Origin of the sequence: Colwellia sp. C1TZA3, from assembly GCF_007954265.1 — a bacterium.
GTDB lineage: Bacteria > Pseudomonadota > Gammaproteobacteria > Enterobacterales > Alteromonadaceae > Cognaticolwellia.
Window position 1 is genome coordinate 1 of the sequence record NZ_VOLS01000005.1, and the last position, 109240, is coordinate 109240.

Consider the following 109240-nt stretch of genomic DNA (forward strand, 5'->3'; position numbering starts at 1 on the left):
CAGGAAAAATAACTCAAGGTAAGGCGCTCGATTGAGCAATAGCTGGCTATTGGGATTGAGAGCAACACAGCCTTGAGCTATTTTAACTAGTACAAGTGAGCAATAACTTAATGGGATTGGTATTATACCAGTTCCATTAAGTTTGTGATCTTGTTGTGCGCAGGAAAAATAACTTAAGGTAAGGCGCTCGATTGAGCAATAGCTGGCTATTGGGAGTGAGAGCAACACAGCCTTGAGCTATTTTAACTAGTACAAGTGAGCAATAACTTAATGGCATTGGTATTACTACAAAATTATTGCTTCACAGCTAAAACGCGCAGAGTATATACTAATCAAAATATCATGCACAAATTTTAAATAAGATTAATGACCATTTAAAAGCCTATGAAAAAAAATAATAACATAACGAAAATTAAAGCAGTTGCCCGCCATCATGGTTTGTTTATTACCTTAACCGGTTTTATAGCTTTACTGATCATGGCTTGGCTATGCAGCTATTATTGGCAACAAGCACGCTTTCCTTTAATGTTTATGGTGCTCGCTTGCTTAGTGACGATATTTATCGGTTTACTAAAATTAGCTGAACCACCCTACAGTTTAATTGTGGCACCTGAGACATTAGTTTTTCATCATCGCCATGGTCGTTGGCAACTTAATTGGCAACAGATCCGCAATATACATTGTGTGACTAATACGGTTGGCATCACCCGTGAAGAATTAAATTACGTTGGCATCAAACTAACTTCGATAGATAGCATAGCAAACAATATATCTCTGCGTTTAGCCAACCGGATGATCCACGAACAAAAACCTCTTATCCACTATTGTATTCGGCACCAATTACTTACCTTTGAACAAGGTATCATAAATTTTGAACCTTACATTTTGAAAGATGGCAGTGTCATTAAAGGGCCATTAGCCGCTTTTTTACATCAAAGTGAGGTATTGCATTATGCACTTGGCGCACACCTATTTATTGCTGCAAACAATTTAAATAGCACAATTGACGACTTTGTATTTTTGGCAAACACTTACTTAGCTAATGCAAAAGAAGCCTATTATTAATCTTTAACTGTAATGCTGTCCCTAGGTATTGAAGAAATACAAGACATAAAATTTAGTAATACCAGTGCCATTAAGTTTGTGATCTTGTTGTGCGCAGGAAAAATAATTCAAGGTAAGGCGCTCGATTGAGCAATAACTGGCTATTGGGAGTGAGAGCAACACAGCCTTGAGCTATTTTAACGAGTACAAGTGAGCAATAAATTAATGGGATTGGTATAAGTAGTTATTCTACTTATAAATTTTATGACACCGTAGTTTTTATTTTAACCATTAAAAATGAGCAGATAATTAATCAACTTGGTATTAAACATCATCATTGTTTCAGCTCCAACTGATTGGGACTCTATGGTATTTCAAACTGATCAGTTTATCCTTGACGATAGACATGTTGACATGCATGCCCTAGTTGATTGACTTGCCCCTTTAAAAACAAGAGCTGGGCTAAGTGTCACATTTAAACGGCTAAAAAATACCGCAAGACTGAACATGGCTGAATTTAAGGTTTTTTATCTGGTGACTTTTGAAGTGCTCAATCCTGGAAATACCGCACTTGACATAATTACCCTACCAGAGCCGTCGACAACAGTATTTGAGTTTTAATATGAAGTTAAGATTAAAAATAACGCTGAAGCACTTACTCACGTAACAGGCATTTATTCTCGTGAGACAACAGTAAGCGTAACGTCAAACGCTAATCGGCTTATCAGTGACATCGGTGCCACTGAAGCACTCACAGCCATATGAGCACTACAGCCTTAGATTATTTTAACTAGCACAAGTGGACAATAACTTAATCCAATGGGTCTAAATAAAAGCAAAGGCATCGCCATACATATGGTCAATTAATGCACCTTGCTTAACAAAGTCTTCACGCACGGCAGCGACCATTTCAAAACGGCCAGCTAAGTAAATGTCATAATCGGCTAAGTTGTTAACTTCTGCCATCACTACTTTATGTACCATACCCGTACGACCTTGCCACTCATCATTCGGCGCTTCAATTACGGGAATAAATTTACCATTAGCTAACTTGTTAATCGTGGTAGCTGTTTGTGCTAATTCGTAACACGCACTCGGATCACGTAAGCCCCAATAAACCATGACTTCACGTTGAGAGTCTTGCAATGCTAAATATTCAAATATAGATTTAATGTAAGAAAAACCGGTACCACCAGCAATAAGCAATAGCGGACGTTGACTCTCTTCGCGTAACTGCGCATTACCCAGTGGTATTTCAATAGTCACCTCTGTGTTGGCTTTAATGTGCTCAATCACTTGCATCGGATAGCTATCTGAGCCAAAAGCACCAATTTGTAATTCAATTAACTGTGCACCTGGGGCACTAGCAATTGAAAAGGGCCGCTTATCATCGTCACTCATCACAAAATTTAAATATTGTCCGGCAGAAAAATTAACAGGCTGACTCGGCTTTAAAAGCGCTTTATAAACATGCTCTGTTAATGGGGTTAACGACGCTACCTGACATGTAATCATTTTCATTTATTTTGTACCTTATTACTGCCTGCTTGATGTTTTGCTACAGTATTATTAGTGTATGAGTTATAACAATTAAACTAACTAAATGCTCTTATTAAATGGCCTGACTAATAGCTTTCAGTTTTGATAATTTCTCTCATTCATTGATGAAATCTCTTAAGTCATTACGTTACAGATTAGAATTAGACCAAAAATTTGTCAGTATTATAACGGTTGAAAGATAAAATCCCTAATTGATAACAATATCGTGTAAATTATTTTTTTGACTTTAATAGTCATTGCAATACTAAAGCTGCTTTATACCCACTCGATAAGCTTGCGATCTTGTTATGCACAGGAAAAATAATGTCAGGCGCTCGATTGATGCTGACATCACCGTTGCTAGCTATATCGGTAGTTATACCAAGTTGATTAATTACCTGCTCATTTTTAATGGTTAAAATGAATAACGACAGCGTTATAAAATTTATAAGCTGAATAACTACTGACTAAATTTTATGCCTTGTATTTATCCATTTTTCCTCATGAAAAAGGTGATCACTTAATTAATCAAATTGGTATTATTGAAAATAACACCGATATTAGCTGCTTAGGCTAATTTAGAATGAGCAATTATTTATTTCAATTTCCATAAAAATGCCATCAAAAGGTCATCAAAAGTCATTTTATTGCTGACACAAAAATGCCAGCGAATGCTGGCATTTTTAAGTAATGTTTTTCTCAGTATTACTGACGCTTCATTGAATCAAAAAACTCATTGTTAGTTTTTGTCATCGCCAGTTTATCGATCATGAATTCCATTGCATCAATTTCACCCATTTCATGGACAATTTTACGCAATATCCACATTTTTTGTAACTCATCAGGCTTGGTTAATAGCTCTTCACGACGTGTACCACTGCGGTTAAAGTGAATGGCTGGGAAAACACGTTTTTCAGCAATTTTGCGTGATAAGTGTAGTTCCATATTACCTGTGCCTTTAAACTCTTCGTAGATAACTTCATCCATTTTAGAGCCTGTATCAACAAGGGCTGTCGCTATAATGGTTAAACTTCCACCTTCTTCAATATTACGCGCTGCACCGAAAAATCGCTTTGGACGATGTAAAGCATTAGCATCAACACCACCGGTTAATATTTTGCCTGATGATGGAATAACCGTATTGTAAGCACGTGCAAGTCGGGTAATTGAATCTAATAAAATAACCACATCTTTTTTATGTTCAACTAAGCGCTTTGCTTTTTCAATTACCATTTCTGCTACTTGAACATGACGGTTTGCCGGTTCGTCAAACGTAGAAGCAATAACTTCACCTTTAACTAAACGCTGCATTTCCGTTACTTCTTCTGGACGCTCATCAATAAGTAATACCATTAATTCAGCATCTGGATGATTATGGGCAATACTTTGGGCAATGTTTTGTAGCAATAACGTTTTACCGGCTTTTGGCGGTGCTACGATTAAGCCACGTTGTCCTTTACCAATCGGTGAAGCTAAATCTAACACACGTGCAGTAATATCTTCAGTCGAACCGTTACCGCGTTCCATGGTCATGCGGTCGGTTGGATGAATAGGTGTCAGATTTTCAAAAAGAATCTTATTACGAGAATTTTCAGGACGATCAAAGTTAACTTCATTAACTTTCAGTAACGCAAAATACCGTTCACCGTCTTTCGGTGGGCGAATTTTACCGTTAATAGTATCACCGGTACGCATGCTAAATCGGCGTATTTGGCTCGGTGATACATAAATATCATCAGGACCGGCTAAATAAGAAGAATCTGCTGACCGCAAAAAGCCAAAGCCGTCTTGTAGAATTTCTAAAACACCGCTACCAAAAATATCTTCACCACTTTTAGCATGGGCTTTTAAAATGGCAAAAATAATATCTTGCTTGCGGTTACGAGCCAAATGCTCCAATTTCATTGATTCTGCGAGCTGAACTAGTTCGCTGATCGACTTTTCTTTAAGTTCGTTAAGATTCATAGTGGTGGGTTCTTAGACTATTTAGGTTGTTATGCTGCGCCGTTTGGCGATTTAGGATGTTTGAGTATGGTATTGAAATGTTCTTTTGTTCGAAATGTAAATTTAGCATTAAAAAGCAAACCAGTAAAGGATCACTTAATTGATCTTAAGCTAAATAACAAAAAGGCCCGATCATTCGGGCCTTTTTTTATAAATTCTTATCAATAAACTCTTTTAATTGAGTTTTCGATAAAGCACCAACTTTGGTGTCAGCGACAACGCCATCTTTAAATAGCAAGAGCGTAGGAATACCACGGATGCCATATTTAGGTGGAGTGTTAGAATTTTGATCAATGTTTAATTTACCGATAGTTAATTTACCAGCATATTCTTCAGCAACATCGTTTAACAATGGTGCGATCATTTTACATGGTCCACACCATTCAGCCCAAAAATCAACTAGGACCAAACCAGATGCATTGATTACATCAGTGTCAAAACTATCATCAGTTAACTGAACAATTTTATCGCTCATTTATATCTCCATTAAGGTGGCCTATCGCCAATTGGTTAAGATTATACCTTCATCACCATTAATTACCAACATTGATATATAACAGTTATCGACATTTTATTACAAAATCAACTAATGCTATCAATTTATTAAGGCTTTTATGTGAATCTAATTTTTATTAATAGCGTAACCTGTTAAGCTAGCGGTATGAAAAAAACACACTTAACAGAAATAAAGTTCTCCGAACTTAAGCTCGAGCCTACCGTTGTTAGCGGCCTCGAATCAATGGGCTTTGAATATTGTACTGCAATTCAAGCAAAGTCTCTTCCTATCCTCACGACGGGCAAAGATATTGCCGGTCAAGCGCAAACTGGCGAAGGTAAAACTATTGCCTTTTTAGCTGCAACATTTCATCATTTGTTACAGAAAAAAAATGTTAGCCACAATCAACCGCGTGCTTTAATTATGGCGCCAACACGTGAGCTTGCTATCCAAATTCATCGCGATGCCATTGAAATGGCAAAAAGTACCGGGTTACGCCTTGGTATTGTATATGGTGGTGAAGGTTACGAAAGTCAACGCCAAGAACTTGAACAGGGTGTAGATATTTTAATCGGCACTTGTGGTCGCTTACTTGATTACTTAAAACAAGGTATTTATAACCTTAGTAACATCGAAGTTGTAGTACTTGATGAAGCTGATCGTATGTTCGATTTAGGCTTTATTAAAGATATTCGTTATATGTTTGGCAAGATGCCAGCAGCGACTGAGCGTTTAAGTATGCTATTTTCGGCTACCTTGTCTTTTCGGGTGAAAGAATTAGCCTTTGAGCACATGAACGACCCTGACAGTGTTGAAGTAGAACCCGACCAGAAAACCAACGTTCGTATTTCAGAAGAGCTATTCTATCCTTCTAATGAAGATAAAATGTCTTTACTACAAACATTGATTGAAGAAGATTGGCCAGATAAAGCAATTATTTTTGCCAATACTAAACATGTTTGTGAAAAAATATATGCTCACCTTGAAGCTGATAATATCCGTGTTGGCATGCTTACCGGTGATGTTATTCAAAAGAAACGTCTGAAAATTTTAGAGCAATTTACTGCTGGGCAGCTCGATGTGTTAGTGGCTACCGATGTCGCGGCACGTGGTTTACATATTGAAGCCGTTACCCATGTATTTAATTATGACCTACCTGATGACTGTGAAGATTATGTTCATCGTATTGGCCGTACAGGCCGTGCTGGCGCTACTGGCCATGCCATTAGTTTAGCGTGTGAGCAGTATGTCTTTAATTTACCAGCAATTGAAAGCTATATTGATCATTCCTTACCCGTGAGTAAGTATAATCATGATGCGCTATTGACCGATTTACCAAGACCTAAACCACGCCCACGTCGTCATAAGCCTCACAATGGCGGCCAAAATCGCAGCCGCAGTACAACTAGGCCTCAAAGGAACAGCTAGTTAATGACGACCACTTCAATGGAGACTTTATCACCTCTGTATGCCGTGGTTGATTTAGGCTCTAATAGCTTCCATATGTTGCTTACTCGACAACTTGCCGATAGTGTGCAAGTTGTTGATAAAGTAAAGCGTAAAGTGCGCCTTGCTGCTGGCTTGAGTGCAGCATACATATTGTCTGAGCAAGCTATGGCAAAAGGCTTAGAATGTTTAAGTTTTTTTGCTGAGCGCTTGCAAGATATCCCCAAAGAAAATATTCGAATTGTTGCCACAGCCACCTTAAGATTAGCGCATAATCGTGCTGATTTTATTGCCAAAGCTGAGCGAGTTTTGGGCCATAAGGTCACCTTGTTAAGCGGCATTGCTGAAGCTAAGCATATATACCTTGGCGTAGCTCATACCAGTTATAGCGCTGATAAGCGCTTAGTTTTAGACATTGGTGGTGCCAGCACAGAGATTATTGTTGGCCAAGGTTTTACCGTTAAACAAGCCCATAGCCTTAACTTGGGTTGCGTCACTTATAATCAACAATATTTTCCTAATGGTACGCTGACAGCTGAAAACTTCGCCCAGGCAATATCAGCCGCTGAACTAACAATCGCGACAGTAAAAGCAGATTTTTGTGCTATCGGTTGGCAATGCGTACTGGGTGGCTCAGGTACTATGCAAGCATTAGCCGAAATGTTGATTTATCAACATAAGCCCAGTGTGCTTTCATTGGACTTTCTTTATCACGTCCAAAGACAATTGCAAACCTTTGATCATATCAAGGATATTAATTTACCCGGCTTATCAACAGAGCGAAGTCCGGTTATTGCCAGCGGGCTAGCTATTTTAATAGCTTTATTTCAACAATTTTCTATCCAAGCGTTAACCCTCTCTAGCGGTGCCTTACGTGAAGGCTTACTATATGAAATGTTACCTAATAGTCACACCACTAACATTCGCCAACGCACGATCCAAGCATTAAGCCAACGCTTTCATATTGATCAACAACATGCCGATAGTGTTAAGCGGCAAATTCGCACGCTATTTACCCAATTAAAAAATGTCTGGAATTTACCTGACGGTAATGCATTAGATCTATTATTGGCTAGCGGGGATTTGCATGAAATAGGTTTATTGCTTGAATACAAATATCATCAACAGCACAGTGCCTATATTCTTAGTCATGCAGATTTAGCTGGTTTTAGTCAATCGGATCGACAATTATTGGTGAGTTTAGTCACACTTTATAAGGGTGATATCAACCAAACACTTATTGAACAACAATCAGCGATAGACCCTGAAAATGCAACAAAGTTGCTTATTATTCTTCGCTTAGCAGTAAAGCTTTGCCGTCGCCGCAAAGACGATAAATTACCTAATTACCACATACGACTAAACGATAAGGCTTTACACCTGTCCTTACCAAAAACTTGGCTGATGCAACACGCGCTGATTCGTGATGAATTAAAGCAAGAAAACGACCATATTGCCCGCCTAGGTTATCGCTTGCACATTGACTATGAAAATGAATTAAGCGGCTTAATCACCCCCGACTGAAAGACATCACCAAACTCGCACCGTTAACTACTATATTTATTAGCCTCTGGAACAACAAGCGCTGCTTGCTCCTGAGCATAAAAAAGCCGCGCTATATAGCACGGCCATTGACTAACAGTAAATTCACCACACCTTGATGTATTCAGCTGCTATTTATACCAAGTTGATTACTTGTTCTGTTCTTCTTTTAACCAACGCGCTACTCGCTTAGCAAAGTAGGTGAGAACACCGTCTGCTCCAGCTCGTTTAAACGCCAACAGGCCTTCCATTACGCAAGGTTTTTCCGCTAACCAGCCATTTTGAATTGCGGCCATATGCATGGCATATTCACCACTGACTTGATAAGCATAAGTCGGCACTTGAAAATTATCTTTTACCCGGCGCACTATATCTAGGTAGGGCATACCTGGCTTAACCATCACCATATCTGCACCTTCGTGAATATCTTGCGCGACTTCATGCAAGGCTTCATTACTATTGGCGGGATCCATTTGATAAGAGAATTTATTACCGCCTTTGATATTACCTGCAGAGCCAACAGCATCACGAAATGGGCCATAGTAGCTAGAGGCGAATTTGGCAGAATAAGCCAAGATCTTAGTATTGGCAAAACGGTGCTGCTCTAGTTCTTGACGAATCGCGCCAATACGGCCATCCATCATATCTGAAGGAGCAACAACATCAGCGCCCGCTTGTGCATGAGACAGGGCTTGTTTGACTAAAATATCCTTAGTTACATCATTAAGGACATAACCGTTATCATCGATAATGCCATCTTGACCATGAGTGGTGAATGGATCTAAGGCAACATCAGTGATCACACCTAAGCTTGGGAAATTTGCCTTCACTGCTCGTACGGCACGCTGGGCCAAACCATCAATGTTATAAGCTTCTTCAGCCAACAGTGACTTTTTATCAGCCGGGGTAACTGGAAAAATGGCAATCGCAGGTATGCCTAAATCCACCAGTTCCTGACATTCTTCTAATAACAGATCGATACTTTTACGTTCAACCCCCGGCATAGAAGCAATAGCTTCACACTGATTTTCACCTTCCAAGACAAAAACAGGGTAAATCAGATCATTGACACTGAGTTGATGTTCTGACATTAAACGTCGTGAAAAATCATCAGAGCGCATACGACGCATACGACGGGCGGGATATTGGCCAAAGACGTTGTTCATAGTCATTTCCTATAATAATTTAATTTTACTTACTTGTACTTGATCTCGACCAGCTTGCTTAGCTTTATAGAGGGCTTTGTCTGCCCTGTCAAAAATAATTTCAGGGGTCACATCTTGCTCTTGCTGATACGTGGTCACACCACAGCTGACGGTTAAATCAATAACGCTTTCATTATTAAGAATGTATTGCTGACTTACACTTTGACAAATTTTTTGTGCCAAAGCTAAAGCCCCTTTTTCATCTGTTTCAGGTAGGATCAAACAAAATTCCTCACCACCGTAACGACAACCCACATCAGTACCACGGCGCAATAAAGCGTTAATCATACTAGCCACTTCAACAATGCACTTATCACCAGTTAAATGGCCATAACTATCGTTGACGTTTTTGAAATGATCGATATCGACCAGAATTAGGCTAAGTGGCGTTAAGTTACGGCGGCTACGCCTAAATTCTGCCATTATTTTTTCATCATAGTAGCGACGATTATAAAGCCCTGATAATTCATCAAGGGTATTTTTCTCTTTTAACACTTGATTGACCGCTTCTAACTCTTGCAGGGCAATATTCAACTCTAAAGTTCTTTCTTGTACTCGGTTTTCTGATTGCTCTTGGCTTTCATCTTGTAAAGCTAATAAATTTTTCTGCACAAGATCAGAAGCTTTAGCACTGGCTAACACTTGCTGTTTAGCTAACTTCTCATCTCGGATATGACAATAATATTTACGCCCCATCAAATAGTTCACCATAATCGCCATAAACCAAAAAGCCACCATATCGAGACCATGAATCACTTGAGCAGAAAAACGCCAGTAGTAGAGTAAATAAGCCATCATATTAAAGCTTAGCTGCACGACTAAAATCAGTGAATATATTTTGGTTAGACGCCTTTTTTCCTCTCTCACAGTACTAGCGACATAGAGTAGTGCAAGCAAACTAATACTAATCGGTATTTGCGTTAATAACCAAGTAGCTGCTCTATCGCCAAACACATAACTTAGGGGCACCATAACCGTCATAACAATGGCTAAACCTAATAGCAATTGATAGCTATTTTCACCCCTTTTTTTTAGGGAAAACAATTTAATCGTAAAGCTGAAAAATAGCATGTTAGATAAGTTGGCGAAAAATAGGAGTTCAGTATTGAGTAGATAAATATTGTGAGTAAATAAGCCAAAAAATGAAATGCCACCAGCAACCAAAATACTCAGCGCCTTTACGGCAAAAAATAACGCTAAAATTACCATACTGTAACTACGCATGGCGCTGGCCCAAGTAAAACAAAGCAAAGACAGAATCAAACCGCTACCAATAAATATATGCTGTACAGGTAACTGTAATAACAAACTTGGCTTTGCAAGCAAAAGCACACCTTGAGCATTCACCACGGAAAATATTAACCAAGCAATAAAAAAAATCATAAGAGCGATGTATAAATTACGCATTATGAGTACTTAAATTAAAAACTCTTGCACTATTGAGGGTCGTTTGTTTGATAATTTCCTGTTCGCTATAACCCATTAATTCGGCTAATACGGTGACAACATAAGGTAAGTAGCTTGGTTCATTGCGGCTACTTTTAGGTTTTGGCCGTATGTTTCTTGGCGTCAAATAAGGTGCATCAGTTTCGATCATCAATCGCTCTAGTGGAATAAAAGGCACAATATCACGTAGCAGTTGACCACGGCGCTCGTCACAAAGCCAACCCGTAATGCCAATGTACATATCAGCATCTAGACACTGTTGTAATTCTTTTTGATTGCCAGTAAAGCAGTGAGAAACCATCGCGGGAATACGAGTAATATAAGGTTTTAAAATTTCAAACCAAGGCTCAAAGGCATCGCGCTGATGTAGAAATAACGGCAATTGCAGTTGCTCTGCCAATGCCACCTGCTGAGTAAAAACAACTTTCTGATTGATGGCACTCGAGAAATTACGATTAAAGTCTAGCCCACACTCACCAATAGCTTTAACACAGTTATTTTTGGCTAAATCGGCTAATTGTTGCGAGAAATTTTTCTCAACATGATCGGCATCATGCGGGTGAATACCGGCAGTACAATATAGGTAGTCTGGATAGTGCTGACAAAGCTCAATGGCTTGCTTACTTGCCAAAACATTAGTGCCGGTAACAAGCAAGGCATTAATGTTTTTTGCTTTAGCACGCGCAATAACAGCAGCAAGGTCTTTGTCAAACCGTGTATTGGTTAAGTTAACGCCAATATCAATCAAGGTATTATAAGCTTTTTATTTCAGGCGTTTAACGCGAATTTTTCTGTTGGAATCTGGCATGTTTTTCTTTAGATAAACCGCACTCATAAAGCCTTTTTTAAGTAAGACACTCTCGCCCACCTTAACTTTAAGATACTCATTATCTGTTTGTTTCCATTGTTGACCATTTTCAAAAGTGAAAAATAATTTGCCGTATTGATCTTCACTTAACTGCTCAACAGTAAAAACAATCTGTAGATCTTCTTCAACTACTTGGGATTTTTTTAAATGTTTTGCACCAAAATCTGCTGCTTTTGTCGACGTAGGAGCCATGACAGTTTTCACTTTAGCCTCTGGCACATTTTTCTCCAGCTTAGCAACCACATTGACCGGTAGCATGGCCTGCTCAGCTAAGTCATCAAAACAAACCAAACGCGCTAAACTGTCTTGAATTTTTACACATTGGGCTAAATTGCCATCAAGTGTTGCTGCTTTTGTCGTCAGTGACAACAAAGCCAACATAGCGAGCGTTACAAGAGAATTATTGTTCATCATTGTTCTTCCTTTGATTCTGTTTCGTCCTCTGTTCGATAATAAATAGAGGCGATAATAATACCTAGCTCAAATAACAATAGCATGGGTAATGCCAGCATGGTTTGAGAAATAATATCTGGTGGTGTTAACAACATACCAACAACAAATGCACCAACCACAATATAAGGGCGTTTAGTGCGCAAACTGGCTGGAGTAGTTACCCCAGTCCAACACAGTAATATAATGGCAATGGGGATTTCAAATGCCGCGCCAAAAGCAAAAAATAGCTTTAAAACAAAATCTAAGTAGCTACTAATATCTGTTGCAATAGTAACGCCATCGGGTGCTACCGAAGAAAAGAATGCGAAAGCAACTGGAAATACTACATAGTAAGCAAACGCAATACCACCATAAAACAATAAAGTACTACCAAGCATTAAAGGCGCCATTAAACGTTTTTCATTCTTATATAAACCAGGCGCAATAAACGACCACAGTTGATATAAAATGTATGGCATAGCAATAAATATTGATAAGACAATGGTGAGTTTAAATGGCGTAAAGAAGGGTGATGCTACATCGGTCGCAATCATTTGCGTCCCCTCTGGCATAACAGCCAGAAGCGGTTGTGCGACATATTGGTAAATATCTTGAGCAAAGTAAATCAAGCAACAGAAAACAACTAACACACCTAACACTGCATGCAATAATCGTGTTCTGAGCTCTAATAAGTGATCAAATAATGTGTGATTCTGTTTAACTGCTGAACTCATTTACCCTGCTTTTCATTTTTATTATCATCAAGCTGTTCAACTTTTTCGGACGAATCTGTTGTTTTTTCAGCTGTTTGATAAGGGTTGTTGACCATTGCTGCTGCTTCTTGTAGTGACTTCACTGACGCTGCAACTTCTGGTGATAAATCTTTCATGTCAGATTGTTCAGCTTTCTTTAAGTTAGCATGCAGTTCATGAATACGCAGTTCTTCGGTAAGTTCACTTTTAACACCCTCACTAAAGTTACGCATGCTAGTTATCCAGCTACGCACAGAACGAATGGCTACAGGTAATCGCTCGGGCCCTAGTACCACCAAGCCAATAATAGCAATTAATAGTAGTTCCCAAAAGCCTATATCAAACATTAAACTTGGTCTTTGTCTTTTTCAGCCACGGTGCTTTTTTTGGCTGTTTTATCACCTAAACTGTCGCTACTAGCTAAGTCTTCTTCACTAGCCTCTTCTTTTTTTGCCGTATCGTCGGTGACCGCGCTTTTAAAACCTTTAATTGCTGATCCTAAATCGGTGCCCAAATTACGTATTTTTTTTGTGCCAAACAACAATACGACAATGACCGCAATAATTAATAATTGCCAAATACTTATACCGCCCATAAAAAACTCCTATATTTTAATTGATTTCATTATAAAGTTTATAGAAAAAAAATCACCAACTGATATGATAAATAATGAGGTAAAACAAATTTTGATAAGAATGTATTGTAAAAATCAGTATTATTGGCATTTTTGCCTAGTGTTATTTTACTTTGCATTTGCAAACTCAGCCCAAGCTTATACTGCCACAGAAGTAAAAGCGCCCGCTGAGCAAAAAGATGATCACTGGATGCAAGGATTGCATGAAACGGTTTCTGACTCCGTTTATCAATCTGCGCACTGGTTTGATAGTTTTTTTATCGCAAATGATGGTGAACAACAAAGTCCAAAAACAACCGCAAAAATTAGTTTTGCTTGGTTACCAAAAAGTCGTGACTGGAGTAAAGTCAAACCGCGCTTTCGATTGCGGGTTAAATTGCCACATTTTCAAGATAGAGTCAGTGTCGTATTATCTGACGAAACAGATGATGAACTCAACAATTTACCGCTAGAGTCAGTAAACACCAAGCCAAACACTGAAGAAGAAAAGTTTTCTTTAGCGCTTAACTATACTCAAGATAAAAAAAATGACCGGTTGATGAATTATCGTTTAGGTATTTCAGGTGGTGATATATTTGTTAGAGCAAAACATAAACGTCGCTTAACTATTAATACCAAGCAGAGTTTCTTAGTTGAACCGTCATTGTATTACTACCTTGATGATGGTCTTGGCACCAAATTATTACTGGAATACGATTATCAATTAAGTAGAAAATCACTCTTTCGTCTAAATTATAGTATTCGAGGCTCTGCGGCCTTTAGTGGTATTCGCTGGAAGCATGGTTTTTATAAACTAGATCAAATAAATCACACCACGGCATCAGTACTGAGCTTGCAAGCGGAAGGTGAACGCAACGGTGCAAGAGGCTTTGTTATTGATAAATACACCTTAAGTTATCGATATCGCTTTAATGCCGTGCGTGATTGGTTGTTTTTTGAAATAGAGCCTTTTGTAGAGTTTCCCGAACAAGAAAATTACAACACAACCCCAGGTATTGCCTTGCGCATTGAAGGCTTTTTTCACAAAGGTTAGCGTTAAACAGTTCGAGCGTTAAACTAGGCTGGAATAATTGCTACAGTGTGACTTTTAGCATCAAGATAACTTTCAGTATCAACATCAATATTATCTTCCACTATTTTTCCTGGCCGGTTAATATAATAGCCTTGGCCAAACTCACAACCTACGGTTTGCAACTTCTTAAACATGGCTTCAGATTCAATGCCTTCAGCCACTAGTTGATAGCCAAATTTTGTCCCCAGCTCATGCAAGGCTTTAATTAAAGATAAGTTTTTATCATTGTGATTTAAAGTATGGATAAAACTGCGATCGAGTTTAATAAATTCAAACGGGTAGTTATGTAAGAAATTAAAAGATGATAAACCCGCGCCATAATCATCTAAAGCTAACTTAACACCAAACTCTTTCAATTTTTGTAAGCCTTTAAGTGCTAGTTCGGTATGTCGAGCAAAAGCAGATTCATTAAATTCCAGAATCAGTCGTTCAGGTTCAACCGTATTGGCACTAATTAAAGCCATTAATTTTGTTAATTGATTCGCTTGAGTTAAGTGACGGCCTGATAGGTTGACACCAATATAAGTGTTTTCATGTTCTTTGAACTGTTGCCATCGTTTTAATTGCAAACAAACTTGTTCAATTACCCAAGTTTCTATATCCAAAATCATACCGGTTTCTTCTGCCATAAAAAGAAATTCACTCGGCGTTAATAAGCCTTTGCTTGGATGTTGCCAACGTAAAAGCACTTCAAAACCTATAGTTTTAGTTGAGGTTAGATCTGAAATCTTCTGATAATGCAACTCAAACTGTTTACTTTCAATAGCTTGTCTTAATTCTTGCTCAAGTGTCATGCTAGCAATAATTTTTTCCCGCATGCTGTCCTCAAAGAAAACGTATCGACCACGACCTAAACTTTTTGCTTCATACATTGCGGCATCAGCATCACGTAATATTTCGCTGGCATCTTTATAGCTAACCCGACTTTGAGCAATGCCCATACTGGCATTTGAATACAAGGTGTGACCTTCAAGCTCAAAAGGTTGTGCAATTGATGTAATGATACGAGACGCAATCTCTTCAATGTCTGCAAGTGCTTGTAATGAGTCTAATAACACGACAAATTCATCACCACCTAGCCGAGCTAAAATGTCATTGTCACGCACACAATCGCCTAAGCGACGCGAAATTTCGATTAAGAATTGATCGCCAGCATGATGTCCTAGGGTGTCATTGATCATTTTAAAGCGATCTAAATCAATAAATAAAACGGCAAATCTGTAATTAGGATGGCGTTTTAAATGCCGAATAGCATAAGTTAAACGCTCTGAAAACATCGACCGATTAGGCAGTTGAGTTAAAGCATCATGATGGGCTTCATGATATAAACGTGCTTCTGCTTTTCGACGTTCTTCGATTTGCATCCGTAAATGGAGATTGGTTGCTTGAAGTTCTTCGGTGCGTTTATTTACTATTTCTTCAAGCGCGTCATGACTTTTTATCGCTTGTTGTTGTGCCTTTTGTCGTAAAATTTCAATGGCGATATGGTGGCTAACAAAACGCATAAGCTCAAGGTCTTTGCTGTGATAAGCATTTTTATCTTGATAATGCTGGATGGCAATAACCCCAAAAATTTCACCTTGATCGGATAAAGGAGCTGCCAGCCAAGCGCGTGTCAAGGCATGCTCAGGGTATTGTGGGCTAAAGTCGCATTGTGTTACTTCACCTTCTGCCGCTAATGTGTACATTATGCTATCGCGCAAAAGTATCGGTTTAGCTATTTTTATCGCCATTTCAGACAGGCTGTCGCTGAGCTTTCTCGTAGTGGGCTGTGCTAATTTTTCATCACAATGATAAGGAAATTCTAATTGGCTTTTATCTTCAGATAATAATGCAATATAAAAATTTTTTGCCGGCAATAGCTTGTTTATTTCGCCATGTAGAGCTTGATAAAAACCTGAAATGGCTTGCGATTTTGTCGTTAACTCAGAAATATTAAGTAGCACTTGATGTGTCTTAACCGCTAACTGCCTTTCAACAATTTCACGTTGTAACTGTTGATTGGTTTGCATTAAGTTAACGGTACGTTGGTGGATACTAGACTCTAATAATTCTCTACTTCGCACGCGATCTATCGCTGTGACTAAGTGTTCAGCAATAAATTCTAAAATTTGGCAGTTTTTCTCAGAAAAACAGCGTTTTTTATCGTAACTTTGTAGAGAAATAACCCCAATAATCTGTTTACCGCGTTTTAACGGCACACCAAGCCAATCTGCCCATACTGAGCCATACAAGACAATTTTATCCGCTTTGGCCAGTGCCATTCTTTCTTTGGCAGAACAATGTATCGGTGCTTGGCGCAGTAAAACTAAGCCGGTGAGACTTTTTCGCCCTTTAGCTAAATCAAGATCTTCATGTAAACGCTTTTCTACAGGATTATGACAGTAGGCTAATTGTAATTCCTCAAAGGGGTTTAACAAAGCTATATTGAAACTGTCCGTAGCCAGTAAGCTTTTAATTACTGACTCAAGGCCCTGATAAAACGTATCCAAATCCGTTATTGAACTGGCTAATTCAGACAGTTGTAACAAACTCGATTGCATGCTTTTAAGCTCTCGATACTTTTTAAGTAGCGATTTTAACTTAGGAAGTTGGCGTATCGCATGAGTATTTTCCTTCGCCATCAAGTCCATTCAAAAGTTCCATTTTATGATTAGTATTATTTTTGTACGGCTAGTCTAACAAAATAAATAGGCTTAGCGAGACCTTAGCGTCATTTATTCTTTAATAATGCTAGTTTCATTAATTATCTGGTCTACTTTATACTTAGGGGAAGCAGCCAAATACAAGGCATTTATTTTAATAACTAGTTGCTCAGGACAATAGGCGCCTGCATGGTCTAATAAGCTGCATCCATGCAGTGATAATAATTAAATAAATAACGCCGGAGTAGCTTGTTTTAATCAGATGAAATGCTCAAATAATTAGTGAGCTTGGTATAATAATATAACCTCAGTTCTGGCTAAAACGTCAAAACAACACACTATCACCTTCATGTTATCGTGACATATCCTTGATACTAAACATAAAAAAAGCGATGGTAATGCCATCGCTTTTTTAAGGTAACCCAGATAACTAACTCAATTGAGTTAGTTAAAAGTTATATGATGTACTAATGAACATATTTCGACCTACCACATCATAAATACTGGGTACTGTACCCATATCATTACCGCCTTGTACTGCTTCAGGCTCGGTATCAAAAACGTTTTTAACACCGCCATTAACCGCCCATTGGTCGTTAATGTAATATGAGGCAGAAACGTTATGATAGATAACATTATCGGTAGCGAATTGCTCGCCGTAATATTCACCACCCATGCCACGAATAAACTGCGCGCTGTAAAGTACGGTTAAATCTTCAGTGACATAGCCAGAAACCGATAAATTAGACTTAATGTCAGCATAACCACCAATATTACCATCAATAGTACCAGTGTAGTCCGTATCATCTTGTTCAAATTCAATTAAATAAGTGGTGTCAAAGGCGACTTTAAACAAGTCATGACTATAGCTGACATTCCAATCAACACCTGAAGTTTTTTGCGTGCCGATATTAGTTAGTTGAGCGCCTAAGTCAGATAAGTCACCGCCAGCGGTAATATTTACCGCTGTACATGAAGCTTGAGTACCATTAAAGCAGGCATTCAATTCTTGCTGAACATCAACACGACTAATGGCATTGGAAATATCAAACGCCCAGTAATCTATTGTGGTAGAAAGATTTTCAGCTAACTCCAGCACAACACCAAAAGTAAATGACTCGCTTTCTTCAGGCTGTAGGTCTTCATCACTGGTGTAATTGACTTTAATTTGTGCATCTAGCTCATTACCCCACGGATCACTCAAATAGTCATAAGAGCCACTGTCACCACCGTATAATTCACTGACACTGGGTGCTCTAAAACCTGTGGCGGCTACTGAACGCACCATAAATGAATCATTAACTCGGTATGTAGCACCAAGTTTCCACGTTATCTCACCACCAAAGGTAGAGTACTGGTCGTAACGCGAAGCCGCTTCAAAGGTTAATGCATCAGTTACTGGCACTGAGACTTCGCCGTAAACTGATTGCACAGAATAGTTACCGTCAGTAGCAAACTGCTGTGCTGCGGTACTTTCACCTTTTTGAGTCACTTCATCAGGAGTATAATAACCACTTTCATGACGGGTCTCAAAGCCAACCGCATAGCCAATATCGCTTTCAGTTACACCACTATAGCCCGCAGCTAAAGTAAATTGCTCATTACCGCCTTCATTTTCTTCATTGTATATAATGCCTTCAGACACTAATACACTTTTATCAAATGCTTCGCCGCTGAACCAAGAACTTTGGTCTTGATAGATACTGGTTAGCATATTACCGGCATGAATCGAATTTTGAACGCTATCTTTCGAGTCATTTCGACCGTATGTTGCCGAAATATCCCACATCGCATCATTTTCTAAATAGCCTTTAAGGCCAATTGACGCGCGATAGGTATCAGTTTCTTGTGAATAAATACGTGGGCCAGCGTCAGTCATACGACGTCGGTAATTTACTTTTTCATCAATAACATGCTGGTCATCAGGGTTATCAATAGCTGAATTAAGTTCATCAAAAACATCTTGGATATTGTCGATATGTATAGAATTCAACTTATTGGTCACTAAATCTAAGTTCGCTGGCTGTGGTGCTAATTGCTGATTAGATTCACGGCGTGTGTACATTAAATCAACATTGAGTTCAGTGTCTGAGTCTAGTTCAGTATTATAAGCAGTAAAGAAGCTTAATAATTCATTGGGTGTTTGTGCATAACTATCAGCAGTATAGTCGTATGAGCTATCTCTTGACTTAAAACCACCTGATGCATCTGCAACTAGACCCGCTAAAGAGCCTGTCGGAATAAATGAAGATTGACCCGGTGCAACAAAATCACGGTCAGATTGAATAATTTCACCACGGTCAGAGTACTGTAAGCCTAAGACTAAATTACCATTGGCTAGCTCTACACCATGTAAAATGCTAATACCTTTACTTGTAGCATCGCCTTTATCGGTTTGGCTACCTTCAACAGTTAACTCAGTACCAACAAAGTCTTTTTTAGTAATGATATTAACTACACCGGCAATCGCATCAGAGCCATAAACAGCAGAGGCACCATCTTTAAGAATTTCAATATTTTTGATCATCGCAACAGGTATAGTATTTAAGTCAACCGCTGAATCAGCACCTGTGCCTGATGACACCATACGGCGACCATTTAATAGTACCAAAGTGCGTTGAACACCCATACCACGTAAGTTTACTGTTGCGGTTCCGCCCGAACCATTATTGCTGGTAGCGCCTAAACTCATGCCTGCGGCGGTAGGCTGTGCTGATAATATTTCTTCTACTGAGGTGTAGCCACTTTGCGTAATAAAATCTGCCGATATTACCGTTATTGGGCTGGCTGTTTCAATATCAGTACGGTTGATACGTGAACCCGTTACCTCGATACGTTCAACACTAGTCACTTTGTCTTCTGCGGCACTGACCTGACCGGCCACAACTAAAGAGCTGGTTGTACCAACGAGTAAAGCAATGCGGATAGCATGGCTTAAAAATTTTTCTGAATACATTAAATTCTCCGAACCTCAATTATTAGCTTTTTTTATACAATAGCGTTTTATCGCCGAAATCAATTTTGCGACAAAAGTTCAGTGAGGTTTGTTATTTAATGTTGAAGAGTTGTAATGTAACGTAGGGAAGTTGTAACTTTCATTATTATTGTGTTATTTTAGGTTAAATATTTGCGCTTAACCCAGATTTAAGCGGTTGTTTTATAACCATAATAATTATCTTGTCACTATAAATATTTTCTATTATCACGCCTCACAGTTATAGCAGGCTCTTTATTCTGCACATAAAAAAACCGGCAGAAGCCGGTTTAAATTAAGTATTTTTTAGCGTTATGCGGCCATTGCACCTTTTAATTTTGCTAAGGCATTTTTCTCTAATTGTCGAACGCGTTCTGCTGATATTTCATATTTATTCGCTAACTCTTGTAAAGTTGTCTTTTCGTCATGTAACCAACGAGTACGAATAATATCTTGGCTACGCTCGTCAAGACCTACTAAAGCATTACTTAGCCTTTTATTAGCGTGCTGCTCCCAATTCGAGTCTTCTACTTCAGTAGCAAGATCGGATTGCTTATCTTCTAAATATTGCGCTGGAGAGTAAGTACTCGCGCTAGCACTGTCATCATCGTCAGTTGATAATTCGAACGCTTGGTCTTGATTACTCATCCGAGATTCCATTTCCAAAACATCTTTAGGGGTAACACCTAAGGCTTCAGCTACATTATGGACTTCGTCATGACTAAACCAGCCTAAACGCTTTTTATTTTTACGCAGATTAAAAAATAATTTTCGTTGTGCCTTAGTGGTGGCAACTTTAACGATGCGCCAATTTTTTAGGACAAATTCATGAATCTCAGCTTTAATCCAATGCACCGCGAATGATACTAGGCGAACACCCACTTCTGGATTGAAACGTTTAACCGCTTTCATTAGGCCAATGTTACCTTCCTGAATTAAATCAGCTTGTGGTAAGCCGTAGCCGGCGTAACCTTTAGCAACATGAATAACAAAACGCAGGTGCGACATAATTAATTCTTGCGCCGCTTTTAAATCATTTTCAGAATATAAACGAGTTGCTAATTCACGCTCCTTTTCAGCTGTTAGCATCGGAATGCTATATGCTGATTGCACGTATGCCTCAATGCTGCCACTTTTGGGCACAGTTAACGCCATTGATTGCATTGCTTCACTCATTTAATAACTCCTCTATCTAAACTAGTCGATAATAATAGCATATATACCCAAACCACCTCAAGACGCTCATTTCAGTGATAAATGAAAAACAAGGGTCGGTGTGTATAAAAGATCATCACAACTTTAATGAACTAACACTAGCTTAGAAGACAGAGTGAAACAATACTCTCTTTCAATTTTTTCATGGATAATTTGTTAAAATTTGTCACCAAGATTAAAATAATTATAAATTACAAGGTGATGGCAGAATAAAGTGAGCAACTGAAAACAGTAAAGATTAATCTGCAGTTGGCTCAATGGCGCGAATATGTTGCCGTACAGAAATGAAACTGCCTAATAAACCTAAGGCAATCGCCGTTAGTTGTAATATCACTAATTCATTAAATGACAAGCCTGACAAGACGAATTGGCTTTGATAAAGATCAGTTAACTGGCGTAAAGCACCAGAAATATAATTAGCTAAAATAGCGACGCAAATACTCGCCACAAAACCACCAAGTAATCCATACCAAATGCCCGCATATAAAAATGGCCGCTGAATAAAACTATCAGTTGCGCCAACTAGTTTCATCACAGCAATGGCATCTTTTTGGTTAAGTATTGCCAATCGAATGGTATTGCCAATAATCAATACTACAGATAAACACAATAATATGGCGATACCGATGACAACGTCTTCTATTAGAGCTGCCATAGCCTGTAATCGAGTGAGCCATTCCAAATCCAGTTTACCTTGATCAACAGCGCGTTCTTGCTCTAATTTAAGCAATAACTCACGCGCTGCTTGTGCTTGGCTAAAACGTTTAGTAGGCGTTACCAGTAATGTGGCCGGTAATGGGTTTTCATCTAAATATTCTAATGCTTGGCCAAAACCAGAACTGACTTTAAACTCAGTTAATGCCTGTTCAGCAGAAATATAAACAACATTGGCGACTTCCGGGTAAAGCTGAATACGTTGCACAAGATTTTGTGCGACTTTGTCGGAGGTTGATAACTGCAAAAACAAAGTAATTTCTGAGGCAGAATTCCACTGTTCAGTCACCGTTTGGCTATTTTTTACAAACAAATGTAAGGTGGCAGGCAAGGTTAAACTAATACCTAAAACAAGCACAGTCATTACCGACGTAAAGGGAGTGCGCCATAAGTCACCTAAGCTGCCTATGGCTTGCTGTAAATGCCGTAAAATCCTAGCAGTAATGCGCCCAGTCCAGTTTAAATGCTGACTATTGTGGCGAGTATCGTTAGCTGCCATTGCGTTCACTTATTGTTTGTAAACCATCAACAATACCGTCGGTGATCATATGACCTTGCTTTAAAGTCAGTGTACGATACCTCATACGAGCAATAAGTCCTAAATCATGCGTGGCAATTAAGACACTAACGCCCATATCATTAAACTCTTCAAATAATCGAATAATATCTAATGACAACTTAGGGTCTAAATTACCGGTAGGCTCATCGGCTAATAATATCGGTGGCTTGTTAACAATCGCCCGGGCAATGCCAACACGCTGCTGTTCTCCGCCCGAAAGCATATTTGGGAAACATTTTAATTTACTGGTTAAATGCACTTTATCAAGTGCCGCTTCAACACGCTTACGGGTTTCTTTTTGACTATAGCCTTCAATAATCAAAGGCAGAGCAACATTATCAAAGACAGTACGGTCTGATAACAAATTATGGCTCTGGAAAATCATGCCAATACCGCGGCGTACATAAGGGATTTGTGCATACTTAATGGTAGATAATTCAGTGCCATTAATTTCAATACTGCCAACCGTTGGCTTTTCCATCATACTCATGAGTTTAAGTAAGGTACTCTTACCCGCGCCAGAGTGACCCGTTAAAAACGCCATCTCGCCAGGGGCAATAGTAAAACTCACTTTTTTAAGTGCTAAAAATCCTCCTGGGTAGGTTTTACTAACGTTATTAAATCGGATCATATCAAGTCTTATTACTCTTGTGCTTCACGTGTAAACAATGCGTCAATAAAGTCGTTACCATTAAATGGTCGTAAGTCATCAATACCTTCACCAACACCTAGATAGCGAATGGGGATGGCATGCTTATCTGCCACAGCAAAAACAACACCACCTTTTGCAGTACCATCAAGTTTTGTCAGGGCTAATCCGGTTAAGCCGACAGCTTCGTTAAAAAGTTTAGTTTGGCTTAAGGCGTTTTGACCAGTACCGGCATCGAGGGTTAACATCACCTCATGAGGCGCATTAACATCGAGCTTTTTCATTACTCGCACCACTTTTTTCAGCTCTTCCATTAAGTGACTTTTATTCTGTAAGCGCCCAGCTGTGTCAGCTATTAACACATCAATGCCACGTGCTTTGGCGGCACTAATCGCATCAAAAATGACAGAGGCACTATCAGCACCGGTATGTTGAGCAATAACTGGAACATCATTTCGATCACCCCACACTTGTAATTGTTCAACGGCTGCAGCGCGGAAAGTGTCACCGGCTGCCAGCATAACCGACTTGCCTTCGGCCTGAAACTGCTTAGCTAATTTACCAATAGTGGTGGTTTTACCCACCCCATTAACGCCAACCATTAAAATAACATAAGGGCTGTTAGATGATGGGATCACTAAAGGCTGAGTAACCGGTTCAATAATTTTTTTCAACTCAGCTTTTAACAAATCATATAAAGCTTCAGCATTTTTTAATTGTTGACGCGATGCAGATTCTGTTAACGCCGTAATAATTTTTGTTGTGGTTTCAACACCCACATCTGCTAGTAGTAAATGGGTTTCAAGTTCTTCGAATAATTCATCGTCAATTTTTTTACCGCTAAATAGACTAAAAAGCCCACCACCCAAATTTTGCCGTGTTTTAGTTAAGCCCTGCTTTAAACGCGCAAAAAAACCAATTTTTGGCTCTGGCTCTGGCTCTGGCTCTGGCTCTGGCTCTGGCTCTGGCTCTGGCTCTGGCTCTGGCTCTGGCTCTGGCTCTGGCTCTGGCTCTGGCTCTGGCTCTGGCTCTGGCTCTGGCTCTGGCTCTGCAGGTAAGTCTTCAATAATGGCATTATCAATTGCAAGCTCTTTTGCCAGTGTTTGCTGATTATTTTCAGTCATTTTTTCTTCATGACTGATCGCATCAGTAATTAAATGCTCTTCAGAAGCCGCTACTTGCTCAGTCTCGTCAATAACATTCTCAACAACTGAGGCCGCGTCTTCTTGCTGTTTTTTACCCAGACCTAACCAGGCGAACATACCTTTTTTCTTTGACATAAATGTATTTACAATATTAATTTGATGTAGAGGTTTACTACTAAAAACATCTGTCTAAGGCATGTTCTAACTTGAACAATTCATTAGATTTATTGCTATTCGCAGGTAAACAAGGATAAAATTGTCGATATAGTATCACCTAACCTGCCGACAAAAAACAAAAGCTGTTTAAGTTATGAGCAAAGTCAAAAAACAATCAGAAAAAAGCGCCCCAAAAGGCCATATTCGTATTATTGCAGGCCAACATCGTGGTCGCAAATTACCCGTATTAATGGCCGATGGTTTGCGGCCAACTACCGATCGTGTCAAAGAAACGGTTTTTAATTGGTTGATGCCTTATATTCAAGACGCTAATTGCTTAGATTGCTTTGCCGGCTCTGGTGGGCTGGGTTTTGAAGCCATATCTCGCGGTGCTAATTCAGCAATTTTAGTCGAATTGAATAAATCAGCGGCCCAGCAATTAAATGATAACAAAGCTTTACTCAAAGCAAATAATATTCGAGTCATACAGCAAAATGCCTTAAACTTTTTGCACAGTAACCAACAAGCTTACTCGTTAGTGTTTATTGATCCACCTTTTAAAAAAGGCCTGGCGCAAAAAGCCGCTGAGTTATTAGTCGAAAAAGGCTTAACTGAAGATGCCTTGATCTATGTTGAAATGGAAGCTGACGATAACTTACAAGTTATGCCTAGCCATTGGTTGCTTTTAAAAGAAAAAGTGGCTGGTCAAGTCATCTATCGACTCTATCAAAATGGTTCAGAGTAAGACCAACGCATAAGCATTGGCCTTATTTACCCGGAGTTAAGTTTATTAAACTGTGCTAAAAAAACGCCATCAGCGTTTTCTTATTCGTCACTCATACTATTTACTGGCAGATTTAGGCCGTAGTTTTAGATCATGAAAATCAAAACTAAAATCTGTCGCCCAAGACACCGCCTTCATCGTGACATAATGAATACTGCCATCGGGGTTTAAATTAAAGTTTACGTAAGCATCGGCTTCTAAGGTTCGATCGTGCCAACGCACAATAAAAGTATTGTGCTGGTAATGCGCTAACGAGCCATGCAGTGCTGGGGTATTAGCAAACTGCATAACCAAATGGTTATTTTCTAAGCTAATGGCTATTTCACCATACCAATCATCAACATAACTTTGCGCATAACTTGCTAACGGTAAAGAAGGTGTTGAGCTTTTATCAACGGCTGCAGCTACTTCTGCTAAATGTGCTTTTTTGTCGGCATTATTTTTTTTCTGCAATCGAGCGTAATGTGCAAGCCAATCTTTTTTAGGTAGCTCAAGATATTCAGTCAATATTTGTTGAGATAAGGCATTAAAGGCAAAGCTGGATTGTTGATTGGTTAAAATCACCATGGCTAAGTTTTCTTCTGGTACCATCACTACTTTTGACACCATACCTAAAATGCCCCCCGTATGTCGTACCACCTTTACACCGTGATAATCTTTGACGAACCAGCCTAACGCGTAGGCATTAAAATGGGTTTTATCTTGCTCGCTCACTTGTGGTGAAACGGATAAAAGCGTGCGTGCTTGCCACATTTCACGACTTTGCAATTCACTAAAAAGTCGTAACGCTTTATCATCAGCAACACCATATTGTCCGCGATTAAGCTGAGTTTTAAGCCATAACGCCATGTCATTAGCGCTGGATGCAACTGAGCCTGCTGATGAAAATCTTTCTAAGAAATTTCCACCAACAACCTGCAAATCGCCATCTAATGGCACGTGGGCGCGGGCAACATTTTGATTACTTTTAGGAATTAAAGAAAATGTTGCCCGGGTATTCTCCATACCTAATGGAGCAAAAATACGCTTTTGAATAACCTCTTGCCAAGGCTTACCTGTGAGTTTTGCAATGATCTCACCAGCAATAACATACATTAGGTTGTTATAAGCAAATTCACTGCGAAAACTCGACACTTGAGGTAAATATTTTAAACCTTTAATAACATCTTGGTTGGTGAGGGTGGTTTCAGGCCAAATCATTAAATCGCCAGCACCTAAACCTAAGCCACTGTTATGCGACAATAAATCAATAATAGTGAATTCTCGCGTGATATAAGCATTGGGTAGTTGAAACGCTGGAATGATATCAATAACTTTAGTTTGCCAAGTTAATTTCCCTTCGTCGACTAAAGTTGCTAACAAAGCCACGGTCATAGCTTTAGTATTTGAGGCAATGCCAAATAAGGTGTCGGCAGTCACTTTTTCTTTACTGCCCTGCTTAAGCACCCCAAAGCCTTTACTTAGCACGACTTCGTTATCTTTAATAATAGCCACAGCAATGCCCGGCACTTGAAATATTGTTATGGCTTTATTGATTGACAGTTCAATACGCTCAACTTTATCAACATTATTAACCGCTTGTGCATTAACTGAATATAGGGTCGCACTGACTAATACACCAAGAGTAAAACTGCTATAACTGAGTTTCATTTAACTTCCTTTGTTGATCTATTTAATGTTGTGCTTATATTTTCCCCACTGCTATTATTTCAGCGTTTAAAATCAGGTCATTAAAGTGCGTGTTGCTTGCCTTTAAGATCGAGCGCTTCAGCCTGACTAAAGGTATGTTGTGGTTGAATATAATTTGCAAAACACACTAAATAGTTATTACTTAACTGTTGTTGAAAAAGTGACTTACTAATATAATTTTTTGGCATATATTGTGTGGTTAGCTCACTAAACTCAAACTCATTAAAGCTTAATAAATCAATTGACTTAGGCGCTAAGATAGTCAAAAAGTCGGGTATAAGGGCAAGCAAATTAATATTCGCCTGGATACTGACATAACTGCTATTCGCTTGTGGAGTAATATGAATAGTAAAGTAGTGCATGCCCTTAATTGCGTTAATGGAATAGCCAAAAGGTTTAAAAACAAAATCATCTAATATAAAGCCAGATAAAAGCCGATCAAGTTGTAAAAACTGTCTAATTTCTTCAGAAATTAAGCCCACTGTCGTTAGCTTTTTAGATGCTTGCTGACAAATTTGATAAGCGATTAATTCATAAGATTTATCTTCTGCGCTAACTTGAAAATTATTATCTTGGTGAAATATATAGTTATGATGACCGTCTAATTCACCAAAACGATAGGCCTTACCTTTGACATTTTGCCCCAATAGCGCGATATCATCGCCAAAGCTGCTCAACTGAGCATGGGCGAAATATTCATTTTTTCTTTGGTAGGTTATTTGCTGGATTTTATTTAAGCCAATATGGTCAATAAAATACTGTACTGAATGCACTAAGCGGGTATTGCCACAAGTGAGAATTAATAAACGATCGTGCCAAACAAATAAACTCGATTCTGACAGTAAAAATGCTTTACAGTCGTCATTTTCAATCATCGATAATATTTGCGCATTACAACATTGCACAAGTGCTAGCCAAAAGTCTTCAGCGAGGTCATCTAATAATGAAATTTGTTTTGCATCAATGATAATTTCAGCTTTTTTTTCTGAGCCTTCAAAAAACAATAAATAATCCCTCGTTAAAATTTATCTGATGGTGAGCAAGTAAAATAGTGCAAAACAGAATATAGGATCGCTCTAACAATGCAAATTATTCAGCGGCTTAATCGTTAATAACCGATACCGCTTTTGCACAAGGTAATTTAGTCATGCCCGATGTTGCCGATTGGCTTAAAACAGTACCTGGCGCCAATCTTAATAAGAATGGCAGTATTACCGGTATTACGCTGCCTAAAAATTAAAATACTAAAAATATGAAATAAAGCTTCAACAAAAATAACCCATGGGAAGGGTAACAAGGCTATTTGTAATGACATGACAAAATAAACCAAAACGACAGTTAATAGCTGGATCACAATGGCAACTGAGCGAAGTAAGAACAGTCGTTCAATAATAGTCATATTTTGATAATTAACAGCAAACATAACGGTCCATAGCATTATATGCCCGTGCAGTGCGCACGGGTTAGCGTTAAAGTTGGCTTTTAATCTAAAAATTTGACTATATAAGTCTAACCTATAAAGCATATTATGCTGTCAAACCAACGGGCTAATTCAAGGAGATAAACAACTAAAATATAGGGTTACTGAGCTTAACTTCAACTTAAATTTCGCTTAATTAACCACTAAAAGTTAAGTATTAATATCTATGCCTAAATTAGATAAGCCTTCTTCTAGCACCATAGCTTTTGCCTGCAAACAACTGGCTTTGTTTTCACTAGCCGTGGTTAAAAAGTCAAATAACTCATTTTGTGTCGCTATTTCCCACTGCATTAATGGGTGTTCAACAATTTGTTGCGCTGAGATCACTATCTCTTCTTCATCAGGGGTTATTTCATCAATTTGCTGAGCTAAGCTCAACTCAACGTAATAGCTCACACTATTTTCTGACAATTTACTAATATTGCTCAAGCTATCGCTTTCTAGGTCTTGCATGCCTTGAAATAACGACATTAATGCCATAGCACTATCTAAGGCTGGAAAAACACCTAAAAAGTCAAAGTCATCAGGATCAGGTACTTGCTCTTCAAGTTTAGCAATTTGAGCATCATAATTAATTTTGCAACGGTTAGCTTTATCTAACCATTGCCAAATAAGATCAAGTTGATTTCTCAAGACCTTAAAGTCACCAAATTCAGCATGTTCAGCAAACATTTGATAATTAGGTAACATGCGCTCAAGTAATGCAGCATTAAATGCCACCTGCTGCCATTGACTTAATTTGCTAAAAGGTAGGTTAATCGCCACGTAAAATCTCATTTTTAATGCTCAAAAGTTAGTGGTTAGTATATAAGGATCCCAACGAAATTAGCAGTTTATTTACTGAGTTTTGTTAACTGCTTCTGCGCATAATCAAAGCCTAAGCGACAATGAGTTAATTTATCTTCAAGGCGTTAACTTGTTATTTAAGTTTTGGCTTTCATTCAGTATTTTCATCACAAAGATACAAATTTGTGTCAGTCGAGAAAGATTCTTGACTGAAAAAGCTAAATTTCACTCGAAAAAAAAGGACCAAACGGTCCTTTTTTAGCTATAACTTATGACACCATTACTTCTCAGCAGCAGTTTCTGCTGCAGCAGTCACTGGTGAAAAGCGAATAGCATTTACTTTAGCGGTAGATTCACTCTGGTTACGCAATTGCGCTAGGCGATTAATTTGACCGATTGAACCTAACATGGCATAAATTGGCACAAATAAACCACGTTTATGAAAATCTAAAACTTTATCATCACTTAATTCTTGAACTTTTTTATCGTCAATATTATATAAGCCAACAAGTTTTTTACTTTCACCTGAGGCAAAAGTAATATTAAGTTCAAGTTCTAACAATAAGTCATTATCAAGTAATTCTTTAATGAATTTTTCGTTCATGACTTCGTTGTCGTATAAACGACCTAGCGAATCTTGTACACCTTGAAAAAACTCAGTGTCCTTGCCTTCAGCATCAAACAATTCATGTTCTTTGTCTTCGCCGACAAACTTACTGTCTAAATCAACACAAGCTGTTAATGTTTTTTCTTTTTCTGGGTCTAAACCTAGAGAAAATGGTGCCATTGAAATACTTTGTGGAACATAAACCGCATTCCAAGAATCTTCTTTATGATATAAGTTTTCACCAGCTTCTAAACCTAGCATTACTACACTACGGTAGCGCTCTGTACCTTGATCTTTAACCAATACAATAGGATAACTAGTTGCTGCTTGAGAGTACTCAGGAGCGGTGATCGGTGCAATATGTTGATTAGATACATTTGATAAATCACGCTTAGCGGCGATTTTGATATTCTGATGAGTTTCTTTTTTAATCGGGGTAATGTTAGCCATGAATAAGTTCTCTTTTTACTGCGTCTTTTAATCGTTGTCGTTTTTGACACTTTTTTGTAGTTGCTAATAGTTATGGAGACACCTAATAACGCTTTCAATGGTATAATTAAAATTATCTTCAGTTAGTTTTGTTTATACTCAAACCATCCAATGGAAATCATGAGTTAAATGCAATTAAAAACAGCAAGTTAACCTATGAAAATTACAAAGTACTTTTGCGCTGCGGCATTTATTATTAGTCCGGTCATTTGGGCTTTGCCAAAAATAACTGTCACCTTTGGCGAATCCTCTACTGGTTTTAGCCAAGTAAAAATTAAAAACGAAACCGAAGAGTCCTTAGCCTGCTTTGTTGCTATTGATGGCTATAAAGCTAAATTTTGGCTACGCATGAGATCGACTTCCCGTTGGGTAACCACGACAGACAAACGCTTTAACTACCGAGACTTTAGTACCTGGTGTGATTATCTAGAAGTTTATCCTCACTACAAAGCTTATCAAGCGTATTAAGCTTTACTATTTAAAACGCTAAATAATTTTTATTTAAAGAAGTTAACGCTAACACCGAGTGAATTTAAACGCTCAGTTAAGTCCATAACTAACCAGCATAATTATAAAAAATTATTTGCTACATAACCACTTAAATAATAACTGACTGACAAGCATGTAATCTAGTAATGTAAGCTTTAACCTGCCTTAAAACGATCTCACTAATTATCTGATCATTTCACCTGATTAAAACAAGCCACTACGGCGTTATTTATTTACTCATTATCGCTGCATGAATGCTGTTAAAAAAAAGTGGAAGACCTTCAACCAGCGAGTACAAAGGCTACCTTTAGCCAACCTAGCATCAGTTTTGAGTAATAATATTGCCAAAACCGTAAAGCAGGCGGAAATAAATTCTTAGCAAGCCATTGCCCGTTTAGATGTACGCCCCAACAAGGGCATCATCAAAATACCGACAAAGTCACACTGAGAAATTCAAATCGATGCGACAACAGGCGAGATTTTAAAAACCGCCTTTCGTCGGTCAAACATAATAGAACAATTACATGATGCAAGTTATTGGCAAGACAGTGCAAACTTATGGTTTACTTTACCCATTGCCGTTGCGCTGGTGCTCATTACTATCACCGGTATTATCTTGTTTTTCTCGCCTTATTATCGCCGTTATAACAACCGAAAACGCTTAAAAACATCAGCTAAACTAATATACTCTGCTTGGTTAAATAATCATTAATTCCCTTAAAAAATAGTGTTATCAATGCAAGTGCCATTCTGGCAATTTGGCACTGCTGCTAAGTAGTTATACCAATCCCATTAAGTTATTGCTCACTTGTACTAGTTAAAATAGCTCAAGGCTGTGTTGCTCTCACTCCCAATAGCCAGCTATTGCTCAATCGAGCGCCTTACCTTGAATTATTTTTCTTGCGCACAACAAGATCACAAACTTAATGGCACTGGTATTACTTTTATCTGCATGAGCTTTTTATGCCTTTGCTATTCTAACGCTAGACTTTTTTGCCCAGGTGACAAAAATTTAATAGCCTACTGAGCCAAAAAGCTGATATAAAAGCTGATATAAAAGCTGATATAAAGGTAATGATAAAGCGCCTGTGGATAATAGCTCTGACCACACTCGCCAGAACAATATTAAGGGTGAAAGCGCTTAATTGCGCCATACTCTCATGAAGATGAAATAGCGCTTAGCGTGATATTCTCTGTATCGCAACAAGCTAATAACCTAAAAAGGAACGGAAAATGACAGCTAAAACATACTACCCAAAGATAAAATCAATATTAACAGTATTGCTACTAAGTAGCGCGTTAGGTGCTTGTGCCACCATTGATGGTGCAGGTAAAGATCTCGAAAAAGCTGGTGAAGCCATTCAAGATGCCGTAAAAGGCTAAGACCATACTAAAGATAGGTATTTAGATCTTCGAGTATGCTCACTTGAAAATCCGCGTTTAGCCATCATATCAAATGTAGAAGCGTCACATTTCAACTGAAATTTTTGGCTGTTAAAGTAGGTCTATCTAGCTGAATAACAATAGATAATAAAAGATTTAGAATATTGGTGCTTTAAACAGCTTATACCAGTTCCATTAAGTTTGTGATCTTGTTGTGCGCAGGAAAAATAACTCAAGGTAAGGCGCTCGATTGAGCAATAGCTGGCTATTGGGATTGAGAGCAACACAGCCTTGAGCTATTTTAACTAGTACAAGTGAGCAATAACTTAATGGGATTGGTATACTTGCCATAGGACAAGATCACCATAGGTAATGATGTTCTATTGGCTTATAACCTAGATAAATCCCTGTTACTTCACTAAAGGAAAAAATATGAATAAAGATAAAACAACATCTAGTGGAAAATGTCCTGTGATGCACGGTGGTGCTACAGAAAGTTCGATGACAAACATGGGATGGTGGCCTAAGTCGCTAAATCTCGATATTCTTCATCAACATGATAATAAAACCAACCCTATGGGGGCTAATTTCAATTATCAGGAAACAGTTAAAAATCTTGACATAGCCGCACTCAACAAAGATATGCACGCACTAATGACTGACAGTCAAGACTGGTGGCCCGCAGATTGGGGACATTATGGTGGCTTAATGATCCGTATGACTTGGCATTCAGCCGGTACTTATCGTATCGCAGATGGCCGAGGCGGTGCAGCTACGGGTAATCAACGTTTTACTCCAATAAATTCTTGGCCCGACAACGCAAATTTAGATAAAGCACGACGTCTACTTTGGCCAATCAAAAAGAAATACGGTAACCAACTTAGCTGGGCAGATTTAATTGCTTACGCCGGCACTATTGCCTATGAATCTATGGGACTGAAAACCTTTGGTTTTGGCTTTGGCCGTGAAGACATTTGGCATCCAGAAAAAGATATCTACTGGGGTGCTGAAAAAGAGTGGCTCGCACCTAGTGGTAGCGAAAATAGCCGTTATTCTGGTGAGCGCGATTTAGAAAACCCGTTGGCTGCAGTCATGATGGGATTAATCTACGTTAACCCTGAAGGTGTCGACGGCAAGTCTGACCCATTAAAAACCGCTCATGATATGCGTGTTACCTTTGAACGTATGGCAATGAATGATGAAGAAACTGTTGCCCTAACCGCAGGTGGTCACACGGTGGGCAAATGTCACGGTAACGGCGATGCCTCAATACTTGGCAGAGAACCAGAAGCCGCTGATATTTCTGAGCAAGGCACAGGTTGGAACAACAAAACTAAACGTGGTATTGGTCGCGATACGGTAACCAGTGGTATTGAAGGCGCATGGACTACTCATCCTACCCAGTGGGATCATGGTTATTTTTCTATGCTACTCAACCATGATTGGGCGCTGAAAAAGAGTCCAGCCGGTGCTACGCAGTGGCAACCAGTGAACATTAAAGAAGAAGATAAACCGCTTGATGTCGAGGATGCTAGTATACGCCAAGATCCGATTATGACTGATGCAGATATGGCATTAAAAATGGATCCCGCCTATCTTAAAATTTCAGAACGTTTTGCCAAGGACACTGAATATTTCTCTGACGTTTTTGCCCGTGCATGGTTCAAACTGACCCATCGTGATATGGGCCCAAAAGTACGTTACATCGGTTCAGAAGTACCACAAGAAGATCTTATTTGGCAAGACCCAGTACCTGCAGGTATGACAGATTATAATACAGAAGCGGTGAAGGAAAAAATAGCGGCTAGTGATTTAAGTGTTAGCGAAATGGTTAACACTGCCTGGGATAGTGCTAGAACTTTCCGTGACTCTGATAAGCGCGGTGGTGCTAACGGTGCTCGCATTCGCCTTGCGCCACAAAATAACTGGCAAGGAAACGAGCCAACACGTCTAGCTAAAGTGCTAACCACACTGGAAGGTATTGCAAACGAAAGTGGCGTAAGTATTGCTGATGTTATTGTACTCGCTGGTAATCTTGGTATTGAGCAGTCAGCAAAAGCTGCAGGTGTTGATATTACAGTACCATTTGCCGCTGGACGTGGTGATGCAACTGACGAGATGACCGATGTGGAATCGTTTGATGTACTTGAACCTCTGCATGACGCTTATCGCAACTGGCTCAAAGCTGACTATAGTGTTAGTGCTGAAGAGTTAATGCTCGACCGCACACAGTTAATGGGTTTAGCTGCTCATGAAATGACTGTACTTATTGGTGGCATGCGTATGCTTGGCACTAATTTCGGTGGTACCAAGCATGGTGTATTTACCGAGCGTGAAGGTGTGCTGTCGAACGACTATTTTGTTAACTTAACGAATATGGACTATAAATGGCAGCCTGTTGGCGATAATTTATATGAAATTCGTGAACGTAAAACAGATAAGGTTAAATGGACAGCAACACGTGTTGACCTTATCTTTGGCTCGAATTCGATTCTTCGTGCTTATAGTGAAGTTTATGCACAGGACGATAACAAAGAAAAATTTGTCCACGACTTTGTTGCTGCATGGACCAAAGTGATGAATGCTGATCGTTTCGATTTAGCATAATTTTTATCTCATAGCTTTGCAAATGATATCCTCGTGCCTGAGTAATTAGGCGCGAGGATACTTATCACTGCTCTGTGACTTAATTCAATAAGTATCAGCCAAAAAAAAACCTACATAGGCCTTTTCAAATTTTTTCGGCAATAAAATACATTTTACCTCAGCTTTTAACTCATCATAATCAATCGGTTAATTAGCCTTTGTTGCTAGTTTTTTAGATAAGTTTTCCAGCACATCGGCAGCGCTGTAGCTTGACTCGTTGCTCATAACGCCTTTGCCCAAACGAATTTCTAAAATACTATGCACTTCTTTGCGGCTATTAGTATGAGTAGTACTAAAGGCAACACCGACTTCATTGCTTGGACGGCGGTAAGTTTCACAAGTTAATAGTCCACAACGACGCTCAACACGCTGCTGGTGCGATAAACCTATTGATGAGGCTGGCTCAACTTTTTCAGACTCAACAAAAGTTTCTTTACTGGTGATCACAAACCAATCATAGCCTTGCGCTTGAGTAAGCTCTGCTGATCTTAATAGGGCGTAATCAGCGGCATCTGCGACACTATTAGAGAGACTTTTAAACTGCACACGAAACCTGTCGTCAGTTATTTTTTGCTCGCTATAGCCGACAGAGCCTTTGTTTGCCGGGCGATATTCTGGCTTAGATGCGCAAGCCGTTACTAATAAAGTCATCAATATAAGTGTAATAAGTGTTTTCATTTTAACCTCGATTATTGTTGGTCAATTTGCCAGTTGTTGGTGATTGCTCGTTGTTCTTGAGCGCTGTCCATAGCAGGTCCATTGATCATCGCGTCTATAGCGCTATCAAGTTGCGCTTTGTTAGACGCAGCGCGGTAATTTTGTGTGCTTTCAGTTAGCTTTATTTTTTCACTGGCTTTTAGCTGCCATTGGCCATTTTCTTTACAGGCAATGTTAACACTCGCCGTTTGCTCGCTAACACGCTGAAACTGGCGACAGTAATCGCCGGCACGGTTAGTAAAACTTAAATTAGCTGTAATGTTACCCCCTTGGGTTGTTGACGATATTTCGCCGCTTCGCTGCTGATCTAATACTTGTGTTATCCCGACAGTAATCAAGGTTGACGTTTGCTGAGACTGCATTAAGCTTACCGTACCTACGCCAAATAACATGGCAACACCTGCGGCTAAGGCATAAGGCTTTTGTAGGATTTTATTGAGGTTTTTCCAAGCGGATAAACTCTCCACATTCTCTGTTTTTTCAACCCTTTTATCCTGCGCTATTTTTTTATCAATGCTTTGCGCTAACGGCAATAAATTATCAGCCATCGGTGTGTTATCAATCACGGCAGCATTTTTTGCCACCCAATGATCCGCTTGTGCTAAATCCGCTAAACGCATCACTAAATTGTCATCGCTTTCTAAAGCACAGCGTACCTCTTCCATTACCGCTTCGCTAAGTTCAGCATCTATAAAAGCACTTAGCATTTCATCGCTTATTTTCATGCGTCTGCTCCTAATCTTTTAGGCTTCATCATATCCAGTAAAGCGGTTCGCGCTCTTGATAACCGACTCATCACAGTACCAACAGGGATTTCCATTGACGACGCCACCTCTTTGTATGACATACCCTGTACCGCCACTAAAGACAAAATAGCGCGTTGTTCGTCGGGTAAAGTATGCATCGCGACATTAACCTGTGCTAGCATTTCTTTGCTGTCGAATGCTTGCTGTTCATTAACGCTTTGTGGTTCTTGTAGTTCTTGTAGTTCAGGCTTAAGCACTGCATTTTGTCTGACTTTACGCGCACGATATTCGTCAATCCAAACATTGCGACAAACCTTAAAGGCCCATTTATTCACGTCGACTTCATCAGGCACGCCTTTTTTCAGTATTTTTTCTAGCGTGATTTGCACTAAATCATCTACATCAGCGGCATTACCGGTTAATGAGTAGGCAAAGCGTCTTAGCATTGGTAGTATATTTTCAATGGTATTATTCATGTTTTTTACTCCTCTGTACTAAGAAGACGTATGTAAAAAAATTTTATTCCATAACAGGAAATTTATTTTCACTTGAAACGTTTTATTGACTACACGCTTATTTTTGAGGCTCAAGATTAACATGAAAACCTTAGCTTTTACCGCCATATTTATTGCTGTTTTTAGTACATTTTCATCTGCCCAACAATTACCCACAGGGGCTGTGTTAGGACAAATTAATACCATAGAGCGCACTGTTGGCAATATTACTCGACAACTAGATAGGCCAACGTTAGCACCCTTTGAATTAAGTAATTTGCCTAACATTGATAACATTAGCACTGAGCCACTTGACGCTTTGCCTGCCACTTTAGCGATAACGACCACCGCAGGTAACAACCTTTGGCTTGATGTTGAAGTAGAAAGTGGTTTTCGAGCAATTCAGCGACAATGGCTACTATTAGCTGACGATAGCAGTAAAAAACACTTACTTGAGCACGGCGCGCTTATTATTACCGAGTCGCGTTATGCTGATTTGGGTATGACTCTGCTACGCTTTAATGTGCCAAAAGCTTTAGACTCAAAACAAGCGTTAAGCGATATACTCTCAACGCAAGCCACGCTAAGTTTAGCTAGAAATCATATTTATCAAGCACAAAGTCAAACAAGTCAGCGGTTAGATGAAAATTTAATCTATAACAACATCACCAATGAAAAAATAACACCACTAAACCGCGTTAATTCTGCTTGTGAATTAGCAGTAAAAGTTGGCCTAGTTGATAGCGCGATTGATACCAAACATAGCGCCTTTAAACACGCCGATATTACCGAAAAATCTTTTTTACCTGATGATTTAGCTGCCTCGTTGCAACACGGTACCGTGATCGCCAGTTTATTGGTGGGCCAATCCACACAACTGGTGCCACTGTTACCGCAGGGTAAAATATATTCCGCACAAGTATTTTATCAGCAATCAGACTATGCTCAAGGCGCTACGCTGTCGGCCATCATCGCTGGGATAAATTGGCTGTTAGAACAAAACGTGCAAGTGATTAATATGAGTTTAGCGGGGCCAGACAATCAAATTTTGCATAGCGTACTAAGCGCCGCTAGCGCAAAAGGTGCAATTGTTATCGCTGCTGCGGGTAATGAAGGCCCAGCAGCTCCGCCTATGTATCCTGCGGCTTATCAAGATGTTATCGCGGTCAGTGCGATAGACAAAGATCAACAGCCGTATCGTTGGTCAAATAGAGGTGATTATGTCGATTACTCAGCGTTAGGGGTGAATGTGCTAACCGCGCAGAGTGGCCAACGTGTGGGCCGGGAATCAGGGACATCGATTGCTGCCCCATATGTTACAGCAACCTTAGCCTGTTTAGCGCTAAACTCTGGTGAAAATAAGCAGGATTTATTAGATAAGCTAAATGATTTAGCTGTAGATTTGGGCCCTAAAGGTAAAGACCCTATTTATGGCGTGGGCGCGGTCTTTAGACCTTAAAATTGCGCTTTAATAGACAATGAAGAAAGGGTTTGGCTGTAGGTTTGGCTATCAAGTTGTGAACGGTAATCGCCATATTCAAGATTACTGACCAGCGCCAGATATTTATTGAAGTCTAACTGCCATTGCGCGTGAAAAATGTTTCTATGTTCATCTGCTTTCGACTCAAGCTGACTTGGCATATCCTCATTACCATAGGCTTGATAATCTTTTGATTGAAAGCGCCAGCCTATAGCGGCTTTTTGCGCTAAACCAAATAATTCAAACTTTTGCGAAAGCTTAGTGCTTACCCCATAACCATTATAATTAAACTGCTGGTCTGTCGCTGTTTCCTTATCAGCACTGACGCCGAGCATAAACATAGTGTCACCGTCGTTAATAAAGTGGAACAGCTCAGCACTCGCGCCAAAAGCGTCGGCGTTACGGCTGGTGATCACAGCAAATTTTTTACTTTTAATTTTTGCACTGGTACGTAAAAATGTTTGTGGTTGAAGAAAAGTGCCTAGATAAATACTGGCTTGGTGAAAGGTTAAAAAGCTATCGCCTGCTAATTTAGCCTTAGCGCCATCATAACGTAGACCTAGATCTTTTTTACGCCATTGATAACTAGCATCAAGACTCACTTGATGTAAGGCCAAATCAAAGGCGTCAAACTCATGATAATTTTTTTCATTATAGCGATATGAAGCACTTATTTTCGCTTTATCATTAATTTTTAACAAACCGGTAACTGCTGCTGTTTTTTGCAGGCCACTGTCACTTTGTGCAGAAACCTCATCAAGCTCATCAACACTGAGTGCCGAGTTGTTAATTAAACCCAAAGCAACTTCACCATTAACCGTAACAGGCACTGACGTTGCCGCCATTAAATGCATACTTAAAACACAGCCTAAACCACTTAATATATATTTCATCTTAACTACCTCAAATAAAAAAAGTGCCAGGGCTACTGGCACATTTAACATGTGAAAAATTACAAAGCTAAATCGCTTGTTAAGGTATTAACCACTTCAGCAGCGGTTGCAGCCGCCAACTCAGTATTAATTTGCTCAGTAACCGCACTAGTAATTTGACCATTTACGTTTTCACTAATGGCACTTTGTGCACTTGCGGTGATCGCTTCTGCCACATTAGCGTTAACTGTTTGCTCAAGTGCTTGCGACGTTTTTGCTGCAGCATCTAATGCGATGATGTTTTCGACGTTACCCATTTCTTGTAAGGAAAGTTGCTGCGTTACTTGTAAAGTGTTAACAAATGACGTTGCACTATCAAGCGTAGGATTCAAAGCAACATTTTCAGGTGCTGGCACTTCTTCACCTGGCATTGCTTCACCTGGCATAGCGTCTTTAGCCCCTGCTTCAGGTACAGCACTTTCTGGCTTTGCGGGTAATTCTGCACTGGTGACTTGGGTAAGTGACTGACTCAAGCTTGCCGCTGTATCTAATGCGGTGATATTTTCAACATTACCTACTTCTTGCAAAGAAAATTGCTGCGTTACTTGTGAAGTGTTAGTAAATGAGGTTGCGCTTTCAAGTGTAGGGTTCAAAGCAACATTTTCAGATGCTAGCACTTCTTCAGTTGGCATTGCTTCACCCGGCATAGCTTCTTCAGGCACTGTTTCAGAGTTTTCAGCGGTATTGCTTTCAGCTAACGCTGGAGACTCTGCGCTTGTCACTTGGCTAAGTGACTGAGCCAAGCTTATTGCTGTACCTGAAGTAACATTGATGTTTTTTCCGGCGTCATTTGATAAGTTAGTAATTAACTGACTATTGTTATCAAAAGCTTGCGCTGTGCCAACATCTGCTACGTTACTTGACGGCTGCGCTGCTGGTTCGCTTGGTAAAGGCTCTGCTGCGTTATCTTCTTCGCTATTCGCCTTAACTTGGGTATCGCTCTGAGCTGAAGCGTCTGATTGTGTCGACATTTGTGCCGAATTATCAGATGAGTCAACTTGCTGAGATGACTTAGTTTGTTGGTTTATGTTAGTGCTTTGGCTAATTTCAAGATCAGCAGCTTGCACGATACTTACCCAACAACTCATGCCACTTAATACCAATACTTGTGCAATTTTATTTAACTTAGTCATGTTTACTTCCTCTAATGTCTGTTTATATTTATGTTAATGACACTGAGATAACGGGTGACTTGAGATATTTATTCCAAAATATTTAACAATAGTTTAATTAATTATTTTTCACGATGGTAAGTACTAAGGAAAGCATTCTAAATTGAACAAAGCTTTTACAGCTTTGTTCATTAAAGGGCTAAGGATTTAATCAAACAAACAGCCGTTATCTACCGTATTTTTTTATTGCTAAAAAACAGGCGATTTTCACTCTTTCGTATCAAGATGAATGATATGAAATAATGAAGCTTTGTTGTTCAGGGCAATAGGCGCCTGCATGGTCTAATAAGCTGCATCCATGCAGCGATGATGGTTAAATAAATAACACCGTAGTAGGTTGTTTTAAATAGGTAAAATATTCAGATGATTAGTGATCTTGGTATAATTATCGATATCTTAAGGAGTAACTAGGGAAGCTTACCATGCCCTTATTTAGAACATAAAAAAAGGCCTATAAAGGCCTTTTAAAATTTACATACTATAGACTAACAATCGTCATCTTTAGCATCTGCACCTTCTTTTGTCTTTTCACAGGCATCTTCAATGGCGTTATATGCATCTTTTTTCATTTCGCCAAATTTATTGCTGACACTTTCTTTCATTTCGTTGACTTTTTCGCCAGCGTCTTGCTTCATTTCCTCTACTTTTTCGCCTGCATTTTCCATAGCTTTGCCTGCGTCATTTTTCATTTCATTTACTTTTTCGCCCGCAGCGTCGATAGCCTTGCCAGCATCTTCTTTCATTTCATTTACTTTATCACCCGCACCTTTAGTCATTTTTCCAGCATCTTTAACGGCTTCTTCTACTTTTTTACCCGCTTCTTCTGCCTCTTTATCGCTACAAGCTGTTAAGCCAAACATGGCAACAAAGATAATAAGTGAAGTTGATATTTTTTTTATAAAAGTCATAAATTTTCCCTAAATTTTTGGTGATTTACCACGAACTGCATTGGCGATTAATGAGATAACCAACAACACAACGAAGATAAAAAAGATAGTTTGTGCAATACCAGCGGCTGTACCTGCGATACCACTAAAACCAAATATCGCCGCAACAATCGCAACAACTAAAAAAGTAAGTGCCCAGTTTAACATAATATATTCCTCAGTTGCTTGAATTAAAAACTGCCACTGACTTAATGCTCACATACCAACAACAACTTAATTCACTGATAATTAATGGTTATCTTTCATTCTACATGTAATTTGATAACACTAATTTGAAGCTAAGTGAAAGTTTACAGACTAAGTCGGTATAACGTTCAACGGAAGTTAATATATTTTTATCTTAGCCTATAACTAATACCAATCCCATTAAGTTATTGCTCACTTGTACTAGTTAAAATAGCTCAAGGCTGTGTTGCTCTCAATCCCAATAGCCAGCTATTGCTCAATCGAGCGCCTTACCTTGAATTATTTTTCCTGCGCACAACAAGATCACAAACTTAATGGAACTGGTATAAGATCTCTTAATAATAGCTAAGTTTTTATAAAACGTGCTTATTTACAGACTAAATGAGATAAATTTAAGCAAGAATAAACCAAACAGTTGTTACTATGACTTTATGCTGATTGCTCTGGCTTTATTAGCTATCACCTTTGCTGGTGAACTTTATCTTTTTATAGCCAATTTGATTAATTAAATGATCACCTTTTTCATGAGGAAAAGTGGGTAAATATAAGGCATAAAATTCAGTAAGTAGTTATTCTACTTATAAATTTTATAACACTGTAGTTATTCATATTAACCATTAAAAATGAGCAGGTAATTAATCAACTTGGTATTATACCAATCCCATTAAGTTATTGCTCACTTGTACTCGTTAAAATAGCTCAAGGCTGTGTTGCTCTCACTCCCAATAGCCAGCTATTGCTCAATCGAGCGCCTTACCTTGAGTTATTTTTCCTGCGCACAACAAGATCACAAACTTAATGGAACTGGTATTACTGCCGTTTTCAAGACAAATCCACACAGTAGCTTGATTATTCTGATATCTAAAAAAGGCATGGCAATGATGAATTGTGGTTAATGAGCTTATAAATTCAGTGCTACTAAAGATAAAAGACGTTGTTATTTTTTAGACATAAAAAATCCGAAATCAATCACTTGATTTCGGATTTTCGACTGACTAAAATATTTGTCTCTCAGTAAAGTTATGCTTAAATAATTTACAAGTTAACTTTACCCAAGACTACATCCAGTAAGAGTAACTTAAAACTTATAAGTTGCTTTTACGTAGTAGAAACCACCATTAAAACCAAATGGTGAGGTTTCATAGTATTTACCACCAAGAAGGTTATTCGGTGTATCAGGACCAAAATCTAATGCTTCTGCGTCTTGGTCAAGTAGGTTTTGAGCACCAACACTTACTTTAAAGTCATCCATTATATGGTAGCTAACTTCAAGATCAACAGTTACAGCAGCATCTGCATCTTTACTTAATCCGCTAGAGTCAGCATGAACACCTTGATATTGACCGTAGTAGTTTACACGCGTAAACATGCTAACTTCGTCCCAGCTTTGTGACCAAGTAAAGGTTGCACGATGGTTTGGTAAATCATTTTCTAAACGAGATACTTTAAAGTCACCAGTAACGGCAGAAAATCTATCAACTGTTGTTTCATTCCAGTTATAAGCAAGACCAAAAGTAGTATCACCATTTAACAATGAAGTAGAATAGTTAGCAACAAAGTCAACACCTTGAGTTGTGGTATCAAAATCATTAGTAAAGAAACTTACCTGTTGAATTGAATCTACGTTTGGTACGCCATCCGCTTTTAATTTCACTTTATCTTCAGAAGTTAAATTAACTTTAGCAGACTGAGAAACACGATCAGTAACTTCAATATTGTAATAATCAAGTGTGAAATGAATACCTTCTATTTCCCAAACCGCACCCAATGAAACACTTTCTGATTCTTCAGGTGACAATTCAGTTGCACCCAACTGCTGAGCTACAGGGTTAGACGCCGCTAATAACGCAGAATCAACTAGTATGCCGTCATCAAGCGAGGTTTGTACATTTGAGTAGTTAGCCTGACCAACCGTTGGCGCACGGAAGCCTGAACTTACTGAGCCACGTAATGAAAAGTCATCTGTCACGTTGTATTGTGCGGTCACTTTATAATTCGTGGTGTTACCAAAAGTACTGTAATCTTCAAAACGTAGGGCATAGCCCATCAAAAAGTTTTCAGTGTATTGTGCTTCAACATCAAGATAAAGCGCATAGTTTTGACGAGAAAATGAACCCGCTGAAGAGGGTTTAAAACCAGGAAAACCATTTGAACCAATGCTAAAACCTTGGTCTGTATATGGGCCTGCAGTAAACGACTCAGTATCACCTGCGGTTACTTCAAAAGTTTCTTGATGATATTCATAACCACCAGCAATAATTAATGGTAATTCCAAGCCCACTTCAAGTTCTTTCACTAAGTCAACGTTAAAGAATTTTTCAAGTTGAACATGGCTACCTGGATTAAAATCACGCGGTGTTTCTGGGCCTAATGACGCATTTAAAGTGTTATAGATAACGTAACTTGATTCGTTACGACCTACCGAACCACTAACATCATACGACAAAGTATCGTCTATCTGACCACGAGTTCCCATCGTTAGTGAAGTATCAACGATGTTGCCACCAAAGTTAGGTGTAAATCCACCTGGTGCTAGTTCATTGAAGGCAAAACAATTATCATTATTTGCGACATTGGCAATGTAATCCGGCTGAGTTAGTACGTTACCGGTAGTAACGGCTACTGGTTGACAAGTTCTCTCAGCTCCCTGAGTTTGTGCAAGATCGCCAATCAGTAATGAAGCACCGTCGTCATTAGAGTAGACACCACCACGGTTATGAGGATTACGATAATAGAAACCACCACGAACATCACGTTCAGAGAAGTTACCAAACATATAAATTTCACGGTCATTACCAATATCTAAACCGAAATTACCAAAAATAGTGATATCATCATTAACTTCTGGAGAGCCCCAAACTTGGGTTAGCGCTTCAACGTCTGTGTTACCTGCATCAATAAAACCTTGAGCATCAGGACGTTGTTCACTTCGACTAGTCGCGTCAGCATTTTTATATTGAAAACTAATGTTAGCAAAGCCATCATCAGTCAATGCCATACCAATATTACCAGACACTTCAGTGCTATCGCCATCACCTTCATAATATGAACCATGACGTACAGTTAATGAACCACCATCTGCATCATCCTTTAAGACAAAGTTCATGACACCGGCGATAGCATCTGAGCCGTATTGTGCTGCTGCGCCGTCACGTAAAACTTCAACTTGTTTTAGGGCAGAACTTGGAATAACTGAAATATCAGGGCCTTGAGCACCATCATTAATACCACCGCCTAACAAGGCAATAACAGAGGCACGATGACGACGTTTACCATTGACCAGTATTAAAGTACTGTCTGATGAAAGACCACGAAGGTTAGCGGGTTTAACTAAACTGGCAGCATCTGAAATTGGATTACTCTGTACGTTAAACGAAGGTACAGTGCCTTTTAACAATTCAAGCATATCGGTGTTACCCGATCTTTCTAGCTCTTCTGAGCCAATTAAATCGATAGGTACTGGTGAGTCGTCAACTGAGCGTGGTGCACCACGAGAACCGACAACAGCGATACGTTCAATGTTTTCTTTTTTGACTTTATCTGCATCATTTTCAGCAGCGAATGATGGCGCAGTACCTAAAGCGATATTTACCGCTAAAGCTAAGGTGGCTATTTTAAATGTTGATGACATGTTGATTCCTCTAGTATTTTATTATGTATTTTTATAATTATATTTTTATGTGTTTTTTTGTTCTTATTTTCTATTTATTGTTTTCTACTTTTGTTTTTCTTCACTCCCCATTTTCGTAAAATAAATTATTAATTTTGGGCACAAAAAAACCATCAAGAGCGCTTCCAACCTATCGTCCCTGGATGCGCTACTAATGGTTTACAGTCTTGACTAAGACTATTTTTTCTTTTTTAATGCCGTTGGTCGTAAAGATAGCACAACTCATCGCATAAGTTCACTTTATTTATGCGGCTAATTTCATCCATCAGAAAGTCTTTTTTTGGTGTTGTTTTTTAGCACTATATCACTCAAGATAACTATTAAAATTTACAGTAACTTACGCATCTAACTAACCCTTACAACATGTTTATAACCCACCGTTAGAGCGAATTAACACCTGGATTATTGGCTGCTAAAATAAACTTATTAATCATTATCAAAATTAGCATAGCTTTTGCTGGCATAGAAAAATCAACAACAAAAAATCTACACAGCAGATAAAATAGCTTAATAAATAATCAACACAGGTTTCAACTACTTCGAAATAAAAACCAATCATGCCAGCCTGCGGCACATACCGATAGAAAGCCATATCACCCTAGCAAAACAGCGCTAAAGTGTTCTCATAGTAATTCAAAAAAGCCAGCAAACACCAGAAAAAACCAGAAAGCTGTCTAGCTGGGGTTAATATTTACAAGGTTTTATTTGGCATGGGGTGATCACTAGCGATGGCGGCGGATAGCATATCCTAATACTAATATTTCATTACACTGAATGAATAAATTGGTTAATGAGCTGCATATTTGTCAGCGAATATGACTGCATTATTTATCTTATACCAATCCCATTAAGTTATTGCTCACTTGTACTAGTTAAAATAGCTCAAGGCTGTGTTGCTCTCACTCCCAATAGCCAACTATTGCTCAATCGAGCGCCTTACCTTGAATTATTTTTCCTGCGCACAACAAGATCACAAACTTAATGGAACTGGTATTATAGTAGAAACATTCATCATGCTTATTGGTTGGTTTTTTTGACTGACTAAATCCCAGCAACAAAAAAAGCAGCCTAAAATTAAGGCTGCTTTAAAATTTTCTAAGCTGTTGGTTAGTTTACAAGGCTAAATAACCGCCGCAATTTGTCAGCTTTTGACATCAAATTATTCAACCGTTACCGACTTGGCCAAATTACGCGGTTGGTCAACATCGGTACCTTTGATGATGGCAACATAGTACGACAGTAACTGTAACGGCAAGGTGTAAACAATAGGGGCAATTAAGTCATCACATACTGGCACATTGATCACTTTCATGGTGTCATCGCTGCTAAAGTTAGCGTTTGAGTCAGCAAATACGTACATTAAACCACCCCGAGCACGTACTTCTTCAACATTAGATTTTAACTTTTCAATTAAATCGTTTTGAGGTGCTACAACAATAACTGGCATTTCTGCGTCAATTAACGCTAGTGGCCCATGTTTAAGTTCACCAGCCGCGTAAGCTTCAGCGTGAATGTATGAAATTTCTTTCAGCTTTAATGCCCCTTCCATCGCGATAGGATACTGGTCACCACGTCCTAAGAATAACGCATGATGCTTGTCAGCAAAATCTTCTGCTAAGTCTTCAATTGAGCTCGCAAGCGCTAACACTTCTTCTAATTTACTCGGTAAGGTCATTAATGATTGTGCAATTTCGGTTTGCTTTTCTTTTGACATACCGTGATGCTGACCAATCGCTAAGGTCATCATTAATAAGCCCACCAGTTGGGTGGTAAAAGCTTTAGTTGAAGCAACGCCTATTTCAGCACCGGCTTTAGTCATAAAAGCTAAATCAGATTCACGTACTAATGAAGAACCAGCAACATTACATATGGTTAAACTAGCGCGATAACCTATCTGTTTAGCTAAACGCAAGGCGGCTAAGGTATCAGCAGTTTCGCCTGACTGTGAAATAGTCACTAACAAAGCATTTTTAGGTACATGTGATTGGCGATATCTAAATTCACTGGCAATTTCGATATTACATGACACGCCAGCTAGCGCTTCTAACCAATAGCGTGCCACCATACCTGAATGGTAACTAGTACCACAGGCAATAATTTGTACATGTTCGATTTCTTGAAAAATATCATCAGCACCTTCTCCAAAAGTGTTGATATCTAAAACATTAGCCAACAAGCGACCTTCTAAAGTATTACGAATAGCGGTAGGTTGCTCGAAGGTTTCTTTTAGCATGTAGTGACGGTATTCACCTTTGTCGCCGGTATCATGGCTAACTTCAGATTCTTTCGCTTCGCGCTTGACGGGTTTACCGTCAGTATCAAAAACATTCACTTCAAAACGGGTAACTTCAGCAACATCACCTTCTTCTAAGAATGAAAATTTACGCGTCACCGGCAATAGTGCCAACATATCTGAGGCGATAAAGTTTTCACCGACACCATAGCCAATCACTAATGGGCTGCCAGAACGTGCAACCACCACACGGTCTTTATCACGGGTATCAAGCACAACAGTGCCATAAGCCCCTTCTAGTTGTTTGACGGTCGCTTGAACCGCGCTTAATAAACTATTGCCTGATTTTAATTCATGATGCACTAAGTGAGCGATAACTTCAGTGTCTGTTTCAGAGGTAAAGCTATAGCCTAAAGCTTGTAAACGTGTGCGTAAGGCATCATGGTTTTCAATAATGCCATTGTGCACAACCGCGATGGTTTCTGACGATATATGCGGATGAGCATTAGCTTCACTCGGCGCGCCATGTGTTGCCCAACGTGTATGCGCAATACCGGTGCCACCCGCTATTGGATTAGCTTGCAATGCATCAGCAAGTTCTTGCACCTTACCTAGGCGACGGGCGCGCTGAAGTTGGTTATTATTATCAACAATTGCAACACCAGCAGAGTCATAACCACGATATTCTAATCGCTTTAAACCTTCTACTAAGATGTCTGCTACATCACGCTGTGCGACAGCACCAACAATTCCACACATATTCTCTATCCTTTTTTAACTTGCGATAACAAGGTTAACGCCTTGTTTAATAATTTCACTTCGCACGTTTTCAGGCATGTCTGCATCTGTGATCAACGTGTGAATTTTACCCCAGGGTAATTCTAAATTAGGTATTTTTCGATTAAGTTTTTCTGAATCTAGCATTACGATGACTTCACGAGACACTTCAGCCATAACTCGGCTTAAACCTAGCAGTTCATTAAACGTTGTTGTACCGCGTGCTAAATCAATGCCATCGGCACCAATAAATAGCTGATCAAAGTCATAAGAGCGTAAAACACTTTCTGCCACTTGCCCTTGAAATGATTCCGAATGCGGGTCCCAAGTACCACCGGTCATCAATAATGTTGGTTCATTTTCTAGTGCGTGTAGATCAGAAGCTATGGCAAGTGAGTTAGTCATTACCACTAGGCCTTGTTTGACATTCAACTCACGCACTAAAGCTGATGTTGTACTACCACTGTCTAAAATAATACGATTATGGTCGCGAATCAGTGATGCTGCTTTTTTTGCGATCATTATCTTTCGTTTCGAAACTTTATCTGTTTTCGGCGCGATAATTTCATGAGGTAAAGGCACTGCGCCACCATATCTGCGCAGTAGTAAACCACTATTTTCTAGTACCGCCAGGTCCTTACGGATAGTAACTTCTGAGGTATCAAACATTTTTGCCAGCCTATCAACACTTACTTCACCTAGGTTGCTTAGCTCGGCAATAATGGTGTGTCGACGTTGCTGAGTATTTCGTTTTGACATTGCTTTCGTTTTACTCTTAAAAAGTTTCGGTTTAAAACTTAGCTATTAAAACAAAAGCTGAAAATAAAAACAATATTTATCTAAAGATCGGTCACCAATTTACTTAAATATTGATTAAATTTAATGTGCTTTTTAGTCTAAATAGCAGATTTTGATATTATTGTCTGTTTACAGTTAATTTATTGATAATACCCGTTTGATAAATTAAGTGAGCTATTTTATACGCAGAAAAACAGCCAAAGATGAGGTTTTATTTAATAACTAGTTATTCTAATTATTAAATAACAAAATTATTGCTTATTTAAACCTGTAAAGGTAAGTAAAAAATGAGTGAGATTAGTATAAATTAACAAAAAAAATAAAATGCGCTCATGTTTACACGAGTGCATTTATATCGTCATAAATTTTAATAAGATTATAACCCGTATATTAAGTTATTTTTTGCTCGGGCGTTTCCAACCAGCAATATTTCGCTGTTTACCGCGCGCCACACTCAAGTCATGATCATCAACATTTTTAACAATAACCGAACCGGCGCCTGTTGTTGCCATTTCACCAATCGTAAGCGGTGCCACTAACGAAGCATTTGAGCCTATAAATGCGCCAGCGCCAATAACCGTTTTAGCTTTATTCACACCGTCATAGTTACAAGTAATGGTGCCGGCACCAATATTAGCGTTGGCGCCTATTTCAGCATCACCTAAATAACTTAAGTGACCCGCTTTTGCACCTGTACCTAAGGTCGTTTTTTTCATTTCAACAAAGTTACCGACATGCGCATCACGCTTTAATTCTGTGCCTGGACGAATACGTGCAAATGGCCCTACTGAGGCTAACTCACCAATAATGGCGCCTTCAATCATCGTATTAGGCTTAATTTCAGCGCCCCGACCGATAGTGCAGTTTTTCAAAATACAATTGGCGCCAATGATGGCGTTGTCGGCAATATCGACATTGCCTTCAAAAATACAGTTAATATCAATCACCACTTCTTGGCCAACGCTAACATGACCACGAATATCAATACGGTTAGGGTCACGTAAACTTGCCCCAGCGATCATCAATTCTTCTGCTTTTCTTATTTGATAAGCGCGCTCTAAACCGGCAAGTTGCAAACGGTTGTTGGCACCTTCTACTTCAATTTCACTGTCAGGGTGAGCGGTGGCAATAAGCTTACCTTCGTGATGACAAGCGGCAATAATGTCCGTTAAGTAATATTCACCTTGGGCGTTATCGCTTGATAAATTCGCTAACCAGCGTTTTAAATCACCGCCATTAGCCAATAAAATACCCGTATTAGCTTCATTCACTAATAGTTGCTCAGCAGTGGCATCTTTTTGTTCAATTATGCCAACCACTGTGCCTGAGCTATCGCGCATAATACGACCATAGCCGGCTGGGTTAGCTAAATGCACGGTTAATAATGCCATGCCATTGTCAGGTTTAGCGGCAATTAAACGCTGTAATGTGCTCACCTTGGTTAAAGGTACATCACCATAAAGTACTAATACGTTTTCATCATCTGATAAAAATGGCGCTGCCATATCAACAGCATGACCTGTGCCTAATTGCTCCTTTTGTTCGACAAAGGTTAAGTCATCACCGGTGACTTTGGCTTTAAGCACATCACCACCAAAACCATAAACTAAGTAAATATTTTCGCCATCAACTTGACGTGCCGCGTCAATCACATGAGAAACCATTGGCTTTTCAGCAACAGGATGAAGAACTTTAGGTAAAGCAGAGCGCATGCGAGTGCCTTTACCCGCCGCTAAGATAACAACAGAGAGAGCCATAATTTTTCCGATTATTTTTATAAAGTTACATAATTCAAGTTGTCATTAAACATAAACTGATTAACTTGGCATTAACGTATGCAGGCATTGTAACGTTAAATTAAATGCTTCTCTATTAAAATCAAATTAACCATTTAATCTGCAGAATTTTTTTCTTCCTGACAAGAAAAAATCTTAGCGGGTATATCGCACCTGACTAGCGTTTGGGTATATACTGTATACAACAAATACACGCTAAATACCCCACTTTTATTTCACTAGGATCCCGTATAAATGACCCCCATTGCTGAGCAAATAGCCAAAGAAATTGATGTAAAAACCAGCCAAATAAATGCTGCTATAAACTTATTAGATGAAGGTGCAACGGTTCCTTTTATTGCTCGTTATAGAAAAGAAGTCACCCAAGGGCTTGATGACAACCATTTGCGCCACCTAGCACAACGCTTAGTTTATTTGCGAGATTTAGCCGATCGTCGAAAAGTTATTATCAGCAATATTGAACAGCAAGGTAAATTAAGCCCTGCGTTAGCCACAGAACTCAATAATGCCGACAATAAAACCCGTTTAGAAGATCTTTATTTACCCTTTAAACCAAAAAGAATAACTAAAGGGCAAATTGCCATTACTGCCGGCTTAGCGCCGTTGGCCAATAATATTTATAATAATTGGCAACTCGACCCTGAGCAAGAAGCAAAAGCTTTTATCAATAAAGAGCAAGGTTTTAGTGATATAAACTCAGTGCTTGAAGGCGCTCATTATATTCTGGTTGAGCGCTTTGCTGAAGACGCCAATTTAATCCAAAAATTACGCCGTCACTTACTTAAGCAAGCTCACTTGTGTAGTAAATTGCTCAAAGGCAAAGATAAAGAAGCCGCTAAATATCGTGATTACTTTCAACATTCTGAATTATTAAAGTCGGTACCGTCACACCGCATGCTTGCTATGTTGCGCGGTCGTAACGAAAAGCTATTATCATTAAATATTGATGCTGATCCCGGCCAAGAAGGCGAATTTTCAAGTGCACAACAGCTTATTACCGAACATTTTAATTTACGCTTAACCGGACAAGCCGCGGCCACGTTTTTAACTAAAGTAGTTCAAACAACGTGGAAAACAAAACTCAGCAAAAGCTTAGAAACTGAATTATTAGGGCAATTACGTGAACAAGCAGAAGTAGAAGCTATCAAGGTTTTTTCTCGTAATTTAAACGACTTAATGATGGCAGCGCCTGCAGGACCAAAAACAACCTTAGGTTTAGATCCCGGTCTTAGAACTGGCTGTAAGTTAGCCATTGTTGACGCCACGGGTAAATTATTACAAACGGCGACTATATTTCCGCATGCGCCACAAAATCATTGGGATAAATCAGTACGTACCTTAGTTAATTTATGCCAGCAACATAAAGTAGAATTAGTCGCGATAGGCAACGGCACCGCTTCACGCGAAAGTGACCAACTTATTGCTGATGTTATTGCTAAATTAGACACTAATAAACCGACAAAAGTGATTGTTAGTGAAGCTGGCGCATCAGTCTATTCAGCATCGGAATTTGCCGCGAAAGAATTTCCTGATTTAGACGTGTCAATTCGTGGTGCGGTATCAATTGCACGTCGCTTACAAGATCCACTCGCAGAGCTGGTTAAAATAGACCCAAAAGCGATTGGCGTTGGGCAATATCAACATGATGTTAGCCAAAGCCAACTCAGCCAAACCTTAGACAATGTTATCGAAGATTGTGTCAACGCGGTTGGGGTTGACTTAAACAGCGCTTCTGCCGCTCTGTTATCACGGGTTTCAGGGTTAAACAAAACCATGGCAAATAATGTCGTGAGCTTTCGTGATGAACACGGCCGATTTAACAATCGAAATGAATTAAAAAAGGTCGCACGCTTAGGGCCAAAAGCCTTTGAACAAGCCGCAGGGTTCTTGCGAATAAGTCAGGGTAATAACCCGCTAGACTATTCAGGTGTTCATCCTGAAACTTACCGCTTAGTTGAAGAAATTTTACAACAACTCGACACTGATATTAGTGATGTGATCGGTAATAAATCAGCGCTAGAAAAAATTAATATTGCAACCTTAACTAGTGATGCTTTTGGTTTGCTAACCATTAAAGACATTATTAGCGAGTTAGAAAAACCGGGCCGTGATCCTCGCCCAGAGTTTAAAACCGCAACCTTTCAAGCTGGTGTTAACACCATTAATGACCTTAAAGTCGGCATGATACTCGAAGGGGTTATTTCTAACGTGGCGAATTTTGGCGCTTTTGTTGATGTCGGTGTGCATCAAGACGGTTTAGTGCATATTTCTTCACTGACCGATAAATTTGTCAGTGATCCACATGAAGTTGTCAAAGCCGGTGAAGTGGTCAAAGTTAAAGTGACGGAGGTTGACCCACAACGTAAACGTATCAGTTTAACCATGCGCTTAGATGAAGTGATAGCAGCAGTTAAAAATCAGTCCACAGAACAGTCTAAGAAAACGCAGCCGAATGACAAAAATACTAAACAGCCACAACAGAACAGACATAAAGCAAAAACACAGCAACCAAAAGCCACCAATAATGCCGCTATGGGGAATGCCTTTGCTGACGCTTTTGCCAACCTAAAAAAATAACTATTACTTAGTTATTAATTGTCAGCTATAAGTTAAAAGCGAGATGTTAGAAACGACCCTATAAGATGACCGTTCATCAATGTGAAATCCATACATGTAAGCTATTAGAGTAATGCAGGAGCAATTACCGAGATGGCGATGAACGGCCTGAACATAAAAAAGGGGAAGCAAAGAGCTTCCCCAAAATAACCTCGGTTGGGAGGTTAACTAACGCAAGATGTTAAACTAAAGCACGTATTTAGCTGTAAATTGTGCGTAATCTGAATCAGCATTTTGATCTACTGATTCAAAGTTACCTACTTCAAAACCAAACGAAAGCTCTTTGGTATAACTTTTAAAGATATTAACGCCCCAATGTCTTCTATCAGCATCAGCAACGTCTGTTGTTGTTTTACCGTAAAATGCGGTACTGCGAATATCATCACTCCAAAAATGGCGATAAGCAACCATATACGAGGTTGATTCTTCTACTTCTTCGCCGACTAAATCACGTGCCGCTACTACACCAACATAACGTCCAGTTTCACCACCGTGCACTTGAAAACGAAAATCATCTTTACCAAACGTGTTTATTTTACCCGAAATACCGTAACCAATTGCTGTTTCTGTATCACTAACTATACCAGTTACAGCTGCTACAGATGGTTTAATTGTCATAAGCTCACCAGTTATAGCATCTGTAACTGTTACTGCTGGGGTAAAGGCTACAGGAGTTACAGTCGCGGTATTTAATTGACGAGCTAAACCCGCAACAGAAACGTTACCCCAATCACCATTAAAGGTATATTTAACCACAACGTCAGGCATAGAATCTTGACTCGAGTCACCTTTGTCAGATTCAGGGTTTTCTAAAGCGACTTGAAAGTTACCTTGGGTATAACGCACTTGCCCTTGTCTAATAAAGGCTACAGCGTTAAGCGGACCAGCAAAATCAACGGCGTCAACTAAAGAGCTGGTATTCATAAATGTTGACCATGTTTGACCAACCAAAATGTTTTTATATTTGATAAAGGCGTGGCGTAATCTTGGGTTTGCCGAGTTTGAAACAATTTCATTACCACCGCCGCCATGAAAATCTAACTCAATAAAGCCAGTTACATCACCATGCACATATTTAGTATTAAAACGCGACTCTGTTGCACGAAGGCTAGTGCGAGAAATATCGCCAACGTTACCTGCACCAGCCCAATAATCATTAGTAATACTGTTAATATTACCGTCAACATAACGTGCATCTAACTTGATATAACCACCAAAGGTAATGGTGTCTTCATCTGACAATTTAATTTCATAACCAGCTGTTGCGCTGCCAGCCATGGCTAAAAGGCCTGTTGCTAATAAAAGCTTTTTCTTATTAAACATTTTACTTTCCCCGTGTGTTATTAACCTAAGAGCAACAATATTTATGCTCTGGTGGTGTTGTTATCGTTTTAGTATCGCTTTAGTTTTTGATAGCGTATTTTTATAAAAAGTAGAAACCGTTATCGTTATTTTTATAATTTTTTATGCTGCATGCTTCATAGCTATGTTTTGAGATTTTAATATTTTTCTAGAAACATTTTTATTTTCAGTGTTCGGCAATTGATCAACAAATTTGATGATCTCAGCCTGAGCAAATTCCCCCAAACAACCAGCAAGCTTTGCATTTATAGTATTTGATAATGTTGACCATTCAGTAGCCGGGTTATTTAACTCAACATAGACATGAAGCGCGTTGCCTTTTTTTTCGTGAGGCACACCAAATACAACAACCTGATTAACACCTGTTAATTGCTCAATAAATGTTTCTATTGTTTGGTGAGCAACACGATAGCTACTGACCTTATCAGCAGATGTAGCTTGTGAAACTAACCAGATATAATCTTGCTCACGAGCTAGTACGGTATCTTCATCGACAAAATTTTTGTCCATAAAATAAAACCATTCACCATGACTCGACTGCAACCAAGACAATTGTATTTGTTGACCACTCTGATTAGGCATATCACTCTCTATTGCATCACTTTGATCGAATTTTAATCAAAACTATTTATGATGTTAGTAACAGTAGAGAGTCAGCGTTAATTTATAAATTAGACCTAAGTCTAAAATTGACAAAAAATAGCCTAGACTTTAGTCTACATAGAGTAAAAATCAATGAATTAACCGCGAGTCAGTGGTTAGTTATCGCAATCAATATTCACCTGGTCGATAATGTCTACAGTACCGTTATATGAAATGATAAGATTTTGAAAATACTATTTTTATAACTAATAAACTCAAGGTTCTTCATGGTTTCAAAAATAAAATGTATATCATCAAGCACAATTTTAGCCTGCTTGGCTTTTAATGTTAATGCTGAATCACTCAGTATTGAAAAGTACCAACAAGCTGAACGTCAACTGGGCAAGCATACCGAAAAATTAGTTATTGGAACAGTAGAGCATCCAAACTGGACTGAAAACAATAAGCTGACTTATAGCAGCCAAACCCAGCATGGTAAGCAGTTTTTTATCTTCGATCCAGTAACAAAAGAAAAGCAATTGGCGTTTGATCATCAAAAAATTAGCCACGCATTAACCCAGCTTACTGCACAAGAAATAAAGCCAAAAAAACTACCTTTTAATCGCTTTAATTTCACCGGTGATAAGCTAATTTCGCTAACCGTTGAGGGTAAGTCGTACCAATGTAATATTGAAAGTTACTTATGTCAGCTAAATAAAGTCGCCATTAAGGATAATGAGTTAGTTTCACCAAATAACAAGCTAGCCGTTTATATTAAACAACACAACTTATGGCTACGTAACCTTAGTGATAATAGCGAAAAACAATTAACCACTGATGGCTTAAAAAACTTTGCTTACGCCACCAACAATGCAGGTTGGGTTCGTGGTGACAAGCCAGTAGTTAAGTGGTCACCCGACTCGAAAAAATTAACCACCTTTAAACATGATAGTCGAAACGTTGGTGAAATGGGCATAGTGTCTACCGCCGTTGGCCACCCAACCATCGATGTTTGGAAATATCCATTACCGGGAGATAAAAATATCTTCAAAATTCACCGGGTGATGATTGACGTTGAACAAGCGAATGTAGTGGTGCTAGATATGCCGGCAGATGCTCACAGATCAACCATAACAGACCATGTTGCCGGTCGTGATGGTAGTTTGTTAGACATTGACTGGTCGAGCGATAGCAGCCATTTTGCATTTGTCTCGTCAACACGCGATCACAAAACGGCAACGTTAAAAATAGCCGATGCTAATAGCGGTAAAGTACGTACGGTATTAACTGAAACTGCCAATAGCTTTTTCGAGTCAGGTGTTGGTGGCATTAGTTGGCAATACCTTGATCAAAGTAATGAATTTATTTGGTTTTCGCAGCGCTCAAACTGGGGACATTTGTATTTAGTAGATGCGATGACCGGTAACATTAAAAATCGAATAACCCACGGCGATTGGACCGTATTAGAATTACTCAATGTTGATCAAGAAACCGGGAAATTAATTTTTTCTGGCGCAGGTAAAGAAGGTGGTGATCCCTATTTTCATTACCTTTACAGCATTAACAAAAATGGTTCAAATTTAACCTTATTAAGCCCTGAGCAAAAGCATCACCGCATTACCTTGAGCAAAAATGCTGAATATTTTTTAGACCGAGTTTCAACACCAAACCAAGCAGAAACCAGCTTTATTCGCAGTACCAGCAGTAAATCAGGTTTTATCGTTGAACAAATGGATATTACTAAACTTACCGATACCGGTTGGCAAGCACCGACACCCTTTATTGTCAAAGACCGTAATAACGAACATGACATCTATGGACTTATGTATAAGCCTAGTGATTTTGACGTCAGCAAATCTTACCCTGTGGTGAATTACTTATACCCAGGTCCACAAGTAGGCAGTATTCGTGGGCGTCATTTTAGAACGGCTAGAGGCGATAACCAAGCGATTGCTGAGCTTGGCTTTATTGTTATCGAAATTGACGCGTTAGGTACGCCTGGACGTTCAAAAAACTTCCATGATTTTTATTATCAAAACATGGGCGATAGTGGTATTCCCGATCAAGTTGCTGCCATTAAACAGTTAGCAAAAAAATACAACTGGATTGATAGCACACGCGTTGGTATTTGGGGCCATTCCGGTGGTGGTTTTGCCTCAACACGCGCCTTGTTAACTTATCCAGACTTTTATTCGGTTGCCGTTTCACAAGCAGGTAATCACGACAATAGAAACTATGCTGATGAATGGGGTGAAAAATATCATGGTATGTTAGTAGAAAATGAAGATGGCAGCACTAACTACGACAGCCAAGCAAACCAATTATTGGTTGAAAACCTAAAGGGCAAGCTACTCATTGCCCATGGAACAACTGACACTAATGTACCGCCATATAACAGCCTAATCGTCGTAGAAGCGTTAATTGCCGCTAATAAAGACTTTGACATGCTGATGCTACCAAACCGTGGTCATGGCTTTGCCAGAAAGCCGTATATGATGCGCAAACGCTGGGACTATTTTGTCCAACATTTAATGGGCTTAACGCCACCCAAAGAGTTTACGTTTAGCGAGTAACTTTATAAGCCCAATATAGCGGCATTGATAACAGCTGATATGGTAAGAATTTTTTTAGGCAACTATAAAATTTATAGCAAAAAAAGGGCACATAGCCCTTTTTTCAATTAACTTTTCTTATTACTGGCGAATACCTTCAATATGTAAAGTCAGGTCTACTTTGCCAAAGTCTTTTTTAAAGCCAAAATCTGCCATAGCGATAGTTGCGGTACCGCTAAAACCAGCACGATAGCCACCCCAAGGATCATCACCTTCACCCACTTTAACGGCGTCAATGGTTAATGGTTGAGTAACACCATGCATGGTAAAACTTCCTATTATAGCAAGTTTACCATCACCTTTATCTTCAACTTTACTGCTAGTAAATGTTGCTTGTGCATATTCACTCACATCTAAAAAGTCATCTGAACGCACATGCTTATCACGTTTAGCGTGGTTTGAATCAAAGCTTGAGGTGTCTACAATCACCTTGATTTTTGACGCAGAAACATTATCTTTGTCATAAGAGAAGTTACCTGAAAAGTCGTTAAATCGACCGGCAAGTACACTAAAACCTAGATGGCTTGCTGCAAAATTAATCGAGGCATGTGCCCCTTCAGTATCAATAACATAATCAGCCGCTAAAGCTGGTGTTAGTACACTCGAGGTTAATAGAGCGCTAGCAAGTAATATTTTTTTCATATAAGTTCCTTTAATTATTCGTCTTTGATTTTAGTCATACGTTTTAGCGTGACGTCTTGGTCAATAAAATGGTGTTTTAAGGCAGCTAATGCATGCAATAACGCGAAAACTATTATGCCGTATGCCACGTAATAATGTATCACACCTGTAATGTCTTCTTGGTTTTTTATCCCCAACACCCATGGTATAACGTTAAACCAGTCAAAAACAGCAATAGCTTTGTCATTGGCACTGGAGATCAAATAACCAGAAATCAAAACAGTAAACAGCGTGATATACAAAATAAATATCATTGAAGCAGAGGCTTTTTTCTCAAAGGTACTATGACTGGTTATTGCACCAGGAGAGCCGGCAATACGACGCCACAACAATCTAAATATAGTTACCATCAATAAAAGTATGCCAACACTTTCATGCCAATGTGGCGCTAATTGATACCATTTACTCGAATAGTTTAACTCCACCATCCAAAAACCTAAGGCAAATAACGAAAAAACCGTTAATGCCGAGAGCCAGTGTAATAATTTACTCAGCAAACCATATTGTTGCTGACTGTTTTTCCACGACACTTTATTGTAAATCATTTTTTTTCTTAATGATGAATGAGCTATTTAGTTTAGCTACTCATTAGCAAAAAACCTAGTTATTTAGACGCAATATAATGCCTTTAGTCGCAATTAACTTATTAAGTTTTAGTCTTTAATTAATGTAACAAACTCGAACAAATTATTGCGCTAGATTAAAATAGTTAGTAACTATACCCGCTCCACTTCAAGGTGCAGGTTTGTGCAAGTCGAGAAAGGGTTAGGTACCGGGCATGGATTGAAGAGAATAGTTATTCTTGGCAACTGCTCCTGCGTTGCTCTAATAACCCACATCCCTGTGGGAATATTGTCGAAATCCATAACGCCACAGATAACCCTTTATCGGCTTGCCCGTAAGGAGCTAAGCTAGAAAACCAGTCCTACTTGATAAGGGAATGATACCAAGTTGATTAATTACCTGCTCATTTTTAATGGTTAAAATGAATAACTACAGCGTTATAAAATTTATAAGGTGAATAACTACTTATACCAATCCCATTAAGTTATTGCTCACTTGTACTAGTTAAAATAGCTCAAGGCTGTGTTGCTCTCAATCCCAATAGCCAGCTATTGCTCAATCGAGCGCCTTACCTTGAATTATTTTTCCTGCGCACAACAAGATCACAAACTTAATGGAACTGGTATTACTAAACTTTATGCCTTGTATTTATCCATTTTTCCTCATGAAAAAGTAGATCACTTAATTAATCAAATTGGTATAACCATTATCTTCGTAGCGCGCCTTGATCTGATTTCCTAGCTTAGCTCTGAAACTACATCTTGAAGTGGAGCGGGTATATACCTCTATAGTGCTTTTTTCGTACAAATTCATTTTTTTAAAAATGTAGTACTAAAGTGCACTGCCAGTAGCGCTAGGCGATGCTTAAGTTTGCTATTATTTTTGTATTTAGACTGACAAACTTTGTCTTTGAGCAATAGGGTAGAGTTAAGATGATCGTGGGATTAGGTGGATTAAGCGGAGTAAATGCTTTTTCAACAAGAGTAGATGATAAAAAGCGACTATTTACCGGAGTAAAAGTCGCTTTTTTGTATCACTAAAACTTAATGTTAAAGGCCAGAGTTATTTCTTACTTGTTGCTTGGATAACCCGTAATTTCGCAACAGCACGAGCTAGTTCAGCTGCGGCTTCTGCGTAATCAACATCATTACCATGTTCATTCAAGTGTTTCTCTGCGCGCTCTTTAGCCTGTAATGCAGCTTGTTCATCTAAATCAGCGCCACGTATCGCGATATCCGCTAATACAGTAACGTTATTTGGTTGAACTTCTAGCATACCGCCAGAAAGGTAAATGATTTCTTCATCACCACCTTTTTTGACGATTCTTGCCATACCAGGTTTTAGTGAGGTCAGCAAAGGTGCGTGACCAGGCATAATGCCTAACTCACCTTCGCTACCTGTGATCTGTAATGATTCAATGCTACCGGAAAATAAACTTTCTTCAGCGCTAACAACATTCAGATTTACAGAAAGTAATGCCATGTGACCTCCTAATAGGTGACTAACTTATGTTAATCACCAGCCTTCATTACATGTTTTTAGCTTTTTCAGCTGCTTCTTCAATAGAACCAACCATGTAGAAAGCTTGCTCAGGTAAATCATCATACTCACCTGCAAGTAATCCTTTAAAGCCACTAATGGTGTCTTTAAGTGATACATACTTACCAGGAGAACCAGTGAATACCTCAGCAACAAAGAACGGTTGAGATAAGAAACGTTGAATCTTACGTGCACGATTCACTGATAATTTATCTTCCTCAGATAACTCATCCATACCTAAGATGGCGATGATATCTTTAAGTTCTTTGTAACGTTGTAATGTTGATTGAACACCACGGGCAGTTTCATAATGCTCAGCACCGACCACTAGTGGGTCAAGTTGACGAGAAGTAGAATCTAGTGGGTCAATTGCAGGGTAAATACCTTGCGAAGCAATATCACGACTCAATACAACTGTTGCATCTAAGTGAGCAAAAGTAGTAGCTGGAGAGGGATCCGTCAAATCATCTGCTGGTACGTATACCGCTTGGATTGAAGTGATTGAACCTTTCTTAGTTGAAGTAATACGCTCTTGCAACACACCCATTTCTTCAGCAAGTGTTGGTTGATAACCAACGGCTGACGGCATACGACCAAGTAGTGCAGATACTTCAGTACCAGCTAAGGTATAACGATAAATATTATCAACAAAGAATAATACGTCACGACCTTCATCACGAAATTTCTCAGCCATTGTCAAACCAGTAAAGGCAACACGTAAACGGTTTCCTGGAGGCTCGTTCATTTGACCGTAAACAAGTGATACTTTATCAAGTACATTTGAATCGTTCATTTCATGATAGAAATCGTTACCTTCACGAGTACGCTCACCTACACCAGCAAATACTGAGTAGCCGCTATGCTCAATCGCGATATTACGAATAAGTTCCATCATGTTAACGGTTTTACCAACACCAGCACCACCGAATAAACCTACTTTACCACCCTTAGCGAATGGACAAACTAAATCGATTACTTTGATACCGGTTTCAAGTAATTCATTCGACAACGCTTGATCAGCATAAGCTGGCGCTTGACGGTGAATTGACCATTTTTCTTCTTCGCCGATTGGGCCAGCTTCATCGATAGGCTCACCCAATACGTTCATAATGCGACCCAATGTACATACACCTACTGGTACTTGGATGTTATTACCTGTGTTTTCTACGTTCAGACCACGACGCAAACCATCTGATGAACCCATGGCGATAGTACGAACTACACCACCACCTAATTGCTGTTGTACTTCTAGTACTAAGCCTGAAAGGTCACCTTCAGTTACATTTAATGCGTCATATACCTGAGGTACAGCATCTTGTGGAAATTCTACATCCACAACTGCGCCAATGATTTGGACGACTTTACCTGTACTCATGTTTAATCCTCTAATCTAGTGCTCTTATTTACTAATAAAATAAACAAAGAACCTTTGCTTATACCGCTGCTGCACCAGCACAAATTTCACCCAATTCTTGAGTAATACTTGCTTGACGCGCTTTGTTGTATACCAATTGTAAATCATCAATTAAGTCACCCGCGTTATCGGTTGCAGATTTCATTGCAACCATACGAGCGGCTTGTTCACATGCGAGGTTTTCAACCACACTTTGATATACTTGAGATTCTGTATAACGCACCAATAAATATTCAAGTATTGCTTGAGCATCAGGTTCGTATATGTAATCCCAGCGATGCTTAATAGCGTCATCATCTGACTTAGGCAAAGGTAAAAGTTGATCGATTGTCGGTTTTTGCGTCATGGTATTAACAAATTTGTTATATACAATGAACAATCTGTCAATCTCACCATTATCATAGGCGTTTAACATAACCTTAACACTACCGATTAAATCAGTTAGTGATGGGTTATCACCTAATCCAGAAATTTGTGAAACAACTTTGGCACCCATATTGTTGAAAAATGACGTAGCTTTAGAACCCACTACGGCAAATTCAACTTCGGCACCAGCTGCTTGGTGTTTACCTGCGTCAGCAAGTACTTGTTTAAATAAATTAATATTTAAACCACCACACAAACCACGGTCTGTTGAGACAACAATATAACCTACACGCTTAGCTTCACGTTCAACCATATAAGGATGAAGATACTCTAAATTACCAAGCGCGATGTGACCGATCACATTTCGCATATTTTCAGCATACGGACGAGAGGCAGCCATGCTTTCTTGCGCTTTACGCATTTTGCTAGCTGCAACCATTTCCATTGCACTGGTGATCTTCTGTGTATTTTTTACACTTCCGATCTTCGATTTTATCTCTTTACCACCGGCCATGACTATTCTCCCCGAAAAGGTTAACTAAATTACCAAGTTTGGGTAGCTTTGAAAGCTTCAATCGCTTTCGCTAAACCAGACTCAATATCTTTGTTATAGTCGCCTTTTTCATTGATAGTAGCCATCAACTCAGCGTGATCATTGTTTACGTACGAACGTAATGCATCTTCAAAATCAACAACTTTGTTGATGGCGATATCGTTTAAAAAGCCTTTATCTGCGGCAAATAAAGATACGGCTGTTTCAGCAATTGACAATGGACTGTATTGCTTTTGCTTCATTAATTCAGTAACGCGTTGGCCATGCTCTAATTGAGCACGTGTAGCGTCATCTAAGTCTGAGGCAAATTGAGCAAACGCTGCTAATTCAGCATATTGTGCTAAAGCTAAACGAATACCACCACCTAATTTCTTGATGATTTTAGTTTGAGCAGCACCACCAACACGAGATACAGAAATACCAGCGTTAACCGCAGGACGAATACCTGAGTTAAACAAGTTAGATTCTAAGAAAATCTGACCATCAGTAATTGAGATTACGTTAGTTGGTACGAATGCAGATACGTCACCCGCTTGCGTTTCAATGATAGGTAAAGCGGTTAAAGAACCTGTTTTACCTTTTACAGCACCATTGGTGAAACGCTCAACGTATGCTTCGTTTACACGAGCAGCACGTTCAAGTAAACGACTGTGAAGATAGAAAACGTCACCTGGGTAAGCTTCACGACCTGGCGGACGACGTAAAAGTAACGAAATTTGACGATAAGCAACAGCTTGCTTAGACAAATCATCATAGACAATTAGTGCATCTTCACCACGATCACGGAAGTATTCACCCATAGTACAGCCAGAATATGCTGACAAGTACTGAAGTGCGGCTGCTTCAGAAGCGCCAGCAACAACAACGATAGTATTATCTAACGCGCCGTGTTCTTCTAATGAGCGAACTAAGTTAGCAACGGTAGAGGCTTTTTGGCCAATAGCTACGTATACACACTTAATACCAGTGTTTTTCTGATTGATAATTGCATCTAATGCGATTGCAGATTTACCAATTTGACGGTCACCAATGATAAGTTCACGTTGGCCACGTCCAATTGGAATCATTGAATCGATTGATTTAATACCTGTTTGTACAGGTTGATCAACAGATTTACGATCGATTACGCCTGGTGCTACCATTTCAACTGGAGAGAAACCATCGTTTTCGATAGGTCCTTTACCGTCAATTGGCTCACCCAATGTGTTAACAACGCGACCTAATAAGCCACGTCCTACTGGTACTTCTAAAATACGACCAGTACATTTTACTTTAACGCCTTCAGCTAGATCCGCATAAGGACCCATAACTACCGCACCGACCGAATCACGGTCAAGGTTTAAAGCGATAGCAAAGCGATTGCCAGGAAGTTCAATCATCTCACCTTGCATTACGTCTGCAAGGCCATGAATACGAATGATACCGTCAGTTACAGAAACGATAGTACCTTCATTACGAGCTTCACTAACTACGTCAAACTGTTCAATACGACTCTTGATCAGTTCAGCGATTTCAGTGGAATTCAGTTGCATACTCTGTTCCCCGTTAGGATTGCATTGTTGTTGCTAAGCGGTTCAATTTACCTCGTACTGAACCATCTATTACCATGTCACCAGCTTTTATTACTAAGCCAGAGACTACGTTTGCATCAATTTTACAATTAAGTTTTACTTTTCGAGCCAAACGCTTTTCAAGCGCAGCGCATAATGTAGTTTCTTGTTCTACTGTTAATTTAACAGCAGACGTTACATCCACAGAAACTGTTTTCTCATGTTCAGCTTTTAATTCGCGAAACTGAGCAACAACCTGTGGTAGCACCAATAAACGTTGATTTTCAGCCATTACTTTAATTAAGTTTTGGCCATTACTATCAAGTTGAACATCACAGACTTTCAAAAAAATGTCTTGTGCTTGTTCTACCGACGCACCACCAGAAAGATAGTCTTTTATGGTGTTGTCGTTGGCAACTTGTGCAGCAAAAACTAGCATTTCTAACCAGTTTTCGACTGTATTTGCTTCAATAGCAAAATCAAACGCCGCTTTAGCGTAGGGACGAGCGATGGTTGTCAATTCAGACATAAGCTCATTTCCCTCTAAAGTTCAGCTACAAGTTTATCTAAAATGTCGCTATGTACAGCGGCATCGATTGAACGCTCAAGAATTTTCTCGGCACCAGCAATAGCAAGAACAGCCACTTGTTGGCGCAATTCTTCTTTAGCTTGGTTACGTTCAGTATCAATTTCTGCATGACCTGAAGCTAAAATTTTATCTTTTTCAGCATGTGCTTTTACTGCAGCTTCTTCAATTATCTGAACTTCACGCTTTTTAGCAGCTTCTAAAATACTTGCTGCTTGCGCTTTAGCTTCTTTTAATTGTGCTGTAGCTTTCTCTTGAGCAAGCTCAAGATCTTTAGCGGCACGGTCAGAAGCAGCAAGTCCATCAGCAATTAATGCTTGACGGGCTTCTATGGCACCAATAATTGGTGGCCATACATACTTCATACAAAAAATTACGAATACGATAAATGCGATTAATTCACCAATTAAGGTCATATTAAGATTCATTTATGTATCTCCTATTAAAATTCGCGTTTAAATTAAGCTGGAACACCAACTGCGAATAATAGGTATAAGCCGATAGCAACACCGATCATTGCAATAGCATCGATAAGACCCGCTACGATGAACATTTTAACTTGCAGTTGAGGTGCTAATTCAGGTTGACGTGCAGCAGACTCTAAAAATTTGCCACCAAGTAAACCAAAACCAATCGCAGTACCAAGAGCACCTAGACCGATTAATAAAGCAACAGCGATATATAACATATTTATCTCCGATTATTTAAGTAAAGTTATAAAGTTTAAAAACTAAGGTTGAAACTGTTATTCTTGCCCTTGTTACTTTGTAAGTAACAAGGGCAAGAAATTTAATGATCTTCGTGCGCTAGACTCAAATATAGAATCGTTAGCATCATGAAGATAAACGCTTGTAATGGGATGATCAACAAGTGAAAAGCAGCCCATAAAAAGTGTACTGGCAATTGGAACACACCAATTGTCGCAATCAATAAGAAGATCAATTCACCAGCGTACATATTACCAAACAAACGAAGTGCGAGTGATAACGGGCGAGCCAGTAAGGTAACCATCTCTAAAATAAAGTTAATCGGGTAGAGTGACCAATGACCAAATGGCTGGGTGGTTAACTCTTTAATAAATCCGCCGATACCTTTTATTTTAATTGAGTAATAAAGAATAAGAACAAAAACACCTAATGCTAAAGCAAAGGTCATATTTGGATCAGTTGTTGGTACGGCTTTCATGTAATTAACACCAAACAACTCAAAAATACGCGGTATTAAATCTACCGGCACCCAATCCATGGCGTTCATTAACAATACCCAAACAAAAATGGTTAATGCTAGTGGCGCGATAACTGGGTTTTTGCCGTGAAAGGTACTTTTAACACTGTCATCGACAAATTCAACAACCATTTCAACTGCACATTGCAATCTACCGGGCACGCCAGTACTTGCTTTTTTAGCAACTGAACGAAACAGCGTAATAAAAACTAAACCTAAAAACACCGACCAACCAAGTGTATCTAAGTGCAGTGTCCAAAATCCATCACATGGATTTAAAGAATTAGCGGAACAAAGTCCCTGACTATCTGCACTTAAATTGGTTAGATGATGTTTAATATATTCTTGGCTGGTTATTTCAGCACCTGATGACATATTAATTACCCTAATGATTAAAGTTTAAAAATTCTTGTTGATAAAAAACGGTGTTAGTAACGGCAAAGCCACTACTAAACAAAAACTGCTGAAAAAAGCTATGGGCTCTATCGCTAAAAACTTAAAGGCTAGCGCAAACAAAACGGCCGTTAATACTATTTTCAATTTCTCGCCACTATAAAAAGCATCAAGTACTTTTTCTGACGCTCTTGCTCCGGCATATTTAAATGCTTTATGAGCAAAGAAAAAATTAGGGATTACACTGATTGCACCACCACTTAATACCGAGAGTGCAAACGATAATCCCCAAATAAAATATGTTGCTAAACTGCAAAGCAAAACAATCACTATCGAGATTAATATTTGCTTAAATGCAAATTCTCTTCCTGGCCTAGCTAACTCATTGTAAATAAATAAACTCACCAGAAACTCCTACGATATTTTTCGTAATGCTTACAGTTTTTTAAAGATAATTTTTCATCTCTAAAAAGCCGTCGCAAGTATACTGAATTACAGCACTAATGCAACAAAATAGGCTACTCATTGCCGACATTATCTGCAAAATGTTGCGCTAAATGAATAAATTACGACTAAGGTATAATCTAAAATTGAAACATTACTGATGAATTATAAAAGCAAAAGAAAAAACAGTAAATAGATAGCCGTTTTTCATTTGATCAAAAATGGCTATTCAAGAGTTTTTATTATTTCAACCTAAATCCTTAAACCTTATCGATTTTAAAGGCTTATTTTCAAGTCATACTAAAAAGAATTAAAGCGTGAGACAATACCATCAAGTTCAGATAGGTCACTGTAAGATATAACTAATTTCCCTTTACCTTGTTTATTATGATTTATAGCAACATGCGAGCCTAATTTTTCAGACAAGTTTTGCTCTAATGCCTTGGTATTAGGATCTGCTGGCTTTGTGACTATTTCTTTTGCCGGTTGTTGTAATTTTTTGATTAATACTTCTGTCTCGCGCACATTTAACTCTTTTGCTACCACAATACGTGCCGTATTAGTTTGAATGTCATTATCTAAGGCTAATAGTGCTCTAGCATGGCCCATTTCGATATCGCCATGCTCAAGTAAAGTTTTAACTTCACTGTTAAGATTATTTAAGCGTAATAAGTTACTTACCGCCGTTCTTGATTTACCAACCGCATCAGCAACTTCTTGATGGGTCAATTCAAATTCAATTAGCAATCGTTCTAATGCGATAGCTTCTTCCATCGCATTTAAGTCTTCACGTTGAATGTTTTCTATTAAAGCAATCGCCACTGCAGCTTCATCAGGCACATGCTTTATTAAACAAGGTACGGTATCCAGTGCCGCTATTTGAGCTGCACGCCAGCGGCGCTCACCGGCTATAATTTCATAACTGTGCTCACTAACTGGCCGAACAATAATAGGCTGAATAATGCCTTGTGATTTAATCGAGTTAGCTAAGTCATCTAAGGCTTCTGCCGACATATCTTTGCGCGGTTGATACTTGCCAGGATGCAATTGTTCTATTGGTAAATTCTGTAATTCAGCATTTTTGTTTGGCGTATCTGTTGTATCGCCCACATTACTGGTTAAATCTGTTGATGGTTTTGTTAATAAGGCATCAAGACCGCGACCTAGACCTCTGCGTTTTGTTTGACTCATAATATTCCTTATTATTACTCAGTAGTGGCTTGCGGTGTAGATGGTTTTTTTTCTTCTGCACGACGTAGTATTTCACCGGCTAAGGCGAGATAAGCTTTTGCACCTGTAGAAGATTTATCATAATACATCACTGGGGCACCAAAACTAGGCGCTTCTGCTAGACGGACATTACGTGGAATAACGGTGCGATAAACTTTATCACCGAAGTGACGCTTTAATTGCTCAGAAACATCATTAGCTAAACGGTTACGAGGGTCATACATAGTACGTAAAATACCTTCAATATGAAGTTTACTATTTACTACTGAGGTTAACTGCGAAATGGTATCCATTAAAGCAGTTAAACCTTCTAAAGCATAGTACTCACATTGCATCGGCACTAATACTGAATCTGCTGCAGTCATGGCATTAACCGTCAACATATTTAATGAGGGTGGACAATCGATAATAATATAGTCATAGTCTTTGCTTACTTTTGATAAAGCGTTTTTTAAACGATGTTCTCGAGAATAAACCTCCATCAATTTAATTTCTGCCGCCGTTACATCGCTGTTTGCGGCAATAAGATCATAAATACCTGCCGTATTTCTACAAACCACATCTTCGAATGGTCGTTCTTCGATAAGTAATTCGTAGCAGGTTGCTGGTACTTCGTATTTATCTATACCGCTACCCATAGTAGCGTTACCTTGGGGGTCAAGATCGACCAGTAAAACTCTACGTTTAGTTGCCGCAAGAGAAGCAGCAAGATTGACCGAAGTTGTCGTTTTACCGACACCACCTTTTTGATTTGCAACCGCAATTATTTTTCCCACAGGATCCTCAATACTTTTCTGCTCAAGTTTATTATTATTTATGATTTAACCAATTCAATCAAATGGCGCTCACCGTCTAACTGAGGCACGGCAATAGCATAACTATTTGCAACCGCTATATTACTGGGTAATGCCGCTATTTCATCACTCGGGTAAATACCTTTCAATGCTAAAAACCGTCCGTGTTCAACACTCACTAAATGTTCGCACCAAGTTACCATGTCAGTTAATGATGAAAATGCTCGACTTAATACACCATCGAAAGGTTGCTCTGGACGATACTGCTCAACACGTGATTTAACGGGTGTAACATTATCAAGTTTTAATTGGAAAACCACTTGCCTTAAAAAAGTAATTCTTTTGCCTAGACTGTCTAATAAGACAAAATTACGCTCAGGATATAAAATAGCCAGCGGTATTCCTGGTAAGCCTGGCCCAGTACCCACATCAATAAAAGATTGACCTTTAAGTAATGGCCCAACCATCAAACTATCCATGATATGTTTGATGATCATATCTTTAGGATCGCGTATTGAGGTTAAATTGTAGGCTTTATTCCATTTGTTTAATAATTCAACATATTGGATAAGTAAAGAAATTTGCTCTGTTGAAACCTCAAGCGAAGTTTCTTTGATCAGAGCAATGAGTTGGTCAGATAATGTCATAAGGTGGCATCTTTCGTTTATGCTGACTATTTAAGCGCTTTTGCGTAATAAGCCATGTTTTTTCAGATAAACTAATAATAACGAAATTGCCGCTGGAGTAATACCAGAAATGCGCGATGCTTTACCAATAGTTTCAGGACGAGCGTCTGAGAGCTTCGCAACAACCTCATTTGACAAGCCTGATATTTGGCTAAAATCATAGTCTACGGGGATCAAAGTGTTTTCGTGACGCTTCTTTTTCGCTATTTCATCAAGCTGTCGGTCAATATAACCGGCATATTTTATTTGAATTTCAATTTGTTCAGCCGCTTGTTTATCTGCGAGTTTAGGCCCTAGACCTTCAATCGCGACTAGATCGTCGTATTTAACTTCTGGACGTCGAAGTAGATCTTCTAGACTGTTTTCACGACTTAAGGGCGTTTTCAATAAACTATTGACTTGCTCAACAGCTGGATGATCCTTTTGTAACCAAGTTGAACGCAAACGTTGACGTTCAAGCTCAACATTCTCCATTTTCTCATTAAATCGCTGCCAACGTTGATCATCAACCAAACCTAAAGCACGACCTTTTTCCGTTAAACGAATATCAGCATTATCTTCACGCAATAATAAACGGTACTCAGCACGAGAAGTAAACATACGATAAGGTTCTTTGGTGCCTAAAGTGGCTAAGTCATCAATAAGAACACCCATGTAAGCTTGATCTCTAGTTAACACTAGCTCTTCTTTACCTTGTACTCTTGCCGCGGCATTAGTCGCTGCAACAAGCCCTTGAGCGCCAGCTTCTTCATAACCAGTAGTACCATTAATTTGGCCAGCAAAATAAAGGTTTTCAACAAATTTACTTTCTAGCGTTTGTTTTAGATCGCGCGGATCGAAAAAGTCATATTCAATAGCATAACCTGGACGAGTTATATGGGCGTTTTCAAAACCTTTGATCGATCTAACTAGATCCATCTGAACATCAAATGGCAGACTAGTAGAAATACCATTAGGATAAATTTCATGGGTATTTAACCCTTCAGGCTCGACAAATATTTGATGACTGTCTTTATCGGCAAAACGATGTATTTTATCTTCAATTGATGGGCAATAACGAGGTCCAACACCTTCAATAACACCAGTATACATGGGGGAACGGTCTAGGCCAGATCTAATAATATCATGAGTTTTCTGATTGGTATGGGTAATAAAACATGAAACTTGTCTTGGATGATCGTCTTCTGAGCCCATATAAGAAAAAGTTGGTCGAGGATCATCACCTGGCTGTTCTGCCATTACAGAAAAATCAAGGGTTCTGCCGTCTAAGCGTGGTGGTGTTCCTGTTTTTAAACGATCAATTCTAAATGGCATATCACGTAAACGAGCAGCAAGATTTACACTAGCAGGATCACCGGCTCTACCGCCTTGATAATTGTTCAGACCAATGTGGATCTGACCCGCTAGGAAAGTACCCACCGTCAAGACAACGCTTTTCGCTTTAAATTTCAAACCCATTTGCGTAGAAACACCCACGATCTTATTATTTTCTAAAATAAGATCATCACAAGGCTGTTGAAATATTGTTAAATTTTCTTGATTTTCTAAATAGTTACGAACAAAGTTTCGATACAAATTCCGATCTGCTTGTATCCGAGTTGCTCGTACCGCTGGACCTTTGCTGGCATTTAGGGTTCTAAATTGGATCGCTGCATGGTCAGCTGCTGTAGCCATTATGCCACCTAGAGCGTCAATTTCTTTAACCAAATGACCTTTGCCAATGCCGCCTATCGCTGGGTTACATGACATTTGACCAAGGGTGTCAATGTTGTGAGTCAACAATAATGTTTTACAGCCCATGCGAGCTGCTGCAAGTGACGCTTCTGTTCCAGCATGACCGCCACCAACAACAATTACGTCATAAGACTCTTGATACCACATAAATTACTGACCTTTGTTTATTTGCTATTTAATTTTTAAGAGCGACATTTTAGCGCCTTTTTGGCTTCATGGGAATGATCTAATTTAGGAAAAGATCTAAGCTTGATCCTTAAGTAATATATAAAGATCTCTTTAAAGATCTTATTATTATTACTTATTAAGATCATTATTTTCTGTTGATAAGTCACTTTTATTTATAGAAAACAATATATTAATAGTCATGTATTGTTGTGATCAAGCTTTGATCAAGTACGTTATAAGCTCTGATCAAAACGGCTACTTATCCACAGGCGAATTAAAGTTAATTTCTATACACTGAATAATAATAGAAAATTAATAGCTTTTACCCAGAGTTATCCACAATGGGGTTTTTATTAGGTTGTAACTGTTAATAACTTATGGGTAAGTTGGTTATAAATGATCTTTATTTTCATTTAACCAAATTTGAGATCGTTCTTCTGGATCGATATCTTGACTCATATCTAATGTGATCAAAGGTAGTATTTCATTGCAACCTTTTGATAATAAAAGCTTATTGATACTTTTTGCTGCGTAGCAAAAAGTATCGTAATTTGAGTCACCGAGACCGATCGTTAGAAATTTAACTGAGGATAGATCTTGATCGCTATTTTTAAGATCTGTTACGAATTTTTGAATATTATCGGGATAATCACCAGCACCATGGGTTGAGGTGCAAATTAACCAAATTTGTTTTTTGTTTAATATTTGTGCAAAATTAGGTTGGAAATGCAGTTCAACTTGATGGCCGAGTGCGGTTAATGTTTCTTCACAGGCCTCAGCGACATATTCTGAGCCGCCTAACATACTGCCAACAATGACTTGAAATGAGCTCATTTACTGTTCCTATTAAATTATTTTATGTTGTTTTAGGTTAAATTTTTTATACATTATAAGGTTACAAGCAACACATTATTACAATTGAAAAAACATTGAAATATCAAAATAGTTATTCTTAATTAAATGTAAAATTTGCTTTGGAATAAAGATGAATAGATTAATGAATCACTTAATTATTGCGCTGATGATACTCCCTATCACATTTATCAGCACGGCTTTCTCGTCAGAAAATGTACTCGATATCGACAGTTATAACAAAGAATTGAGAACGGCTATTGGGTTATATAAAGTTAATAATTACAATGAGGCTTTATTTAAGCTTGAAATATTTGCTAAAAGAGGTGACAAAACATCGCAATATATCGTTGGTACAATGTATTTAAACGCACAAGGTACAAAACAAGATTTAATTAAAAGTTACGGTTGGCTTACTGTTGCTAATGAACAAAAAACTCAAGCATGGGAACTTCCATTAACAATGCTCCAAGATAAATTACCTGCTGATTACTTAGAAAAATTAGCACTCGAAGGTCAAAAATATATTAAGTTATATGGTGCTAAAAGTCAGCGCTTAAAATGTAAAAATGTGAAAAAATTGGGCTCTAAGCAGCCATCGCATAGGTGTAATAAAATTGAGATTGTTAATGGATATTATTTTGTTGATGATCTAGATTAAACCCAATCATTACTGCTAATCGCTTTAGATAATTAACCTTTGGGTTATTATCGGTGTTATACCAGTTCCATTAAGTTTGTGATCTTGTTGTGCGCAGGAAAAATGGCTGAAGGTAAGGCGCTCGATTGAGCAATAGCTGGCTATTGGGATTGAGAGCAACACAGCCTTGAGCTATTTTAACTAGTACAAGTGAGCAATAACTTAATGGAATTGGTATTAGATTGCTCATAAAGTGCATAAACAAGGTACTTGGCATTTAACGTGGTTTTAATGGTTGTTTTAGACATTATCTTGTGATGGTCGGTTAGTATTTGCTTGAATCTGGTGTTTTTACTGCTTGTCCAGAAAATTTTCCAGCAAATATTTATAACGCTTTATTATTATTGCTGCCTACCGTAAACCCTAAGGGGGAATCAACGATAGGCATTTATATAATACCAATCTCATTAATTATCTGATCATTTCACCTGGTTAAAACAACCCACTACGGCGTTATTTATTTACTCATTATCGCTGCATGGATGCCGCTTATTAGACAATGCAGGCACCTAGTGTCCTGAATAACGGTTTATTAAAATAAATGCCTTGTATTTGGCTTTTCCCTCTGCATATAAAGTAAACCAGATAATTAGTGAAACTGCTCTAAGTGTTGTTATACCAAGTTGATTAATTACCTGCTCATTTTTAATGGTTAAAATGAATAACTACAGCGTTATAAAATTTATAAGGTGAATAACTACTGACTAAGTTTTATGCCTTGTATTTATCTATTTTTCCTCATGAAAAAGTAGATCACTTAATTAATTAAATTGGTATTACAGTGATTGGTATTTAATTTATAATGTGCGATTTACTCTAATCCTGCGTTTAGTACCAACTTTTTTAAGTTTAAAACTATTCATGATCCCTCTTGTTATTATTATAGCGTCCCCCTCAGAGAACTTTGCTCGTCTATCTCCCCCTTTTTCTATCCAAATTTGACCATTTTCTAATTCAATTTCCCATTTTTTGTGTAAATTTTTTCTTGCAGATTTAACAATAGAGGTCATTTCATCAAATTTACGTTCTTTGTTTGAATACCGATGAGCCTGACCAAAAGATGAAATTAGCTGCTCTTTATCTTGAATTTCTGTTGTTTTTGGTTCGCTTACTACAGTGATATCGCCAGCAATTTTTGTTGAATTTTTATCAATGTAAGCATCAAAACATTGAAGTCTTTGCTTTTCACTTTTCATATTGGCACATTGTACTAAATCAGGCGTTAAATTAGCAGCTGTGACAAAGTTACTGATGACTCCAACAATAGCAACTAAAATAATTATTTTTATAAGTTTCATTTTTTCTCTCCCTTTCTTGTAATAAAAAGTGTTTGATTTTTGCTAAATCAATTGATAAGTATAAAGTTTATTTCAAAAGATGGTGCTAAATTATTTAGAGTTAATTTAGCACCATCTTAGTTATTGTCTTATTTACCAATACAAAATGATGAAAATATTTCACTTAATAAATCATCATTGGTGAATTCACCAGTGATTTTGTTGAGCTCTTGTTGGCAAAAACGTAGTTCTTCAGCCAGAATTTCACCAGCGACATAAGATTGAAGTTGCTCTAAGCCTATTATTAGATGTTGGTGGGCTTGTTCAAGAGCAACTAAGTGACGCCGTCTGGCCATAAAGCCCCCTTCAGTACTACCCTGATAGCCCATGATATGTTTAAGGTGCTCAGTTAGCTCTGAAACGCCTGCACCTGTTTTAGCAGACAAGGTTATTGTCGGGGTTGTGTTGAGTTCGCTGTAACCGGTTTTTGCTTGGCTAATATCAGCTTTGTTTCTGATAATAGTTAAGCCGATATTAGTGGGTAATTTTTCAAAAAACTCTGGCCAAGCTGCTTTTAAATCGTCGGTTTTATCTTGTGCAGAATCAACCATAAGTAAAACGCGGTCTGCTTGTTTGATCTCTTGCCACGCCCGCTCAATGCCTATTTTTTCTACTTCATCGACACTCTCTCTTAATCCTGCGGTATCAATAATATGCAGTGGCATACCGTCAATATGGATTTGTTCAGATAATACGTCACGGGTAGTGCCTTCAATGTCAGTGACTATGGCGCTTTCTTTACCGCTAAGGGCATTAAGTAAGCTCGATTTACCTGCGTTTGGTCTTCCAGCAATAACAACCCGCATGCCTTCACGAATAATACTACCTTGTTGTGCTTTATTTTTTACTTCTGTTACTTGACTAATAATGGCTTTTAAGTCGTTAACCACTTTTTCGTCCGCGAGAAAATCGATTTCTTCTTCTGGAAAATCAATCGCGGCTTCTACATACATGCGTAAATGTATGGTGTCGTTCACCATTTGATGGACAAGTTTAGAAAAATCGCCTTGTAACGAATGTAAAGCACAGCGAGCTGCTTGTTCTGAGCTTGAGTTAATCAAATCTGCTATGGCTTCTGCTTGGGTTAAATCAAGTTTATCATTAAGAAATGCTTGCTCACTAAACTCACCAGGTCCGGCCATACGCACCTTAGGCAGGGTTAAAATCTCTTTAAGTAACATATCTAAGATAACGGGGCCACCATGGCCTTGTAGCTCCAAAATATCTTCACCGGTAAAGGAATTAGGGCCTTTAAAATAAAGTGCTATGCCTTGGTCTAGTGCTTGGCCTTTATGATCTTTAAAAGTTAAATATTCAGCTTTACGTAATTCAGGTACTTTGCCTAAAATAGCTTGAGCGACATTTTTAACTTCAGGCCCTGAAACTCTAATAATACCAACACCACCTCTGCCTGGCGCTGTAGCCTGTGCTGCTATGGTTTCTTTTTGGCCTGATGTAAAAGCTAGGTCGGTCATGTTGGGTTCTCAGTTAACGGTTAAGGCTTTAATTGGCGACATTATAAAGCGTTAATGACTTGCTGCAAATGTGTACTGAGCTATTGTTTAATTTATTAATGCTTTACATGGTAAAAGCTCGTGATATAAGCCGTGGTATAAGTGCACAGTCTCTAATTAATTTTTTTATCTTTGTAGTATTTCAATTCCTGTAATTGGCACGACTGATTATCGGTGCTTTATTTTTTACAGGGAGAAAAACACCAAAAATAAGGCGGGATAACTAACTATATTAAGCCAATTATATTAAAAACAGTTAAGATCATGTCGAGTGTTGTAACTTATACCAGTTCCATTAAGCAAGTGATCACTTTTTTCATGAGAAAAAAAGGATAAATACAAGCCATAAAATTTAGTCAGTCGTTATTCACCTTATAAATTTTATAACGCTGTAATTATTCATTTTAACCACTAAAAATGGATGATCTTTAGCTAAATAGTACTTTTAAAAATCAAAGTATTAACTATATTTCTGGTTAATTTTTCTCAGAAAAACAGTTAATTACATCCCAATATACTATAAATTATGGGCATAAAAAAAGGTAGCCTGAGCTACCTTTTTAGTCGATAAAACAATGTTATATTGTTTTTTCTTTAGCTTTGGCCTTTTTGATGCCCGAGAATATTATCTTCATTTGTACAATTGAAATAATATTACTCACTAACCAGTAAAGTACTAAGCCTGATGGGAACCAGAAAAAGAATACGGTGAACATGACTGGCATGTACTGCATTATTTTTTGTTGCATCGGATCTTGTACGGTCATTGGCTGCATTTTTTGCATAATGAACATACTGATACCCATTAATACCGGTAAAATGTAGAACGGGTCTTGTGCCGACAGATCTTGTATCCACAACATAAAGGGTGCATGACGTAATTCAACACTTTCCAAAAATACCCAATATAGTGCAAGAAAAATAGGCATTTGGACGATTAAGGGTAAACAGCCACCAGCAGGATTTACTTTTTCTTTACGATAAAGCTCCATCATGGCTTGTGACATTTTTTGTTTATCGTCACCTAAACGCTCTTTCAGCTGCGCCATTTTAGGTTGTAGTGCCCGCATTTTAGCCATTGAGGTATATTGCGCTTTGGTTAATGGATACATACCACCTTTAACGATAAGAGTAATGATAATTATCGCTACACCCCAGTTAGTGACAATAGATTGGATTTTAATAAGCAACCAGAATAATGGTTGGCTGATCATGAATAAAAAGCCGTAATCTATGGTTAGATCAAGATTATCTTCAATACTTTCCAGTACATCCTGATCTTTTGGACCAACATAAAAAGTCGCTGATGTTGTCGCTGTGCTATTTGGTTCAATCGTTATTGCTGGAGCTTTAAAGCCAATTACTGCGTCTTGGTTAGTAGAGTATCTAGTATATAACTGATTGTCTGAGGTTTTTTCTGGCACCCAAGATGAAACAAAATAGTGTTGTAACATAGCAACCCAACCACCTTGAGTAGAAACACTCAGGTTCGCTTCAGCGATATCATCAAAGTCATATTTTTCATATACATCTTCAGTGGTCGAATAGGCAGCGCCGATATAAGTAGGAATTAAACCGCTTGAACTATCAATTAAGGTAGTTTGTTTTAGTTGCGCATACATTTGTATGCTGGCAGGGCTCTTAGCGTTATTAGCAATGATATATTCAACATCAATGGCATAACTGTCGTAATTGAGTGTAAAACGCTTGGTAACAGACAAACCGTCGTTATCAAGATAATTTAAATCAATCACTAGTGGCTCACCAGGATTTGCTTGATATGATGTTGCCGATGTTTGATAAATCGGTCGACCAGGAATAACACGGTCTAAACCTTGTGCACCAGTTAAACCACTTTGCGCAACATAGCGGTCACGGTCGTTGCGCAATATAGTAAAGGGTATGCCATTACCTTGTTCTGTATCGAACTTAAGTAATTTTGCTTCTACAATGTCGCCGCCGTTAGTATCAATTTTTAGTGATAAAACATCATTTTTTACTGAAATTAGTGTAGCACTAACTACTTTTGTTTCATTGCTGATAGACGTTGCTGTAGCGGATGACTCAGGAACAAATTCGCCATCACTATTATTTGGCGTTGTTTGTTGAGTTACTGCTGGTTGCTCAAGAATTGGAGCTTTGTCTGTTTGCCATTGGTTAAATAGCAAATAGGTAACAACCATAAGCGCAATAAAAAGAAAACTGCGTTGGGATTCCATAATGTCTTATTTCTCTTTTTTTGATAGTGGCACGGGATCATGTCCTCCCGCATTGAGTGGGTGGCATCTTAGTATACGTTTGCCTGCTAACCAACAACCTTTTATCACACCAAAGCGATTAATTGCTTCTATCGCGTAAAAAGAGCATGTTGGGTTAAATCTACAATGGGGTCCAAGCAATGGGCTAAGCCAGTACTGATAAGCTTTTACTAGTGTAATAGCTACTTTTTGTGGCGTTGAATTATTTTGCGCCATATTTTTTCCAATTGCTGATTAATTTCTTTATTTTCGAGCTTGTCAGTGCCAGATTTTACCATAACTACTATATCGACAAAGGGGAGGTTATGTTGATTTAAACGGAAGCTTTCGCGAACTTGTCGTTTGATACGATTTCGTTGAACAGCTAATTTAACCCGTTTTTTAGCAATGGCTAGACCAAGACGGTTATTATTATCAGAATTTGGGGTGACGAGTATGGTGATGTGGCTAGAGCCAAAACGAAGAGGTTTTGCAAACACAGCTTGAAATTGACCGGGAGTCAACAAGCGTGACTCCCGATTAAATTCATAAGTAACCATAGCGGTTACTGTTCCTTTAACTTAAGTTTCAAGTTAAAAGATTAAGCACTAAGGCTTTTGCGGCCTTTTGCACGACGACGTGCAATGACAGCACGGCCGTTTTTCGTAGCCATACGAGCGCGGAAGCCATGGTTGCGCTTACGTTTTAATACACTAGGTTGAAATGTTCTTTTCATTACGCTAATCCGTCTGTTGTTGTTGCCCTGGCAAAACAGCCTTCATGAGCACACTGGGTCTAAAAATGAAGCGAAATTCTATATAGAGAACGAAACTTTGTCAATGATTATTCACTAGCTATTTTTAAATGATCGTCTGCGGATCGTCTGGATCAGAAATATATCCACAGTTTTATCACAATAGTACCTTTTTACTGGCAGTAACTCGGTAATTTTTAGTCATAATTAAATCGTATATTGAAAGTTTTTTAGCACTATTTTATTATTAAGAGTAAGCAAGAGGCCTAATTTAATTGAGTTTAATAAAAATAACTGAAAATAAAAGCCATTTATTGAAAAGTCAATATTGATGTTGTGGATAACTATAGAGATAATAGGCGGATTATAAAAATTAATTTTTTTACTCTCCAGTGTTTTTAGCGTTTATTTTTAGCGGTTATTAAACACAGGGAGCATAGTACTTATCAGGAGTCGTTGTTGGATCATACACTTTGGCAAAAATGTTTGTCTGTTCTTCAAGAAGAATTACCCGCACAACAGTTTAGTATGTGGATACGTCCGCTACAATGCGTGATCACAGATAATATTATGACGTTATATGCGCCAAATAGATTTGTTTTGGACTGGGTTAGAGACAAATATGTCAATCGCATTAATGAACTTGTGGGGATGCAAGACACGGCAAACCCACCACTATTGCGTTTTGATGTTGGTAGTATCCCAGCACAAAAGACTAATGTTCAAAATAGTATTAACCAATTGCAACCCAATATTAGAACACCAAATCGAGACACTCCACCGCCAGAAAGTAATTTACCAAAAACAACCAACATCAGAGTTAAATATACTTTTGATAATTTTGTTGAAGGTAAATCAAACCAATTAGCCCGTGCGGCGGCATCACAAGTGGCCGATAATCCAGGGGCGGCTTACAATCCTTTATTTATTTATGGTGGCACTGGCTTAGGTAAAACACACTTATTGCATGCGGTTGGTAATGGTATTTTACTTAACAAACCTAATGCAAAAATTGCTTACATGCATTCAGAGCGGTTTGTGCAAGATATGGTGCGAGCGTTACAAAATAACGCTATGGAAAAATTTAAACAATATTATCGTTCAGTTGATGCCTTGCTCATTGACGATATTCAATTTTTTGCCGGTAAAGATAGGACCCAAGAAGAATTTTTTCATACTTTTAATGCCTTACTTGAAGGTAATCAACAAATAATTTTGACCAGTGATCGTTATCCCAAAGAAGTAGATGTTGAAGATCGTTTAAAATCACGTTTTGGTTGGGGTTTAACCATCGCCATTGAACCACCAGAACTAGAAACTCGTGTAGCAATATTAAAACGCAAAGCACAAGAAAGTCATATAAATTTAGCCGACGAAGTTGCGTTCTTTATTGCTAAACGCTTACGCTCTAATGTTCGTGAATTAGAAGGTGCCTTGAATAGGGTAATAGCAAACGCTAATTTTACTGGTCGAGCTATCACGATTGATTTTGTCAGAGAAGCCCTACGTGATTTATTAGCTTTACAAGACAAGTTGGTTACCATTGATAATATCCAGCGCACAGTGGCAGAATATTATAAAATTAAGGTTGCAGATTTACTGTCTAAACGAAGAAATCGTTCAGTAGCTAGACCTCGTCAAATTGCAATGGCACTATCTAAAGAGTTAACAAATCATAGTTTACCTGAAATTGGTGATGCCTTCGGTGGTCGTGACCACACAACCGTATTACACGCTTGTCGTAAGGTAAAATCTTTACGTGAAGAATCTCACGATATTAAAGAAGATTATTCAAATTTAATAAGAACATTGTCATCATAATAATAAGTAAGTTAAAAGTGAGTCAGAAATGAAATTTTCATTGAGTAGAGAATTGCTGCTGAAACCTTTGCTATTGGTTTCTGGTGCTGTAGAGCGAAAAAGTACATTGCCTATTTTAGGTAATATACTTTTTGATGTAAGTAGGCAGTCACTTACCTTGACAGCTACTGATTTAGAGCTGGAAATGGTGGCTTATGCAACAGTAGATAATCATGCAGAAGATGGCAAGGTTACCATTCCTGCGCGTAAGTTACTTGATATTTGTAAAAGCCTGCCCGATGATTCTATGCTGACCTTTGAATTTGATAACGATGTTATAAAAATTAGTACCGGCCGTAGTAAGTATTCACTTTCAACGTTACCGGCCAGTGATTTTCCTAATATTGAACAATGGCAAGGTGACGTAGAATTTAGTTTGTTAAAGTCTGAATTATTACGCTTAATTGAAAGTACTCATTTTTCTATGGCGAACCAAGACGTTCGTTATTATCTCAACGGCATGTCGATTGAAACAGAAGGTCACGAAATACGTTCTGTTGCTACCGACGGACATCGTTTAGCTATTTGTAAAATTTCTAATCAAGCGCTTGAACTGCCTGCTCGACAGGTGATTGTACCGCGCAAAGGTATTTTAGAGATTATTCGTTTGTTAGATCCAGTTGACGAAGGCGTGCAGGTCTTTTTAGGTTCTAATCACATTAGAATCATTGATAGCGAATTTTCATTTACCAGTAAACTGGTTGACGGTCGCTTTCCTGACTATCGCCGTGTATTGCCACGTAACGGTGATAAAATTCTTAACGCCAATAAAGATGTACTTAGGCAAGTATTGTCGCGTGCTTCTATTTTATCTAACGAGAAGTTCAAAGGTGTTCGACTTAACTTTGGTCGCACAGAGTTAAAGATAACGGCCAACAACCCTGAGCAAGAACAAGCTGAAGAAGTGATTGAAATTGACTTTCCTTATGAGGAAGTTGAAATTGGTTTTAATGTTAGCTATGTTTTAGATGTACTCAACGCTATTAAAGAAACTGAGGTTAAATTTACACTAGCTGATGCCAACAGTAGTGTGGTTATTGAAGGTGGAGAATCCGGAGAAGCCTTGTATGTTGTTATGCCCATGCGTTTGTAACCACGACCTATTATAATGAGTATTGGTAAATTAATTATTCAAGATTTACGAAATATAGAAAGTATATCGGTAGAATTACATTCAGATCTAAATTTTATTATCGGTGATAATGGTAGTGGCAAAAGTAGTGTATTAGAGGCTATTTTCTATTTAGGTCACGGTAAGTCATTTCGTAGTTCAAAAGTAGAAAACCTACTTCAGCATACTAAGAGTAGTTTTACTGTTAGCGCTAAAACAAATAAAGATTGCCAGATGGGCGTACGAAAAATTTTTAATGGTCAAAGTACAGCACATACTGAAATACGTATAAATGGTGAAAAAGAAACAAAGTTTTCTGTGTTGGCAAAAAATATAGCTGTGCAAGTCATCACACCAGAAAGTTTTAAAATATTTTTTGGTGGCCCAAAGCAAAGAAGAAGATTTATTGATTTAGGATTGTTTCACGTGAAACATTCATTTTCAGATCACTGGAGAGAATTTTCACGAATCCTTAAACAGCGTAACGCTTGTTTACGTAGTAAAACTTCGGGCAGCACTTTGAGCTATTGGACTGATGTCTTTATTGATAGCTCGCAAATAATAGCTAATTTACGCGCCAGTTATGTTGAAGCGCTGACTAATGAGTTAAGTTATTGGCTGAAAATAATGTTACCTTCAGTATCAGATGATATCGTTATTCAATATTTACAAGGTTGGAATAGTAAGAAAAGTTTGTACGATGTTTTACAACAATATAAAGAAAAAGAATTAGCTTACGGTTACAGCCTATTTGGTGCCCAAAAATTTGATGTCCGATTTTTATTAAGAGGTGCATCAGTAGATAACCAATTGTCACGTGGACAACAAAAGTTGTTTTTACTGGCGTTAACTTTTGCTCAAGCAAAACTAATAGAAAGAGTTAATCTAGTAAAACCAATTTTATTAATTGATGATGTAGGTGCAGAATTAGATATTCACTCTAGAGCGTTATTAAATAATGCAATAGCAGGTATTGAATGTCAGGTAATTGTTACCGCAATAGATAAAGCAGCAGTGGAACAACTCGTTCCACAGAAAGAAAACTATAAAATGTTTCACGTGAAACATGGCAAACTATCAGTAATGAGTGAGTAGGCTACAAGCTATGACAATAGAAAATGAATATGACTCGGCTAGTATTAAAGTACTAAAAGGCTTAGATGCAGTTCGCAAAAGACCAGGGATGTATATAGGTGATACTGATGATGGCACAGGCCTACATCATATGGTATTTGAGGTGTTGGATAACTCAATTGATGAAGCTCTTGCAGGTCACTGTACTGATATTATTGTTAAAATTCACTTAGACGGTTCGGTATCTGTAAAGGATGACGGTCGTGGAATTCCAACAGAAATTCATCCAGAAGAGGGTATTTCTGCCGCTGAAGTTATCATGACAGTATTGCATGCTGGTGGTAAGTTCGGTGGTGAAGACTCAGGCTATAAAGTCTCGGGTGGTTTACACGGTGTTGGTATTTCAGTGGTAAATGCTCTTAGTAGTAAATTAAAACTAAACATTCGTCGAGCGGGTAAATTATTTGAACAATTTTATCACCATGGCGTGCCTCAAGAGCCTTTAAAAGAAGTTGGTGAGAGTGATAAAACAGGGACAGAAGTCAGGTTTTGGCCAAGTGGAGAGACCTTCACTGATGTGCTATTTCACTATGACTTACTAGTGAAAAGAATTCGTGAATTATCATTCTTAAACTCAGGTATATCAATTAGACTTATTGATGAACGTGAAGAAGGTAAGTCAGATCACTTTCAATTTGATGGTGGTATTCAAGCCTTTGTTGATTATTTAAATACTAATAAAACCCCCGTTAATGAAGAGATTTTCTACTTCGATTTAGCACGAGAAGATGGCATCGTAGTTGAAGTGGCTATGCAGTGGAATGACGGCTTCCAAGAAAGCATTCATTGTTTCACTAATAATATTCCACAACGCGATGGTGGTACTCATTTAAGTGGTTTTCGCACCGCATTAACGCGTACGCTTAATAGCTACATGGTTAAAGAAGGTTTAAATAAAACTAAAAAGGGTGGCAGCACTGAAACTAGTGCCTCTGGTGATGATGCTCGTGAAGGACTAACCGCGGTAATTTCAGTTAAAGTCCCTGATCCTAAGTTCTCTTCTCAAACGAAAGACAAACTGGTATCTTCTGAAGTTAAAACCGCAGTAGAACAAGCTATGGGCGAAAAACTAGGTGAATACCTATTAGAGAAGCCTTCAGTTGCTCGCACTATTATCATGAAAATTGTTGATGCCGCTCGCGCTCGTGAAGCCGCTCGCAAAGCAAGAGAAATGACGCGCCGTAAAGGGGTATTAGATATTGCAGGTTTACCTGGCAAGTTAGCTGATTGCCAAGAAAAAGATCCGGCACTATCTGAACTCTATATTGTGGAAGGAGACTCTGCTGGCGGTTCAGCCAAGCAGGGACGAAATCGTAAAAATCAGGCTATATTGCCATTGAAAGGTAAAATTCTTAACGTAGAAAAAGCACGTTTTGATAAAATGATATCTTCTCAAGAAGTGGGCACATTAATCACAGCATTAGGTTGTGGTATTGGCCGTGATGAATATAACCCAGAAAAACTGCGCTATCACAGCATTATCATCATGACCGATGCCGATGTCGATGGTTCTCACATACGAACATTATTACTGACATTTTTCTATCGTCAGATGCCTGAAATAATGGAACGTGGCTATATCTATATTGCTCAACCGCCACTTTATAAAGTGAAAAAAGGTAAGCAAGAACGTTATATAAAAGATGAAAATGGCTTAGTTGAGTATTTAACAACACTGGCACTAGAGAATGCAGAAATTCATGTTAATGAATCTGCACCGGCTTTATCAGGCTTATCTTTAGAAAATTTAGTCAAACAGTTCCGTAAAACTCATGAAACTATTAAGCGTGTATCACGTTTAATCCCTGCGGATATTCTAGAAAAGATGATCTACGGTGAAGTTATTACCACGGAAGATTTTAAGAATAAAGTAAACGTTGAATCTTGGACTGCTAATCTACTTAAGCAGTTATCTGATCAAGACGGTAATGGTTCTATCTATACCGTTGAAATTAAGCACGACCAAGAACGCAATATTTACTATCCAAGTTTTAATGTGCGTAAACATGGTATCGATACAGTTTATGACTGTGACTATGAATTTTTTGACTCAAAAGAGTTTGCTTCAATTCAGAGTTTAAATAGAGCAGTTAATGGCTTAATGGAAGAAGGTGCTTACGTTAAACGTGGCGAAAAAATTAAGCAAGTTGCTGAGTTTGACGAAGCATTAAATTGGCTAATGGCTGAATCAAAACGTGGCCAATATATTCAGCGTTATAAAGGTCTAGGTGAAATGAACCCTAATCAATTATGGGAAACTACCATGGATCCAGATTCACGCAGAATGCTACAAGTAACGATTGAAGATGCTATTGCTGCTGATCAATTGTTTACTACCCTGATGGGTGATCATGTAGAACCGCGTAGACACTTTATTGAAGAAAACGCGCTTAAAGTAGCTAACCTAGATGTCTAGCCTTTAAACTTTTAGAGATAAGAATGCCCGATCATCAAATCGGGCATTTTTGTTTCTAACCAGGTATTTTAAAGTAATTAAATGCCAAACATCTAGTTATACCCTTAATTGATTGTCTGTTGGTTTTTAATGATTGAAATGAAAAACCCGATCAGTTAATTAATTAAATTGCTATAAGGACACTAGGCTAATAAAGCGACAAACGGTATAATTAGTTTTATTTAACCCCATACAATTATAGATTCGGAATGTTATGAGTACGTTTAATATAAAGACCTTTCAAGGACTAATATTGCAGATGCAAGATTATTGGTCACGCCAAGGCTGTGTAATAGTCCAGCCATTAGATTTAGAAGTAGGGGCAGGCACATTTCACCCGATGACATTTTTACGTTCTATTGGTCCTGAGCCAATGAGTAGTGCTTATGTGCAACCGTGCCGACGTCCAACTGATGGTCGTTACGGTGAAAATCCCAATCGCCTACAACACTATTATCAATTTCAAGTCATGCTAAAGCCTTCTCCAGATAATATTCAAGAGCTTTATCTTGATTCATTAAAAGAAATGGGTATTGATCCGCTTGTGCATGATATTCGCTTTGTAGAAGATAATTGGGAATCACCAACCTTGGGCGCGTGGGGTTTAGGTTGGGAAATTTGGTTAAACGGCATGGAAGTTTCACAGTTTACTTATTTTCAACAAGTTGGCGGTTTAGAATGTGCACCTGTTACCGGTGAAATAACCTATGGTTTAGAACGCTTAGCGATGTATATTCAAAACGTAGATAGCATTTATGATCTGGTTTGGACTGATGGCCCAATGGGTAAAATACTTTATGGTGATGTCTTTCATCAAAACGAAGTTGAACAATCAACTTATAATTTTGAATATGCCGACGTTGATGCTTTATTTAAAACTTTTGATCAGTGCGAAAAAGATAGTGAAAAACTTATCGAAGCAGGTTTAGCTCTACCGGCTTACGAGCAAGTGATGAAAGCTTCTCATGCTTTTAACTTACTTGATGCTCGACATGCCATATCGGTAACAGAACGCCAACGTTACATATTAAGAGTAAGAGCTTTATCAAAAGCCGTTGCACAAGCCTATTACGCGAAACGTGAAGAACTTGGCTTTCCACTTTGTAAAAAAAATTCAGCTAAGGGACAGTCATAATGACAACAGAAACACTACTGATTGAACTCGGTACTGAAGAGTTACCACCAAAATCGTTGAGAACTTTAGCGACAACGTTTTTTGAACAAATTAAATTACAACTAGATGATGCAAAACTTAGCTACTCAGATATTTACTGGTATGCAACGCCAAGACGTTTAGCGGTAAAAGTTGATAACTTAATCGCCAATCAAGCCGACAAAGCCATTGAAAAACGTGGTCCTGCCGTTGGCGTAGCATTTGACACTGAAGGCAAGCCAAGTAAAGCTGCCGAAGGTTGGGCGCGCTCAAATGGCATCACTGTTGCCCAAGCAGAGCGTTTGATAACAGATAAAGGTGAATGGTTACTTTATAAAACTATCGAACAAGGTAAGCATGTTGAACAACTCATACCTGACATGGTTAATATCGCTATTGCAAAGTTACCGGTACCAAAACCCATGCGTTGGGGGTCGGGTAGAACACAGTTTATTCGACCTGTGCATACGCTAACATTAATGTACGGTGCAAGTGTTATTGCCGGTGAGTCGTTAAATATTAGCTCGAACAACGTAGTGACCGGTCATCGATTTCATCATCACGGCTTAGTTGCGTTAGCACATGCTAATGATTATGAAAGCGCGTTAAAAGCCGCGCATGTTGTTGTTGACTACCAAGCACGTAAAGAAACTATCCAGCAGCAAATTAATGCTGCGGCAATAGAAATTGGCGGTTTCGTTTTACCAGATGATGACTTGCTAGAAGAAGTTACCTCACTAGTTGAATGGCCAGTGGTGTTAACCGGTAGCTTTGATAAAGAATTTTTGAATGTACCTGCTGAACCATTAATTTATTCGATGAAAGATCATCAAAAATATTTTCCCGTCACCGATAGCGAAGGTAAGTTGTTGAATAAATTTATCTTTGTGTCAAATATTGATAGTAAAGATCCGAGTCAGGTTATTAAAGGTAATGAAAAAGTTATTCGCCCACGTTTGGCTGATGCCGAGTTTTTCTTTAAAACTGATAAAAAGCAATCACTTGACTCAAGGTTGCAAAGTTTAGAGTCGATATTGTTTCAAAAGCAGTTAGGTACAGTGAAAGCTAAGTCTGAACGCATTGCTAGTTTAAGTGAATTTGTTGCTAATAAAATTGGCGATGATACGGCTATGGCGTACCGTGCTGGTTTATTAAGTAAAACCGATTTAATGACAGATATGGTGCTTGAATTTCCACAAGTTCAAGGCACTATGGGTAAATACTATGCTCAGCATGATGGCGAGCCAGCCGCAGTGGCACAAGCTTTAGAAGATCAATATCGCCCGCGTTTTGCTGGTGACGCATTACCTGAGCAGACTATAGGTTGTGCGGTTGCTATTGCCGACAAAGTAGATACCTTAGTGGGCATCTTTGGCATTAACCAAGCACCTAAAGGTGATAAAGACCCGTTTGCTTTGCGCCGTGCGGCCATTGGTTTGATCAGAATCATCATTGAGAAAAACCTTGATTTAGATATTGCTGATTTATTGGTAAAAAGTGTTGCGCTATATCAAGACAAATTAATCAATCAAGACGTGACTCAACAGGTGCTTGAATTTGTTTTTGGTCGTTACCGTGCTTATTATCAAGATCAAAATATTAGTGTTGATGTCATACAAGCTGTTCTAGCCAACGCTCCATCTTCACCATTAGATTTTGATAAGCGCATTCATGCGGCAACGTATTTTAAAACCTTAGCAGCAGCGGTGACGTTAGCAGCAGCTAACAAGCGTGTGGGTAATATTTTAGTTAAATTTAAAGGTGAGCTTTTTAACGCTTTTAAACCTGATTTAGCGACAGAAGCGGCTGAAACAGAGTTGGCCTTAGCTTTTTCAGTGGTTAAGACTAAAATAGCACCAGCAATGGCGACAAAAAATTATCAAAGCGCATTAACCGAATTAGCGGCGTTAAAGCAGCCGATTGATAACTTTTTTGATCATGTCATGGTTATGGCTGATGATGAAGAAGTTAAAACTAATCGTCTGACCTTATTAAACGAAATTCGCAATAGTTTCCTCGCTATAGCTGACATCTCTTTATTGCAGTAATACTTGCGGTAGTGGCGAATTAAAAACCAAAAGGAATGCTAAGGCATTCCTTTTTTTATCACCATTAAAAGTCATCTAAACTAGCAAAGTGATATCGATCAGCAACTATAATAAATGTTTTAAGCCTTATTAAATGTAGACTTGAATACCACAATAACACTTAGCTTTTTCTACTTTTTAGTTTAGCAGAATACGGTTGTTGTTTGCTAAAGTAAGCGCTCACTTATTCTTATAGACTTTACTAATTTAAATTAACACTGCTAACGGTGCAAAATTTTGCAGTATTCGAAATTGTTATTCTGGCTTGATATACTTTTTTAGCATAGCTAATACCAGTTCCATTAAGTTTGTGATCTTGTTGTGTGCAGGAAAAATAATTCAAGGTAAGGCGCTCGATTGAGCAATAGCTGGCTATTGGGAGTGAGAGCAACACAGCCTTGAGCTATTTTAACTAGTACAAGTGAGCAATAACTTAATGGGATTGGTATAATACCAAGTTGATTAATTACCTGCTCATTTTTAATGGTTAAAATGAATAACTACAGCGTTATAAAATTTATAAGGTGAATAACTACTTATTAAATTTTATGCCTTGTATTTATCCCTTTTTCCTCATGAAAAAGTAGATCACTTAATTAATCAAATTGGTATAACTCACATAAATTAATCATCTAATAGTAATTTTTAAAGTGAGCTGAATTGAATTATTAATAAGGTAGATGGACTCGCCAAGCTTCTCAATTGTGATAATCTTTTAACAAAGTAATAATCACAATTAATATTAGGTCGTCGTTATGTTTATACATTTTGCTAAAGCGAAGAGTAGCGCGTTTACTCCATCGTTTAATGCTTTTTCTCGCAAAAATTTTGCGGTGTTATGTGCGTTTGTCGCCACTATACCTGTTTACGCCGCTACCGTGGTGCCGCCTAGTGAGCAATTGGTCTTACGTGAGATACAACAACAAGTCAGTGCAGAGAGACTAAAAACAGATATTACCAAGTTAGTTGGGTTTGGTACTCGGCATACCTTGTCAGAGACAAAATCAGATACCCAAGGCATTGGCGCTGCACGTCGTTGGATTAAATCAGAATTTGAGAAAATTTCGGCACAGTGTGGCGGCTGTTTAGAAGTTATTGTTCAAAAACAGACATTTTCAGGGGAAAAACGTATTCCTGAGCCAACAGAAGTCGTCAATGTTATCGCTATTCAGCGCGGTCAACTCGATCCAAATCGCTATATTGTGATGTCTGGTGATATAGACTCTCGAGTGTCAGACCCGCTTGACTACACCAGTGCATCTCCGGGAGCAAATGATAATGCTTCAGGTGTTGCTGGCGTTATTGAAACCGCTAGGGTGCTGTCACAACATAAATTTGCTGGTACTGTTGTTTATGCCGCATTATCAGGAGAAGAACAGGGCTTGTTTGGTGGAAAAATAATGGCGGGCATTGCCAAAAAAGCAGCTTGGCGTGTTGAAGCGGTCATTAATAACGACATGATTGGTAATATTTCAGGTATTAATGGCATTATTAACAACACAACAGCAAGAGTGTTTTCTGAAGGCGTTCGCTATGTTGAAACACCTGCAGAAGCTAAAAAACGCAGATTCACCGGTGGTGAAGTAGATTCGCCTTCACGAAATGTAGCTCGCTATATTGACCAAATTGCAGACCAATACATACCTAACTTAGACGTTATGATGATATATAGATTAGACAGATTTGGTAGAGGCGGGCATCATCGACCATTTAATGCCGTTGGTTATCCTGCTGTACGTATTATGGAAACTAATGAGCACTACGATCGTCAGCATCAAGACCTTCGAAGCGAAAATGGTCGAGCGTTTGGCGACGTTCTGGCGGGTGTAGATTTTGACTTTACTGCAAAATTAACCTCGTTAAACGCTGTCACTATGGCCGCGATGGCTTGGGCGCCACCACCGCCAGCAAATACTGAAATTTCAGGGGCAGTTAAAGCATCAACAACGTTAAAGTGGCAGCGTCCAGAAGGGACTATGGCAAATAATTTAGCGGGTTACCGTGTTCATTGGCGATTGACTACAGAGCCAACATGGACACATAGTCAATATGTAGGTGATGTCACTGAATTTGAGTTAAAAAATATTGTAATCGATAACTATTTTTTTGGTGTTAGCAGTGTTGCAAAAGATGGTTTTGAAAGCCCAGTGGTCTTTCCTGGTCCTGCAGGCTCTTTTGGAGGTTATAAATAATAGTTTACACACTATTATAAAAAGCTAATTTTATGGCTTAATAAGTAATCCATATGATTAGCTTGCTAAAAATAGTGCAAAAGATATTAACATGCTTCAATTATTACTTATTGATAAGTAATAATTGAAGCGAAAGTTACATTGTGTGAATAAGGCTTTATAACAAGCTTAAGCATACCGATAAAAATCAACACCCGTATTATCATCTATACTAAATTTTATGTCTTGTATTTCTTCATTTTTCCTCATGAAAAAGTAGACCACTTAATTAATCAAATCGGTATTAATAATTAATCCTCACTCGCTAACTTTTTTTGCAGTAATTAGCATTTACCCTCTTAAAAGTCTTTTTTACTCTGAGTTTAAATAGTGAATTTAACCGCAATCCCTAATACAAAAGGGCACAGTTAATGTGTTTAAAGTGCAAGGAATTGTTATAAAATTGAGTTGTTAAATTTTCACTTTTTTTATTTAAGCCACCGTTGGGCATTGGGAAGGTGATAGAAAAAAGCCTGGGTTTATTGTTGCGCTTTCAAATCAATTGCAAAGTAAGGTGGCCATTAAAATTAACAGTATCTGTTTAAAGCTTAGCTACTAGCTTAGCGACTCACCTTAGTATCATAAGCCTTTCTTAATAACGTATTGAAAAGGCATTACTTTGATTTGCTGACTAATTAGTTGATGCTCCATAAATCGACAAAAACTTGGAATATCTCTTGCAGTTGACGGATCGTCAGCGCTTACTAGAAGGGTTTCACCTACGGCCATTTTTCGTATTTTTAGCCGAAGCATCATTACTGGCTCGGGACAGCGAAGCCCAATGGCATCTAATTGGTGGTCTGGATCAGAAAAACAGCAGTCGGTCATGCTTTACCTTGCTAGGGAATATGGTTTGGTGCTAATTTTAAAGCCTATTCACCATGACGCAACAATAAACTTACGTTGATTGTTTTTGTTCAGTCGATTTTTAATCATCTCGAGCTAATTTTAAGGACAAATATTGACAATTAAGCTAATAATTGTCTCAAATAGGCTTGCTTTGTCACGTTAGAGGTGAATAATTGATCCATGCTTATTTTTTCAAGGTCCTCAAATGCCGCTAGGTAGTTTCCGATTTATCAAAACCATCATATTAAGTGCGCTATTAGCGAGTACGCCAACTTTCGCTAATGATGAAAGCCAACAGCGAAAAACTTTCTTGCAAGCTGAAAAGCAAGTTTGGAACTACAGTTCTGCTACTTATCAAAACCTATATAACCAACTACATTATTATCCGCTGCAACCTTATTTGGATCAGAAGCGCCTAATGACCAAAATGAAGTTGTCGTCAGCGCCAGAGATAGGAGACTTTTTAACAAAGTATAAAGGCACACCACTGGATTGGCCCTTAAGAAAAAAATGGTTAACTTATTTGGCTAAACGTAAGCAGCCGGTGCTTTTTCAACATTTTTTCGAAGCCACCAGTGATGTTGAACTAACGTGTCAGTATTATCGCTTTCAATTGCAATCTGGCGTGTCGCCAACGAAAATATTACCCAAAGTAAATTCGCTGTGGATAGTGGGTAAATCGCAACCAAAAGTTTGCGATCCCTTGTTTAAACAGTGGCAGCAAGCAGGGTATCAAACAAACGAGGTCATATGGCAACGTATTGTATTATCAGCCGATGGCGGTAAACATACCTTAATACCGTATTTGACGCTGTTATTACCAGAAAATGAGCAATATTTAGCTCAGCTTTGGCATAAAGTACGTCGCAATCCGTCCTATACCGAACGCTTATCAAAATTTAAAAACAAAACCCCAAGAGAGGCGGAGATAGTCGCTTATGGTTTAAAACGTCTAATATGGCGCGATCCAGAACAAGCACTTAATACTTATAAGTTAGCAAAGTCGCTGTTACCGTTTTCTTTGCAGCAACAGCAACAAATTACTTTCAAGTTTGCCCTAGCGTTAGCCAGCAAAAATCACCTTGATGCGGCCGCATGGTTAGCGAAAGTGGATGAAAATTTATTCACCAGTAACCTAACCCAGTGGTATATAACCGACGCTCTGCGCGATCAAAATTGGCAGAACATCAAAACTAAGCTCCTAAAGTTACCTAAGACAGTGCAAAAAAGTCTGCAGTGGCAGTACTGGTATGGCAGAAGTTTATTAGCTACCAATGAGTTAGTGGCTGGAAACTTACGCTTAAATGAGCTTGCGCTAAGTCGACATTATTATGGTTTTTTAGCTGCGAGTTATTTAAAGAAACCAGCTAATTTTCAAGATATACCGCTTGTTGTTAGTGTAGATGAAAGAGCCTGGGTGACTAAAAGTCCTGAAGCAAAAAGAGCTTTTGAGCTATTTGCTATTGGTCGGTTTTATCATGCCCGCAAAGAATGGAATTATTGGTTGTCAAAACTCAATAAGCGCGAAAAGTTAGTTGCCTCTAAAGTTGCCAATGAAATGGTATGACAGGGCAATATTTACCTTAGCTAAAGTGGGTTATCTTAACGATGTAGATTTACGTTTTCCACTGGGCTTTGAAAGTGAAATTACACACTATGCCGGCCAGCAAAAAATTAATCCAGCTTGGGCGTTTGCTATAACGCGTCGTGAAAGCTCGTTTATGTCAGATGCTAATTCTCCGGCAGGCGCTAAAGGTTTAATGCAAATTATGCCAGGTACAGCAAAACAGCTAGCGCGTAAAAAAGTCTCTAATCGGTATTTATTCAAAGCCAAAAATAATATTAAATTAGGCACAAAATACTTACGTGATTTACTCGACCGTCATGATGGTAACCAAGTACTGGCTACTGCGGCTTATAATGCTGGGCCTTATCGAGTAAAAAGTTGGTTGAAAAACGCTGAGTCATTACCTGCTGATGTTTGGATTGAAACCATTCCGTTCAAAGAAACCCGAGAATATGTTAAAAGTGTTTTAGCTTATCAGCAAATATATCAACACAAAGTAGGGCAAGCGGCCTCTTTATTTGACCACATTATTGCGATGAGCATAAACGAATAGCATCCACTTGCATTATAATAGTGGCTTAAATAAGGTATAATTAATACCAAAGAAATTTAGAGAGTTACCAGATGAATACACTAGCTAGCCAATACCCAGCTCATGTAGCTGAGTTACAAAAACGAACCAAAGCCGTATTAGCAAGAGAAAATCTTGAAGGCTTAGTCATTCACTCTGGTCAAGAAATTAAAGCATTTTTAGACGATAACAGCTATCCATTTCGCGTTAACCCACACTTTAAAGCTTGGTTACCTTTAGTTGATATTGCTAATTGTTGGTTGTTGGTTAACGGCACAGATAAACCGACACTAATTTATTACCAACCAGTTGATTTTTGGCATAAAGTTATTAGCTTAGCGGACGATTATTGGCATGAGTTTTTTGATATAAAGCTTTTAGCTAAAGCCAGTGATGTTGATAAATTACTGCCTTATGATAAAAAATCTTTTGCCTATATTGGCGCTCATATTGAAGTGGCGAAAGCGTTAGGTTTTGAACATATTAATCCTGAGCCACTGATTAATTATTTTCATTTTCATCGTGCTTACAAAACCTCATACGAACAAGCCTGTTTGCGTCGTTCAAATGAGATTGCGGTTAAGGGTCATAAAGCAGCCAAAGCCGCTTTTTTTGATGGTGCCTCAGAGTATGATATTCAACACGCTTTCCTTAAAGCTACACAACATGTTGAAAGTGAAACACCTTATGGCAATATTGTCGCGTTAAATGAAAATAGCTCTATTTTGCATTACACCGCTTTAGATCGCGGTGTACCACAAGCCCATCGTTCATTTTTATTGGATGCCGGGGCTAATTTTCATGGTTATGCCGCTGATATTACCCGCACGTATTCTTTCAAGCGTGATCGTTTTGCTGAGCTAATTGCTCGCATGGACATTTTAATGTTGAATGCGGTTGACGCTTTAAAGCCAGGGCTTAGTTATGTTGATCTACATATCGCCACTTATCGCGAAATAGGTAAGGTATTACGAGAGTTTAACTTTATTAATGTCGATGTCGATACGGCTGTTGAAAGCGGTATTATTTCTACTTTTTTCCCCCATGGTTTAGGTCATCACTTAGGTTTACAAGTGCATGATGTTGGCGGTTTTATGGCTGACGAACGTGGCACTCACGTTAATACACCAGAGCAACATGCTTTTTTACGGACATCGCGGGTGATAGAAAGTAATCAAGTATTTACTGTCGAACCTGGCTTATATTTTATTGACTCTTTGCTTGCTGAGCTAAAAAAATCGGCTCATGGTAAAATGGTGAACTGGTCAGAAGTTGATGCTATGCGGCCATTTGGCGGTATCAGAATAGAAGATAATGTTATTGTTCACCAATCACATAATGAAAATATGACACGAAATTCTGACTTAAACTAAGCGAAACCACTTGTGTCTACACCATACACAATAGCGGCTCAAGCGACTATTAATGAAACCATAGTCACGCGCAGCCGCTTTATTTGCTACCTTAAACCTTGCACTAGCGCTGCTGATGCTAAAGCTTTTATTAAAAGTTTACAAATATTACATCCACAGGCTAGTCATCACTGTTATGCCTTCATTGCTGGCCGGCCTGAAAACAGCCAATTATATGGTTTTTCTGATGACGGGGAGCCGTCAGGCACTGCCGGTAAACCCATACTAAATATGCTAATGGGTAGTAATCTTGGTGAGCTTTGTGCTGTTGTTGTGCGATATTTTGGCGGTACTAAACTGGGGCCCGGTGGATTACAACGTGCTTATGGCGGCAGTGTAAAGCAAGCGTTGACGATTTTACCAACAAAATTGAAAATTCCTATGGTGCGCAAAACACTAGCGTGTCAATATGCACAAGTAAATGATGTTTTACATTTTATTAGTCAAATGGGTGGCGAAATTATCCAGCAAGACTACCATGAGAATGTTGTTCTGATACTCGCATTACCTGATGAAAAAATTGAGCTTTTCCAACAGCAATTACAAACAATGTCTGCGGGACAGTTAACCCTTCAATCCATAACTAAAAAGCAATAATAAACTACCGTGCAATTTAAAAATATCATCCGAATCTTAGGGTTATTAGTCGCCTTACTGAGCGTAACTATGTTGCCGCCTGCTTTTATTTCTCTGGTCTATCGAGATGGTGGTGGGGTTTCTTTCTTAATGTCATTTCTTTTTTGCCTAATCGCGGGGCTATTATCTTGGTATCCTTATCGAGCCGAAAAAAGCGATTTAAGGGCACGAGAAGGTTTTTTAATTGTGGTGTTGTTTTGGACCGTTTTGGCGAGTTTCTCAGCGGTGCCTTTATTATTATTAGATCAACCTAACCTTAGCGTTGCCGATGCATTTTTTGAGTCTTTTTCTGGTCTCACGACTACAGGCGCAACCATATTAACGCAGATTGACGGATTACCACACGCGGTACTTTGGTATCGACAACAGCTACAGTGGCTCGGTGGTATGGGGATTATTGTGTTAGCAGTAGCTATTTTACCTATGCTAGGCATTGGTGGTATGCAGTTATATCGCGCGGAAACCCCAGGCCCAGTGAAAGATTCAAAAATGACCCCGCGTATTGCTGACACCGCCAAGCATTTGTGGCTAATCTATGTCACCTTAACTGTGGCTTGTGCGATGAGTTATTGGGCCGCAGGGATGAATTTATTTGACGCTGTTTGCCACTCTTTTTCTACCATTGCGATTGGTGGTTTTTCGACACACGATTTAAGCATGGGCTATTTTGATAGTCCGTTGATCAATTTTATCTGTGTGTTTTTCCTACTGGTTGCTGGTGTCAATTTTGCTTTGCATTTTGCGGTAGTGAACAGCCGATCACTACGCAGTTATTTTTATGATTCAGAATTTAAAGTGTTTTTGGGTATTCAAGCAGTTTTAATCTTAGTGTGTTTTATCGTGCTAATGAGTTTTAATGTTTACCAGTCGGGTTTTGATAACTTCGAACAAGCGCTGTTTCACGCGGTTTCAATTAGCACTACCGCCGGTTTTTCAACAACATCTTCGGGCGAAGTCGCTTTTTCTAACTGGCCAACACTGCTGCCAATTTTATTAATATTTGCCAGTTTTATCGGTGGTTGTGCGGGCAGTACCGGTGGTGGCATGAAGGTCATTCGGGTGTTACTACTTTATTTACAAGGTGTGCGCGAATTAAATAGATTAGTGCATCCCAAAGCGGTTTTTGCTATTAAGCTAGGTAAGAAAGCGTTACCAAATCGTGTGGTAGAAGCCATATGGGGTTTCTTCTCTGCTTATGCGGCTGTGTTTGTTGTTTGTATGTTGTTGTTATTAGCGGGCGGAATGGATGATATTTCAGCTTTTACCGCTGTTGCTGCATGCTTGAATAATTTGGGCCCAGGTTTGGGGCAGGTTGCGTCAAATTATGCAGAAATAAATGATTTTAGTAAATGGGTCTTGGTGGTTGCTATGTTGTTTGGCCGTTTAGAGATATTTACCTTGCTGGTATTACTCACACCAGCATTTTGGCGAACCTAGGGTAAACTTTTCTTGCTACCCATATTACCGATTAGAAAAATGTGATTGCATCTAGTTGGAATAAAGCTTCAACGTCGCTGATATAGCGCTTGTTAACTAAAAATAACACCACATGGTCTTCTGCTTGAATTCGGGTATCTGAATGAGCAATTAATACTTCTTCACCACGTACAATTGCACCAATGGTTGTACCGGGCGGTAACCTAATTTGCTGGATAGTTTTCCCCACCACTTTCGATGATTTTTCATCACCTTTAGCCACAATTTCTAACGCTTCTGCTGCGCCACCACGCAAACTATAAACATTATTAATATTACCACGGCGTACATGAGTTAATAACGCGGAAATGGTTGCGTGCTGCGGCGAAACAGCAATATCTATATCACTGCCATGGACTAAATCAATGTAAGCACTGCGCTGGATCAGTACCATCGCTTTGCGTACACCTAAGCGTTTTGCTAATAACGATGACATAATATTAGCCTCGTCATCGTTAGTAACAGCAATAAAAACGTCAAACTGATCAATGTGCTCTTCTAATAGCAACTCTTGATCAGAAGAATCGCCGGTAAACACTAAGGTGTCATTTAGCTCAGACGCTAAATAGGCTGCCCGTTTAACCGAATGTTCAATTAATTTTACTTGATGGTTTTTTTCCAATAAGCGCGCTAAACCTGAGCCTATATTACCGCCACCAGCGATCATGATTTTTTTATAAGGCGCTTCTAATTTTTGTAGTTCGTTCATTACCGCGCGAATATGAATTGAGGCGGCAATAAAAAATACTTCGTCATCGGCTTCAATAACGGTAGTACCTAGTGGACGAATAGGTTTGCCATTGCGATAAATCGCCGCAACCCGGGTATCAATATTTGGTATATGTTCGCGTAAAGTAGACAGGGCATGACCAACCAATAATCCGCCGTAATAAGCTTTAACGGCAACTAAACTAACTTTACCCTCGGCAAACTCTAATACTTGTAGGGCACCTGGATAATCAATGAGTCGAGCAATATCTCGGGTCACCAGTTGTTCAGGCGCAATAATATGATCAACGGGAATGTTTTTATTCTGAAACAGTTCTTTTTGATATTTCAGAATTTGACTAGACCGAATTCGGGCAATTTTATTGGCAGTATTAAACAGCGAATAACAAATTTGGCAAGCAATCATGTTGGTGGCATCATCGTTGGTTACTGCAACAACGAGCTCAGCATCTTCAGCGCCGGCTTGTTTTAGTATGTCAGGGTGAGAGCCTTGACCAACGACAACGCGTAAATCCATTTTGTCTTGTAATTCACGCAAGGTTTCACTGTTAGTGTCTATTAGCGTAATGTCGTTTTTTTCGCCAACAAGATTCTCCGCTAATGATCCACCAACTTGTCCGGCACCAATAATTATAATTTTCATTTAAGATTGCTTTATAGTTGTTTTTGCTGTGATTTTTTAATGAATTTGGCGTAGTAAAAACCGTCCATTGAATTGTCGTTAGACAGTATCTGCCAACCAATATCCGTTGTATTCTTGGTTATTGCGAGATGTTCAGCATCTGAATTTTCAGCAAGAAAACGACGAACTTGCTCACTGTTTTCTTCTGGTAATACGCTGCATGTTGCATAAAGCAAAGTACCACCGGGTTTTAATAAAGACCATACATTTTTTAATATATCGTGTTGCAAGTCAGTTAATACCGCAATGTCTTGGCTTTTACGTAACCACTTAATATCAGGGTGTCGGCGTATGACACCGGTACCAGAACACGGGGCGTCAAGTAAAATTCGGTCAAATAATTCGCCATTCCACCACTTTTCAGGTGTGGCGGCATCAGCGGTGATCACCTTTGCTTGCAGGTTCAGACGTTGCAGGTTCTCATGTACTCGCAGCAAACGCGACTCTTCAATATCAATGGCGGTCAGCGCTTTTATTTTCGGACTATATTCAAGTATATGACAGGTTTTGCCACCGGGTGCGGCACAACAATCAAGTACATTGTCATTAGGCTGACAATCAAGTAAAAGCGCAGCTTGTTGTGCGGCGCCGTCTTGAATTGATACCCTACCGAGCTGAAATCCAGGTAATTTATTGACATCGATGGCGTCAGTTAAGCGTATCGCTGATGATTTTTCATCGACATAGGCATAATCAATTTTTTCAGCGACTAATAAAGCAAGATATTCATTAAGGCTATGATGCAGGGCGTTAACTCGCAACCACATTGGTGGTCTTTGCATATTTGCTGTAAGAATATCCTGCCAACTATCAGGGTAGCCACTTTGTAGTTTTTTAATAAACCAAGAGGGATGGTTAAAGGCGACAGCTGCAGGCAGCTTACTGGTGTCGACAGATAGCTTTTTATTAGCTAATTGTGTTTGCTGGCGTTGAAAATTTCTTAATACGCCATTAATCACCCCTTTTAAATGGTCGCATTTTAATGGTTTACAAGCGGAAACAGTTTCATTAAACGCAGCGTGATCGGGTATGCGGGTATATTTAATTTGATAAATCCCAACCAGTAATAAAAAGTGACCAACGCGTTGTTTACCGCTAAAGGGTTTTTTAATAAAGTCACGAACATCATGTTCAAGTTCAGGTAAATGTCTTAATACGCCATAGCAAAGTTCTTGTAATAGGCCTTTATCTTTAATATCTATTTTTGCGATTTGTTGTGGTAGTTCATCTGACAAACTACGGCCTTTATCAACAACGGCAAAGGTACAGCGAGCAGCGAGTGCTCTAAGGTTCGCAGCCATAATTAAGTTAACTCTTGTTGAGGCTGTATTAGCCTATTGATTGATTGGCCTTGGGCAAACCAATCTGCCTTGCCATTGAGTATGTCGGCCACAGCTAAGGCTTTTTTGCCCGGCAGTTGTAATATTTCAAGCCGTAAAGCATTTGCTGTTGTAGCAACGACAATACCTTGTTTATCGCAGCTTATGATCGTGCCAGGTAGGTGCTGATGCTCAAGTTCAATAACGCTAGCTTGCCAAACCCTAATACGGTGTTGTTGACTATTGTCATCAAAAGTAAATTGCGCCACTGGCCATGGAATATAAGCTCTGATTTTTCGATCAAGTATGGTCGCGGGTTGTTGCCAATTTAACTCAGCGTCTGCTTTATCAAGTTTGGCCGCATGAGTTGCTTGTGCATTATTTTGTGGCTGGTGTTGATGTTGGCCACAAGCCATTAGCGTTAAGGTGTCTAATAATGCCTTTGGACCTAGTTCAGCTAACTTGTCGTATAAACTTGCGCTGGTGTCTTTTACGGTAATATCACAAGTCGCGGTTAAGATCATATCACCGGTATCTAGGCCTTTATCCATTTGCATTATGGTAACACCAGTTTTTGAGTCACCGGCTTCTAAAGCACGTTGAATCGGTGCAGCACCACGCCATTTGGGTAAAATGGAACCATGAACATTAATACAGCCTAATTTTGGTGTCTGTAAAATTACTGTTGGTAATAATAAGCCGTAAGCCACCACTACCATGATATCTGCTTGGTAATTTGCCAGCGTTAACTGTGTTTGTTCAGCTTTAAAGTTCTCTGGCTGTTGAACTGGAATGTTGTGCGCTAAGGCTAATAGTTTAGTTGCACAAGCGCTGAGCTTTTTACCGCGGCCAGCCGGTTTATCGGGCGGGCAATAAACGGCAACAATGTTATGCTTTGATTGAATTAACGCCGCTAAATGTTGCGCGGCAAAGTCAGGGGTACCAGCAAAAATGATATTTAATGGTGTAGTTACGGCGTTGGGCAAAGGAGTTTCCAGAATGCAATTGATATCAATTAAGTTAAGTAATCGCTCACTTACTTAACTTAATTGGTATGAGTTATAAAAGTGCTATGGCACTTAAGCGTTGGCATTATCCAAACGCGCTTCTTTTTCTAATTTCTTTTTGAATCGCTGGCGCTTAAGCGGTGACAAATAGTCAACAAACAAGATGCCATTAAGATGATCAAGTTCATGCTGAATACAAATAGCTAAGAGCTCTTCACCGTCTAAAGTAAAGGTTTGGCCATTTTCATCAAGGGCGGTAACGGTGACATCAATACTACGGTCAACCTTGGCATAACAGCCGGGTACCGATAAACAACCTTCTTCATTAATAATGGTGTCATCACTTTTACGGATGATTTCAGGATTTATTAACACATAAGGGTGTTCTTTATTTTCTGAAACATCAATAACGACAATTCTTTGGTGAATATCAACTTGCGTTGCCGCCAAACCAACACCATTTTCATCATACATGGTTTCAAACATGTTACTGATAATATTACGAATTTCATCGTTAACTTCAGTTACAGGTTGCGCTTTTGTTCTTAATCTCTCATCAGGAAATCGTAATACAGGTAAAATAGCCATAATTTATCAAAAGAGTTCGCGAAATGTCGCATAGAGTGTTATGTTTCAATTTTAGCCATTAATTATAGTTAATCATAGTGGTTTAGGATAAAACCTCTAATAATAGGGAAATTAACATGCTAATAAGAGTTTTATCATCGCTATTTGGCATTGCTCTGTCAGTATCTTTAATGGCCAATGAGCTAGTATTAAAGTCAGATGCTCCAAAATCGTATATCGTTAAGAAAGGCGATACCTTGTGGGACATATCCGGCATATTTCTCAATCAACCTTGGTTGTGGCCTAAGTTATGGCGTCTTAATCCCGATATTAATAACCCACATTTAATTTACCCCGGTGATGAACTGCGGCTAGTATTTGACGTCCAAGGTCAACCCATGTTGGTGAAAGGCAAGCCTGAACTTAAATGGTCGCCTAAAGTACGTGAACAATTAAAAGATCAAAAACCGGTTAGTACACTACCTTTGCATGCTATTGCAGCCTATATTCGCTATGACACGGTGAGAAGTTTAGCTGAGTTAGCGGGTTTACCTCACATTATTGGTAGTGAGAACGGCTATAAATCAAGTATTGATGGCTTTAAAGTTTATATTAATCGTGAGCTCATTGTTGGCCAAAGTTACGGCATTTACCATAAAGCTGATGCCATTGTTGACCCCGAAACACATCAGACTTTAGGTTATAACATTCGACTTATTGGTACCGGTAAGGCCGTACAAAGTGGCAATATGAGTAAACAGCAGCCAAGCACTATTTTTGTCGATGGAGCAAAGCGTGAAATTCGTTCTGGCGCTTATGTTATGCCAGTAAATGATGAACAAGATTACCCCTCTATTTTTACCATGCGAGCAGGCGCTAAAAGCACTAACGGCTTGATCATTAGTTCGGTAACTAAGCTAAGTGAATTTGCTAAATTTGATGTGGTAATGATTAATAAAGGTAATAGCCAAGCCGTACAAGCTGGCGATGTGTTAACCGTTAGCCGAAAAAGCCCCGCCGTTATTGAAACAGACAATGGACCGCAATACAGTAAAGACACTTCTGATTGGAACAAAATAGCTAATGACAGCGATTCAGATTACGATATGCCGGCTGAAGTGATCGGCAAAGTGATGGTATTTAAAGTTTATGACAAGGTCAGTATGGCGTTGATCCTTAGTGCTGAAAAGCCATTACAAGTGCTTGACGGAGTTACTGCACCCTAGCCCTAAAATTGGGCCACTCTTAAGGAGAAGCAAGTGGCAAATACCAGTAACACGCTAACGTTGGAGTTAACTCCAACGCATTATTGGTTAGCAGTGAGAGCTATTCCACGGCTAGCCATTCATAAAAAAATTGCCTTAGTCAAAAAATTTGGTTTAAGCGCTTTATTCGCCGCGAATACTGACTTAACGTTGTCAGGCCTTACCAACCCACAGCGCGCTGCAATAACTGCTCCTGCCTGGGATTTGTTGACAAAAATAATATTTGATTCAAGTCATTGTCATAGCCAAATCATTGCCTTTGATGATCCGCTATACCCGCCATTATTAAAAGAAATTTATGACCCACCTTTAGTGCTTTTTGTCCGTGGCAATGCGGATTTATTGTTATACCCTAAAATTGCCATTGTGGGTAGCCGCAATGCCAGTATATCTGGTCGAGAAATTGCTCATAAGTTGGCGGGTCAGCTAACCACACAATTCGTTGTTACTAGTGGTTTAGCGTCGGGTATTGATGGGCAAGCACATTTAGGGGCCTTGCATCAGCAGGGTTATACTATTGCGGTGGTAGCAACAGGACTAGATATAACTTATCCCGCTCGACATAAAAAATTACAAAAAGATATTGTTGAAAACAAGGGTCTAATCATTAGCGAGTTTGCCCCTGGTATCGCACCTAAGGCGGGACATTTTCCAAAGCGAAATCGTTTAATCAGCGGTTTAAGTTTGGGGGTTTTGGTTGTTGAAGCGTCATTGAAAAGTGGTTCGTTGATCACGGCGCGTTGTGCATTAGAACAAGGGCGGGAAGTATTTGCAGTACCTAGCTCTATTTATAATGTGCAGGCAAAAGGTTGCCACTGGTTAATTAAGCAAGGCGCTAAACTTGTTGAAGATACCAGCGATATAGTGGACGAGTTTGAAGAGTTCGTTACAGATAATTTAAACTTAAATAGAAACAAAGCGAAAGATAATTCAACAGAAAAAAGTAAAAAACAGCACTTGTGTAACGATCCAATGTTAGCTAGTGTGGGTTATGAAATTACACCCGTAGATTTAGTGGTGTCGCGCAGTAAACTACCCATAGATGTAGTGCTAACTCGATTAACAGTGCTTGAACTTAGAGGTCTAGTTTCTGCTGTGCCAGGGGGTTATCTTAAATTAAATAGGGGCTAGTTATGTTTGATATCTTGATGTACCTTTTTGAAAATTATATTCATAGTGAAGCCGAAGTTATGGTGGATCATGAGCTACTTACCGACGAATTAACCCGTGCTGGTTTCCACCAAGATGAAATTTATAAAGCACTTGCTTGGTTGGAAAAACTTACCGCCTTACAAGACACTGAGGCTTATCCTTATTTAACACGAGTAGGTAATCAATCTATTCGAATTTACACCGCACAAGAGAGCCAAATTCTTGATGTAGAATGTCGTGGTTTTCTAATGTTTTTAGAGCAGGTTAATTTATTAGACTTTACTACCCGTGAAATGGTTATTGACCGTGTTATGGAGTTAGACACTCAATTTTTCTCTATTGATGATTTAAAGTGGGTTGTGTTGATGGTGCTGTTTAATGTGCCAGGTAAAGAAAGTGCCTACTCTCAGATGGAAGACTTGATTTTTGATGAGCAAGAAGGCCCGTTGCATTAACTTTTTTCTGAAACTAAAAGTGCACGAAAAATAGCCTACATTAAGACGGCAAAAATATGGCATAATATCCGCCTAATATTTTAGGTGCATTACTATGTCAAATCTCGAAAAACCCCTGTTTTCACGTCATGAGCATGCCTTAGAAAAAACTGCTGAAATTTGTCCTGACTGTGCTTCGCAGCTCACCATTAAACACAGTAAGTCAGGCTCATTTTTTGGTTGTGTTACCTATCCTAACTGCCAATACACTCGAGCTGTTGTTGAACATGAGCGCGTTGATGACAAAATACTGATGGGCAGTGAATGCCCTGAATGCAATCACGAATTGGCGGTCAAACAAGGTCGCTATGGTATGTTTATTGGCTGTACAAACTACCCTGAGTGTTCTTACATCGTTGCGCAAGATCATAATGAACTTGAGCAACAAAATGTCAGTTGTCCGCAGTGTAAAAAGGGCCAACTACAATCAAAAATCAGCCGTTTTGGTAAAACATTTTATTCCTGTGATCACTATCCAAAATGTAAATTTGTTGTCAATCATGAGCCAGTGGATGGCGCATGTGAAAAATGTGGCTTTGCTTTATTATTAAAAAGACAGATGGCGGCAGGTGAAAAATTACAATGCGCGTCCAAACCTTGTAGTTACTTTCAGAAGATCTAATTTTCTTATAAATAGAGATATAAATTGTGCTGTAAAAAAGCCAGTGATACCAATTTGATTAATTAAGTGATCACCTTTTTCATGAGGAAAAATGGATAAATACAAGGCATAAAATTTAATAAGTAGTTATTCACCTTATAAATTTTATAACGCTGTAGTTATTCATTTTAACCATTAAAAATGAGCAGGTAATTAATCAACTTGGTATGACATATGCGTAAGGCATCACTGGCTTTTTTAATCGCTAATTGAGTGTTAGCTCAGTTGTTTTTTGTAACTGGCGACATAAGGTTTAAGTTCATCAAATGCTGCTGTTGGCAAAATATCAGCTAATAACGCTAATCGTGCAGCTAATTGTTTTTCATCATTGCCTGAAACATTAATATGACCCATTTTACGGCCCGGGCGTTTGCTTTTTCCATACCAATGTAAAGTGGTACTCGCTACACTCAAAATTTCATTCGGTACTTCATCTTCACCCAATATATTAATCATGGCTGATGGACGAATTAATTGGGTACTGCCAAGTGGTAAATTGCATACCGCTCGTAAATGGTTTTCAAATTGACACGTATCTGCACCTTGCTGGGTCCAATGACCTGAGTTGTGTACGCGAGGGGCAATTTCATTTACTAACAATTGCTCGCCGATTTGGAAAAATTCAATGGCTAATACACCAATGTAATTTAACTCTTTTGCTATGCTATCAAATACTTGTTTTGCTTGTGCTTGTAGTGCTTGATCTATTTCGATGGCAATTGACACACTCAGCACGCCATTAGTGTGATGGTTTTGAGTTAATGGGTAAACTATCGTATTACCTTGACTGTCACGCGCGCCAACTAAGGAGACTTCGCGATCAAAAGGCACCATTTGTTCGGCCACTACCGCATGTTGAAGGCCTTGTACGCCACCATCAAAAAAAGCTTTAATATCAAGCCAAATGTCTTCCGCTTGTGCTTTATCTTTTAATCGCCATTGACCTTTACCATCATAACCTGCCAAAGCGCTTTTTAAAATTAACGGCATAGACAGGCTATTTAAAGCTTGGTCAAAGTCTGCTTTGGTGGTAATAATTTGGTGCTGGGCATTTGCCACACCACACTTTATTAGCAGATCTTTTTCTAATCTTCTATCGCCGCCCACTTTAATGGCTTGGCTGCTCGGGCGCAGTTTTCCAGACGCCTCACAAAGTGCAAGTGTTTGGTGATCAATATGCTCAAATTCAGCGGTTATAAAGTCAGCGAACTCAATGCCTTGTGTTAATCTACCAAAAACAATGTCAGTTGAAAGCGGATCAACTACAGTGCCTGAGCCAACATCAAAAGCTCGTATATTGATATTTAAAGGCTTAACCGCCAAGGCCATCATACGAGCCAGTTGCCCCGCACCTAATACTAAAACATTCATTTAGCTAGCCTATTCTGCAGGGTTTGGGTTATCAAGAATTGTTTGTGTTTGCTCAGCTCTAAATTGCTCAACAGCCGCTTGTACTGCTGGGTCAGAAAGACCAATGATTTGAGCGGCTAATAAGCCAGCATTCGCAGCACCTGCCGTACCAATGGCTAATGTACCAACAGCAATGCCTTTTGGCATTTGTACAATAGAGAGTAATGAGTCTTGACCACTTAAGGCTTTTGATTGCACAGGTACACCTAACACCGGCAAGCTTGTATAAGCAGCGGTCATACCGGGTAGATGTGCTGCGCCACCTGCGCCACCAATAATAACTTGAAGACCACGGTTTTTAGCGCTTTGTGCATACTCAGCAAGTAAATGAGGCGTTCTATGTGCAGAAACAACTTTTGTTTCATAAGGCACATTAAATAGATCTAACATTTCAGCAGCGTGCTGCATGGTTGGCCAATCCGACTTTGACCCCATGATAATCCCAACTTTCATATGCGTAGTGCCTTTTGATGATTTGATTTAAAACCTAACGTTATACCCACAGATGCAACATTAAGTGAAATTTAATGCAATATTATAACGTGTTTAAAAATATTCCGAAATGACAATTCTTTCTTAGCCTTTATAAGGCGGCGTAAATGACTTTAATGTAGACCAAAGGATAATTTTTTAATTTAATTATCGGCGTATGATTATTTTTATATTGTAAACCGAGCATTATATAAAATGACCGTGTTATACCAATTGATATAATGAAGTACCTCACTTACCATTAATTTAATTAGTATTAATAGTCGCTTCGGTAAAATAAATAAGGAAAATTATGAGTAACATTTATAGCCAAAGTTTAGATAAAATTGCCGCTAATAGTCAGCCACTAACACCGATAAACTTTTTAAATCGTAGCGCGGATGTTTATCCAGACAAAATTGCAATTATCCATGGCAAGCAAAAAATCACTTATCAGCAATACCATAAAAATGTTCGTCGATTAGCCTCAAGTCTCATTAAAAACGGGGTCAATCCTGGGCAAACCGTTAGTATTATGGCGGCTAATATTCCAGCATTTTTGGATGCACATTATGGTGTGCCACTAACCGGTGCCGTGCTTAATGCAATTAATATCCGGCTTGATGCAGAAAATATCGCCTTTATTCTTGATCACGCCGAATGTGATGTGCTGTTTACTGACACCGCGTTTTCAAGTGTCATTAAACAAGCATTAGCACTATCAAAGCGTAACCCTTTGGTGATTGATATCGATGATCCAGAAGGGCCGGGCGGTGAACGCCTTGGTGTAATGGAGTATCAAGAGTTACTCGCTCAAGGGGATGAAAATTTCACTGGTTCACTTATTCATGATGAATGGCAAGCTTTGGCACTTAATTACACCTCGGGCACTACGGGTAATCCTAAAGGTGTAGTTTATTCACATCGCGGCGCTTACCTGAATTCTCTTGGCCATAACTTTGTTTGGCCAACAGACAGTAAGACCAATTATTTGTGGACTTTGCCGATGTTCCATTGCAATGGTTGGTGTTTTCCGTGGACCATAGTTGCTGTTGGTGGTACGCAAATTTGCTTGAGGCAAGTTGAAGTGGGCGCCATCGTGAATGCGATGATTGAGCATAAGGTCAGTCATTTTTGTGGTGCGCCAATCGTGCTTAATATGATTTTAAATGCTGACGAAAGCTTGCTGGCGCAATTACCTAAAAATATTAAAGCGATGACCGCCGGTGCTCCGCCACCGGCGGCGGTTATTAAGGGTATTGAAAACTTAGGTATTGAAATTACTCAAAGTTATGGCTTAACTGAAGTTTATGGGCCTTGTGTCGTTAGTGAGTGGAAAGATGAATGGAATGAGCGAAGTGACGATGAACGGGCAGCATTAAAAGCGCGCCAAGGTGTGCGTTATACCAATTACATTAAATTTGTGATCTAATGGTAGTTATGAAATATATTACTAAAAAACAATTATCTGAGAAATTGGAGCTTATTAATTTAAAGGCACTTATTGCTCAAGAAACCAATGGCAGAATGAGAATTCGCCTATTAGCTTTATTGCACATTAAGGATGGAGCTGACAGAACTCAAGCTGCCAAACATGTAAAAGTAAGCAGG

Annotated in this window: 93 protein-coding genes; 30 read left to right on the plus strand and 63 right to left on the minus strand. The window is 38.8% G+C overall.

Translation table 11 applies throughout. The annotated features are described in order from the left end of the window. The first annotated feature begins 384 nt into the window (after window positions 1-384). Window positions 385-1065 (plus strand): DUF2982 domain-containing protein, encoded by a 681-nt coding sequence (locus tag ESZ39_RS02430; RefSeq protein WP_146878206.1) that lies wholly within the window; start codon window positions 385-387, stop codon window positions 1063-1065. 804 nt (window positions 1066-1869) lie between these two features. On the opposite strand, the gene fre is transcribed toward ESZ39_RS02430, so the two are convergent. The 3 genes from fre to trxA all read right to left on the minus strand — a co-directional run bounded on the left by fre (window position 1870) and on the right by trxA (window position 5062). Next, a complete protein-coding gene (gene fre / locus ESZ39_RS02435; RefSeq protein ID WP_146878207.1) occupies window positions 1870-2565 on the minus strand; it encodes an NAD(P)H-flavin reductase in 696 nt (231 codons plus the stop codon). A 723-nt stretch (window positions 2566-3288) separates the two neighbouring features. After that, on the minus strand, window positions 3289-4548 hold the full coding sequence (rho, locus tag ESZ39_RS02440; RefSeq protein ID WP_146878208.1) for a transcription termination factor Rho: 1260 nt from the start codon (window positions 4546-4548) through the stop codon (window positions 3289-3291). A 187-nt stretch (window positions 4549-4735) separates the two neighbouring features. Continuing rightward, window positions 4736-5062 carry a thioredoxin TrxA gene (gene trxA, locus ESZ39_RS02445; protein WP_126670492.1) on the minus strand — a complete coding sequence of 109 codons (327 nt, stop codon included), beginning with the start codon at window positions 5060-5062 and terminating at the stop codon, window positions 4736-4738. Between the two features lie 186 nt (window positions 5063-5248). Here trxA and rhlB point away from each other — a divergent pair, with 186 nt between their 5' ends. Both rhlB and ESZ39_RS02455 read left to right on the plus strand, forming a co-directional pair. Next, window positions 5249-6511 (plus strand): ATP-dependent RNA helicase RhlB, encoded by a 1263-nt coding sequence (gene rhlB, locus ESZ39_RS02450; protein WP_146878209.1) that lies wholly within the window; start codon window positions 5249-5251, stop codon window positions 6509-6511. Window positions 6512-6514: 3 nt separating this feature from the next. After that, the gene (locus tag ESZ39_RS02455) at window positions 6515-8053 is read left to right on the plus strand and encodes a guanosine-5'-triphosphate,3'-diphosphate pyrophosphatase (protein ID WP_223270204.1); all 1539 of its coding nucleotides are present in this window, start codon (window positions 6515-6517) and stop codon (window positions 8051-8053) included. 167 nt (window positions 8054-8220) lie between these two features. On the opposite strand, the gene hemB is transcribed toward ESZ39_RS02455, so the two are convergent. Genes hemB through tatA form a run of 7 tightly spaced genes read right to left on the minus strand, consistent with a single transcriptional unit; the run spans window position 8221 to window position 13369 of the window. Further along, the gene (gene hemB / locus ESZ39_RS02460; RefSeq protein ID WP_146878210.1) at window positions 8221-9237 is read right to left on the minus strand and encodes a porphobilinogen synthase; all 1017 of its coding nucleotides are present in this window, start codon (window positions 9235-9237) and stop codon (window positions 8221-8223) included. Between the two features lie 9 nt (window positions 9238-9246). Further along, entirely contained in the window at window positions 9247-10683 is a 1437-nt protein-coding gene (locus ESZ39_RS17925) for a sensor domain-containing diguanylate cyclase (RefSeq protein WP_223270205.1), read from the minus strand. Then, entirely contained in the window at window positions 10676-11470 is a 795-nt protein-coding gene (locus ESZ39_RS02470) for a TatD family hydrolase (RefSeq protein ID WP_146878211.1), read from the minus strand. Before ESZ39_RS02470 ends, ESZ39_RS17925 begins: the two co-directional genes overlap by 8 nt. Window positions 11471-11485: 15 nt before the next feature. After that, the gene (locus tag ESZ39_RS02475; protein ID WP_146878212.1) at window positions 11486-12004 is read right to left on the minus strand and encodes a hypothetical protein; all 519 of its coding nucleotides are present in this window, start codon (window positions 12002-12004) and stop codon (window positions 11486-11488) included. Further along, a complete protein-coding gene (tatC, locus tag ESZ39_RS02480; protein ID WP_146878213.1) occupies window positions 12001-12756 on the minus strand; it encodes a twin-arginine translocase subunit TatC in 756 nt (251 codons plus the stop codon). Before tatC ends, ESZ39_RS02475 begins: the two co-directional genes overlap by 4 nt. Beyond that, complete coding sequence (gene tatB / locus ESZ39_RS02485) at window positions 12753-13121, minus strand: Sec-independent protein translocase protein TatB (RefSeq protein ID WP_146878214.1); 369 nt, start codon at window positions 13119-13121, stop codon at window positions 12753-12755. The genes tatC and tatB overlap by 4 nt, the downstream gene beginning before the upstream one ends. Next, complete coding sequence (gene tatA, locus ESZ39_RS02490; protein ID WP_146878215.1) at window positions 13121-13369, minus strand: Sec-independent protein translocase subunit TatA; 249 nt, start codon at window positions 13367-13369, stop codon at window positions 13121-13123. The genes tatB and tatA overlap by 1 nt, the downstream gene beginning before the upstream one ends. A gap of 139 nt (window positions 13370-13508) precedes the next feature. Here tatA and ESZ39_RS02495 point away from each other — a divergent pair, with 139 nt between their 5' ends. Beyond that, window positions 13509-14441: a hypothetical protein gene (locus ESZ39_RS02495; protein WP_146878216.1), complete on the plus strand. Its 933-nt coding sequence runs from the start codon at window positions 13509-13511 to the stop codon at window positions 14439-14441. Between the two features lie 23 nt (window positions 14442-14464). On the opposite strand, the gene ESZ39_RS02500 is transcribed toward ESZ39_RS02495, so the two are convergent. From ESZ39_RS02500 to ftsY, 6 genes are all read right to left on the minus strand, one after another. Next, complete coding sequence (locus ESZ39_RS02500; RefSeq protein WP_146878217.1) at window positions 14465-17113, minus strand: EAL domain-containing protein; 2649 nt, start codon at window positions 17111-17113, stop codon at window positions 14465-14467. 460 nt (window positions 17114-17573) lie between these two features. Continuing rightward, on the minus strand, window positions 17574-20081 hold the full coding sequence (locus ESZ39_RS02505; RefSeq protein ID WP_146878218.1) for a TonB-dependent receptor plug domain-containing protein: 2508 nt from the start codon (window positions 20079-20081) through the stop codon (window positions 17574-17576). A gap of 330 nt (window positions 20082-20411) precedes the next feature. Further along, complete coding sequence (gene rpoH / locus ESZ39_RS02510) at window positions 20412-21275, minus strand: RNA polymerase sigma factor RpoH (protein ID WP_146878219.1); 864 nt, start codon at window positions 21273-21275, stop codon at window positions 20412-20414. A 277-nt stretch (window positions 21276-21552) separates the two neighbouring features. Further along, window positions 21553-22527 carry a permease-like cell division protein FtsX gene (gene ftsX / locus ESZ39_RS02515; RefSeq protein ID WP_146878220.1) on the minus strand — a complete coding sequence of 325 codons (975 nt, stop codon included), beginning with the start codon at window positions 22525-22527 and terminating at the stop codon, window positions 21553-21555. Further along, window positions 22517-23218, minus strand: coding sequence for a cell division ATP-binding protein FtsE (ftsE, locus tag ESZ39_RS02520; protein ID WP_146878221.1), 702 nt, complete (start codon window positions 23216-23218; stop codon window positions 22517-22519). The genes ftsX and ftsE overlap by 11 nt, the downstream gene beginning before the upstream one ends. Window positions 23219-23229: 11 nt before the next feature. Further along, the gene (ftsY, locus tag ESZ39_RS02525; RefSeq protein ID WP_146878222.1) at window positions 23230-24516 is read right to left on the minus strand and encodes a signal recognition particle-docking protein FtsY; all 1287 of its coding nucleotides are present in this window, start codon (window positions 24514-24516) and stop codon (window positions 23230-23232) included. A gap of 175 nt (window positions 24517-24691) precedes the next feature. Between ftsY and rsmD the strand changes: the two genes are divergently transcribed. Then, window positions 24692-25282, plus strand: coding sequence for a 16S rRNA (guanine(966)-N(2))-methyltransferase RsmD (gene rsmD, locus ESZ39_RS02530; RefSeq protein WP_146878223.1), 591 nt, complete (start codon window positions 24692-24694; stop codon window positions 25280-25282). 96 nt (window positions 25283-25378) lie between these two features. Here rsmD and ESZ39_RS02535 read toward each other — a convergent pair whose 3' ends face one another. The 5 genes from ESZ39_RS02535 to ESZ39_RS02555 form a co-directional block, all read right to left on the minus strand. Beyond that, window positions 25379-26971: a serine hydrolase gene (locus tag ESZ39_RS02535; RefSeq protein ID WP_146878224.1), complete on the minus strand. Its 1593-nt coding sequence runs from the start codon at window positions 26969-26971 to the stop codon at window positions 25379-25381. An 80-nt stretch (window positions 26972-27051) separates the two neighbouring features. After that, entirely contained in the window at window positions 27052-28014 is a 963-nt protein-coding gene (locus tag ESZ39_RS02540; RefSeq protein ID WP_191321686.1) for an adenosylmethionine decarboxylase, read from the minus strand. Between the two features lie 137 nt (window positions 28015-28151). Beyond that, window positions 28152-28448 carry a hypothetical protein gene (locus tag ESZ39_RS02545; protein WP_146878226.1) on the minus strand — a complete coding sequence of 99 codons (297 nt, stop codon included), beginning with the start codon at window positions 28446-28448 and terminating at the stop codon, window positions 28152-28154. 192 nt (window positions 28449-28640) lie between these two features. Continuing rightward, window positions 28641-29267 carry a YjaG family protein gene (locus ESZ39_RS02550; RefSeq protein ID WP_223270206.1) on the minus strand — a complete coding sequence of 209 codons (627 nt, stop codon included), beginning with the start codon at window positions 29265-29267 and terminating at the stop codon, window positions 28641-28643. Window positions 29268-29556: 289 nt separating this feature from the next. Continuing rightward, window positions 29557-30333 (minus strand): SapC family protein, encoded by a 777-nt coding sequence (locus ESZ39_RS02555; RefSeq protein ID WP_146878227.1) that lies wholly within the window; start codon window positions 30331-30333, stop codon window positions 29557-29559. A 195-nt stretch (window positions 30334-30528) separates the two neighbouring features. Between ESZ39_RS02555 and ESZ39_RS02560 the strand changes: the two genes are divergently transcribed. The 4 genes from ESZ39_RS02560 (at window position 30529) to katG (ending at window position 34851) form a co-directional block, all read left to right on the plus strand. Next, complete coding sequence (locus ESZ39_RS02560) at window positions 30529-30840, plus strand: hypothetical protein (RefSeq protein ID WP_146878228.1); 312 nt, start codon at window positions 30529-30531, stop codon at window positions 30838-30840. Between the two features lie 545 nt (window positions 30841-31385). Further along, complete coding sequence (locus tag ESZ39_RS17685; protein WP_191321687.1) at window positions 31386-31526, plus strand: hypothetical protein; 141 nt, start codon at window positions 31386-31388, stop codon at window positions 31524-31526. A gap of 568 nt (window positions 31527-32094) precedes the next feature. After that, window positions 32095-32244: an entericidin A/B family lipoprotein gene (locus tag ESZ39_RS02565; RefSeq protein ID WP_146878229.1), complete on the plus strand. Its 150-nt coding sequence runs from the start codon at window positions 32095-32097 to the stop codon at window positions 32242-32244. Between the two features lie 432 nt (window positions 32245-32676). Continuing rightward, window positions 32677-34851 (plus strand): catalase/peroxidase HPI, encoded by a 2175-nt coding sequence (gene katG / locus ESZ39_RS02570; RefSeq protein ID WP_146878230.1) that lies wholly within the window; start codon window positions 32677-32679, stop codon window positions 34849-34851. 186 nt (window positions 34852-35037) lie between these two features. Here katG and ESZ39_RS02575 read toward each other — a convergent pair whose 3' ends face one another. The 3 genes from ESZ39_RS02575 to ESZ39_RS02585 are packed head-to-tail and all read right to left on the minus strand — an operon-like array spanning window position 35038 to window position 36829. Further along, the gene (locus ESZ39_RS02575) at window positions 35038-35568 is read right to left on the minus strand and encodes a CC0125/CC1285 family lipoprotein (protein ID WP_146878231.1); all 531 of its coding nucleotides are present in this window, start codon (window positions 35566-35568) and stop codon (window positions 35038-35040) included. 11 nt (window positions 35569-35579) lie between these two features. After that, complete coding sequence (locus ESZ39_RS02580; protein WP_146878232.1) at window positions 35580-36332, minus strand: hypothetical protein; 753 nt, start codon at window positions 36330-36332, stop codon at window positions 35580-35582. Continuing rightward, a complete protein-coding gene (locus tag ESZ39_RS02585; RefSeq protein ID WP_146878233.1) occupies window positions 36329-36829 on the minus strand; it encodes an RNA polymerase sigma factor in 501 nt (166 codons plus the stop codon). Before ESZ39_RS02585 ends, ESZ39_RS02580 begins: the two co-directional genes overlap by 4 nt. 121 nt (window positions 36830-36950) lie before the next feature. On the opposite strand from ESZ39_RS02585, the gene ESZ39_RS02590 reads away from it, so the two are divergent. After that, complete coding sequence (locus ESZ39_RS02590) at window positions 36951-38306, plus strand: S8 family serine peptidase (RefSeq protein ID WP_146878234.1); 1356 nt, start codon at window positions 36951-36953, stop codon at window positions 38304-38306. On the opposite strand, the gene ESZ39_RS02595 is transcribed toward ESZ39_RS02590, so the two are convergent. The 8 genes from ESZ39_RS02595 to glmU all read right to left on the minus strand — a co-directional run bounded on the left by ESZ39_RS02595 (window position 38303) and on the right by glmU (window position 50799). Continuing rightward, complete coding sequence (locus ESZ39_RS02595) at window positions 38303-39220, minus strand: surface lipoprotein assembly modifier (RefSeq protein WP_191321688.1); 918 nt, start codon at window positions 39218-39220, stop codon at window positions 38303-38305. The two genes, ESZ39_RS02590 and ESZ39_RS02595, sit on opposite strands and share 4 nt — an antisense overlap. Before the next feature lie 59 nt (window positions 39221-39279). Continuing rightward, window positions 39280-40392, minus strand: coding sequence for a hypothetical protein (locus ESZ39_RS02600; protein ID WP_146878236.1), 1113 nt, complete (start codon window positions 40390-40392; stop codon window positions 39280-39282). A 524-nt stretch (window positions 40393-40916) separates the two neighbouring features. Then, window positions 40917-41339 (minus strand): hypothetical protein, encoded by a 423-nt coding sequence (locus ESZ39_RS02605; protein WP_146878237.1) that lies wholly within the window; start codon window positions 41337-41339, stop codon window positions 40917-40919. Window positions 41340-41348: 9 nt separating this feature from the next. Beyond that, window positions 41349-41525, minus strand: a complete 177-nt coding sequence (locus ESZ39_RS02610) for a DUF1328 domain-containing protein (RefSeq protein ID WP_146878238.1) — start codon at window positions 41523-41525, stop codon at window positions 41349-41351. A gap of 1117 nt (window positions 41526-42642) precedes the next feature. Further along, window positions 42643-45195 (minus strand): TonB-dependent receptor plug domain-containing protein, encoded by a 2553-nt coding sequence (locus ESZ39_RS02615; RefSeq protein ID WP_146878239.1) that lies wholly within the window; start codon window positions 45193-45195, stop codon window positions 42643-42645. Window positions 45196-46393: 1198 nt separating this feature from the next. Beyond that, window positions 46394-48226 carry a glutamine--fructose-6-phosphate transaminase (isomerizing) gene (glmS, locus tag ESZ39_RS02620; RefSeq protein ID WP_146878240.1) on the minus strand — a complete coding sequence of 611 codons (1833 nt, stop codon included), beginning with the start codon at window positions 48224-48226 and terminating at the stop codon, window positions 46394-46396. A gap of 15 nt (window positions 48227-48241) precedes the next feature. Beyond that, the gene (locus ESZ39_RS02625) at window positions 48242-49003 is read right to left on the minus strand and encodes a DeoR/GlpR family DNA-binding transcription regulator (protein ID WP_146878241.1); all 762 of its coding nucleotides are present in this window, start codon (window positions 49001-49003) and stop codon (window positions 48242-48244) included. A 434-nt stretch (window positions 49004-49437) separates the two neighbouring features. Further along, window positions 49438-50799 (minus strand): bifunctional UDP-N-acetylglucosamine diphosphorylase/glucosamine-1-phosphate N-acetyltransferase GlmU, encoded by a 1362-nt coding sequence (gene glmU / locus ESZ39_RS02630; protein WP_146878242.1) that lies wholly within the window; start codon window positions 50797-50799, stop codon window positions 49438-49440. A 273-nt stretch (window positions 50800-51072) separates the two neighbouring features. Between glmU and ESZ39_RS02635 the strand changes: the two genes are divergently transcribed. Further along, on the plus strand, window positions 51073-53415 hold the full coding sequence (locus ESZ39_RS02635; protein ID WP_146878243.1) for a Tex family protein: 2343 nt from the start codon (window positions 51073-51075) through the stop codon (window positions 53413-53415). Window positions 53416-53640: 225 nt separating this feature from the next. Here ESZ39_RS02635 and ESZ39_RS02640 read toward each other — a convergent pair whose 3' ends face one another. Both ESZ39_RS02640 and ESZ39_RS02645 read right to left on the minus strand, forming a co-directional pair. Next, the gene (locus tag ESZ39_RS02640; RefSeq protein WP_146878244.1) at window positions 53641-54777 is read right to left on the minus strand and encodes a DcaP family trimeric outer membrane transporter; all 1137 of its coding nucleotides are present in this window, start codon (window positions 54775-54777) and stop codon (window positions 53641-53643) included. A 141-nt stretch (window positions 54778-54918) separates the two neighbouring features. After that, entirely contained in the window at window positions 54919-55398 is a 480-nt protein-coding gene (locus ESZ39_RS02645) for an AMP-binding enzyme (protein WP_146878245.1), read from the minus strand. 287 nt (window positions 55399-55685) lie between these two features. Here ESZ39_RS02645 and ESZ39_RS02650 point away from each other — a divergent pair, with 287 nt between their 5' ends. Beyond that, window positions 55686-57971, plus strand: a complete 2286-nt coding sequence (locus ESZ39_RS02650; RefSeq protein ID WP_146878246.1) for a S9 family peptidase — start codon at window positions 55686-55688, stop codon at window positions 57969-57971. Window positions 57972-58091: 120 nt separating this feature from the next. Here the strand turns inward: ESZ39_RS02650 and ESZ39_RS02655 are convergent, their stop codons facing one another. The 16 genes from ESZ39_RS02655 to mioC form a co-directional block, all read right to left on the minus strand. Further along, window positions 58092-58652, minus strand: a complete 561-nt coding sequence (locus ESZ39_RS02655; protein ID WP_146878247.1) for a YceI family protein — start codon at window positions 58650-58652, stop codon at window positions 58092-58094. A gap of 14 nt (window positions 58653-58666) precedes the next feature. Next, a complete protein-coding gene (locus ESZ39_RS02660) occupies window positions 58667-59236 on the minus strand; it encodes a cytochrome b (protein ID WP_223270207.1) in 570 nt (189 codons plus the stop codon). Between the two features lie 1081 nt (window positions 59237-60317). Continuing rightward, a complete protein-coding gene (locus ESZ39_RS02665; RefSeq protein ID WP_146878248.1) occupies window positions 60318-60737 on the minus strand; it encodes a F0F1 ATP synthase subunit epsilon in 420 nt (139 codons plus the stop codon). A gap of 46 nt (window positions 60738-60783) precedes the next feature. Beyond that, the gene (gene atpD, locus ESZ39_RS02670; RefSeq protein ID WP_146878249.1) at window positions 60784-62169 is read right to left on the minus strand and encodes a F0F1 ATP synthase subunit beta; all 1386 of its coding nucleotides are present in this window, start codon (window positions 62167-62169) and stop codon (window positions 60784-60786) included. Window positions 62170-62227: 58 nt separating this feature from the next. Next, the gene (atpG, locus tag ESZ39_RS02675; protein ID WP_146878250.1) at window positions 62228-63088 is read right to left on the minus strand and encodes a F0F1 ATP synthase subunit gamma; all 861 of its coding nucleotides are present in this window, start codon (window positions 63086-63088) and stop codon (window positions 62228-62230) included. Window positions 63089-63117: 29 nt separating this feature from the next. Further along, a complete protein-coding gene (gene atpA, locus ESZ39_RS02680) occupies window positions 63118-64659 on the minus strand; it encodes a F0F1 ATP synthase subunit alpha (protein WP_146878251.1) in 1542 nt (513 codons plus the stop codon). A 13-nt stretch (window positions 64660-64672) separates the two neighbouring features. Continuing rightward, window positions 64673-65206 (minus strand): F0F1 ATP synthase subunit delta, encoded by a 534-nt coding sequence (gene atpH, locus ESZ39_RS02685; protein ID WP_146878252.1) that lies wholly within the window; start codon window positions 65204-65206, stop codon window positions 64673-64675. 14 nt (window positions 65207-65220) lie between these two features. Beyond that, window positions 65221-65691: a F0F1 ATP synthase subunit B gene (gene atpF, locus ESZ39_RS02690; RefSeq protein WP_146878253.1), complete on the minus strand. Its 471-nt coding sequence runs from the start codon at window positions 65689-65691 to the stop codon at window positions 65221-65223. A 32-nt stretch (window positions 65692-65723) separates the two neighbouring features. Then, on the minus strand, window positions 65724-65951 hold the full coding sequence (gene atpE / locus ESZ39_RS02695) for a F0F1 ATP synthase subunit C (protein ID WP_077284459.1): 228 nt from the start codon (window positions 65949-65951) through the stop codon (window positions 65724-65726). 101 nt (window positions 65952-66052) lie between these two features. Beyond that, window positions 66053-66862 (minus strand): F0F1 ATP synthase subunit A, encoded by an 810-nt coding sequence (gene atpB, locus ESZ39_RS02700; protein WP_146878254.1) that lies wholly within the window; start codon window positions 66860-66862, stop codon window positions 66053-66055. Between the two features lie 24 nt (window positions 66863-66886). Further along, the gene (locus ESZ39_RS02705) at window positions 66887-67285 is read right to left on the minus strand and encodes an ATP synthase subunit I (RefSeq protein WP_223270208.1); all 399 of its coding nucleotides are present in this window, start codon (window positions 67283-67285) and stop codon (window positions 66887-66889) included. Between the two features lie 339 nt (window positions 67286-67624). After that, window positions 67625-68515 carry a ParB/RepB/Spo0J family partition protein gene (locus tag ESZ39_RS02710; RefSeq protein ID WP_146878255.1) on the minus strand — a complete coding sequence of 297 codons (891 nt, stop codon included), beginning with the start codon at window positions 68513-68515 and terminating at the stop codon, window positions 67625-67627. Between the two features lie 14 nt (window positions 68516-68529). Beyond that, window positions 68530-69330, minus strand: a complete 801-nt coding sequence (locus tag ESZ39_RS02715; protein WP_146878256.1) for a ParA family protein — start codon at window positions 69328-69330, stop codon at window positions 68530-68532. Window positions 69331-69368: 38 nt separating this feature from the next. Further along, window positions 69369-69995 carry a 16S rRNA (guanine(527)-N(7))-methyltransferase RsmG gene (gene rsmG / locus ESZ39_RS02720; RefSeq protein ID WP_146878257.1) on the minus strand — a complete coding sequence of 209 codons (627 nt, stop codon included), beginning with the start codon at window positions 69993-69995 and terminating at the stop codon, window positions 69369-69371. Between the two features lie 30 nt (window positions 69996-70025). Next, window positions 70026-71915, minus strand: coding sequence for a tRNA uridine-5-carboxymethylaminomethyl(34) synthesis enzyme MnmG (gene mnmG / locus ESZ39_RS02725; RefSeq protein WP_146878258.1), 1890 nt, complete (start codon window positions 71913-71915; stop codon window positions 70026-70028). Between the two features lie 411 nt (window positions 71916-72326). Beyond that, entirely contained in the window at window positions 72327-72770 is a 444-nt protein-coding gene (mioC, locus tag ESZ39_RS02730) for an FMN-binding protein MioC (protein ID WP_146878259.1), read from the minus strand. Window positions 72771-72921: 151 nt separating this feature from the next. Here mioC and ESZ39_RS02735 point away from each other — a divergent pair, with 151 nt between their 5' ends. Then, complete coding sequence (locus tag ESZ39_RS02735) at window positions 72922-73449, plus strand: sel1 repeat family protein (protein ID WP_146878260.1); 528 nt, start codon at window positions 72922-72924, stop codon at window positions 73447-73449. Between the two features lie 836 nt (window positions 73450-74285). Here ESZ39_RS02735 and ESZ39_RS02740 read toward each other — a convergent pair. The 6 genes from ESZ39_RS02740 to rpmH all read right to left on the minus strand — a co-directional run bounded on the left by ESZ39_RS02740 (window position 74286) and on the right by rpmH (window position 79312). Next, complete coding sequence (locus ESZ39_RS02740; RefSeq protein WP_146878261.1) at window positions 74286-74786, minus strand: hypothetical protein; 501 nt, start codon at window positions 74784-74786, stop codon at window positions 74286-74288. Between the two features lie 128 nt (window positions 74787-74914). Then, entirely contained in the window at window positions 74915-76300 is a 1386-nt protein-coding gene (mnmE, locus tag ESZ39_RS02745; RefSeq protein WP_146878262.1) for a tRNA uridine-5-carboxymethylaminomethyl(34) synthesis GTPase MnmE, read from the minus strand. Window positions 76301-76917: 617 nt separating this feature from the next. Further along, window positions 76918-78558 carry a membrane protein insertase YidC gene (gene yidC, locus ESZ39_RS02750; protein WP_146878263.1) on the minus strand — a complete coding sequence of 547 codons (1641 nt, stop codon included), beginning with the start codon at window positions 78556-78558 and terminating at the stop codon, window positions 76918-76920. A gap of 6 nt (window positions 78559-78564) precedes the next feature. Beyond that, window positions 78565-78813 carry a membrane protein insertion efficiency factor YidD gene (gene yidD, locus ESZ39_RS02755; RefSeq protein ID WP_146878264.1) on the minus strand — a complete coding sequence of 83 codons (249 nt, stop codon included), beginning with the start codon at window positions 78811-78813 and terminating at the stop codon, window positions 78565-78567. Further along, on the minus strand, window positions 78780-79136 hold the full coding sequence (gene rnpA, locus ESZ39_RS02760; protein WP_146878265.1) for a ribonuclease P protein component: 357 nt from the start codon (window positions 79134-79136) through the stop codon (window positions 78780-78782). Before rnpA ends, yidD begins: the two co-directional genes overlap by 34 nt. Before the next feature lie 41 nt (window positions 79137-79177). Beyond that, window positions 79178-79312, minus strand: a complete 135-nt coding sequence (gene rpmH / locus ESZ39_RS02765) for a 50S ribosomal protein L34 (protein WP_146878266.1) — start codon at window positions 79310-79312, stop codon at window positions 79178-79180. A 546-nt stretch (window positions 79313-79858) separates the two neighbouring features. Here rpmH and dnaA point away from each other — a divergent pair. The 7 genes from dnaA (at window position 79859) to ESZ39_RS02800 (ending at window position 91322) form a co-directional block, all read left to right on the plus strand. Continuing rightward, a complete protein-coding gene (gene dnaA, locus ESZ39_RS02770) occupies window positions 79859-81151 on the plus strand; it encodes a chromosomal replication initiator protein DnaA (protein ID WP_411266851.1) in 1293 nt (430 codons plus the stop codon). Window positions 81152-81179: 28 nt separating this feature from the next. Then, entirely contained in the window at window positions 81180-82283 is a 1104-nt protein-coding gene (gene dnaN / locus ESZ39_RS02775) for a DNA polymerase III subunit beta (protein ID WP_146878268.1), read from the plus strand. Window positions 82284-82298: 15 nt separating this feature from the next. Beyond that, on the plus strand, window positions 82299-83396 hold the full coding sequence (gene recF, locus ESZ39_RS02780; RefSeq protein WP_146878269.1) for a DNA replication/repair protein RecF: 1098 nt from the start codon (window positions 82299-82301) through the stop codon (window positions 83394-83396). A gap of 10 nt (window positions 83397-83406) precedes the next feature. Further along, entirely contained in the window at window positions 83407-85851 is a 2445-nt protein-coding gene (gene gyrB / locus ESZ39_RS02785) for a DNA topoisomerase (ATP-hydrolyzing) subunit B (RefSeq protein ID WP_146878270.1), read from the plus strand. Window positions 85852-86104: 253 nt separating this feature from the next. Next, complete coding sequence (gene glyQ / locus ESZ39_RS02790) at window positions 86105-87025, plus strand: glycine--tRNA ligase subunit alpha (RefSeq protein WP_146878271.1); 921 nt, start codon at window positions 86105-86107, stop codon at window positions 87023-87025. Then, on the plus strand, window positions 87025-89091 hold the full coding sequence (glyS, locus tag ESZ39_RS02795) for a glycine--tRNA ligase subunit beta (protein WP_146878272.1): 2067 nt from the start codon (window positions 87025-87027) through the stop codon (window positions 89089-89091). Before glyQ ends, glyS begins: the two co-directional genes overlap by 1 nt. Window positions 89092-89885: 794 nt before the next feature. Continuing rightward, window positions 89886-91322: a M28 family peptidase gene (locus ESZ39_RS02800; RefSeq protein ID WP_146878273.1), complete on the plus strand. Its 1437-nt coding sequence runs from the start codon at window positions 89886-89888 to the stop codon at window positions 91320-91322. A 618-nt stretch (window positions 91323-91940) separates the two neighbouring features. Here the strand turns inward: ESZ39_RS02800 and tusA are convergent. After that, window positions 91941-92189 (minus strand): sulfurtransferase TusA, encoded by a 249-nt coding sequence (tusA, locus tag ESZ39_RS02805; RefSeq protein ID WP_146878274.1) that lies wholly within the window; start codon window positions 92187-92189, stop codon window positions 91941-91943. A 226-nt stretch (window positions 92190-92415) separates the two neighbouring features. On the opposite strand from tusA, the gene ESZ39_RS02810 reads away from it, so the two are divergent. The 5 genes from ESZ39_RS02810 to ESZ39_RS02830 all read left to right on the plus strand — a co-directional run bounded on the left by ESZ39_RS02810 (window position 92416) and on the right by ESZ39_RS02830 (window position 97833). Then, complete coding sequence (locus ESZ39_RS02810) at window positions 92416-93777, plus strand: hypothetical protein (protein ID WP_146878275.1); 1362 nt, start codon at window positions 92416-92418, stop codon at window positions 93775-93777. Beyond that, window positions 93764-94330 carry a lytic transglycosylase domain-containing protein gene (locus ESZ39_RS02815; protein ID WP_146878276.1) on the plus strand — a complete coding sequence of 189 codons (567 nt, stop codon included), beginning with the start codon at window positions 93764-93766 and terminating at the stop codon, window positions 94328-94330. The genes ESZ39_RS02810 and ESZ39_RS02815 overlap by 14 nt, the downstream gene beginning before the upstream one ends. 71 nt (window positions 94331-94401) lie before the next feature. Beyond that, window positions 94402-95721: a Xaa-Pro dipeptidase gene (gene pepQ / locus ESZ39_RS02820; protein WP_146878277.1), complete on the plus strand. Its 1320-nt coding sequence runs from the start codon at window positions 94402-94404 to the stop codon at window positions 95719-95721. 12 nt (window positions 95722-95733) lie between these two features. Beyond that, a complete protein-coding gene (locus ESZ39_RS02825) occupies window positions 95734-96357 on the plus strand; it encodes a YigZ family protein (protein ID WP_146878278.1) in 624 nt (207 codons plus the stop codon). Between the two features lie 9 nt (window positions 96358-96366). Beyond that, the gene (locus ESZ39_RS02830; RefSeq protein WP_146878279.1) at window positions 96367-97833 is read left to right on the plus strand and encodes a TrkH family potassium uptake protein; all 1467 of its coding nucleotides are present in this window, start codon (window positions 96367-96369) and stop codon (window positions 97831-97833) included. Window positions 97834-97864: 31 nt separating this feature from the next. Here ESZ39_RS02830 and trkA read toward each other — a convergent pair whose 3' ends face one another. The 4 genes from trkA to def all read right to left on the minus strand — a co-directional run bounded on the left by trkA (window position 97865) and on the right by def (window position 102197). Continuing rightward, entirely contained in the window at window positions 97865-99244 is a 1380-nt protein-coding gene (gene trkA, locus ESZ39_RS02835; RefSeq protein ID WP_146878280.1) for a Trk system potassium transporter TrkA, read from the minus strand. An 11-nt stretch (window positions 99245-99255) separates the two neighbouring features. Continuing rightward, entirely contained in the window at window positions 99256-100584 is a 1329-nt protein-coding gene (rsmB, locus tag ESZ39_RS02840) for a 16S rRNA (cytosine(967)-C(5))-methyltransferase RsmB (protein WP_146878281.1), read from the minus strand. A 2-nt stretch (window positions 100585-100586) separates the two neighbouring features. Next, window positions 100587-101588, minus strand: coding sequence for a methionyl-tRNA formyltransferase (fmt, locus tag ESZ39_RS02845; RefSeq protein ID WP_146878282.1), 1002 nt, complete (start codon window positions 101586-101588; stop codon window positions 100587-100589). A gap of 93 nt (window positions 101589-101681) precedes the next feature. Further along, window positions 101682-102197: a peptide deformylase gene (def, locus tag ESZ39_RS02850; protein WP_146878283.1), complete on the minus strand. Its 516-nt coding sequence runs from the start codon at window positions 102195-102197 to the stop codon at window positions 101682-101684. A 116-nt stretch (window positions 102198-102313) separates the two neighbouring features. Between def and ESZ39_RS02855 the strand changes: the two genes are divergently transcribed. From ESZ39_RS02855 to ESZ39_RS02870, 4 genes are all read left to right on the plus strand, one after another. Then, a complete protein-coding gene (locus ESZ39_RS02855) occupies window positions 102314-103402 on the plus strand; it encodes a LysM peptidoglycan-binding domain-containing protein (RefSeq protein ID WP_146878284.1) in 1089 nt (362 codons plus the stop codon). A 33-nt stretch (window positions 103403-103435) separates the two neighbouring features. After that, window positions 103436-104572, plus strand: coding sequence for a DNA-processing protein DprA (gene dprA, locus ESZ39_RS02860; protein WP_223270209.1), 1137 nt, complete (start codon window positions 103436-103438; stop codon window positions 104570-104572). A 2-nt stretch (window positions 104573-104574) separates the two neighbouring features. Further along, window positions 104575-105048 carry a DUF494 family protein gene (locus ESZ39_RS02865; protein WP_146878285.1) on the plus strand — a complete coding sequence of 158 codons (474 nt, stop codon included), beginning with the start codon at window positions 104575-104577 and terminating at the stop codon, window positions 105046-105048. A 94-nt stretch (window positions 105049-105142) separates the two neighbouring features. Further along, window positions 105143-105709 carry a topoisomerase DNA-binding C4 zinc finger domain-containing protein gene (locus ESZ39_RS02870; RefSeq protein ID WP_146878286.1) on the plus strand — a complete coding sequence of 189 codons (567 nt, stop codon included), beginning with the start codon at window positions 105143-105145 and terminating at the stop codon, window positions 105707-105709. A 255-nt stretch (window positions 105710-105964) separates the two neighbouring features. On the opposite strand, the gene ESZ39_RS02875 is transcribed toward ESZ39_RS02870, so the two are convergent. Both ESZ39_RS02875 and purE read right to left on the minus strand, forming a co-directional pair. Continuing rightward, a complete protein-coding gene (locus ESZ39_RS02875; protein ID WP_146878287.1) occupies window positions 105965-107119 on the minus strand; it encodes a 5-(carboxyamino)imidazole ribonucleotide synthase in 1155 nt (384 codons plus the stop codon). 9 nt (window positions 107120-107128) lie between these two features. Then, window positions 107129-107611: a 5-(carboxyamino)imidazole ribonucleotide mutase gene (purE, locus tag ESZ39_RS02880; protein ID WP_146878288.1), complete on the minus strand. Its 483-nt coding sequence runs from the start codon at window positions 107609-107611 to the stop codon at window positions 107129-107131. 331 nt (window positions 107612-107942) lie between these two features. Between purE and ESZ39_RS02885 the strand changes: the two genes are divergently transcribed. Beyond that, the gene (locus tag ESZ39_RS02885) at window positions 107943-109061 is read left to right on the plus strand and encodes an AMP-binding protein (protein ID WP_146878289.1); all 1119 of its coding nucleotides are present in this window, start codon (window positions 107943-107945) and stop codon (window positions 109059-109061) included. The last annotated feature ends 179 nt before the right edge of the window (window positions 109062-109240 follow it).

Coding starts and splice junctions, on each gene's coding strand:
- ESZ39_RS02430 (WP_146878206.1), top strand. CDS start 385: ATGAAAAAAAATAATAACATAACGAAAATTAAAGCAGTTGCCCGCCAT.
- fre (WP_146878207.1), bottom strand. CDS start 2,565: ATGAAAATGATTACATGTCAGGTAGCGTCGTTAACCCCATTAACAGAG.
- rho (WP_146878208.1), bottom strand. CDS start 4,548: ATGAATCTTAACGAACTTAAAGAAAAGTCGATCAGCGAACTAGTTCAG.
- trxA (WP_126670492.1), bottom strand. CDS start 5,062: ATGAGCGATAAAATTGTTCAGTTAACTGATGATAGTTTTGACACTGAT.
- rhlB (WP_146878209.1), top strand. CDS start 5,249: ATGAAAAAAACACACTTAACAGAAATAAAGTTCTCCGAACTTAAGCTC.
- ESZ39_RS02455 (WP_223270204.1), top strand. CDS start 6,515: ATGACGACCACTTCAATGGAGACTTTATCACCTCTGTATGCCGTGGTT.
- hemB (WP_146878210.1), bottom strand. CDS start 9,237: ATGAACAACGTCTTTGGCCAATATCCCGCCCGTCGTATGCGTCGTATG.
- ESZ39_RS17925 (WP_223270205.1), bottom strand. CDS start 10,683: ATGCGTAATTTATACATCGCTCTTATGATTTTTTTTATTGCTTGGTTA.
- ESZ39_RS02475 (WP_146878212.1), bottom strand. CDS start 12,004: ATGATGAACAATAATTCTCTTGTAACGCTCGCTATGTTGGCTTTGTTG.
- tatC (WP_146878213.1), bottom strand. CDS start 12,756: ATGAGTTCAGCAGTTAAACAGAATCACACATTATTTGATCACTTATTA.
- tatB (WP_146878214.1), bottom strand. CDS start 13,121: ATGTTTGATATAGGCTTTTGGGAACTACTATTAATTGCTATTATTGGC.
- tatA (WP_146878215.1), bottom strand. CDS start 13,369: ATGGGCGGTATAAGTATTTGGCAATTATTAATTATTGCGGTCATTGTC.
- ESZ39_RS02500 (WP_146878217.1), bottom strand. CDS start 17,113: ATGGACTTGATGGCGAAGGAAAATACTCATGCGATACGCCAACTTCCT.
- ESZ39_RS02505 (WP_146878218.1), bottom strand. CDS start 20,081: ATGTATTCAGAAAAATTTTTAAGCCATGCTATCCGCATTGCTTTACTC.
- rpoH (WP_146878219.1), bottom strand. CDS start 21,275: ATGAGTGAAGCAATGCAATCAATGGCGTTAACTGTGCCCAAAAGTGGC.
- ftsX (WP_146878220.1), bottom strand. CDS start 22,527: ATGGCAGCTAACGATACTCGCCACAATAGTCAGCATTTAAACTGGACT.
- ftsE (WP_146878221.1), bottom strand. CDS start 23,218: ATGATCCGATTTAATAACGTTAGTAAAACCTACCCAGGAGGATTTTTA.
- ftsY (WP_146878222.1), bottom strand. CDS start 24,516: ATGTCAAAGAAAAAAGGTATGTTCGCCTGGTTAGGTCTGGGTAAAAAA.
- rsmD (WP_146878223.1), top strand. CDS start 24,692: ATGAGCAAAGTCAAAAAACAATCAGAAAAAAGCGCCCCAAAAGGCCAT.
- ESZ39_RS02535 (WP_146878224.1), bottom strand. CDS start 26,971: ATGAAACTCAGTTATAGCAGTTTTACTCTTGGTGTATTAGTCAGTGCG.
- ESZ39_RS02545 (WP_146878226.1), bottom strand. CDS start 28,448: ATGCTATGGACCGTTATGTTTGCTGTTAATTATCAAAATATGACTATT.
- ESZ39_RS02550 (WP_223270206.1), bottom strand. CDS start 29,267: ATGAGATTTTACGTGGCGATTAACCTACCTTTTAGCAAATTAAGTCAA.
- ESZ39_RS02555 (WP_146878227.1), bottom strand. CDS start 30,333: ATGGCTAACATTACCCCGATTAAAAAAGAAACTCATCAGAATATCAAA.
- ESZ39_RS02560 (WP_146878228.1), top strand. CDS start 30,529: ATGAAAATTACAAAGTACTTTTGCGCTGCGGCATTTATTATTAGTCCG.
- ESZ39_RS17685 (WP_191321687.1), top strand. CDS start 31,386: ATGATGCAAGTTATTGGCAAGACAGTGCAAACTTATGGTTTACTTTAC.
- ESZ39_RS02565 (WP_146878229.1), top strand. CDS start 32,095: ATGACAGCTAAAACATACTACCCAAAGATAAAATCAATATTAACAGTA.
- katG (WP_146878230.1), top strand. CDS start 32,677: ATGAATAAAGATAAAACAACATCTAGTGGAAAATGTCCTGTGATGCAC.
- ESZ39_RS02575 (WP_146878231.1), bottom strand. CDS start 35,568: ATGAAAACACTTATTACACTTATATTGATGACTTTATTAGTAACGGCT.
- ESZ39_RS02580 (WP_146878232.1), bottom strand. CDS start 36,332: ATGAAAATAAGCGATGAAATGCTAAGTGCTTTTATAGATGCTGAACTT.
- ESZ39_RS02585 (WP_146878233.1), bottom strand. CDS start 36,829: ATGAATAATACCATTGAAAATATACTACCAATGCTAAGACGCTTTGCC.
- ESZ39_RS02590 (WP_146878234.1), top strand. CDS start 36,951: ATGAAAACCTTAGCTTTTACCGCCATATTTATTGCTGTTTTTAGTACA.
- ESZ39_RS02595 (WP_191321688.1), bottom strand. CDS start 39,220: ATGAAATATATATTAAGTGGTTTAGGCTGTGTTTTAAGTATGCATTTA.
- ESZ39_RS02600 (WP_146878236.1), bottom strand. CDS start 40,392: ATGACTAAGTTAAATAAAATTGCACAAGTATTGGTATTAAGTGGCATG.
- ESZ39_RS02605 (WP_146878237.1), bottom strand. CDS start 41,339: ATGACTTTTATAAAAAAAATATCAACTTCACTTATTATCTTTGTTGCC.
- ESZ39_RS02610 (WP_146878238.1), bottom strand. CDS start 41,525: ATGTTAAACTGGGCACTTACTTTTTTAGTTGTTGCGATTGTTGCGGCG.
- ESZ39_RS02615 (WP_146878239.1), bottom strand. CDS start 45,195: ATGTCATCAACATTTAAAATAGCCACCTTAGCTTTAGCGGTAAATATC.
- glmS (WP_146878240.1), bottom strand. CDS start 48,226: ATGTGTGGAATTGTTGGTGCTGTCGCACAGCGTGATGTAGCAGACATC.
- ESZ39_RS02625 (WP_146878241.1), bottom strand. CDS start 49,003: ATGTCAAAACGAAATACTCAGCAACGTCGACACACCATTATTGCCGAG.
- glmU (WP_146878242.1), bottom strand. CDS start 50,799: ATGGCTCTCTCTGTTGTTATCTTAGCGGCGGGTAAAGGCACTCGCATG.
- ESZ39_RS02635 (WP_146878243.1), top strand. CDS start 51,073: ATGACCCCCATTGCTGAGCAAATAGCCAAAGAAATTGATGTAAAAACC.
- ESZ39_RS02640 (WP_146878244.1), bottom strand. CDS start 54,777: ATGTTTAATAAGAAAAAGCTTTTATTAGCAACAGGCCTTTTAGCCATG.
- ESZ39_RS02645 (WP_146878245.1), bottom strand. CDS start 55,398: ATGCCTAATCAGAGTGGTCAACAAATACAATTGTCTTGGTTGCAGTCG.
- ESZ39_RS02650 (WP_146878246.1), top strand. CDS start 55,686: ATGGTTTCAAAAATAAAATGTATATCATCAAGCACAATTTTAGCCTGC.
- ESZ39_RS02655 (WP_146878247.1), bottom strand. CDS start 58,652: ATGAAAAAAATATTACTTGCTAGCGCTCTATTAACCTCGAGTGTACTA.
- ESZ39_RS02660 (WP_223270207.1), bottom strand. CDS start 59,236: ATGATTTACAATAAAGTGTCGTGGAAAAACAGTCAGCAACAATATGGT.
- ESZ39_RS02665 (WP_146878248.1), bottom strand. CDS start 60,737: ATGGCATTACTTTCTGTAAATCTGAATGTTGTTAGCGCTGAAGAAAGT.
- atpD (WP_146878249.1), bottom strand. CDS start 62,169: ATGAGTACAGGTAAAGTCGTCCAAATCATTGGCGCAGTTGTGGATGTA.
- atpG (WP_146878250.1), bottom strand. CDS start 63,088: ATGGCCGGTGGTAAAGAGATAAAATCGAAGATCGGAAGTGTAAAAAAT.
- atpA (WP_146878251.1), bottom strand. CDS start 64,659: ATGCAACTGAATTCCACTGAAATCGCTGAACTGATCAAGAGTCGTATT.
- atpH (WP_146878252.1), bottom strand. CDS start 65,206: ATGTCTGAATTGACAACCATCGCTCGTCCCTACGCTAAAGCGGCGTTT.
- atpF (WP_146878253.1), bottom strand. CDS start 65,691: ATGAATCTTAATATGACCTTAATTGGTGAATTAATCGCATTTATCGTA.
- atpE (WP_077284459.1), bottom strand. CDS start 65,951: ATGTTATATATCGCTGTTGCTTTATTAATCGGTCTAGGTGCTCTTGGT.
- atpB (WP_146878254.1), bottom strand. CDS start 66,862: ATGTCATCAGGTGCTGAAATAACCAGCCAAGAATATATTAAACATCAT.
- ESZ39_RS02710 (WP_146878255.1), bottom strand. CDS start 68,515: ATGAGTCAAACAAAACGCAGAGGTCTAGGTCGCGGTCTTGATGCCTTA.
- rsmG (WP_146878257.1), bottom strand. CDS start 69,995: ATGACATTATCTGACCAACTCATTGCTCTGATCAAAGAAACTTCGCTT.
- mnmG (WP_146878258.1), bottom strand. CDS start 71,915: ATGTGGTATCAAGAGTCTTATGACGTAATTGTTGTTGGTGGCGGTCAT.
- mioC (WP_146878259.1), bottom strand. CDS start 72,770: ATGAGCTCATTTCAAGTCATTGTTGGCAGTATGTTAGGCGGCTCAGAA.
- ESZ39_RS02735 (WP_146878260.1), top strand. CDS start 72,922: ATGAATAGATTAATGAATCACTTAATTATTGCGCTGATGATACTCCCT.
- ESZ39_RS02740 (WP_146878261.1), bottom strand. CDS start 74,786: ATGAAACTTATAAAAATAATTATTTTAGTTGCTATTGTTGGAGTCATC.
- mnmE (WP_146878262.1), bottom strand. CDS start 76,300: ATGACCGACCTAGCTTTTACATCAGGCCAAAAAGAAACCATAGCAGCA.
- yidC (WP_146878263.1), bottom strand. CDS start 78,558: ATGGAATCCCAACGCAGTTTTCTTTTTATTGCGCTTATGGTTGTTACC.
- yidD (WP_146878264.1), bottom strand. CDS start 78,813: ATGGCGCAAAATAATTCAACGCCACAAAAAGTAGCTATTACACTAGTA.
- rnpA (WP_146878265.1), bottom strand. CDS start 79,136: ATGGTTACTTATGAATTTAATCGGGAGTCACGCTTGTTGACTCCCGGT.
- rpmH (WP_146878266.1), bottom strand. CDS start 79,312: ATGAAAAGAACATTTCAACCTAGTGTATTAAAACGTAAGCGCAACCAT.
- dnaA (WP_411266851.1), top strand. CDS start 79,859: ATGTGGATACGTCCGCTACAATGCGTGATCACAGATAATATTATGACG.
- dnaN (WP_146878268.1), top strand. CDS start 81,180: ATGAAATTTTCATTGAGTAGAGAATTGCTGCTGAAACCTTTGCTATTG.
- recF (WP_146878269.1), top strand. CDS start 82,299: ATGAGTATTGGTAAATTAATTATTCAAGATTTACGAAATATAGAAAGT.
- gyrB (WP_146878270.1), top strand. CDS start 83,407: ATGACAATAGAAAATGAATATGACTCGGCTAGTATTAAAGTACTAAAA.
- glyQ (WP_146878271.1), top strand. CDS start 86,105: ATGAGTACGTTTAATATAAAGACCTTTCAAGGACTAATATTGCAGATG.
- glyS (WP_146878272.1), top strand. CDS start 87,025: ATGACAACAGAAACACTACTGATTGAACTCGGTACTGAAGAGTTACCA.
- ESZ39_RS02800 (WP_146878273.1), top strand. CDS start 89,886: ATGTTTATACATTTTGCTAAAGCGAAGAGTAGCGCGTTTACTCCATCG.
- tusA (WP_146878274.1), bottom strand. CDS start 92,189: ATGACCGACTGCTGTTTTTCTGATCCAGACCACCAATTAGATGCCATT.
- ESZ39_RS02810 (WP_146878275.1), top strand. CDS start 92,416: ATGCCGCTAGGTAGTTTCCGATTTATCAAAACCATCATATTAAGTGCG.
- ESZ39_RS02815 (WP_146878276.1), top strand. CDS start 93,764: ATGAAATGGTATGACAGGGCAATATTTACCTTAGCTAAAGTGGGTTAT.
- pepQ (WP_146878277.1), top strand. CDS start 94,402: ATGAATACACTAGCTAGCCAATACCCAGCTCATGTAGCTGAGTTACAA.
- trkA (WP_146878280.1), bottom strand. CDS start 99,244: ATGAAAATTATAATTATTGGTGCCGGACAAGTTGGTGGATCATTAGCG.
- rsmB (WP_146878281.1), bottom strand. CDS start 100,584: ATGGCTGCGAACCTTAGAGCACTCGCTGCTCGCTGTACCTTTGCCGTT.
- def (WP_146878283.1), bottom strand. CDS start 102,197: ATGGCTATTTTACCTGTATTACGATTTCCTGATGAGAGATTAAGAACA.
- ESZ39_RS02855 (WP_146878284.1), top strand. CDS start 102,314: ATGCTAATAAGAGTTTTATCATCGCTATTTGGCATTGCTCTGTCAGTA.
- ESZ39_RS02865 (WP_146878285.1), top strand. CDS start 104,575: ATGTTTGATATCTTGATGTACCTTTTTGAAAATTATATTCATAGTGAA.
- ESZ39_RS02870 (WP_146878286.1), top strand. CDS start 105,143: ATGTCAAATCTCGAAAAACCCCTGTTTTCACGTCATGAGCATGCCTTA.
- ESZ39_RS02875 (WP_146878287.1), bottom strand. CDS start 107,119: ATGAATGTTTTAGTATTAGGTGCGGGGCAACTGGCTCGTATGATGGCC.
- purE (WP_146878288.1), bottom strand. CDS start 107,611: ATGAAAGTTGGGATTATCATGGGGTCAAAGTCGGATTGGCCAACCATG.
- ESZ39_RS02885 (WP_146878289.1), top strand. CDS start 107,943: ATGAGTAACATTTATAGCCAAAGTTTAGATAAAATTGCCGCTAATAGT.